This is a genomic window from Streptomyces sp. R-07, assembly GCF_049913175.1.
Classification (GTDB): Bacteria; Actinomycetota; Actinomycetes; order Streptomycetales; family Streptomycetaceae; genus Streptomyces.
In genome coordinates this window covers 4019710-4135052 of the sequence record NZ_CP183978.1, presented here as the reverse complement: position 1 = coordinate 4135052, position 115343 = coordinate 4019710, and the positions used below count along the sequence as shown (strand labels likewise).

At 72.2% G+C, this 115343-nt stretch carries 94 protein-coding genes, 1 tRNA gene and 1 pseudogene (2 of these 96 only partly in view); 43 read left to right on the top strand and 53 right to left on the bottom strand.

Annotated features, from left to right (window positions below; all coding sequences use genetic code 11):
- Window positions 1-859 carry the 3' end of a PAS domain-containing protein gene (locus ACN9M0_RS18795; RefSeq protein ID WP_426403925.1) on the top strand. The gene continues 2954 nt to the left of window position 1, outside the view, so 859 of the gene's 3813 nt are visible here — the last part of the coding sequence; its start codon lies beyond the left edge, outside the window; its stop codon occupies window positions 857-859.
- Between the two features lie 134 nt (window positions 860-993).
- On the opposite strand, the gene ACN9M0_RS18790 is transcribed toward ACN9M0_RS18795, so the two are convergent.
- The 13 genes and pseudogenes from ACN9M0_RS18790 to ACN9M0_RS18730 all read right to left on the bottom strand — a co-directional run bounded on the left by ACN9M0_RS18790 (window position 994) and on the right by ACN9M0_RS18730 (window position 13387).
- Window positions 994-2646: a long-chain fatty acid--CoA ligase gene (locus tag ACN9M0_RS18790; RefSeq protein ID WP_399696282.1), complete on the bottom strand. Its 1653-nt coding sequence runs from the start codon at window positions 2644-2646 to the stop codon at window positions 994-996.
- 137 nt (window positions 2647-2783) lie between these two features.
- Entirely contained in the window at window positions 2784-3329 is a 546-nt protein-coding gene (locus tag ACN9M0_RS18785; RefSeq protein ID WP_366037539.1) for a SigE family RNA polymerase sigma factor, read from the bottom strand.
- Window positions 3330-3615: 286 nt separating this feature from the next.
- A complete protein-coding gene (locus ACN9M0_RS18780; protein ID WP_426403924.1) occupies window positions 3616-4887 on the bottom strand; it encodes a DUF1906 domain-containing protein in 1272 nt (423 codons plus the stop codon).
- A gap of 52 nt (window positions 4888-4939) precedes the next feature.
- Window positions 4940-6106, bottom strand: coding sequence for a lipid-transfer protein (locus ACN9M0_RS18775; RefSeq protein WP_426403923.1), 1167 nt, complete (start codon window positions 6104-6106; stop codon window positions 4940-4942).
- Window positions 6103-6486 (bottom strand): MaoC family dehydratase, encoded by a 384-nt coding sequence (locus ACN9M0_RS18770; protein WP_399696341.1) that lies wholly within the window; start codon window positions 6484-6486, stop codon window positions 6103-6105. The genes ACN9M0_RS18775 and ACN9M0_RS18770 overlap by 4 nt, the downstream gene beginning before the upstream one ends.
- A gap of 32 nt (window positions 6487-6518) precedes the next feature.
- The gene (locus tag ACN9M0_RS18765) at window positions 6519-7559 is read right to left on the bottom strand and encodes an acyl-CoA dehydrogenase family protein (protein ID WP_426403922.1); all 1041 of its coding nucleotides are present in this window, start codon (window positions 7557-7559) and stop codon (window positions 6519-6521) included.
- 1 nt (window position 7560) lies between these two features.
- Entirely contained in the window at window positions 7561-8511 is a 951-nt protein-coding gene (locus ACN9M0_RS18760; protein ID WP_366037582.1) for a bifunctional MaoC family dehydratase N-terminal/OB-fold nucleic acid binding domain-containing protein, read from the bottom strand.
- Between the two features lie 23 nt (window positions 8512-8534).
- Entirely contained in the window at window positions 8535-9701 is a 1167-nt protein-coding gene (locus ACN9M0_RS18755; protein ID WP_399696279.1) for an acyl-CoA dehydrogenase family protein, read from the bottom strand.
- 241 nt (window positions 9702-9942) lie between these two features.
- The gene (locus ACN9M0_RS18750; protein WP_366037544.1) at window positions 9943-10248 is read right to left on the bottom strand and encodes a hypothetical protein; all 306 of its coding nucleotides are present in this window, start codon (window positions 10246-10248) and stop codon (window positions 9943-9945) included.
- Between the two features lie 450 nt (window positions 10249-10698).
- A complete protein-coding gene (locus ACN9M0_RS18745) occupies window positions 10699-11220 on the bottom strand; it encodes an O-acetyl-ADP-ribose deacetylase (protein WP_366037545.1) in 522 nt (173 codons plus the stop codon).
- Between the two features lie 131 nt (window positions 11221-11351).
- Window positions 11352-11549 carry an antitoxin gene (locus ACN9M0_RS18740; RefSeq protein WP_366037546.1) on the bottom strand — a complete coding sequence of 66 codons (198 nt, stop codon included), beginning with the start codon at window positions 11547-11549 and terminating at the stop codon, window positions 11352-11354.
- Between the two features lie 147 nt (window positions 11550-11696).
- Window positions 11697-11783, bottom strand: a tRNA-Ser gene (locus tag ACN9M0_RS18735).
- 106 nt (window positions 11784-11889) lie between these two features.
- Window positions 11890-13387, bottom strand: a pseudogene (locus tag ACN9M0_RS18730) (S1C family serine protease).
- Window positions 13388-13577: 190 nt separating this feature from the next.
- On the opposite strand from ACN9M0_RS18730, the gene ACN9M0_RS18725 reads away from it, so the two are divergent.
- From ACN9M0_RS18725 to ACN9M0_RS18715, 3 genes are all read left to right on the top strand, one after another.
- Window positions 13578-14396 carry a glycerophosphodiester phosphodiesterase gene (locus ACN9M0_RS18725; RefSeq protein ID WP_399696276.1) on the top strand — a complete coding sequence of 273 codons (819 nt, stop codon included), beginning with the start codon at window positions 13578-13580 and terminating at the stop codon, window positions 14394-14396.
- Window positions 14397-14580: 184 nt separating this feature from the next.
- Window positions 14581-15096 carry an ATP-binding protein gene (locus tag ACN9M0_RS18720; RefSeq protein WP_399696275.1) on the top strand — a complete coding sequence of 172 codons (516 nt, stop codon included), beginning with the start codon at window positions 14581-14583 and terminating at the stop codon, window positions 15094-15096.
- Between the two features lie 263 nt (window positions 15097-15359).
- Window positions 15360-16337, top strand: coding sequence for a DUF5926 family protein (locus tag ACN9M0_RS18715; RefSeq protein ID WP_366037549.1), 978 nt, complete (start codon window positions 15360-15362; stop codon window positions 16335-16337).
- A gap of 221 nt (window positions 16338-16558) precedes the next feature.
- Here ACN9M0_RS18715 and ACN9M0_RS18710 read toward each other — a convergent pair whose 3' ends face one another.
- Together ACN9M0_RS18710 and ACN9M0_RS18705 are read right to left on the bottom strand one after the other, a co-directional pair.
- The gene (locus ACN9M0_RS18710) at window positions 16559-17176 is read right to left on the bottom strand and encodes a hypothetical protein (RefSeq protein WP_426403921.1); all 618 of its coding nucleotides are present in this window, start codon (window positions 17174-17176) and stop codon (window positions 16559-16561) included.
- Between the two features lie 167 nt (window positions 17177-17343).
- Window positions 17344-18024 carry a bifunctional DNA primase/polymerase gene (locus ACN9M0_RS18705; RefSeq protein ID WP_366037551.1) on the bottom strand — a complete coding sequence of 227 codons (681 nt, stop codon included), beginning with the start codon at window positions 18022-18024 and terminating at the stop codon, window positions 17344-17346.
- Window positions 18025-18546: 522 nt separating this feature from the next.
- Between ACN9M0_RS18705 and ACN9M0_RS18700 the strand changes: the two genes are divergently transcribed.
- Window positions 18547-19998 carry a PP2C family protein-serine/threonine phosphatase gene (locus ACN9M0_RS18700; protein WP_426403920.1) on the top strand — a complete coding sequence of 484 codons (1452 nt, stop codon included), beginning with the start codon at window positions 18547-18549 and terminating at the stop codon, window positions 19996-19998.
- Window positions 19999-20101: 103 nt separating this feature from the next.
- The gene (locus tag ACN9M0_RS18695) at window positions 20102-21565 is read left to right on the top strand and encodes an aminopeptidase P family protein (RefSeq protein WP_399696273.1); all 1464 of its coding nucleotides are present in this window, start codon (window positions 20102-20104) and stop codon (window positions 21563-21565) included.
- A gap of 57 nt (window positions 21566-21622) precedes the next feature.
- On the opposite strand, the gene ACN9M0_RS18690 is transcribed toward ACN9M0_RS18695, so the two are convergent.
- On the bottom strand, window positions 21623-22069 hold the full coding sequence (locus ACN9M0_RS18690; RefSeq protein WP_366037554.1) for an ATP-binding protein: 447 nt from the start codon (window positions 22067-22069) through the stop codon (window positions 21623-21625).
- Window positions 22070-22405: 336 nt separating this feature from the next.
- On the opposite strand from ACN9M0_RS18690, the gene ACN9M0_RS18685 reads away from it, so the two are divergent.
- From ACN9M0_RS18685 to ACN9M0_RS18645, 9 genes are all read left to right on the top strand, one after another.
- Window positions 22406-23185 (top strand): hypothetical protein, encoded by a 780-nt coding sequence (locus tag ACN9M0_RS18685; RefSeq protein WP_366037555.1) that lies wholly within the window; start codon window positions 22406-22408, stop codon window positions 23183-23185.
- 112 nt (window positions 23186-23297) lie between these two features.
- Window positions 23298-24065, top strand: a complete 768-nt coding sequence (locus ACN9M0_RS18680; protein ID WP_426403919.1) for a YcnI family protein — start codon at window positions 23298-23300, stop codon at window positions 24063-24065.
- Between the two features lie 36 nt (window positions 24066-24101).
- Window positions 24102-24821, top strand: coding sequence for an SCO family protein (locus tag ACN9M0_RS18675; RefSeq protein WP_426403918.1), 720 nt, complete (start codon window positions 24102-24104; stop codon window positions 24819-24821).
- The gene (locus ACN9M0_RS18670; RefSeq protein ID WP_366037558.1) at window positions 24818-25306 is read left to right on the top strand and encodes a copper chaperone PCu(A)C; all 489 of its coding nucleotides are present in this window, start codon (window positions 24818-24820) and stop codon (window positions 25304-25306) included. The genes ACN9M0_RS18675 and ACN9M0_RS18670 overlap by 4 nt, the downstream gene beginning before the upstream one ends.
- Before the next feature lie 24 nt (window positions 25307-25330).
- Window positions 25331-27343, top strand: a complete 2013-nt coding sequence (locus ACN9M0_RS18665) for a copper resistance protein CopC (RefSeq protein WP_426403917.1) — start codon at window positions 25331-25333, stop codon at window positions 27341-27343.
- A gap of 5 nt (window positions 27344-27348) precedes the next feature.
- Window positions 27349-28617 (top strand): iron uptake transporter deferrochelatase/peroxidase subunit, encoded by a 1269-nt coding sequence (efeB, locus tag ACN9M0_RS18660; RefSeq protein ID WP_426403916.1) that lies wholly within the window; start codon window positions 27349-27351, stop codon window positions 28615-28617.
- A 66-nt stretch (window positions 28618-28683) separates the two neighbouring features.
- Window positions 28684-29619 (top strand): prephenate dehydratase, encoded by a 936-nt coding sequence (gene pheA, locus ACN9M0_RS18655; RefSeq protein WP_366037561.1) that lies wholly within the window; start codon window positions 28684-28686, stop codon window positions 29617-29619.
- A gap of 486 nt (window positions 29620-30105) precedes the next feature.
- Complete coding sequence (serS, locus tag ACN9M0_RS18650) at window positions 30106-31395, top strand: serine--tRNA ligase (protein ID WP_366037562.1); 1290 nt, start codon at window positions 30106-30108, stop codon at window positions 31393-31395.
- Window positions 31392-32198: an HAD family hydrolase gene (locus ACN9M0_RS18645; protein ID WP_366037563.1), complete on the top strand. Its 807-nt coding sequence runs from the start codon at window positions 31392-31394 to the stop codon at window positions 32196-32198. Before serS ends, ACN9M0_RS18645 begins: the two co-directional genes overlap by 4 nt.
- Window positions 32199-32328: 130 nt before the next feature.
- Here ACN9M0_RS18645 and ACN9M0_RS18640 read toward each other — a convergent pair whose 3' ends face one another.
- The gene (locus ACN9M0_RS18640; protein ID WP_399696269.1) at window positions 32329-32964 is read right to left on the bottom strand and encodes a rhomboid-like protein; all 636 of its coding nucleotides are present in this window, start codon (window positions 32962-32964) and stop codon (window positions 32329-32331) included.
- A gap of 89 nt (window positions 32965-33053) precedes the next feature.
- Window positions 33054-34457 carry a dihydrolipoyl dehydrogenase gene (gene lpdA / locus ACN9M0_RS18635; protein WP_366037565.1) on the bottom strand — a complete coding sequence of 468 codons (1404 nt, stop codon included), beginning with the start codon at window positions 34455-34457 and terminating at the stop codon, window positions 33054-33056.
- Between the two features lie 123 nt (window positions 34458-34580).
- Here lpdA and ACN9M0_RS18630 point away from each other — a divergent pair, with 123 nt between their 5' ends.
- Together ACN9M0_RS18630 and ACN9M0_RS18625 are read left to right on the top strand one after the other, a co-directional pair.
- Window positions 34581-35261 (top strand): FadR/GntR family transcriptional regulator, encoded by a 681-nt coding sequence (locus tag ACN9M0_RS18630; protein WP_426403915.1) that lies wholly within the window; start codon window positions 34581-34583, stop codon window positions 35259-35261.
- Window positions 35261-36628, top strand: a complete 1368-nt coding sequence (locus ACN9M0_RS18625) for a CynX/NimT family MFS transporter (RefSeq protein WP_426403914.1) — start codon at window positions 35261-35263, stop codon at window positions 36626-36628. Before ACN9M0_RS18630 ends, ACN9M0_RS18625 begins: the two co-directional genes overlap by 1 nt.
- 7 nt (window positions 36629-36635) lie before the next feature.
- On the opposite strand, the gene ACN9M0_RS18620 is transcribed toward ACN9M0_RS18625, so the two are convergent.
- The 4 genes from ACN9M0_RS18620 to ACN9M0_RS18605 are packed head-to-tail and all read right to left on the bottom strand — an operon-like array spanning window position 36636 to window position 40121.
- Window positions 36636-37355 (bottom strand): ABC transporter permease, encoded by a 720-nt coding sequence (locus ACN9M0_RS18620; RefSeq protein WP_366037568.1) that lies wholly within the window; start codon window positions 37353-37355, stop codon window positions 36636-36638.
- A gap of 14 nt (window positions 37356-37369) precedes the next feature.
- Window positions 37370-38281 (bottom strand): ABC transporter ATP-binding protein, encoded by a 912-nt coding sequence (locus ACN9M0_RS18615; protein ID WP_366037569.1) that lies wholly within the window; start codon window positions 38279-38281, stop codon window positions 37370-37372.
- Window positions 38278-39168, bottom strand: coding sequence for an ABC transporter permease (locus tag ACN9M0_RS18610; RefSeq protein WP_366037570.1), 891 nt, complete (start codon window positions 39166-39168; stop codon window positions 38278-38280). Before ACN9M0_RS18610 ends, ACN9M0_RS18615 begins: the two co-directional genes overlap by 4 nt.
- Window positions 39165-40121, bottom strand: a complete 957-nt coding sequence (locus tag ACN9M0_RS18605) for an ABC transporter ATP-binding protein (RefSeq protein ID WP_426405313.1) — start codon at window positions 40119-40121, stop codon at window positions 39165-39167. The genes ACN9M0_RS18610 and ACN9M0_RS18605 overlap by 4 nt, the downstream gene beginning before the upstream one ends.
- Window positions 40122-40372: 251 nt before the next feature.
- Here ACN9M0_RS18605 and ACN9M0_RS18600 point away from each other — a divergent pair, with 251 nt between their 5' ends.
- The 6 genes from ACN9M0_RS18600 to ACN9M0_RS18575 all read left to right on the top strand — a co-directional run bounded on the left by ACN9M0_RS18600 (window position 40373) and on the right by ACN9M0_RS18575 (window position 46857).
- On the top strand, window positions 40373-41218 hold the full coding sequence (locus ACN9M0_RS18600) for a M24 family metallopeptidase (protein WP_366037571.1): 846 nt from the start codon (window positions 40373-40375) through the stop codon (window positions 41216-41218).
- Window positions 41218-43011, top strand: a complete 1794-nt coding sequence (locus ACN9M0_RS18595; RefSeq protein ID WP_399696265.1) for an SDR family oxidoreductase — start codon at window positions 41218-41220, stop codon at window positions 43009-43011. The genes ACN9M0_RS18600 and ACN9M0_RS18595 overlap by 1 nt, the downstream gene beginning before the upstream one ends.
- 104 nt (window positions 43012-43115) lie before the next feature.
- Window positions 43116-44090 carry a MerR family transcriptional regulator gene (locus ACN9M0_RS18590; RefSeq protein WP_399696264.1) on the top strand — a complete coding sequence of 325 codons (975 nt, stop codon included), beginning with the start codon at window positions 43116-43118 and terminating at the stop codon, window positions 44088-44090.
- Window positions 44091-44190: 100 nt separating this feature from the next.
- Window positions 44191-44733, top strand: coding sequence for an RNA 2'-phosphotransferase (locus ACN9M0_RS18585; protein WP_366037573.1), 543 nt, complete (start codon window positions 44191-44193; stop codon window positions 44731-44733).
- 15 nt (window positions 44734-44748) lie between these two features.
- Window positions 44749-45201 (top strand): hypothetical protein, encoded by a 453-nt coding sequence (locus ACN9M0_RS18580; RefSeq protein ID WP_366037574.1) that lies wholly within the window; start codon window positions 44749-44751, stop codon window positions 45199-45201.
- Window positions 45202-45279: 78 nt separating this feature from the next.
- Window positions 45280-46857: an aldehyde dehydrogenase family protein gene (locus ACN9M0_RS18575; RefSeq protein WP_366037575.1), complete on the top strand. Its 1578-nt coding sequence runs from the start codon at window positions 45280-45282 to the stop codon at window positions 46855-46857.
- A gap of 185 nt (window positions 46858-47042) precedes the next feature.
- Here ACN9M0_RS18575 and ACN9M0_RS18570 read toward each other — a convergent pair whose 3' ends face one another.
- The 11 genes from ACN9M0_RS18570 to ACN9M0_RS18520 all read right to left on the bottom strand — a co-directional run bounded on the left by ACN9M0_RS18570 (window position 47043) and on the right by ACN9M0_RS18520 (window position 76661).
- The gene (locus ACN9M0_RS18570) at window positions 47043-49346 is read right to left on the bottom strand and encodes a M20/M25/M40 family metallo-hydrolase (RefSeq protein ID WP_426405312.1); all 2304 of its coding nucleotides are present in this window, start codon (window positions 49344-49346) and stop codon (window positions 47043-47045) included.
- A 25-nt stretch (window positions 49347-49371) separates the two neighbouring features.
- Entirely contained in the window at window positions 49372-50241 is an 870-nt protein-coding gene (locus ACN9M0_RS18565; protein WP_426403913.1) for an alpha/beta fold hydrolase, read from the bottom strand.
- Window positions 50242-50243: 2 nt separating this feature from the next.
- Window positions 50244-50990 (bottom strand): thioesterase II family protein, encoded by a 747-nt coding sequence (locus tag ACN9M0_RS18560; protein ID WP_366037137.1) that lies wholly within the window; start codon window positions 50988-50990, stop codon window positions 50244-50246.
- 9 nt (window positions 50991-50999) lie between these two features.
- A complete protein-coding gene (locus ACN9M0_RS18555) occupies window positions 51000-51191 on the bottom strand; it encodes an MbtH family protein (protein ID WP_116159924.1) in 192 nt (63 codons plus the stop codon).
- Window positions 51188-52483: an MFS transporter gene (locus tag ACN9M0_RS18550; protein ID WP_426403912.1), complete on the bottom strand. Its 1296-nt coding sequence runs from the start codon at window positions 52481-52483 to the stop codon at window positions 51188-51190. The genes ACN9M0_RS18555 and ACN9M0_RS18550 overlap by 4 nt, the downstream gene beginning before the upstream one ends.
- A 26-nt stretch (window positions 52484-52509) precedes the next feature.
- Window positions 52510-53559, bottom strand: coding sequence for a cupin-like domain-containing protein (locus tag ACN9M0_RS18545; RefSeq protein ID WP_366037135.1), 1050 nt, complete (start codon window positions 53557-53559; stop codon window positions 52510-52512).
- Between the two features lie 51 nt (window positions 53560-53610).
- Entirely contained in the window at window positions 53611-54933 is a 1323-nt protein-coding gene (locus ACN9M0_RS18540) for a diaminobutyrate--2-oxoglutarate transaminase (protein WP_399696261.1), read from the bottom strand.
- Window positions 54930-59504, bottom strand: coding sequence for a non-ribosomal peptide synthetase (locus ACN9M0_RS18535; RefSeq protein WP_366037133.1), 4575 nt, complete (start codon window positions 59502-59504; stop codon window positions 54930-54932). The genes ACN9M0_RS18540 and ACN9M0_RS18535 overlap by 4 nt, the downstream gene beginning before the upstream one ends.
- Window positions 59501-74320 (bottom strand): amino acid adenylation domain-containing protein, encoded by a 14820-nt coding sequence (locus ACN9M0_RS18530; protein ID WP_426403911.1) that lies wholly within the window; start codon window positions 74318-74320, stop codon window positions 59501-59503. The genes ACN9M0_RS18535 and ACN9M0_RS18530 overlap by 4 nt, the downstream gene beginning before the upstream one ends.
- Before the next feature lie 119 nt (window positions 74321-74439).
- Window positions 74440-75807, bottom strand: coding sequence for a serine hydroxymethyltransferase (glyA, locus tag ACN9M0_RS18525; RefSeq protein ID WP_366037130.1), 1368 nt, complete (start codon window positions 75805-75807; stop codon window positions 74440-74442).
- Window positions 75808-75839: 32 nt separating this feature from the next.
- Window positions 75840-76661 carry a TauD/TfdA family dioxygenase gene (locus tag ACN9M0_RS18520; RefSeq protein ID WP_399696257.1) on the bottom strand — a complete coding sequence of 274 codons (822 nt, stop codon included), beginning with the start codon at window positions 76659-76661 and terminating at the stop codon, window positions 75840-75842.
- A 344-nt stretch (window positions 76662-77005) separates the two neighbouring features.
- On the opposite strand from ACN9M0_RS18520, the gene ACN9M0_RS18515 reads away from it, so the two are divergent.
- Complete coding sequence (locus ACN9M0_RS18515; RefSeq protein ID WP_366037128.1) at window positions 77006-77815, top strand: 4'-phosphopantetheinyl transferase family protein; 810 nt, start codon at window positions 77006-77008, stop codon at window positions 77813-77815.
- On the opposite strand, the gene ACN9M0_RS18510 is transcribed toward ACN9M0_RS18515, so the two are convergent.
- The 3 genes from ACN9M0_RS18510 to ACN9M0_RS18500 form a co-directional block, all read right to left on the bottom strand.
- Window positions 77775-77987 (bottom strand): MbtH family protein, encoded by a 213-nt coding sequence (locus ACN9M0_RS18510; RefSeq protein ID WP_366037127.1) that lies wholly within the window; start codon window positions 77985-77987, stop codon window positions 77775-77777. The two genes, ACN9M0_RS18515 and ACN9M0_RS18510, sit on opposite strands and share 41 nt — an antisense overlap.
- Entirely contained in the window at window positions 77984-78559 is a 576-nt protein-coding gene (locus tag ACN9M0_RS18505; RefSeq protein WP_366037126.1) for a LuxR C-terminal-related transcriptional regulator, read from the bottom strand. Before ACN9M0_RS18505 ends, ACN9M0_RS18510 begins: the two co-directional genes overlap by 4 nt.
- 191 nt (window positions 78560-78750) lie before the next feature.
- Window positions 78751-79746, bottom strand: coding sequence for a helix-turn-helix transcriptional regulator (locus ACN9M0_RS18500; RefSeq protein ID WP_366037125.1), 996 nt, complete (start codon window positions 79744-79746; stop codon window positions 78751-78753).
- 159 nt (window positions 79747-79905) lie between these two features.
- Here ACN9M0_RS18500 and ACN9M0_RS18495 point away from each other — a divergent pair, with 159 nt between their 5' ends.
- Together ACN9M0_RS18495 and ACN9M0_RS18490 are read left to right on the top strand one after the other, a co-directional pair.
- Window positions 79906-80217: a hypothetical protein gene (locus ACN9M0_RS18495; protein ID WP_366037124.1), complete on the top strand. Its 312-nt coding sequence runs from the start codon at window positions 79906-79908 to the stop codon at window positions 80215-80217.
- Window positions 80218-80360: 143 nt separating this feature from the next.
- Window positions 80361-80501 (top strand): hypothetical protein, encoded by a 141-nt coding sequence (locus ACN9M0_RS18490; RefSeq protein ID WP_366037123.1) that lies wholly within the window; start codon window positions 80361-80363, stop codon window positions 80499-80501.
- A 136-nt stretch (window positions 80502-80637) separates the two neighbouring features.
- Here ACN9M0_RS18490 and ACN9M0_RS18485 read toward each other — a convergent pair whose 3' ends face one another.
- Window positions 80638-80847 carry a hypothetical protein gene (locus tag ACN9M0_RS18485; protein ID WP_366037122.1) on the bottom strand — a complete coding sequence of 70 codons (210 nt, stop codon included), beginning with the start codon at window positions 80845-80847 and terminating at the stop codon, window positions 80638-80640.
- A 112-nt stretch (window positions 80848-80959) separates the two neighbouring features.
- The gene (locus tag ACN9M0_RS18480; RefSeq protein WP_366037121.1) at window positions 80960-81481 is read right to left on the bottom strand and encodes a MarR family winged helix-turn-helix transcriptional regulator; all 522 of its coding nucleotides are present in this window, start codon (window positions 81479-81481) and stop codon (window positions 80960-80962) included.
- A 69-nt stretch (window positions 81482-81550) separates the two neighbouring features.
- On the opposite strand from ACN9M0_RS18480, the gene ACN9M0_RS18475 reads away from it, so the two are divergent.
- The 3 genes from ACN9M0_RS18475 (at window position 81551) to ACN9M0_RS18465 (ending at window position 84108) form a co-directional block, all read left to right on the top strand.
- The gene (locus tag ACN9M0_RS18475) at window positions 81551-82282 is read left to right on the top strand and encodes a hypothetical protein (RefSeq protein WP_366037120.1); all 732 of its coding nucleotides are present in this window, start codon (window positions 81551-81553) and stop codon (window positions 82280-82282) included.
- 1 nt (window position 82283) lies between these two features.
- Window positions 82284-83120, top strand: a complete 837-nt coding sequence (locus tag ACN9M0_RS18470) for an SGNH/GDSL hydrolase family protein (RefSeq protein WP_366037119.1) — start codon at window positions 82284-82286, stop codon at window positions 83118-83120.
- A 121-nt stretch (window positions 83121-83241) separates the two neighbouring features.
- Window positions 83242-84108: a Cof-type HAD-IIB family hydrolase gene (locus tag ACN9M0_RS18465; RefSeq protein WP_366037117.1), complete on the top strand. Its 867-nt coding sequence runs from the start codon at window positions 83242-83244 to the stop codon at window positions 84106-84108.
- Window positions 84109-84228: 120 nt separating this feature from the next.
- On the opposite strand, the gene ACN9M0_RS18460 is transcribed toward ACN9M0_RS18465, so the two are convergent.
- From ACN9M0_RS18460 to ACN9M0_RS18445, 4 genes are read right to left on the bottom strand one after another with little or no spacing between them, the layout of a single operon-like run.
- Complete coding sequence (locus tag ACN9M0_RS18460; RefSeq protein WP_366037116.1) at window positions 84229-85941, bottom strand: GAF domain-containing sensor histidine kinase; 1713 nt, start codon at window positions 85939-85941, stop codon at window positions 84229-84231.
- A 20-nt stretch (window positions 85942-85961) separates the two neighbouring features.
- Window positions 85962-89516 (bottom strand): thiol reductant ABC exporter subunit CydD, encoded by a 3555-nt coding sequence (cydD, locus tag ACN9M0_RS18455; RefSeq protein ID WP_366037115.1) that lies wholly within the window; start codon window positions 89514-89516, stop codon window positions 85962-85964.
- Between the two features lie 31 nt (window positions 89517-89547).
- Window positions 89548-90549, bottom strand: coding sequence for a cytochrome d ubiquinol oxidase subunit II (gene cydB / locus ACN9M0_RS18450; RefSeq protein WP_366037114.1), 1002 nt, complete (start codon window positions 90547-90549; stop codon window positions 89548-89550).
- An 18-nt stretch (window positions 90550-90567) separates the two neighbouring features.
- Window positions 90568-92076: a cytochrome ubiquinol oxidase subunit I gene (locus ACN9M0_RS18445; RefSeq protein ID WP_366037113.1), complete on the bottom strand. Its 1509-nt coding sequence runs from the start codon at window positions 92074-92076 to the stop codon at window positions 90568-90570.
- Between the two features lie 205 nt (window positions 92077-92281).
- Between ACN9M0_RS18445 and ACN9M0_RS18440 the strand changes: the two genes are divergently transcribed.
- Window positions 92282-92662: a cyclophilin-like fold protein gene (locus ACN9M0_RS18440; RefSeq protein ID WP_366037112.1), complete on the top strand. Its 381-nt coding sequence runs from the start codon at window positions 92282-92284 to the stop codon at window positions 92660-92662.
- Here the strand turns inward: ACN9M0_RS18440 and hisC are convergent, their stop codons facing one another.
- A complete protein-coding gene (hisC, locus tag ACN9M0_RS18435; RefSeq protein WP_366037111.1) occupies window positions 92663-93760 on the bottom strand; it encodes a histidinol-phosphate transaminase in 1098 nt (365 codons plus the stop codon).
- A gap of 391 nt (window positions 93761-94151) precedes the next feature.
- Here hisC and ACN9M0_RS18430 point away from each other — a divergent pair, with 391 nt between their 5' ends.
- The 3 genes from ACN9M0_RS18430 to ACN9M0_RS18420 all read left to right on the top strand — a co-directional run bounded on the left by ACN9M0_RS18430 (window position 94152) and on the right by ACN9M0_RS18420 (window position 97779).
- A complete protein-coding gene (locus ACN9M0_RS18430) occupies window positions 94152-95258 on the top strand; it encodes a LacI family DNA-binding transcriptional regulator (RefSeq protein WP_041130217.1) in 1107 nt (368 codons plus the stop codon).
- Window positions 95259-95544: 286 nt separating this feature from the next.
- The gene (locus ACN9M0_RS18425; protein WP_426403910.1) at window positions 95545-96975 is read left to right on the top strand and encodes a metallophosphoesterase; all 1431 of its coding nucleotides are present in this window, start codon (window positions 95545-95547) and stop codon (window positions 96973-96975) included.
- Between the two features lie 159 nt (window positions 96976-97134).
- Window positions 97135-97779, top strand: coding sequence for a hypothetical protein (locus ACN9M0_RS18420; RefSeq protein ID WP_366037110.1), 645 nt, complete (start codon window positions 97135-97137; stop codon window positions 97777-97779).
- Between the two features lie 19 nt (window positions 97780-97798).
- On the opposite strand, the gene thiC is transcribed toward ACN9M0_RS18420, so the two are convergent.
- The gene (thiC, locus tag ACN9M0_RS18415; RefSeq protein WP_366037109.1) at window positions 97799-99583 is read right to left on the bottom strand and encodes a phosphomethylpyrimidine synthase ThiC; all 1785 of its coding nucleotides are present in this window, start codon (window positions 99581-99583) and stop codon (window positions 97799-97801) included.
- A 213-nt stretch (window positions 99584-99796) separates the two neighbouring features.
- Here thiC and ACN9M0_RS18410 point away from each other — a divergent pair, with 213 nt between their 5' ends.
- On the top strand, window positions 99797-101227 hold the full coding sequence (locus ACN9M0_RS18410; protein WP_426403909.1) for a YibE/F family protein: 1431 nt from the start codon (window positions 99797-99799) through the stop codon (window positions 101225-101227).
- Between the two features lie 161 nt (window positions 101228-101388).
- Here the strand turns inward: ACN9M0_RS18410 and ACN9M0_RS18405 are convergent, their stop codons facing one another.
- The 4 genes from ACN9M0_RS18405 to ACN9M0_RS18390 form a co-directional block, all read right to left on the bottom strand.
- Window positions 101389-101829: an SsgA family sporulation/cell division regulator gene (locus tag ACN9M0_RS18405; RefSeq protein ID WP_366037143.1), complete on the bottom strand. Its 441-nt coding sequence runs from the start codon at window positions 101827-101829 to the stop codon at window positions 101389-101391.
- Between the two features lie 138 nt (window positions 101830-101967).
- Window positions 101968-102738, bottom strand: coding sequence for an IclR family transcriptional regulator (locus ACN9M0_RS18400; protein ID WP_366037107.1), 771 nt, complete (start codon window positions 102736-102738; stop codon window positions 101968-101970).
- A 237-nt stretch (window positions 102739-102975) separates the two neighbouring features.
- Window positions 102976-103194 (bottom strand): DUF5326 family protein, encoded by a 219-nt coding sequence (locus ACN9M0_RS18395; protein ID WP_366037106.1) that lies wholly within the window; start codon window positions 103192-103194, stop codon window positions 102976-102978.
- Between the two features lie 174 nt (window positions 103195-103368).
- Window positions 103369-103686 carry a cupin domain-containing protein gene (locus tag ACN9M0_RS18390; RefSeq protein ID WP_366037105.1) on the bottom strand — a complete coding sequence of 106 codons (318 nt, stop codon included), beginning with the start codon at window positions 103684-103686 and terminating at the stop codon, window positions 103369-103371.
- 50 nt (window positions 103687-103736) lie between these two features.
- Here ACN9M0_RS18390 and ACN9M0_RS18385 point away from each other — a divergent pair, with 50 nt between their 5' ends.
- From ACN9M0_RS18385 to ACN9M0_RS18365, 5 genes are all read left to right on the top strand, one after another.
- Window positions 103737-104114 carry a phage holin family protein gene (locus tag ACN9M0_RS18385; protein WP_366037104.1) on the top strand — a complete coding sequence of 126 codons (378 nt, stop codon included), beginning with the start codon at window positions 103737-103739 and terminating at the stop codon, window positions 104112-104114.
- Window positions 104115-104123: 9 nt separating this feature from the next.
- On the top strand, window positions 104124-104615 hold the full coding sequence (locus tag ACN9M0_RS18380; protein WP_399696245.1) for a low molecular weight protein-tyrosine-phosphatase: 492 nt from the start codon (window positions 104124-104126) through the stop codon (window positions 104613-104615).
- Complete coding sequence (locus ACN9M0_RS18375; protein WP_399696244.1) at window positions 104612-105814, top strand: cystathionine gamma-lyase; 1203 nt, start codon at window positions 104612-104614, stop codon at window positions 105812-105814. The genes ACN9M0_RS18380 and ACN9M0_RS18375 overlap by 4 nt, the downstream gene beginning before the upstream one ends.
- A 228-nt stretch (window positions 105815-106042) precedes the next feature.
- Window positions 106043-106939: a LysR family transcriptional regulator gene (locus ACN9M0_RS18370; RefSeq protein ID WP_366037101.1), complete on the top strand. Its 897-nt coding sequence runs from the start codon at window positions 106043-106045 to the stop codon at window positions 106937-106939.
- A gap of 35 nt (window positions 106940-106974) precedes the next feature.
- Entirely contained in the window at window positions 106975-107454 is a 480-nt protein-coding gene (locus tag ACN9M0_RS18365) for an NUDIX domain-containing protein (RefSeq protein WP_189804923.1), read from the top strand.
- 20 nt (window positions 107455-107474) lie between these two features.
- Here the strand turns inward: ACN9M0_RS18365 and ACN9M0_RS18360 are convergent, their stop codons facing one another.
- A complete protein-coding gene (locus tag ACN9M0_RS18360) occupies window positions 107475-108665 on the bottom strand; it encodes a globin domain-containing protein (RefSeq protein ID WP_366037100.1) in 1191 nt (396 codons plus the stop codon).
- A gap of 105 nt (window positions 108666-108770) precedes the next feature.
- Window positions 108771-109421: an HAD family hydrolase gene (locus ACN9M0_RS18355; RefSeq protein WP_426405311.1), complete on the bottom strand. Its 651-nt coding sequence runs from the start codon at window positions 109419-109421 to the stop codon at window positions 108771-108773.
- A 101-nt stretch (window positions 109422-109522) separates the two neighbouring features.
- Between ACN9M0_RS18355 and ACN9M0_RS18350 the strand changes: the two genes are divergently transcribed.
- From ACN9M0_RS18350 to ACN9M0_RS18340, 3 genes are all read left to right on the top strand, one after another.
- Window positions 109523-110386, top strand: coding sequence for a GNAT family N-acetyltransferase (locus ACN9M0_RS18350; protein WP_366037099.1), 864 nt, complete (start codon window positions 109523-109525; stop codon window positions 110384-110386).
- Between the two features lie 119 nt (window positions 110387-110505).
- A complete protein-coding gene (locus ACN9M0_RS18345; protein ID WP_366037098.1) occupies window positions 110506-110964 on the top strand; it encodes a MarR family winged helix-turn-helix transcriptional regulator in 459 nt (152 codons plus the stop codon).
- 37 nt (window positions 110965-111001) lie between these two features.
- Complete coding sequence (locus ACN9M0_RS18340; RefSeq protein ID WP_399696243.1) at window positions 111002-111454, top strand: GNAT family N-acetyltransferase; 453 nt, start codon at window positions 111002-111004, stop codon at window positions 111452-111454.
- Window positions 111455-111559: 105 nt separating this feature from the next.
- Here ACN9M0_RS18340 and ACN9M0_RS18335 read toward each other — a convergent pair whose 3' ends face one another.
- Entirely contained in the window at window positions 111560-112942 is a 1383-nt protein-coding gene (locus ACN9M0_RS18335; protein WP_426403908.1) for a serine hydrolase domain-containing protein, read from the bottom strand.
- A 49-nt stretch (window positions 112943-112991) separates the two neighbouring features.
- Complete coding sequence (locus ACN9M0_RS18330; RefSeq protein ID WP_366037095.1) at window positions 112992-113672, bottom strand: TetR/AcrR family transcriptional regulator; 681 nt, start codon at window positions 113670-113672, stop codon at window positions 112992-112994.
- 70 nt (window positions 113673-113742) lie between these two features.
- On the opposite strand from ACN9M0_RS18330, the gene ACN9M0_RS18325 reads away from it, so the two are divergent.
- A complete protein-coding gene (locus ACN9M0_RS18325; RefSeq protein ID WP_426403907.1) occupies window positions 113743-114852 on the top strand; it encodes an FAD-dependent oxidoreductase in 1110 nt (369 codons plus the stop codon).
- Window positions 114853-114872: 20 nt separating this feature from the next.
- On the opposite strand, the gene dnaB is transcribed toward ACN9M0_RS18325, so the two are convergent.
- Window positions 114873-115343: the end of a replicative DNA helicase gene (dnaB, locus tag ACN9M0_RS18320; RefSeq protein ID WP_116159964.1), read on the bottom strand. Its footprint extends 1011 nt past the window's final position; only the last 471 of its 1482 coding nucleotides appear in the window; its start codon lies beyond the right edge, outside the window — the gene reads right to left on this strand; the stop codon is at window positions 114873-114875.

The window sequence follows — 115343 nt, the reverse complement described above, 5'->3', positions numbered from 1 at the left end:
CCCGGCCGAAGGCCGCGCGTACGCCATAGGGGCGCCCGCCGAGGGCTCCGCCGAGGGACCCGAGTCGCTCGACGGCCCTGGCGGCGCGGTCGAGGTCGCCAACCGGCCCGCCCCGCGCCCCGTCGACGACGAGCTGCCCCCGGAGCCCCTCGACAACCCGCGCCGGCTGCTCGTCTGGCCCGCGCCCGACGTCTCCACCCAGCAGGCGCTGAGCGACCGCGGCTACCGGCCGGTGATCGTGCACTCCCGCGAGGAGGTCGACGCCCAGATCGCCGCCTTCCCGGCCGCGCTCTTCGTCGACCCGCTGACCGGCCCCATCACCCGGACCGCGCTCCAGTCGCTGCGTCAGGCCGCCGTCGCCGCCGAGGTGCCGGTGCTGCTCGCGGCCGGGCTCGGGCAGGCGACCCGGGAGGCCGCGTACGGCGCCGATCCGGCCGTACTCCTCAAGGCGCTCGCGCCCCGCGACAGCGAACAGCACCCCTCCCGGGTCCTGCTGATCGAGGAGAACGAGTCCATCGCGGAGGCGCTCGCGGCGACCCTGGAGCGGCGCGGGATGCAGGTCGCACAGGCGGAGACGGACACCGAGGCGGTCATGCTGGCCACCCAGACCCGGCCGAACCTGGTGGTGATGGACCTGATGCAGGTGCGCCGCCGCCGGGCCGGGATCATCGACTGGCTGCGCGCGAACGGGCAGTTGAACCGCACTCCGCTCGTCGTCTACACCTCGGCCGACCTCGTCGAGGAGGAGCTGCCGAAGCTCGACTCCGGCGAGACGGTCCTGTTCCTCGCCGAGCGGTCGAACAGCGCCGAGGTCCAGGCGCGGATCGTCGACCTGCTCGCGAAGATCGGCACCAACTAGCCGCGTGGGGCGACCTGCTCGCGAAGGTCGGCACCAGCTGGCCCCGTGGGGCGACGCGCTCACGAAGATCGGCACCAACCGGCCCCCTCGGGCGAGTTGGCGCCGATGGGTGCCGATGGGTGCCGACCGGTGGATCAGAGCCTGGTGACGTCCAGCTCGCCCTCCGCGTACTGCTTGCGGATGACCTTCTTGTCGAACTTGCCGACGCTCGTCTTCGGAACCGCCGTCACGATCGCCCAGCGCTCCGGCAGCTGCCACCTGGCGATGCCGCCCTCGTCGGCGAGGAAGGCCTTCAGCGTCTCGTAGTCCGCCGTCGCGCCCTCCTTGAGGACGACGGTCGCGAGCGGACGCTCGCCCCACTTCTCGTCCGGCACGGCGACGACGGCGGCCTCGGCGACCGCCGGGTGCGCCATGAGGGCGTTCTCCAGCTCGACGCTGGAGATCCACTCGCCGCCCGACTTGATGACGTCCTTGGCGCGGTCGGTGAGGGTGAGGAAGCCGTCCGGGCTGATCACGCCGACGTCACCGGTCTTGAGCCAGCCGTCCTCGCTGAACTTGTCGGCGGGGCGGATCTCCTCGGCGCCGATGCCGCCGAAGTACGAGCCCGCGATCCAGGTGCCGCGCACCTCCAGCTCACCCGCCGACTCGCCGTCCCAGGGGAGGTGCTCGCCGCCGGGGCCGACCAGTCGCGCCTCGACACCGGCGGGGAATCGGCCCTGCGTGACCCGGTACGGCCACTCCTCCTCGGCCGTGAGTCCGGCCGGCGGGTGGGCCATCGTGCCCAGCGGGGAGGTCTCGGTCATGCCCCAGGCGTGGCAGAGGCGGACGCCGAGCCGGTCGTACGCCTCCATGAGGGAGGGCGGACAGGCGGCGCCGCCGATGGTGACCTGCTTCATGGAGGAGAGGTCGCGCGGGTTGGCCGTGACCTCGGCGAGGAGGCCCTGCCAGATGGTGGGGACGGCGGCCGCGTGGCTCGGCTTCTCGCGCTCGATCATGTCGGCGAGCGGGGCCGGCTGGAGGAAACGGTCCGGCATCAGCATGTTGATGCCGGTCATGAAGGTGGCGTGCGGCAGGCCCCAGGCGTTGACGTGGAACTGCGGGACGACGACCAGGGTCGTGTCCCTGTCGGTGAGGGCCATCGACTCGGCCATGTTCACCTGCATGGAGTGCAGGTAGATCGAGCGGTGCGAGTAGACGACGCCCTTCGGGTCGCCGGTGGTGCCGGAGGTGTAGCACATGGCGGCGGCCGTGCGCTCGTCCAGCTCGGGCCAGTCGTACGTGGTCGGGCGGCCGGCGATCAGCTCCTCGTACTCGTGCACGCGCGGGGCCGCGCCGTCCAGGACGGAACGGTCGCCCGGGCCCGCGACGACGACGTGCTCGACCGTCGGCAGGTGCGGGAGCAGCGGGGCGAGGAGGGGGAGCAGGGAGCCGTTGACGATCACGACCCGGTCGGCGGCGTGGTTGACGATCCACACCAGCTGCTCGGCGGGCAGGCGGAGGTTGAGCGTGTGGAGCACCGCGCCCATGGAGGGGATCGCGAAGTACGCCTCGACGTGCTCCGAGTTGTTCCACATGAGGGTGGCGACGCGCTGGTCGCCGACGACCCCGAGTTCGTCGCGCAGGGCGTGGGCCAGCTGGTGCGCGCGTGCTCCGGCCTCCGCGAACGTGCGGCGCTGCGGCTCGGGCTCGCCCGTCCAGGTGGTGATGGTGGACTTTCCGTGGATCGTCATCCCGTGCTGGAGGATGCGGCTCACGGTCAGTTGTACGTCCTGCATGGTGCTGTACACGGGGCGTCCTCCCGGTGGGCGCTACGTGGCAGAAGGGGTGTGGCGATTCTGCGCACGTACCGCGCGGTATGTCACTACCCGAGAGTACGTAAATTGCCAGTGATTACTGGCGGGAGTGGCCGGGCGGGCCCGGTTCCCTACCGTACGGGGGTCAGCTCCGGGTCCTCGCGGAGCTTGCCGAGCGCCCTGGACACCGCGCTCTTGACCGTGCCGACCGACACCCCGAGCACCTCGGCCGTCTGGGCCTCGCTGAGGTCCTCGTAGTACCGCAGCACCACCATCTGGCGCTGTCGCTCCGGCAGCTTCAGGACCGCGCGCCACATCGCGTCGTGCAGCACCTGCCGCTCGGCCGGGTCCGGCTCCGGGAGAACCGCGGGCTCGGGAAGCTCCTCGCAGACGAACTCGTCGACCTTGCGCTTGCGCCACTGCGACGTGCGCGTGTTCAGCAGCGCGCGGCGGACGTAGCCGTCCAGGGCACGGTGGTCCTCGATGCGCTCCCAGGCCATGAAGGTCTTGGCGAGCGCGGTCTGGAGGAGGTCCTCCGCGTCCGAGGGGTTGGCGGTGAGGGAGCGCGCGGTGCGCAGGAGCACGGGTCCACGCGCCCGCACGTACGAGGAGAAGGTCGGGTACGACGCGTACTGCGAGGCACCGGCGCAGACGGGGCCAGAGGGTGGCGGAGTCATGACTCCACGCTAGGAGGGCGCGGGCATCCGGCGGATCGGCCCCAGGTCCCGAACCGCCGTCCGCCTCAGGTTGTAGGGGTGGGGACACCTCCACCTCCTCTGGGTGGAGACCCGGGACGCCCGCGTCAGGGTCGGCGCCCGCGTCGGGGCCGGCACCCTCGTCAGGGTCGGCGCCCGCGTCGGGGCCGGCACCCTCGTCAGGGTCGGCGCCCGCGTCGGGGCCGGCACCCTCGTCAGGGTCGGCGCCCGCGTCGGGGCCGGCACCCTCGTCAGGGTCTCGCCCGCGTCAGGGGCGGCGGGAGGCCACGAACGACAGGGGTACGGGGACGCGGGCGGCGAATCGGGTGGGGGCGGGGACGCGGGCGACGGGCGCGTCCATCGCGTTGCGGTCGATCGCGAGGGTGCGCCCGCCGTACGTCTCGGTGACATTGCCCGCGTACTGGTGGATCCGGGCGTGCGGCGTCCACGCCTCCGGGTGCAGCACCGACTCGGTGAGCAGCGCCGGCTGCCCCCGCCAGCGCGCGAACCACATCACGTCCGGCAGGTCCTTCGTGCCCGCCTTCCGCTGCGTCTCCATGTCCCGCACCCCCGTCTCCGCGCTGCTGTAGAAGCCGGGCAGGTAGCCGAGGCGCCGCACCTCCCGGTTCCAGGCGCGGACGAAGGAGAGGGTGGTCGCGGCGCAGCTCGTGTCCCCGCGCCGGTAGGCCTCGATGTCGAGGTAGAGCGGGCTGCTCGTGCCGATCCCCAGGGCGCGCGCGGCCCGTACCGCGTCCCCTCCCTCCTTGGTGCCCTGGCTCGCGGGGTTGCCGCCGATCGCGAAGCGCCGCTTGGCGAGGGAGTCCACGCACGGCGCCTGGGAGCCGACGAAGAGCGGCAGCAGCCGCCAGCCCATGGCGTGGGCGGAGGCGACCCAGGCGGGGGTGAGCTCCGTCTGGACGGGGCAGCCCCGCCCCCGCCCGCCGAAGTAGATCCCGACGGCCCCGTACGGCGACCCCCGCCAGGCCCTCATCACGGCGAGGGACGGCGCCTCACAGGTGTCGAAGGCCTTCCCGGCGAAACGCACGGGCGCGGCGAGCGCGGGGGCGCCGAGCGCGGGCAGGGCTAGCGCAGGGGCGTCGGGGGAGGCGGGCCCGCTGGGTGCGCCGGGGGAGCCGAGGGCGGCGGCACCCGGGGCGCCCGCGGCGACGGAGCCCCGGGGCGCCGGCAGGGCGCGGGCGCCTGGAGCAGCCGGGGCCGCGGGGGCGAGCGGCGCGGCGGCGGAGCCGACCGTGGTGGCGGCCCCCGTCGTGGTCGCGCTGCCCTCGGTCGTACCGGCCCCGGTCGTGGCGGCGTCGGTCGTGGCGGCGTCGGTCGTGGCTGAGCCCGGCGCTGGTCCGTTTCTCGCGGCGGACGGGGGAGGGGCGTTCAGGAGGGCCACGGTGGCCAGTGCCACCAGCACGGCGGCGACCACGGCCCGCGCCCCGGGAGGCGGCGCGGAGCGTGGGCGGGCCGGTGCCGACGGCGGGGCCGGCACGAGCGCGGGGGCGGCTTCGGACACGGGCGGCGTACGAGTGCTCATGGCGCGAGTGAAGAACCGCCCGCGCCGCCCGGCCACCGCTCAGGCCGTCGCCTCAGCCGTCCGTGCCCAGGATCAACCCGGACGTGGGAACCCCCGTGCCCGCCGTGACCAAAGTCCGGGCCGCGCCGGGTATCTGATTCACCGAGGTGCCGCGGATCTGACGCACCGCCTCCGCTATGCCGTTCATGCCGTGGAGGTAGGCCTCGCCGAGCTGGCCCCCGTGGGTGTTCAGCGGGAGCGCGTCCGCCGCGACGTAGTCGGCCGCCTCGCCCGGCCCGCAGAAGCCGAACTCCTCCAGCTGCATCAGCACGAACGGGGTGAAGTGGTCGTAGAGGATTCCCACGTCGATGTCGGAGGGCGCGAGCCCGGACGTCCGCCACAGCTGCCGGGCCACCACGCCCATCTCCGGCAGCCCCGTCAGCTCGTCCCGGTAGAAGCTGGTCATGGCCTCCTGCTTCCGCCCGGCGCCCTGGGCCGCCGCCAGGATCACGGCGGGCGGGCGCGGCAGGTCGCGGGCGCGCTCGACGGAGGTGACGACGATCGCCTGGCCGCCGTCGGTCTCCTGGCAGCAGTCGAGGAGCCGGAGCGGCTCGACGATCCAGCGCGAGGCGGCGTGGTCGGCGAGGGTGATCGGCTTCCCGTGGAAGTACGCGGCGGGGTTGCGGGCCGCGTGGCGCCGGTCGGTGACGGCGACATGGCCGAAGGCGTCCGGGGTCAGCCCGTAGGCGTGCAGGTACCGCTGGGCGGCCATGGCGACCCAGGAGGCCGGGGTGAGCAGCCCGAAGGGCAGCTGCCAGCCGAGCGCGGCGCCTTCGGCCGAGGGCTCGCGCTGCTGGACGCCGGAGCCGAAGCGGCGCCCCGAGCGCTCGTTGAACGCCCGGTAGCAGACGACGACCTCGGCGATCCCGGCGGCGACGGCGAGCGCGGCCTGCTGCACGGTCGCGCAGGCCGCCCCGCCCCCGTAGTGCACGCGGGAGAAGAACGACAGCTCGCCGATGCCGGACGCCTGGGCGACGGTGATCTCGGGGTTGGTGTCCATGGTGAAGGTGACCAGGCCGTCGACGTCGGCGGGGGTGAGCCCGGCGTCGTCGAGGGCCGCCCGCACGGCCTCGACGGCGAGGGAGAGTTCGCTGCGGCCCGAGTCCTTGGAGAACTCGGTCGCCCCGATGCCCACCACGGCCGCCCGGCCGCCGAGCTCGTCCCGGCTGCGGACGCTCATCGCGCCACCTCCACGGTGACGGTCCCGGTGACGTGGTGCCCGAGCCCGTTGGCACCGACGACCCGGACGCTCGTGGTGTCCCCGTCGACCTCGGTGACCGTCCCGGTGAGGACCATGGTGTCTCCGGGGTAGTTGGGGGCGCCGAGCCGGATGGCGACCCTGCGGAGGACGGCCCGGGGGCCGAAGTGGTCGGTGACGTACCGGCCGACGAGCCCGTTGGTCGTGAGGATGTTCATGAAGATGTCCGGGGAGCCCTTCTCGCGGGCCAGCTCGGCGTCGTGGTGCACGTCCTGGTAGTCGCGGGAGGCGACGGCCCCGGCGACGATCAGGGTGCGGGTGATCGGGATCCGCAGCGGCGGCAGCTCGTCACCGGGCTTCACGCCGTCACCGGTCTTCATGTCCTCACCGGCCTTCATGACAGGTCTCCCTTCGCGAGCAGGTCGCCGAGTTCGGCGAGGAGTTCGGTGCCGCAGCCCAGGTAGGCGTCGAGCTGCCGGCCCCACAGGAAGTGCCGGTGGACGGGGTGGTCGAGGTCCGCGCCCATGCCGCCGTGCAGGTGCTGGCCGGCGTGCACGACCCGCTTGCCCGCCTCGGAGGCCCACCACGCGGCGGTCAGGGCGGCCCCGGCGGCGTCGAGGCCCTCGTCGAAGCGCCAGGCGGCCTCGTAGGCCGTGACCCGGATGGCCTCGGTGTCCATGTGGGCGTCGGCGGCCCGGAGTTGCACGGCCTGGTGGGTCGAGAGCGGCCGCCCGAACTGCTCCCGTACGGACGTGTACTCCACGGCCCGGGCGAGGGACCCGGCGCACACCCCCGCCTGGAGCCCCGCGAAGGCGACCCGCGCGGCGGCGAGCACGTCCGGGTGGGCCGCCCGCCCCCCGAGCCGCTCCCCCGCCGCTCCGTCGAGGACGAGCCTCCCGGCCGACCAGGGCGCGGTCAGCTCGACGGCCTCGACGGCGGCCGCGTCCTCGGTGCGGACCAGCCACAGCGCATGGTCCTGGTCCGGTACGAGCACGTGGCTCGCGTCCCTGAGCCAGGGCACCCACTCCACGACCCCGCTGAGCCGCCCGCCGGCCCCCTCGGCACGTGAGGCGACCGTGCCCGGCGCCGGGAGGGCGCCCGTCACCACCGTCGTACCGTCGCGGAGGCCGGGCAGGAGCCGGGCCCGCTGCTCCTCCGTACCGTGCCGGGAGACGGCGAGGATCCCGTACGCGCAGCTCGCAGCGAACGGCACCTGGGCCGTCCTGCGTCCCTGTTCCTCCAGGAGCAGGACCAGGCCGAGCAGGCCGGTCTCCTCGACGGCGCCCGGCAGTCCGGCCGCGCAGAGCGCCTTCCAGAGCTCGGCGTCCGTGCCGGTCCCGGCGGCCCGGAGCCGCTCGTGGGTGGCGAGGTCGGCGAAGATCCGCCCGGCCAGCTCGCGGGCCGCCTCCTGCTCCTCGGTGGGGGTGAAGTCCATGTCAGTCCTCCCCTCCCGCGCGGAAGACGGGAAGCTCCAGCTCCTCGTCGACCCGCAGGAACTCAAGCCGCACGGGCATCCCGATCCGCACCTTGTCGTACGGCACCCCCACCACGTTGCTGATCATCCGCACGCCCTCGGCCAGTTCGATCAGCCCGACCGCGTAGGGAGGGGCGAAGGCCGGGAAGGACGGGTGGTGCATCACCACGTACGAGAAGACCGTCCCGGCGCCGCTCGCCTCGACCGTGTCCCACTCCCGCGAGCCGCAGTCGGCGCACCCCGGCAGCCAGGGGAAGCGCAGGGTCGCGCAGTCGCCGCAGCGCTGGATCAGCAGCCGGTGCGCGGCCACGCCCTCCCAGAATCCGGCGTTGTCCCGGTTGATCACGGGGCGGGGTCGCCGGGGCGCGGGCTCCGGCTCGGCCTTCCGGGACGGGCGGGCCGCGGGCGCGTACTTGAGGATGCGGAAGCGGTGCGTGCCCGCGAGTTCGCCGCCCGCCCGGACGTCCGTCCGCGTCGTCACGAAGTGCCCGGTGCCGAGCTTGGTGGTCTTGCGCTCCGACACGGACTCGATGACGGTGTCGAAGCCGATCTCGTCGCCCGGGCGGAGCGGCCGCAGGTACTCCTGCTCACAGTCGGTCGCGACGACCGAGGTGTATCCGGCGCCGTCGAGGAGCGCGAACAGCTCCTCGTAGGCGGAGGAGCGGTCCGTGTGCCCCGAGAGGCCGCCCATCGTCCAGGCCTGGAGCATGGTGGGGGGCGCGACGGCGTCCGGCCCCTCGTAGGCGGGGTGGGTGTCCCCCATGGCCTCGCACCAGTGCCTGATCATGGGCAGGTTGACCAGGTCCTTGCCGGTGCCGGCGGTGGCGGCGGACCGGCCCTCGTAGGCCAGGAGCCGCTCGTACAGCCCGTCCGGCAGCCCGTCCGACATCCCCTCCGACATCCCGCCCGACATCCCGCCCGACAGCGCGTCACCACTCATCGCCGGCCCCTCCCCTTCATGCCGAGCCGCATCCTCGCGACGATCTCGCGCTGCACCTCGCTCACCCCTCCCCCGAAGGTGTTGATCTGCGCGGCCCGGTTCATGCGTTCCAGCTCACCGCCGTCGAGCTCCCCCGGCGATCCCGCTCGCACCGTCCCCGCCCCGCCCGCGATCTCCTGGCATATGCGGTACACCTCCACCGCCGATTCGGTTCCCGCGAACTTCACGCCGCTCGCGTCCCCCGGGGCCAGTCGGCCGGCCCCCACGTCCCCCACCAGACGCCAGTTCAGCAGGCGTGTCGCCGCCAGCCGGGCATGCGCTTCGGCGGCTCGGATCCGTATCCACGGCTCGTCGATGCGACGCCTGCCCGTCACCGGATCGGGGGTGCGCGCCCGGTCGAGGACGGCCGCGAAGAAGTCCTCCGCCTGCATGCCGATCGCGGCCAGCGCGACCCGCTCGTGGTTGAGCTGGCTGGTGATGAGCCCCCAGCCGCCGTGCTCGGGCCCGACGAGGTTGCCCGCGGGGACCCGGATCCCGTCGTAGTACGTGGCGGTCGTCGTCAGCCCGCCCACCGTCTCGATCGGGGTCCAGGAGAAACCGGGGGAGTCGGTGGGGACGAGGACGATGGAGATGCCGCGGTGCGCGGGCGCCTCGGGGTCGGTGCGGCAGGCGAGCCAGATCCAGTCGGCGTTCTGGGCGTTGGAGGTGAAGATCTTCTGGCCGTCGACGCACCAGGAGTCCCCGTCCCGCACCGCCCGGGTACGGAGGGAGGCGAGGTCCGTGCCGGCCTCGGGTTCGCTGTACCCGATGGCGAAGACGATCTCGCCGCGCAGGATCCGGGGCAGGAAGAAGGCCTTCTGCTCCTCGGTCCCGTACGCCATCAGCGTGGGTCCGACGGTGTTGAGGGTGACCATCGAGACGGGCGCGCCCGCGCGGTACGCCTCGTCGAAGAAGACGAACTGCTCGTCGGGCCCGCGGCCCTGCCCCCCGTACTCCTCGGGCCAGCCGAGACCGAGCAGCCCGTCGGCGCCGATCCGGCGGAGCAGCCGGCGCTGCGCGGAGGCGTCGGTGGCGGGCGGCGGACCGTCGGGCATCACGTCCCGGAAGTACGCGCGGAGTTCGGCGCGCAGCCGCAGCTGCCGCTCGGTCGGGGCGAGGTGCACGGCGACGGCCTCCCGTGGGACGACTGAGGTTTCTGACTGTCCGTCAGATTCCGTACGCCTGTCAAGGTCGTCGACGCCCCTGGAAGACCCGCAGCCGCTCCCGGAAACGCCCGCGCGCACGCCGCGGCGCACCCGCGCGAAAAGCGCGACGGCCCGCACGCCGGTACCGAAGCACCGGCGCACAGGCCGTCGTTCACGCCACGGTCACGCCCCCCGTCGGGCCGGTGTCCGTGCTACACGGTCACCACCACGGGTGGAAGTTGACCACGTTGTTGGACTGGCCGATGTGGGTGAAGGCGGAGCCGTTCACACTCGCCGTGTTGTTCTGGTTGGAGGCACCGGAACCGGTCGCCACCTGCTGCGTCGTGGTCGAGTTGCCGAAGTTGTCACCACCGACGCCACTGCCGATGATCGTGGCGACGCTCGTGTTCGATCCGTCGTCCGCGAAACCGCCGTTGTCGGCCTGGGCCACCCCGGTGAAGAGCGCGGCGGCGAGGGGCAGGGCGGCGACAGCGGCGAGGATGCGGGCGGTACGGATGCTTGCCATGTCTGTTCCTCCGGGAACTGAAAGCTGGTGCTTCTGCACGGAACTGCTCTGCGGGACTTCTCTGCGGGACTTCTCTGCGGAACTTCTCTGCGGAACTGCTCTGAAGTACGGCCGTGTCCAAGGCAGTTGGCCGACCGCCCCGGTCGTTGTGCTCGACGTCGCGAATCCAGAGTTGCCCACCGAATCCCCGGCGAACCACCCCGGAGCGGCCGATTCCCCCGCAAGCGTGAGGACAAGCAGATAAACCCCGGCAGTACGAGGAAAGCCGCAGCTCACACGGGTGGACAGGGGTCGGGAACGGCGGGGCCCGTGCGCCGCAAGGGAGGAAGCGTTCCAGCAGATCCTCCGCGGACCTCCCTCCCGGAAGGACACGACGGCGCGTCCCCGACACGGAAGAACCGAACGCACCGAGCGATGAGGAGCGGCCGTTCGATCACAGGGAGAAGGCGGTCAGGAGGCGTCGTCCCCCACGGCCGCCTCGAAAGCCCCGTACGCCGCCGCGTCGAAGAGGACGAACCGGACCTCCTCGACCTCGGTACGGGCCGCCCGTACCGTCTCCACGGCGATCCGGGCGCCGTCCGCCATCGGCCATCCGTAGATCCCGGTGGAGATGGCCGGGAACGCGACCGTACGGTCTCCCAACTCGTCGGCGACCCGCAACGATTCGCGGTAGCAGGAGGCCAGCAGCTCCGAGCGGTCCTCGTCCCGCGACCAGACCGGGCCGACCGTGTGGATCACATGCCGGGCCGGCAGGCGTCCCGCCGTGGTCGCCACGGCCCGACCGGTCGGCAGGCCCTTGCCGTAGTGCGAGCGGCGCAGGTCCTGGCAGGCGGCGAGGATCTCGGGCCCGCCCTTCCGGTGGATGGCCCCGTCGACCCCTCCGCCGCCGAGCAGCGAGGAGTTCGCGGCGTTGACCACCGCGTCCGCCGCCTCGGCGGTGATGTCTCCCTGGACAAGCACGATGCGCACCACGAGAAGGGCCCCTTCCTCAGGCCGTCCGTCACCGACCCCCGGATTCAAACCCCTCCGGCGTGCCCCGACCAACCGATAAAGAGGGGCGCCCCCGGAATGACCCGGGGGCGCCCCTTCTGACCGGTGCGCCATTACTGCGGCGGGGAGTCCGGCCGCTGCTGGTCGGTGCCGCCCAGCTGCTGCTTGAGCTTGTCCTGGGCCGTGTCGACGTGGCGCGCGTACTTGCTCTGCGTCTTCTCGTCGACCATGTCGCCGGCCTTGTCGATGCCCTTGGAGGCCTGATCCTCGTGGCCCTTCAGCATTCCCTTGAGCTTGTCGAACACAGACATCCTGGCCCTCCTAGCCGCTGTTCCAGCCCCTCCAGCATCACGGCACCACACCAGAACCGCATCCGCAGACAACCCCGGTCTCCACGCAGAAAGGGGCGCTCCCGATCAGGAGCACCCCTTGTGACCAGCGCACACGCCGATCTGCTGCGGTGGGTGTGGGATTTGAACCCACGGAGACATCGCTGCCTCGACGGTTTTCAAGACCGTTCCCTTAGGCCGCTCGGGCAACCCACCCTCGCCCCGGCCCACCTGGGACCGAGCGGGCTACAGCGTACCGGCTGCGGGGGTGGAGCCGCGATGAGCGGGGGCGGGGGCCCGGCCGGGCCCCCGCCGGGCGGGGTCAGCTGTCGCCGGTGCGCTCGCCGAGGGTGACGGTGGCCGTGCCCGTCTTGCCGTCACGCTCGTAGGTGATCTTCACCGCGTCGCCCGGCTTGTGGGTCCAGATCTCACTGATCAGGGTGGGGCCGCTGTCGATCGGGTGGTCGCCGAAGCCCGTGATCACGTCGCCGGCCTTCAGGCCCGCCTTCGCCGCCGGGCCGTCGGGCGTGACCGAGGGCGTGCCGCCGGAGCCCTGGCCGGCGATCGTCGCGCCCTGGCCCTTCTCGTTCATGTTCACGGTCGCGCCGATCACCGGGTACACCGGCTTGCCCGTCCTGATCAGCTGCTGGGCCACGTTCTTCGCCTGGTTGACCGGGATCGCGAAGCCCAGGCCGATCGAGCCCGCCTGGGACTGGCCGAAGCCGCCGCTGGTCGACTGGATGGCCGAGTTGATGCCGATCACCGCACCGCTCGCGTCGAGCAGCGGCCCGCCGGAGTTGCCCGGGTTGATCGAGGCGTCCGTCTGCAGCGCGCTCATGTACGAGTTGCTGCCGCCGGAGCCGTCACCCGAGGCGACCGGGCGGTTCTTGGCGCTGACGATGCCCGTCGTCACCGTGTTCGACAGGCCGAAGGGCGCGCCGATCGCGATCGTCGAGTCGCCGACGGCCACCTTGTCGGAGTCCCCGAGCGGCAGCGGCGTCAGCCCCTTCGGGGCGTCCTTCAGCTTCAGTACGGCCACGTCGTAGCCCTCGGCCCGGCCGACGACCTCCGCGTCGTACGACTTGCCGTCCGAGAACGTCACGGACAGCGTGCCGCCGTCCGCCGCCGACGCCACCACGTGGTTGTTGGTGACGATGTGGCCTTCCTGGTCGTAGACGAAGCCCGTGCCCGTACCGCCCTCGCCCTCCTGGGCACCGGACTTCGCCTGGATGGTGACCACGCTCGGCAGGGCCTTCGCCGCGACCGCCGCGACCGTGCCCGGCTCGCGCTTGAAGGAGGCAGGGGCCTGGCCGGAGGAGACCGTGGTCGAGCTGAAGCCGTTGTCGCCGCGCTCGGCCGCCCAGTAGCCGATGCCGCCGCCGATGCCGCCCGCGACGAGCGACGCGACGAGCACGGCCGCCACGAGGCCGCCGGTCCGTCTGCGCGGTGCGCCGGGGGCGGGGGGGACGGGCTCGTGCGGGGCGCCCCAGGCCGGGACGGCGGGCGGGGGGCGGCGGCCAGCCACCGGCGGGGGCGGCAGCGGGAGCAGTTGCGGTGGCGGGCGCGGGGGCCGCGGCCGGAACCGGGGCCTGGACCGCCGTCGGCTCGTCCGCCGACTCCGGAGCGGGCTGCGGAGTCGGCTGCGGGGCCGTGTCCACGAGCGGCTGCGGGGCCGTCTCCTGGGTCTTCTCCAGGCTCGGCTGCGGAGCCGTCTCCTCGGCGGGCCGGGGCGTCGGCGTCGGGGGTGCGGGAGGCGTCGGAGGGGCGGAGGGGGCAGCCGGGTCCGCCGGAACCGGCGTGCCCTCGTTCTCGGTGCTCACAGCTCGCTCTCCTCGTTGACTGCGCGGGGTCGGGGTGCCAAGTGGCGCCAGGGTGCTGCACCAGCTTTTCCCACAGGACGTCAGGCCGCTGTAAGGCGGAGCTGTGCGTTCGCACTCCATCCTTTATATACGGACAGAACGGACATCATCCGGGGTGCCCGCCCCACCCCGCCAATGGCACCATGTCGCGGTGACTCACGCACGGCAGCACCCGAACCTCGTCCCCCTCCAGGTCGTCGCCCACCGTGGAGCATCCGAGGACGCACCGGAACACACCCTGGCCGCCTATGTGAAGGCCATCGAGGACGGCGCCGACGCCCTGGAGTGCGACGTCCGGCTCACCGCCGACGGCCATCTCGTCTGCGTCCACGACCGGCGCGTCGACCGCACATCGAACGGCCGCGGCGCCGTCTCCGCGCTCGAACTCGCCGATCTCGCCGCCCTCGACTTCGGGACCTGGAAGGGCCGGGACGACTCCGGCGAGATCCCCGACTGGGGAGACCCCGAATACACCTCCGTCCTGACCCTGGAGCGGCTCCTGGAGCTGGTGTCCGACGCCGGGCGCCGGATCGAGCTGGCCATCGAGACCAAGCACCCCACCCGCTGGGCGGGCCAGGTCGAGGAGCGGCTGATCCAGCTCCTCCAGCGGTTCGGCCTGGACGCGCCCGCGTCCCCCGCCGACTCCCCCGTACGCGTCATGAGCTTCTCGGCGCGCTCCCTGCAACGGATCGCCGCCGCCGCGCCGACGCTGCCCACCGTCTCGCTCGCCCAGTTCGTCTCCCCCCGGATGCGCGACGGGCGGCTCCCCGCGGGCGCGCGCATCGCGGGTCCGTCGATCCGGATCGTCCGGCACCATCCCGCGGTGATCCTGCGGCTCCAGAAGGCCGGGCACCAGGTCCACGTCTGGACGGTGGACGAGGCCGAGGACGTCGAGCTCTGCGAGCGCCTGGGCGTGGACGCGATCATCACCAACCGTCCGAAGCAGGTGCTCGCCCAGCTGGGCCGCTGAGGCGCCTCTCTCGCCCCTCTTTTCCCGTCCGTCACAGGAGATATCAGCCCTTACAGGGTGTGCACCGGCGCGTTCCGTGCGTACGCGATCGTCACGAGTGCCTCATCACACGTGGATTGGCCGGTTTCCGGTCCAGTCCATTGGGGCATCCACACGGTGGCGTGGGGCAAAGGAGGTCTCGGGGGTGGCGTTGGTGGTGGCACAGGAGGTGCCCACGTCGTCGAGCATGGCCGTTCCCCATGGCCCTGCGGGCGTGGGTGAGGCGCGGCACCGGATGCGGGACGAGCTGTACCGCAGCGGAGTGGCCGAATCGGTCGTCGACGACGCGGTACTGATCCTTTCCGAGCTGCTCAGCAATGCCTGCCGGTACGGCAGGCCGCTGGGCCACGCGGAGCGGGGCGAAGGCGATGTACGGGCGGCCTGGCGGGTCGACCCGGCGGGCGGCCTGCGGGTCGAGGTGACAGACGGCGGTGGTCCGACACGGCCCGTCCCGTCGACCCCCTCGGTCACCGCGCGAGGCGGCCGCGGGCTGAACATCATCGGCGCGCTGGCCCAGGACTGGGGCGTGCGGGACAGCGCGACCGGCGAGGTCACCGTCTGGGTGGTGGTCACCGAGGGACACCGCCGCGAGGACTTCGCGGCGCGCGTCGGTGGCGGCTCGGGCTTCGACTTCCTCGACGCGTACGACGATCTGGACTGAGACGCGTCACGACTTCCTCGACGCGTACGACGATCTGGACTGAGACGCGTCACGACGATCGGACCGAAGGACCGCGCGGGAGTGCGGTGGCGGGTCCGGGCTCACCGCCGCGCCCGCCCGCACCGTGAGCCCGGCGCCAGTCTCCGTACCCGCCCGGGCTGTCCCGCCGCCCCGCCTGAAGGGCGTCGGCGTCCGGTGCGGCTAGGCTCGCGGCCGATACAGCACCGCACACCGCACAGCCGCGATCGGGAGAAAGCCACACCATGGCCAAGAAGCGCCCCCAGACGAAGGCCGGCAAGACCGGCCAGGCACAGGTCACGAGCGGGGAGATCCCGGTCGTCGGCGCGCGCGAGCCGTGCCCGTGCGGTTCGGGCCGCCGCTACAAGGCGTGTCACGGCCGGGCCGCCGCGCACGCCGTGACCGAGCTCGTCCAGCGCCCCTTCGAGGGTCTGCCCGGCGAGTGCGACTGGGTCGCGCTGCGCGAGCTGGTGCCGGCCGCCACCGTGCCGCTCACCCTGAAGGGCGGGCTGCCCGAGGGCGTGCCGTCCGTGACGCTCGCGACCGTGCTGCCGATGGCGTGGCCGGCGCTCCGCCGCGACGACGGCTCCGTCCTGCTCGCCCTGCAGAACGACTCGACCTCCGGCGACCTGGCCCGCGACCTCGCCGACACCCTCCAGCGCGCCCTGGAGGCGGAGCCGGGCACCCCGGTCCCCGCCCGCCGCGTGCCGGCCGAGGGCCCGCGCCTGCAGGAGCTGCTCGACGCGGACGCCCCGTTCGCGCCGGAGGTCCACACGGGCTTCGAGTTCTGGATCCCGCAGTCCGCGGACGGCGCCGACCCGGAGGTCGCCGCGTCCCTGGAGCGGGCCAACGCGGCCGCGATCCCGACGGTGAAGCTGGCGAGCGTGGACTCCGCTTACTGGTGCGAGGTCCCGGACAAGAACCACCTGCGCTGGGTCATGCCGTACCCGGAGGAGAAGCTCCTCGACGCGCTCGCCCGTCTGCAGGCCGGCGAGGGCACCTCGCTCGGCGCGGACACCCGGCTCGTCGGTTCCTTCCGGGCCCACGGCCTGATGGTGCCGGTGTGGGACCTGCCGTCCTCGATGACGGCCGAGGAGTGCGAGAAGCCGGCGGCCGCGTTCGCCGAGCGGCTGGCCGCGGCGCTCGCCTCGGACGCCCCGCTGACGGCGGAGGAGCGCCGGGCGCGCGGCGGCCTCACGAACCGTCAGGTGACTCTCAGCTGATACCCCAGGTGGTATCGGTGACTGACAGACCGACCAGTCGGTGACTTCCGCCACAAGGCGGGTCTCCGGACGGGTAAATCCCTGTCCGAATAACCGAGATCGAATTTGCGAACCGCAGATCTCTTGTTACCGTTCTTGGAGCCCGGTCGCTGGTGCATCCCCCGTCGCCAGCGACCGGGCCTTTCCATGTCCGCTTCCGGCAGGCCCGAAGCGTCCGACGCTCAACTTCCCTCGCCGTCCGCCGTGTTGCTTCCCGCGCGGAGCAGCAGCGGAGTGCTGTCGCCCTCGCCGGCTCCGGCGAATTCCGCAACGGCCGTATACGCCGTGGCCGCGTCCCGAGCGCGCTCCGCCGGTGTTTCACAGGTTCCCGGTTCGTCCTGCGCCGTGATCGCGCAGCGCACTTGCACGGTCCGCCCGCCGGGGGCCATGAGGGTCAGAAACGCGTCGAGCTGGCGCCCGGTGGCGTTCCGGTAGTACGTGCGCGCCCAGACGTCGGGACCCTCGCTCAGGACGCAGGTCTGCGCCTCGACCCCCTCCGGAGAGGCGAGTTCCGGCCCACAACGCGTGACGCGCTCCGGGGACGCGGGCGCCGCCTGAACCGCGGAACCGGTTGCGGGAGGGGCGGAGGCGGGTGTACGGGTTCCCAGGCCGAGCCCCCTCAGCAGGTCCCCGGCCTTCGCGTCGCCCTCGGCGCCCGCGCCGGCGGCGTCACCCTCGGCGCTCGCGCCGGGCTGCCGTACGGGATCCTCCGTCGGCCCCGCCATCGCGACGAGGGGCAGCAGGACGGCGACCGTGACGGCGGTCCCGAGTCCGACCACGCGGAGGTTCACCGGGCTCATGGGACCCACCTGCTCCTGCTCGGCTGGAGAACTGCAAGATCCGGAGATCTTGAACGGTGGGGTGAACATAGCCGCGGGAAACGGGCGCCCGGCCGGCCGCGCGCCCGTTTCCCGTACAAGTCGGACCAGGACACACCCGTTCGGGTGAACGGCCGCGCCCGCCCGCCTCAGTACGCCAGCCGGCTCCCGCCGCCCGGTGTGCTCGTGCTCGCCTCGACCAGGGCGTCGACCACGGCCTCGACGTCGGGCAGCCACGGCCGGGCCGAGCCCGTGAGCGGCGCCCGCTCCCAGCGCACCTGCCCGGTCCCGGCGACCGAGGGCGGAAGCAGCAGGTAGCCGCCCTCGCCGTGGAACCGCAGCGAGCTGGGCACGCTGTCCTTCGCGTACAGCAGCTCGCCCAGCCGTTCCAGGCCGTACGGGGCGACGAGGATCGACCACCGGGTCGGGGTGGCCACCACCGGGCCGAGCCGCATGCCCGTGGCGTCGAGGGCGGCGAGGGCCCGCGCGCCCGCCACCGCGGGGAGGCTGACCGCGCAGGGCGCGCCGCCGCCCGTGGCGAGGACCACCGGGGCGTCCGGGCGCCGGGTCCACCACCAGCGGACCATGCGCTCATCCGTGGTGGCCGCGAGCAGTCCGGGGTCGTAGGGGTGCGCGCCGGGCACCACGCAGTCGGGGTCGGGGCAGGAGCAGGCGACTCCCGCGGCCGTACGGGTCGTCGCTCTCAGGCTCGCGCCCGGCAGGACCGGCCAGTTCCACTCGACCGCGAAGGTGACCGCGGCGTCGAGCCGTGCGGTCCTCTCCTTGCGCCGGAACCGGAGCCTGCGTCGCCTTCCGAGGATCTCGCGCATGAGCGCTCGTTCCTTTCCGTTGAACGCCGAATCCACATCACACCATGTGCAGAACACTTCACCGTGCGTATCAGCGCGTGCCTGGTCGGCGGGGTGCCGGCCCGCTGAGGAGCGGGGCGGACCGGGCCGGTGCCGGGTGGATCCCGGGGGAACCGGGTGGAGCCAGGTCAGAGCCGGAGCGGGTCAGAACACGTTCCCCGCCACTCGGTGGCGGGTTGCGGCCTGCGGCGGGAAAGACGCCGGGGTTCCGCGTCACGTTCCGGGGCGGTGTCAACTGCCCCTGCCTGTCACCGATTACGTACCCAGCACGCTCGGAATGACGCGCTTTCAAACGACGCCAGTCGACCGCAAAAGGTGCACACCGGGGGCAATTTTCGGCCAACTTCCCGCGCACTTCAACCCCCACGCACGACCTCACGGACACCACAAGTCCCGTGGGGACAATGCTGGACATCGTTCCTCTTGTGCGTGTACATGTGGATGCATCGAGCGGCTCAGAATGACATGGGGGTTTGCGATGCTATGGCGTCAAACGCACCGGTCGGAAAGCCGACTGACATGAGCGCCCCACACATGCCGAAAGTGGCCGGAATCGATTCCACGGTTCCCGGGCCCCCGCACACTACGTCGCCCCTCCCCGGGGTGCCCGCGGCGGCAAGTCCCTCCGACGAGGCCCTCCCACCCGGAGTGCTGATCCAGGACCGGCTGGCCTCCTGGGTCTCCGACCTCACCACCCTCCACGAACTCACCGAGCGCCTCATCAGGACCGCCTCCCTCGACGAGGCCCTCCGCGAGGTGCTCGGCGCCGGCGCCGCCCTGGTCGGCGCCCGCCGCGGCATGGCCGTCCTCGAACCGGCCGACGGCCGCGGCCCCACCAGCACCATCGGGCTCGGCCTCGCCCACTCCGACCTCGGCACCATCGAGACCGTGCCGCGCAGCGCCACCAGCTACGGCCGCCTCCTCGACGGCCTGCCCGATACCGGGCACCCGGAGCGCGTTCCCGATCCGATCGCCATCCGCGACGTCCGCACGGAAGAAGGCCTCGACCCGCGCCACCGCGAGGTCGCCGCCCGCCTCGGCTACGCCGCCAGCTACGCCCTCCCGCTCGCCACCGAGGACGCCGGCCGGCTCGGCGCGGTCGTCTGGCTCTACGACGAGCCGGCCGAACCCACCGACCGCCAGCGCCACCTCATCGGGCTCTACGGCCGCTTCGCCACCGAGCACCTCGCCCGGCTCCTCCAGGTCGAGCGCGCCCGCGTCCAGGTCGCCACCGTCGCCGAGGAGCTGCTCCCCAGCCGTCTCCCCCGCGTCCCCGGCGTCCAGCTCGCCTTCCGCCACCGCACCGGCCCGCTCGGCGGCGGCGACTGGTACGACGCGCTGCCGCTGCCGGACGGCGCCCTCGGCCTGGCCGTCGGCTCCGTCTCCGGGACCGGACCCAGCGCGCTGGCCGCCATGGGCCGGCTGCGCGCCTCCCTCCGGGCGTACGCGGTGATGGAGGGCGAGGACCCCGTCGCCGTCCTCTCCGACCTGGAGCTGCTGCTCCGGCTCACCGAACCCGCCCGCTCGGCGACCGCGCTCTTCGCGTACGCCGAGCCCGCGCAGCGCCGGATCGTCCTCGCCGGCGCCGGACACGCCCCGCCGCTGGTCATCGGCGACCGGCGCACCGAGTTCGTCGAGACCTCGCTCTCGGCCCCGCTCGGGATGCTCTCCTGCTGGGAGGCGCCGAGCGTGGAGCTGTCCCCCGCGCCCGGAGAAACGGTGCTTCTCTACACGGACGGGCTGCTGCGCCGTACCGGCGACGCCATGGACCGGGCCTTCGCACGGCTCCACGCGGCCGCCGCGAGCGTTCCGAAGGCGGACCGGGGCGACCCGGGCGCCGTCGCCGACCACGTCCTGCGGACCCTGCTTCCCGAGGGCCTGGACCCGGCTGTGGACGGGGAGGACGTGGTCCTGCTCGCCGCCCGCTTCGAGTGACCGGAATGTGACACTCCGGTAATGGGTCTTCCGGCCCTGGGCCCCCTTCCGTACGACCGTACGATGGTGGGGGTTCAGTGTCGTACCAAGAGGAGGCAGACCCGTGGCCGAGGAGCTCACGCCGGAGACCCCGGAAGAGACCGACGAGCAGCAGGCGATCAAGCAGCGGAAGAACGGCCTGTACCCGGGCGTGTCCGACGAGCTCGCCGAGAACATGAAGTCCGGCTGGGCCGACACCGAGCTGCACGACCTGGCGCCCATCGCGCAGGCCGACAAGACCGCCGCGCGCCGCGCCGCGCTCTCCGCGCGCTTCCCGGGCGAGCGTCTGGTGATCCCCGCCGGGAACCTGAAGACCCGGTCGAACGACACCGAGTACGCCTTCCGCGCCTCCACCGAGTACGCGTACCTCACCGGCGACCAGACCCAGGACGGCGTCCTCGTCCTGGAGCCGGTCAAGGACGGCCACGAGGCGACGATCTACCTGCTGCCGCGCTCGAACCGCGAGAACGGCGAGTTCTGGCTCGACGGCCAGGGCGAGCTGTGGGTCGGCCGCCGCCACTCCCTCACCGAGGCCGAGCAGCTCCTCGGCATCCCGGCGAAGGACGTGCGCGAGCTCGCCGCCGCCCTCAAGGAGGCCACCGGCCCCGTCCGCGCCGTCCGCGGCCACGACGCCGGCATCGAGGCCGCGCTGACCGACAAGGTCACCGCCGAGCGCGACGAGGAACTCCGCGTCCACCTCTCCGAGGCCCGCCTCGTCAAGGACGCCTTCGAGATCGCCGAGCTGGAGAAGGCCTGCGCCTCGACCGCCCGCGGCTTCGAGGACGTCGTCAAGGTCCTCGACAAGGCCGAGGCCACCAGCGAGCGCTACATCGAGGGCACGTTCTTCCTGCGCGCCCGCGTCGAGGGCAACGACATCGGCTACGGCTCCATCTGCGCCGCCGGCCCGCACGCCACGACCCTGCACTGGGTCCGCAACGACGGCGACGTCCGCTCCGGCGACCTGCTGCTGCTCGACGCCGGCGTGGAGACCACCGAGCTCTACACCGCCGACATCACGCGCACCCTGCCGATCAACGGCCGGTACACCGAGATCCAGCGCAAGATCTACGACGCCGTGTACGAGGCGCAGGAGGCCGGCATCGCCGCGGTGAAGCCCGGCGCCGCCTACCGCGACTTCCACGACGCCGCCCAGCGCGTCCTCGCCGAGAAGCTCGTCGAGTGGGGCCTCGTCGAGGGCCCGGTCGAGCGCGTCCTGGAGCTCGGCCTCCAGCGCCGCTGGACCCTCCACGGCACCGGTCACATGCTCGGCATGGACGTCCACGACTGCGCCGCCGCGCGCACCGAGAAGTACGTCGACACCACGCTCGAGCCGGGCATGTGCCTGACCGTCGAGCCCGGTCTGTACTTCCAGGCCGACGACCTGACCGTGCCGGAGGAGTACCGCGGCATCGGCGTCCGGATCGAGGACGACATCCTCGTCACCGAGGACGGCAACCGGAACCTCTCGGAGGGGCTGCCGCGCCGCGCCGACGAGGTCGAGGCGTGGATGGCCGCGCTGAAGGGCTGATCTCCGCGTACGTTGGAACCGAAGGGCCCCCGCCGACCGACCGGCGGGGGCCCTTCCCTATGCGAGGAGCAGCGACGGGCTGTCCCGCCACTTCAGGATCTTGTCGAAGCTGACCACGGCCCCTCCCCGGCCGGAGCGGTTGCCGAACTGGACGTGATCGGCCAGCTCCTCGATCAGGCGCAGCCCCCGGCCGTGCTCGGCCTCGTCCGCCGCGACGGCGGGGACAGCGCTTCCCGGGAAGCCCGGGCCCGAGTCGGCGACCTCGATACGGCAGGTCTCGCCGTCCAGGTACGCCGTCACCCGGTACGCCCCGCCCGGCTCGCGGGAGCCGCCTCCGCCGCCGTGCTCGACGGCGTTGGCACACGCCTCGGTCAGCGCGACCGACAACTCGTACGACACGTCGGGATCGACACCCGCCGTCTCCATCGTGCCCAGCAGAAGCCTTCGCGCGAGCGGCACGCTCGCGGCCTCGCGCCGCAGATGGAGTGACCACCAGATGCTCATGCTCCAGCCTCCCGGCAGCGGCTCGACATACCGTTACCTATTGCCTGAGCGGACGCTCCGTAAGCGCCCGGAGGCGTCAAGAGCGCTCGTTCGGCGGATGCACGGGGGGCGTGCGCCGGTGTATGCCACCCCCGAGGCCGGTGGATGTCGCCCCGGAGGCCGGTCTGTCTCAGCCCCGAGGCCGGGGTATCTCACCCCCGAGGCCGGGGTATCTCACCCCCGAGGCCGGGGTATCTCACCCCCGAGGCCGGGGTATCTCGGCGCGAAGACGCCCAAGAACGACCTTCCGGACCTGCCTCATGGCGGTGGGCCGCCGGGTGCGATGATGGGCCCGCCATGACTGCCCCCGCGCTCGCTCCACGGCTGCTGAGGGCCGCGGTGTTCACCGCGGTCTGCGTCGTGCTGTCCGCGTCGGGACACGCCCTCGCCGCCTGCGAGGGCATCGCCCTGTGGACCCTCGTCGCCGGTTTCCTCGGCGTCTTCGGGGTCACCGTGCTCTTCGCCGGACGTGAGCGCTCCCTCGGCTTCGTCGTCGGCGCCCTCGCGGGCGGGCAGCTCGGCCTGCACGTCCTCTTCGGGCTCGGACAACGGCAGCTCGCCCTGAGCAGCCAGGCCGACGACGCCCTCGTCCGGATGGCCGCCCGGCTGGTCTGCGGAGCGGGGACGGCGTCCCTCGACCCCGCCGACGCCGCCCGGATCGTCACCGACGCCGGACTCGACCCGGCCATGGCGGCGCACGCCCACATGGGCCACACGGCCGCCACGGCGACCGCGGGCGGGCTGCTGCCCAGCCTGCCCATGCTCGTCGGCCACCTCCTGGCCGCCCTGGCCACGGGCTGGCTGCTGCGCCGCGGCGACCGCGCCCTCGGCCGGCTCGTGGAGCTCTCCGAGCAGGGCGCGACGGAGCTCGCCGAGTGCGCCCTCGTGCGCTCCCTGCGGGCCGCGCTCCACCTCGTACGGACCCTGCTCGCCGGTCTTCCGGCGGCTCCGCGCACCGGACCGCGGCGGACCCTCCGGGCGCCCTCCGACTCCTCGCCGCCGCCGGCGGCCGAGGCCCTCCAGCACACGGTGATCAGGCGCGGCCCCCCGGCCGCCGACTGCGTCCTCGCAGCCTGACGCGGACCGCTCGACGTGAGCGGGCCGTGCTCGTCCGCACGCCTGTGCGGGACTCCGGTCCCCTCGCGTGCCGGACGCCCTCGCCTCTCTCCGAGCTGGAGTGTCTTCTGCCATGAACGTCTCCCGTACCCGTACCGCCACCCGCGCCGCCCTCGCCGGCGGCATCGCCCTCTCCTCCGTGGTGCTGCTGTCCGGCACCGCCTTCGCGCACGTCAGCGTGCAGCCGCAGGGCGAGGCGGCCAAGGGCGGCTACGCGACCGTCAACCTCAAGGTCCCGAACGAGCGCGACAACGCCTCCACCGTGAAGGTCGAGGTCGACTTCCCGCTCGACCACCCGCTGGCCTCCGTCATGCCGCAGCCCGTCCCCGGCTGGAAGGCCCAGGTGACGAAGGCCGATCTCGACAAGCCGCTGACGCTGCACGGCAAGCAGATCAAGCAGGCCGTCTCCAAGGTCACCTGGACCGCCGACGGCTCGAAGATCGGCCCCGGCCAGTTCCAGCAGTTCCCGCTCTCCCTCGGCCAGCTCCCGGAGGACACCGACGAGCTGGTCCTCAAGGCGATCCAGACGTACGACAACAAGGAGGTCGTGCGCTGGATCGAGGAGCAGAAGGAGGGCGCGGAGGAGCCGCAGAACCCGGCCCCCGTCCTGAAGCTCTCCGCCGCGTCCGCCGACCACCACGGCGGCGCCGCTCCGTCCGCCTCCGCCTCCGCCGAGACGGACGAGAAGGCCGGTCACGACGGCAAGGCGGCCGACCACGAGGAGACGGCCGCCGCCTCCTCCACCGACACCACGGCCCGTGTCCTCGGCATCGTCGGCATCCTCGTCGGTGTCGCCGGGGTCGCCTTCGGCGTCCTCGCCGGCCGCCGCCGCTCGGCCTGACGGCCGCACCCGCACCCGAGATCCGGAAGAAGCACCATGTCTGAAGAGAAGACGCCCGGGGCGGCAACGGCCCGTCCCGGGCGGCGCACGCCACTGGTCATCGCGGCCGTCACGATCGTCGCCGCCATCGGCATCACCGCCTCCCTCGGCCTCGGCGGCAACGACGACAAGCCCGCGGGCTCCGGCTCCGCGGTCGCCGAGGTCTCCGGCGGCAGCGACTCCACCAAGGCCGCCACCGTCCTCGACCGGCCGTTCACCAAGCCCGCGCTCGTCCTCACCGACACCAAGGGCGAGAAGTACGACCTGCGGGAGCGGACCAAGGGCAAGCCGACCCTCATCTACTTCGGCTACACGCACTGCCCCGACGTCTGCCCGATGACGATGAGCAACATCGCCATCGCCAGGAAGCAGCTCCCCAAGGCCGACCAGGACAAGCTCCAGGTCGTCTTCGTCACCACCGACCCCGAGCGGGACACCTCCGCCGAGCTCGCCAAGTGGCTGCCCGCCGCCGGCGACCCCTCCTTCACCGGTCTCACCGGCGAGTTCTCCGCCATCCAGGCGGGGGCCCGGCAGATCGGCATCGGCATCGACCCGCCGAAGACGGAGAAGAACGGCTCGGTCGTCTCCATGCACGGAGCCCAGGTGATCGCCTTCTCGCCCACCACCGACCAGGGCTACGTCCTGTACGGCGAGGACACGACCGTCGACGACTACGCCAAGGACCTGCCGAAGATCATCAAGGGGGAGAACCCGTGACCCTGGCCCGCACCACCCGCACCACCTCCCGGACCGTCTCCCGCGGCACCGCCCTGTCCGCCGCCGTGGCGCTCGCCGCCGCGCTCGCGCTGACCGGGTGCTCGTCCTCCGACAGCAAGCCCGAGCTGGAGGTCAGCGGCGCGTTCATGCCGCAGCCGGTGATGGACATGGCCGGCGGCTTCCTCACCATCAAGAACGACGGCGACACGGCGGACAAGCTGACCTCCGTCACCAGCCCCCTCTCGGACGACATCACGATCCACGAGACGAAGAACCAGAAGATGCAGCAGGTGACGTCGTTCGACATCCCCGCGAACGGGGAGCTGAAGCTCGAACGCGGCGGCAGCCACATCATGTTCATGGAGCTGAAGTCGAAGCCCAAGCAGGGCGACAAGGTCAGCATCGAACTGCACTTCGAGAAGTCCGACCCCATCAAGGTCGACGTCCCCGTCGAAGCAGCCAACCACAACCCGCAGCAGCACTGAGCTCGTTGACGGAGTGACACAGAGATGACAACCACCGCCCCGCGCCTCGGCAACGCCCTGGCCCGGCTGCTGATCCTCGCGGCCGCGCTGCTCGGCACGCTGCTCGCCGGCGCCGCCCCCGCCTCCGCGCACGCGGCGCTCACCGGCAGCGACCCGAAGGACGGGGCGGTGGTCGTCACCGCCCCCAAGGAGGTCAACCTGACCTTCTCCGAACAGGTCGCCATGAGCCCCGACTCCATCCGGGTCCTCGACCCGGCGGGCCGGCGGGCCGACACCGGCGAGATACGCGACCTGTGCAGCGGCTCCGTCGTCCGGTACGGGGTGGGGCTCCGCGCCGGACTGCCCGACGGCACGTACACCGTGGCCTGGCAGACCGTCTCGGCCGACAGCCACCCCATCGCCGGGGCCTTCACCTTCTCCATCGGCGCCCCCTCCACCACTTCCGTCGCCCTGCCCGACCAGGCGCCCGGCGGCGGACTCGTCGGCACCCTGTACGGCATCGCGCGCTACCTCTCGTACGCCGGATTCGCGGTCCTCGTCGGCGGCGGCGCCTTCGTCCTGGCCTGCTGGCCGCGCGGCGCGAGCGTCCGCCCCGTCCAGCAGACCGTGGTCCGGGGCTGGCTGACCCTGACCGTCGCCACCCTGGCGATGCTGCTCCTGCGCAGCCCGTACACCGGCTCCGGCGAGCTCTCCGACGCCTTCGACCTGGCGGGCCTGAAGGCCGTCCTGGAGACGAAGACCGGCGCCGCGCTCACCTCCCGGCTGCTGCTGCTCGGCGCGGCCGCGCTCTTCGTGGCCGTCCTCTTCGGCGCCTACGCCCGGCGCACCGACCCGAAGGAGAAGAAGGACCTCGCCTTCGGCCTCGGCATCGGCGGCACCGTCGTCGCCGCCGGTATCGCCGGGACCTGGGCCCTGGCCGAGCACGCCTCGACCGGTCTCCAGCCGGGCATCGCCATGCCCGTCGACATCCTGCACCTCCTCGCCGTCGCCGCCTGGCTCGGCGGCCTCACCGTGCTGCTCGTCGCCCTCTACCGGGCGCCGTCCGTCGAGCGCTCCGCGGTCGAACGCTTCTCCAAGGTCGCCTTCGGCTCCGTGGCCGTCCTCGCGGCCACCGGGCTCTACCAGGCCTGGCGCCAGGTCGGCTCCTGGTCCGCGCTGACCGGGACCCGGTACGGACAGCTGCTCCTCGTCAAGATCGGCCTCATGGCGGTCCTCATCGGCATCGCCTGGACCTCCCGCCGCTGGACCCAACGCCTGGCGGAGCCGACGACACGCGAGTCGGACGAGACTGCGGGGACGGGCGAGGCTGCGGGGGCGGATGAGGCCCCGGGAGCGGACGAGACCGCGGGGGCGGACGAGGCCCTGGAGGCTGGCGAGGTCGCGGGGGCGGACGAGGCCCTGGAGGCTGGCGAGGTCGCGTCCGACACGGAGGACGTCCGGGGATCCGAGGTGATCGACCCCGAGCGGGCCGCGCAGCTCGCCCGGCAGCGGGCCGCCGTGGCCACCGCCCGGCGCAAGCGGGAGCGGGACGCCGACCCCGAGCGGGCCGGTCTGCGCCGCTCGGTGCTGACCGAGGCCGCCGTCGCCGTCGTCCTCCTCGCCGTGACCACCGTCCTCACCTCTACCGAGCCCGGCCGCACCGAGGAGGAGGCCGGGAGGGCCACCGCCGCCTCCGGCCCGGCCGCCGTGCCCGACCGCCCCGTCGACATCCGGCTGCCCTTCGACACCGGCGGCGTCGACGGCAAGGGCGTCGTCCGTCTCAGCCTCGACCCCGGCCGCACCGGCGCCAACGCGCTCCACATCTTCGTCGAGCGCCCCAACGGCAAGCCGCTGGACGTACCCGAGATCAAGATCGCCCTCACCCTGGAGGCGAAGAACGTGGGCCCCCTGCCCGTCGCCCCCGACCGGATCCAGACCGGACACTGGAGCGCGAGCGGCGTCCAGATCCCGATGCCGGGCGAGTGGAAGATCCAGGTGACCGTCCGCACCTCCGAGATCGACCAGACCACCATCGACAAGAACGTGAAGATCGGCTGAAACGCGTGACCGACAGCGAAAACCTCGATCTCTCCCGTCGGCGCCTGCTCGGCACCGTCGGCGCGGCCGGCGCGGCCGGCCTCGTCGTCGGCGCGGCGGGGGGCGCCGGGATCTCCGCGGCCCTGTCCGGCGACGACACCGCCGGTACCGGAGCGGGCGGCGCCCCGGCCCTCACCACCGTCGGCTCGACCGCGGTGATGTTTCACGGGAAACATCAGGCCGGCATCACCACCCCCCTCCAGTCCCGCGGCCATCTGATCGCCTTCGACCTCGCCCCGGGCGCCGGCCGCAAGGAGGCCGCCGCCCTGCTGCGCCGTTGGTCGGCCACGGCGAAGGTTCTGATGTCGGGCAAGGCCCCGGCCGAGGACACCGGAGTCGCGCTCGACGCGGGCCCCTCCTCCCTCACGGTCACCTTCGGCTTCGGCCGTACCTTCTTCGACCGCACCGGGCTCGCCTCGCGCCGTCCCGCCTCGCTCGACCCGCTGCCCGCCTTCTCCGCCGACGCCCTCGACCCCCGGCGCTCGGAGGGCGATCTGTGGGTGCAGATCGGCGCCGACGACGCGCTCGTCGCCTTCCACGCGCTGCGCGCCGTGCAGAAGGACGCGGGGGACGCGGCCCGGGTGCGCTGGCAGATGAACGGCTTCAACCGCTCGGCCGGCGCCACCGCGAAGCCGATGACCGCCCGCAACCTGATGGGGCAGGTCGACGGCACCGGCAATCCGAAGCCCACCGACGCGGACTTCGACCGGCGGATCTTCGTCCCGGCCGGGACCGGCGGGGCGCCGGAGTGGATGGCCGGCGGCTCGTACGCGGTGGTGCGCCGGATCCGGATGCTGCTGGACGACTGGGAGAAGCTGCCGCTGGACCGGCAGGAGAAGGTGATCGGGCGCCGCAAGTCCGACGGGGCCCCGCTCACCGGCGGCTCCGAGACCACCGAGCCCGACCTGAACAAGTTCGGGCCGGACGGGCAGCTGGTGATCCCGGACAACGCCCACTCCCGGATCTCCGCCCCCGAACAGAACGGCGGGGCGGCGATGCTGCGCAGGCCGTTCTCCTTCCACGACGGGATCGGACCGGACGGGACGCCGGACGCGGGCCTGCTCTTCGTCTGCTGGCAGGCGGACCCGCTCAGGGGCTTCGTCCCGGTGCAGCGCAAGCTCGACCGGGGCGACGCGCTGTCCGCTTTCATCCGCCACGAGGCGAGTGGCCTCTTCGCGGTCCCGGGCGGCCCCGCCGAGGGCGAGTACGTCGGCCAGCGCCTCCTGGAGGCCTGACGGGTGACCGGGACGAGCCCCGCCAGGTCGGCCGCCCGGGGCGGCGCCGACCATTAGGGTGACGTCATGTCCGCCACCCGGTACACGTATCTCGGCCCCGAAGGCACCTTCACTGAGGCGGCGCTGCGCACGCTGCCCGAGGCCGCGACGCGGGAACTCGTCCCCATGGTCTCCGTCCCGGCCGCCCTCGACGCCGTACGGAACGGGGAGGCCGCCGCCGCGCTCGTCCCGATCGAGAACTCGGTCGAGGGCGGGGTGACCGCGACCCTGGACGAGCTGGCCTCCGGCGAGCCGCTGATGATCTACCGCGAGGTACTCCTCCCGATCGCCTTCGCACTGCTCGTCCGGCCCGGGACCAGGATGTCGGAGATCAAGACGGTCACGGGCCACCCGGTGGCCCAGCCGCAGGTCAGGAACTGGCTGCGGGCGCACCTGCCCGAGGCGGTGTGGGAGTCCGCGGCCTCCAACGCGGACGGGGCCCGGCTGGTGCAGGAGGGCCGGTTCGACGCCGCCTTCGCGGGGGAGTTCGCGGCGGCGACGTACGGCCTGGAGGCTCTGGTCACCGAGATCCACGACGCGGAGAACGCCGAGACCCGGTTCGTGCTCGTGGGCCGGCCGGCCCGGCCGGCGGCTCCGACGGGCGCGGACAAGACCTCGGTGGTGCTGTGGCTGGGTGACGATCATCCGGGTGCCCTCCTCGAACTGCTCCAGGAATTCGCGGTGCGCGGGGTGAACCTGATGCTGATCCAGTCCCGGCCCACGGGAGCGGGGATCGGGAACTACTGCTTCGCCGTGGACGCCGAGGGCCATATCTCGGACCGGAGGGTGGGCGAGGCGCTGATGGGCCTGAAGCGGATCTGCCCCAAGGTGCGGTTCCTCGGTTCGTACCCGCGGGCGGGTGTGGCGGTCGAGGACGTGGCGGCGCTGCGGCGCGGGACTTCGGACGGGGAGTTCATGTCGGCCTCCGACTGGCTGGCGAGGGCCCAGGACGGTCGGGCCTGACCCGATGGTGACCGAACGCTCCCGACGGCGGGAGCGTTCGTCCACAGGTACGAACCACTAGTCCTACCTGCATACTTTTCAGTTACCCACAGAGGTTATCCACAGGCACTGGCGAAGCCTGGGGACAAGTCGACACCGCACGGAGACAAGGTCGACAAATCGGCCCACTCACCCCCCGCCAGTCCGTGCGCCGTCCACAGCGCCCCACTGACGCCCTCGTCAGCGCCCTTCTGGCGACCCACTCGTTGGAGCGAGCAATTCCCACCCAAATGAGTGCGTCAATGGTGTTTGATCACGGAATTCGCAGGCGCGACGAGGGAAATCCTCGTGATCTTCCCCGTAGTCCACAGATCTTCCGCACAGCCTGTGGATAAGTGAATGCAGGCACCCCGGCACGAGGATTTCCCCCGCTCTCAATTCGGGCGAAACAACACGCGCACCGTTATCCGGTGGGGGCAGGCGAACGCGCACCGGTAGCCTGGTGGGGTGATTGACCTTCGCCTGCTCCGTGAGGACCCCGACCGTGTTCGCGCCTCCCAGCGCGCCCGTGGAGAGGACGTCGCGCTCGTCGACGCCCTGCTCTCCGCCGATGAGCGGCGCAGGTCGTCCGGCGTCCGCTTCGACGAGCTCCGATCCGAGCAGAAGGCGCTCGGCAAGCTGATCCCCAGGGCCACCCCCGAGGAGCGCGCCGAGCTCCTGCAGAAGGCCGAGCAGCTCAAGACCGACGTCAAGGCCGCCGAGGCCGAGCAGAACGAGGCCGACGAGACGGCCAGGCAGCTGCTGCTCCAGCTCGGGAACATCGTCCACGCGGACGTCCCCGTCGGCGGCGAGGAGGACTTCGTCGTCCTCGAGACGCACGGCACCATCCGTGACTTCGCGGCCGAGGGCTTCGAGCCCAAGGACCACCTGGAGCTGGGCGAGGCGCTCGGCGCCATCGACGTCGAGCGGGGCGCCAAGGTCTCCGGCTCGCGCTTCTACTACCTGACCGGCGTCGGAGCCCTCCTGGAGCTCGCCCTGGTCAACGCGGCGATCGCCCAGGCCACCGAGGCCGGCTTCATCCCGATGCTGACCCCGGCGCTCGTCCGTCCGCGCGCCATGGAGGGCACCGGCTTCCTCGGCCAGGCCGCGGAGAACGTGTACCACCTGGAGAAGGACGACTACTACCTGGTCGGCACCTCCGAGGTCCCGCTCGCCGCGTACCACATGGACGAGATCATCGAGGCCGACAAGCTGCCGCTGCGGTACGCGGGCTTCTCGCCCTGCTTCCGCCGCGAGGCCGGCACGTACGGCAAGGACACCCGCGGCATCTTCCGCGTCCACCAGTTCGACAAGGTCGAGATGTTCTCGTACGTCGCGCCGGAGGACGCCGAGGCCGAGCACAAGCGGCTCCTGGAGTGGGAGAAGCAGTGGCTGACCTCCCTGGAGCTGCCGTTCCAGGTCATCGACGTCGCCACCGGTGACCTCGGCTCCTCCGCCTCCCGCAAGTTCGACTGCGAGGCGTGGATCCCGACGCAGGGCAAGTACCGCGAGCTGACCTCCGCGTCGAACTGCGACAGCTTCCAGGCCCGCCGGCTCTCCGTCCGCATGCGCGACGAGCAGGGCGGCAAGAAGACCGTGCAGCCGCTGGCCACCCTGAACGGCACGCTGTGCGCCGTACCGCGCACGATCGTGGCGATCCTGGAGAACCACCAGCTGCCCGACGGTTCCGTGCGGGTGCCCGAGGTGCTCCGGCCGTACCTCGGCGGCCGTGAGGTCCTGGAGCCGATCGCCAAGTGAGCCCCTTCCCCTACCGCCTGGTCGCGACGGACCTCGACGGCACGCTGCTGCGGGCCGACGAGTCCGTCTCGGACCGCACGCGGGACGCGCTCGCCGCCGTGACGGCGGCGGGTGCCGCGCACATCGTGGTCACCGGCCGGGCGGTGCCCTGGACCCGGCACATCCTCGACGACCTCGGCTACCAGGGGATCGCGGTGTGCGGGCAGGGCGCGCAGGTCTACCACGCCGGTGAGCACCGGCTGCTGACCTCGCTGACCCTGGACCGGCAGCTCGCGGGGCTCGCCCTCTCCAAGATCGAGGCGGAGGTGGGCCCGCTGGCGCTGGCCGCCAGCCGTGACGGTCTGGAGGGCGAGGTCCTGATGGGCCCCGGCTACCTGGCGCAGGAGGGACCCCTGCCGTACGTGGCGTACGAGGACCCGGCGGAGCTGTGGTCGGCGCCGCTGACCAAGCTGTACATCCAGCATCCGACGCTGTCCGACGACGAGCTGACCCGGGTCGCCCGGGAGACGGTCGGCGGACTCGTGGACGTCGTCATGGCGGGGCCCGGCATCGTGGAGATCCTCCCGCTCGGCCTGAGCAAGGCGACCGGACTGTCGCTCGCGGCGCGCCGGCTCGGCGTGAAGGCCGCGGAGACGATCGCCTTCGGCGACATGCCCAACGACATCCCGATGTTCGGCTGGGCTGCGCACGGCGTGGCCATGGGCAACGCGCACGAGGAGCTGCGGGCGGTGGCGGACGAGGTGACGGCCTCCAACGAGGAGGACGGCATCGCCCTCGTCCTGGAGCGCCTGCTGTCGGCCTGACCTCCCGAGTCCCGTAAGAAGGCCCGCCCCCCGAGGGGAGCGGGCCTTCTCGGGTTCACGGCCCGCGCGGACCGGGGTCCGCGCGCTCGAAGCGGCCGCACCCGGGGGATCCCCCGTGTCCCCCGTACAACTAGTGTGCGCCGGGCGGACGTTCGACGGCGACTGGTTTTCCCCGGGTCGGATCTCCACCGGTCGGCGCCCCGCGGGTCAGCGGGTAGCAGGCCAGGCCGATCGCCAGCGAGATCGCGTGGCCGAGGTCGGTGTAGGTGCGGTCGGTGGCGAGCGGCACGAGGAAGAACGCGAGCGCTCCGGCGAGGTAGAGCCAACGCCAGGGGGTCGGCAGCCGGTAGGTCAGGATCCCGGCCGAGGCGGCGAGGCCGTAGCTGACGCCGATGTCGACGACGTGCGCCATGCTGCGCGGGACGTCGTGGAGCTGGATGGCCGCCAGGACCACCTGCTGGCTGATGAGCGTGGCCGCGATGTGGGCGGTGGCGACGGTGAGCAGCCATTTCGGGGTGCCCAGCCAGCGCTCCACGGGGGCGTGGAAGACCTCGAAGAGCACCGCGTACAGGAGGAGGTCGGCGGGATCCTCGATCCAGAAGGCACTGCCCAGCAGGGCCCGCATCGGGTGGTGCGCCAGCTGGTGGAGATTGCTGCTGTTGCGGTGGAGGAGGTACGTCTCCAGGCCGTGGGGGGACAGCGCGATGACGAGGCTGGTGATCGCGATGACCGCCAGCCACACATGCGTGCCGGGTGACGAACGCACCCACGACCTGATCGGCCGGGACGGTTCGCCACCCGGTGAGGTTTTACTCGGCACCTTTCAGTGCCTATCACCCGAAGCCGGGAGAAACCTCAGAAATTGATCATGTGTCCGGCAATACCGTGGATCGCTTCCTTCACGGCCTCGCCCAGCGTCGGGTGCGCGTGCACGTTCCGCGCGACCTCGTGGACCGTGAGGTCCCACTGCTGGGCCAGCGTCAGCTCGGGCAGGAGCTCGGTGACGTCGGGGCCGATCAGGTGGGCGCCGATGATCTCGCCGTACTTGGCGTCGGCGACGATCTTCACGAAGCCGGTCGAGTCGCCGAGGCCGTGCGCCTTGCCGTTCGCCATGAACGGGAACTTGGCGACCTTGACGTCGTAGCCCTTCTCGCGCGCCTGGGCCTCCGTGTAGCCGAAGCTGGCGATCTGCGGCTGGCAGTAGGTCGCCCGCGGGATCATCGGGTAGTCGAGCTCCATCGTCTCGGCGTCCGCGATGGTCTCTGCGGCGATGACGCCCATGGCCTCGGCGGTGTGCGCGAGCATCAGCTTCGCGGTCACGTCGCCGATGGCGTAGATGTGCGGCACGGAGGTGCGGCAGCGGCCGTCGACGTCGATGGCGCCGCGCTCGGTGAGGGCGACACCGGTGTTCTCCAGGCCGTAGTTGGAGACGTTCGGCGCGAAGCCGATGGCCTGGAGGACCTTGTCGGCCTCCAGGACCTTCTGGACGCCGTCCTTGCCGGTGACGGTGACGCGGACCTGCGGGCCGGACTCGTCGATGGCCTCGACCCGCGTCGAGGTGAGGACGTCGATGCCGAGCTTGCGGTACTGCTTCGCGAGCTCCTTGGACACCTCCTCGTCCTCCAGCGGGGCCATCCGGTCGAGGAACTCGACGATGGTGACCTTGGTGCCGTAGTTGTTCAGCACGTACGCGAACTCGATGCCGATCGCGCCGGCGCCCGCGATGATGATCGACTGCGGGGCGTCCTCGGCGAGGATCTGCTCCTCGAACGACACGACGCGGTCGCTGAGGGCGGTGCCGGGCAGCAGGCGCGCGGTGGCGCCGGTGGCGATGATGCAGTTGTCGAAGGCGATCGTCTGCGTGGTGCCGTCGGCCTTCGCCACCTGGAGGGTGTTCGCGTCGAGGAAGGTGCCCCGGCCGTCGAACTCGGTGATCCCGTTCTTCTTCATCAGGAAGTGGACGCCCTTGACGCGGCCGTCCGCGACCGTGCGGCTGCGGTTGAACGCCTCGCGGTAGTCGAAGGAGACCGTGCCGTCGACCTTGATGCCGAAGGTCTTCGCCTCGTGGTTGAAGATGTGGGCGAGCTCGGCGTTGCGCAGCAGCGCCTTGGTGGGGATGCAGCCGACGTTCAGGCAGACACCGCCCCAGTACTTCTCCTCCACGACCGCGACCCGCTTGCCCAGCTGGGCGGCGCGGATGGCGGCGACGTAGCCGCCGGGGCCAGCTCCGAGTACGACGACGTCGAAGCGGTCTGACATGACTGACTCCCGAGGGTGATGAGGGTGTTCGGTCCGCGTACGGCCCCACAGTAGTCCGCCGCCCCCTGCGCGGTCAGTTGTAGGATGACTGGGCAACCGGGCGAATAAAGGAGTACGGGCGGCATGGCGGCACTCAAGGCGGCGGGGCGGACCTCGCTGGTGGACTCCGTGGTGGAACAGCTGCGTACGCAGCTCACCGGCGGGGAGTGGGCGGTCGGCGACCGCATCCCGACCGAGCACGAGCTCGCGCAGCAGCTCGGCGTGGGCCGCAACACCGTCCGCGAGGCGGTCCGGGTCCTCGTCCACGCCGGCCTCCTGGAGTCCCGCCAGGGCAACGGCACCTTCGTCAGGTCGACCGCCGATCCGGCCGCCGTCCTGCGCGGGGTCCGGCACGCCGGCGCGGCCGACGTCCTCGAACTGCGGGTCGCCCTGGAGGCCGAGGCCGCCCGGCTCGCCGCCGCCCGGCGGGACACCCACGACCTGCTGCGGCTGCGGGCCGCCCTGACCACCCTGCGCGAGGAGGGCGACCGGGACGCGGACGCGGACCTCGCCTTCCACCTCGCGATCGTCGGCGCGACCCACAACGCGGCCTTCGTCGAGGTCTACCGCTTCTTCTCCGCGCAGGTGCACGAGGTCCTGGTGGAGGCCCTCGGCGACCGGGAGATGCCGCCGGTCGACATCGACGCCCACGAGGCCCTGGTGGCGGCCGTCGAGGCCGGCGACCCGGAGGCGGCGGAGCGGCAGGCCCGCGAACTGCTGCGGGTGCCGATGGAGACGGTCGCGGCACTGACGGAGCGCTCCTGATGGGCACCGAGACGCGTACGGAGGAACAGGGCAGCACGCTCGTCGACGCCGAGGGGTCGGCCCGCGCGCTCGTCGACGCCGAGGGGTCGGCCCGCGCGCTCGTCAACGCCGAGGGGTCGGCGCGCGTTCTCGTCGATGCCGAGGCCGGGGTCCGGCGGTCGGCCGAGGGGGTGGCGGCTCGGCGTGCGCTGCTCGCGCATCCGGCGGTGCTGCTGGTCGGCATCGTCCTCGCCTCGCTCAACATGCGGGTCGCGCTCGCGAGCGTGGCGCCGCTGGTCGGCGAGATATCCGACGCCTTCGGCCTCTCGGCGACGGCGAGCTCGCTCGTGACCTCGGTGCCGGTGCTGTTCCTCGGCCTGGGCGCCCTGATGGCCCCGCGGCTCGGACGCCGCTTCGGCGCCGAGCGCGTGCTGTTCGCGGCGCTGCTGCTGCTCGGCGTCGGCATCCTCGCGCGCGTCCTGCCGTCCGTGTACGCGCTGTACGGCGGCGGGATCCTCGTCGGCACGGCGATCGCCCTGCTCAACGTGCTGATGCCGGGTCTGATCAAGCGTGACTTCCCGGACCGGGCCGCGTCGATGACCTCGGTCTACACGGGCGCGATGATCGCGGGAGCGACGGTCGCCGCGGCGGCGGCGGTCCCGCTGGAGAAGGCCCTGGGAGGTGGCTGGGAGGCCTCGCTCGGCTTCTGGTCGCTGCTCGCCGCGGTCGCGGCCCTCGCCTGGCTTCCGCAGGTGCTGATCGCCCGCGGCCGGACGGGACACGAGGTACGGGCCGTCCCGGCCGGCGGCGCCCGCCCGGTGAGCGTCTGGCGCTCGGCCCTCGCCTGGCAGGTCACCCTCTTCATGGGCCTGCAGTCGCTGTGGTCGTACGTGCTGATCGCCTGGATGCCGACGATCTTCACCGACCACGGGATGAGCCGCTCCACAGCCGGCGTGATCTTCGCCTTCAACAACCTGATCCAGGTCGCCGGCGCCTTCGCGGTGCCGCTGCTCGCCGGCCGGATGCGCAGCCAGCGCCCGCTGATCGTGCTGGTCACGACGCTGGTCGCGGCCGGTTACGCGGGGCTGATGGTGGCGCCCGTGGAGGGTGCCTGGCTCTGGTCGGCGGTCCTCGGCGTCGGTCAGGGCGGTGCCGTCGGCCTCGCCCTGACCCTGATCGTGCTGCGCGCCGGGGACGCGGTGACCGCGGCCAGGCTGTCCGGGATGGCCCAGACGGTCGGCTATCTGATGGCCGCCGCCGGGCCGCTGGCGGCGGGCGCCCTGCATCAGGCCACGGGCTCCTGGACCCTGCCGATCTGCGTGGTCCTCGCCGTCTGCGCGGCGGCCCTCGCCGTCGGCCTGCTCGCGGCCAGGAACCGCACGGTCTGAGAGCCTCCTACTCCTCGCCGGCCAGGGTCAGCTTGCTCAGCTTCTGGCCGGCGAACCAGGTCGCCACGACCGTGACCGCCACCAGGAGCACCACCGCGGTCGTGAGTCCGACCTCGGAGGTGATCAGGCCGTCGCCGGTGACCTTCTGCGCGAGGGCCAGGGCCCACTGCTGGACGCTGAGGGTCTTGGCACCCGCGATCAGGGAGCCGAAGAGGGCCTCCCACACCAGGGCGTAGACCAGGCCGATCACCACGGCGTGCCGGCTGACCGTGCCGAGGAGCAGGAAGAGGGCGCTGTAGGCGATGGAGGCGACGAGCGCCGCCACCGTGTACGCGACGGCCACCTGCTGGCCGTTGCCGTTGAGGATGAAGCCGGCGATCAGCATCGGGACCGCGGAGAAGACCATGGTCACCGCGATCGCCACGATCAGCTTCGTGAAGATGATCGTGGGCCGCTTCACCGGCTTGGACAGCAGATAGACGATCGAGCCGTCGTCGATCTCGGGCCCGATCGCGCCCGTGCCGGCGATCACGCCGATCAACGGCACCATCGTGGCCAGCCCGAAGCCGCCGAGGACGTCGGCCGCGACCTGGTCGTCCGCGCCGTTGAAGGCGCGGACCGCCGCCGCGATGAGCAGCAGCATGCCGGGCAGCAGGAAGAGGATCAGCGCCCTGCGGCGGCCGAGGAGGGCCCGGTAGGTGAGCCGGGCGACTGTGGGGTTGTACATCGGTCAGGCTCCTTTCAGGCCGCGACGAGGTATGAGAAGACCGATTCGAGGGACTCGTCGGAGGGCGAGACCGTGAGGAGGCGGATCCCGCGCTCCTTGGCGACCTGCGGCAGCAGCTCCGTGAACCGCCCGAAGTCCACCGCCTGGACGCGCAGTCCGCCCTCCGCGTGGTCGACCTCGATCCCGGCCGTGGACGGGTCGGCGATCAGCGCCGCGGCGAGGGCACGGTCGTCGCTGGAGCGGACGAGGTAGCGGTGCGGCCGGTCCGTCATCAGCCGGCGGATCTTGCGGAAGTCACCGGAGGCCGCGTGCCGTCCGGCCACGATCACCTCGATGTGGGAGGCGAGCTGCTCGACCTCCTCCAGGATGTGCGAGGAGAAGAGCACCGTGCGCCCGTCCGCGCCCATCCGCCGCAGCAGGTCCATCAGCTGCATGCGCTGGCGCGGGTCCATGCCGTTGAACGGCTCGTCGAGCAGGAGCACGGACGGCTCGTGGACGAGGGCCGAGGCCATCTTCACGCGCTGACGCATGCCCTTGCTGTACGTGGAGATCTTGCGGTCCTGGGCGTACTCCATCTCGACGGTCGCCAGGGCCCGTTGCGCCTCCTTGGCGCCGAGGCCCTGCAACTCCGCGTTGGCCAGGACGAATTCGCGGCCCGAGAGGAAGTCGTACATCGCCTCCCGCTCGGGGACGACGCCGATCTCGCGGTAGACCGACTCGTTCCCCCAGATCTTCTGCCCGTCGAGGGTGACGCTGCCGGTGGAGGGGTCGAGAAAGCCGCCCATCATGTTGATCAGGGTGGACTTCCCGGCGCCGTTGGGGCCGAGGAGCCCGGTGACGCCCGGGCCCACCGTCATCGTGACGTCATTCACGGCCACGACGTTTCCGAACCAGCGGGAGACGTGGTCGATGTGGAGCGTTGTCACAGCCCGACCTTTCGGTAGCGGCGCATCAGGATGCCGTACGAGCCGGCGATGAGCGCGAGGACGGCCAGCAGATAGACGACGCCGGCACCGGCGCCGGGGCCCCCGCCGTCGGGGAAGCCGGTCGGCGCGCCCAGGAAGGCGGTCTGGACACCGTCGATGAGGGTCATCGGCGAGAACAGGCCGAGCCACACGATGGCGTCCACGTTGTCCGTGGCGTAGGCGATGCCCATGAGGGTGGAGACGGCGCCGTACGAGATCGTCAGGACGGCGATCACGGCGGCGACGCCGAAGCCACGGCGGGGGGTGAGGGCCGCCATGACCAGCCCGATGCCACCGAAGAGCAGCGAGAGCAGGGCCACCGAGACGAGCCCCTGGCCGAACATCTTGGTCTGCTCGGCGAAGTCCATCTTGGCGAGCAGCGAGCCGATCCACATGATCAGCAGCGGGGCGGCGGTGAGGACGAAGAGCGCCGAGGCCATCGCGCCGAACTTGGCGAGGACGTAGTCCGCGCGCTCGATCGGGCGGGAGAAGTACAGCGGCACCGTCCGGAACCGCAGGTCCCGGGAGACGGACTGGGGCGCCTGGGAGGCCAGGTAGATGCTGATGACGACCTGGAGGAAGAGCGCGTACTGCGTGTACTCGATCGACAGCTTCGACTGCTTGGTGACGACCGCGACCGCGACGAAGACCAGCGCCGGGATGCACATCACCGCGAAGAGCACCATCGGCAGCACCTTGGACTTGGCGCTGCGGCCCAGGCCGTACGCGCCGCGCAGCGACTGCGAGAACAGCGACCTGCGCGCGTACGCCCGGCCGAGGCGCGGGCCGTCGTAGGACCGGTAGCCGATGTTGTGGATCTGGGTCGTTTCGGGGGCCTGGGAGCTCATCGAGCCGGCACCTCCTCCTGCTCCGTCGCCTTGAAGACCTCGGCGATGTGGTGGCGGCGCTGTTCCATGCGGACGAGACCGAGGCCGAGGCCGGCGACGGTGTCCCGCACGAGGTCGTACGTCTCCTCGCCGGCCGCCTCCAGGAGCAGGATGTGGCCGGCACCCGGCAGACCGTCCTCCACTCCGGCGTGGATGGTCACACCGGCGACCGCGAGGGCCTCGCGGAGCGCCGCCGTGCCGTCGGGGTGGGCGTCGGAGTCGGTGACCTCGACCGCGAGGGTCGTGGTGGTCCGGGTGAAGTCGCTGGTGGAACTGGAGCGCAGCAGCCGGCCGCCGTCGATGACGACGACGTGGTCGCAGGTGCGCTCCAGCTCGCCCAGGAGGTGCGAGGTGACGAGGACGGAGATGCCGAAGTCGGTCCAGACCCGGCGGATCAGTCCGAGCATCTCGTCCCGGCCGACCGGGTCGAGGCCGTTGGTCGGCTCGTCGAGGAGGACCAGCTTCGGGTCGTGGACCAGCGCCTGGGCCAGCTTCACCCGCTGCTTCATGCCCGTCGAGTAGCCGCCGATCGGGCGGTAGCGCTCCTCGTACAGGCCGACGTGGCGCAGGGTGTCGGCGGTCCGCTCGCGGGCGGCGGTCGCGGGCAGCCCGGACATCCGCGCCATGTGGACGACGAACTCGGTGGCCGAGACGTCCGGCGGGAGGCAGTCGTGCTCGGGCATGTACCCGACGCGCTCACGGATCTCGGGGCCGTGGGTCCGCACGTCCAGGCCCAGGACCTGGGCGCTGCCCTCCGTGGCGGGGGAAAGTCCGAGCAGGATTTTGATCATCGTGGACTTACCGGCTCCGTTGGCACCCACCAGTCCGGTCACACCGGGCCCGATGTCCAGGGAGAGCCGGTCGAGAGCGGTCACCCGGGGGAACCGCTTGCTGAGGCTTTCGGTGGCGATCACAGTCACGCTTCGACGGTAGTGGTGTGCGCCACAGCAGTCGTCAGCCCAACGGCTCGATCCTTCTCCCACTTCAGGAGTACAAGCCCGTAGGGGCGTCGCGACGAAAGTCTTTTTCCACAGGCCGTCGGTCGGTCTTTTCCACAGGGCCGCCGTCCGACCCCTTGACGCAGCCGCCGAGCATTGTCACATTCATCGGTGTCAAGTTACGAACGCGTAGCGCAGCCGGGCGCTCACACGGGACGGCGGGTGGCATGGCCTCAGCAGTGAAAGGCGAACTCTCCGCGGAGCTGCGGGGGTTCAGGGAAGTACAGCGGCTCTCCTACGAGTGCGCGGAAGCCGTCGCGGCCCAGCTCAAGCCGGGAGTGACCGAGCGCGAGGCCGCCCGGATGCAGCGGGAGTGGCTCCACGAGCGGGGCGTGCGGGACTGGTTCCACCGGCCCTTCGCCTGGTTCGGGGACCGCACGGCCTTCGTGGACTTCAAGATCCCGCTGCAGTTCTTCCCCACGAACCGCCGGCTGGAAGCGGGGATGCCGTTCATCCTCGACATGGCGCCGGTCTACAAGGGGTACACGGCCGACATCGGCTACAGCGGCTCCCTGGGTCTCAACCCCCTGCACGACAAACTGCTCGCCGACCTGGAGGCCCACCGCGAGCTGATCCTTCGCGAGGTGCGCGAGCGCCGCACGCTGCGCGAGATATACGAGGACGTGGACCGGCTCATGGTCCGCCAGGGGTACGCGAACCGGCACCGGGCCTATCCCTTCGGCGTCATCGCCCACAAGATCGACCGGGTGAGGGAGCGCCGCTGGGCACCGACGCTCTTCGGCTTCGGCACCCAGGCGCTCAAGGGCCTCGCGAGCGACGCCGTGCACGGCCACCGGGACGGCTGGTCGCCGCTCTGGTCGCCGTACAGGTTCTCCGACCACCCGCCCGTGCCCGGGCTCTGGGCGGTCGAGCCGCACCTCGGATTCCGGGGGACCGGCGCTAAGTTCGAGGAGATCCTGGTCGTCACCGACTCCCGGGACCCCGAGCAGAGCGCCTTCTGGCTGGACGACGATCTGCCGCACGTGCGGCGCTGGAACGAGGGAGCGGTCTGATGGCGGGAATCGCGGGGCTCACCGCGGCGCGGGAGCGCTGGGTCCGGACGGGCGGGATCGAGCTGTGCGTCGCCGAGCTCGGCGACGCGGAGCGGCCGACCGTCGTCCTCGTGCACGGGTACCCGGACTCCAAGGAGGTGTGGTCGGAGGTCGCCACCCGGCTGGCCGAGGAGTTCCACGTGGTGCTGTACGACGTCCGGGGCCACGGCCGGTCGACGGCGCCGGCGCCGCTGCGCGGCGGCTTCACCCTGGAGAAGCTGACGGACGACTTCCTCGCGGTCGCCGACGCCGTCAGCCCGGACCGGCCGGTCCACCTCGTCGGCCACGACTGGGGTTCGGTGCAGTCCTGGGAGTTCGTCACGGTCCAGCGGACCGAGGGCCGGATCGCCTCCTTCACCTCGATGTCGGGGCCCTCGCTCGACCACTTCGGGCACTGGATCAAGCAGCGGATGACCCGGCCCACCCCGCGCCGGGTCGGCCAGCTCCTCGGCCAGGGCGCCAAGTCCTGGTACGTGTACATGCTGCACACGCCCGTACTGCCGGAGCTCGCCTGGCGCGGGCCGCTCGGCAAGCGCTGGCCGAAGGTCCTGGAGCGGATGGAGAAGGTCCCGGCCGGCGACTACCCGACGCCCTCCCTGCCGAACGACGCGGCGCACGGCGCCTGGCTCTACCGGGACAACGTCCGGGCCCGGCTCGGCAGGCCGCGCCCCGACGCGTACGCGCACGCGCCCGTGCAGCTGATCACGCCGACCGGTGACGCCTTCCTCTCCGAGCGGCTCTACGACGACCTGGGCACCTGGGTGCCGGACCTGACCCGGCGCACCCTGCCCGCCAAGCACTGGGTGCCGCGGACCCGGCCGGACCAGCTGTCCGCCTGGATCGCCGAGTTCGTCCGGGCCAACGAGGACGCTGCGGCCAAGGCCCCGAAGCCGCTCGCGACGAAGAGCGGCGTGAAGCCGGAGTACGCGGAGCGGTTCGGCGGCCAGCTCGTCCTGGTCACCGGAGCGGCCAGCGGCATCGGCCGGGCCACCGCCTTCGCGTTCGCGGAGGCCGGCGCCCGGGTGGTGGCCGTGGACCGGGACGGCGAGGGCGCGACCCGCACGGCCGAGATGGCGCGCCTGATCGGCGCGCCGGAGGCCTGGGGCGAGACGGTCGACGTCGCCGACGAGCAGGCGATGGAGAAGCTGGCCGCGAAGGTGGCGGCCGAGTACGGCGTCGTCGACGTCCTGGTCAACAACGCGGGCATCGGGCTCACCGGCTCCTTCTTCGAGACCTCGGGCGAGGAGTGGAAGCGGGTCCTGGACGTCAACCTGTGGGGCGTCATCCACGGCTGCCGCTTCTTCGGCGCGCAGATGACCGCGCGCGGCCAGGGCGGCCACATCGTCAACACCGCCTCGGCGGCGGCCTTCCAGCCGTCCCGGGCGCTGCCGGCGTACAGCACGTCGAAGGCGGCGGTGCTGATGCTCAGCGAGTGCCTGCGCGCCGAACTGGCGGACCAGGGCATCGGGGTGTCGGCGATATGCCCCGGCATCGTCAACACCAACATCACGGCGACCGCGCGGTTCGCCGGGGTCACGGACGCGGCGGAGGAGAAGCGGCGGCAGCAGAAGGCCTCCCGGCTGTACGGCCTGCGGAACTACCCGCCGGAGAAGGTCGCGGACGCGATCCTGGGGGCGGTCCTGCACGACCGGGCCGTCGTCCCGGTGACACCCGAAGCCCGGGGCGCTCACTTCCTGTCCCGGCTCAGCCCGGGAGCCCTGCGGGCCCTGGCCCGCTGGCAGCCGCCGGCGTAGCCCCGGATCCGGGCCCTGACCGGCCGGCAGCCGGCGGCGTAGCGACGGGGCCCGGCCGTGGTGGGAGTGGCGGTCGTACGATCCCTTTCAGGAGGGGCCCCGCCATGGCGGGGTGGAGGATGCGGTCGGTGGGAGCGGGTTTGTCCGAGCAGTCAGCACAGCCGGAGTACCGGATCGAGGATCTCGCCCATCACAGCGGGGCCACGGTCCGGACGATCCGCGCGTACCAGGACCGCGGTCTGCTGCCCCGCCCGGAGCGGCGGGGCAGGTCGAACGTGTACGGGGACGCGCACCTCGCGCGGCTCCGGCAGATCGCCGACCTCCTCGACCGGGGCTACACCCTGGCCTCGATCAAGGAGCTCCTGGAGGCCTGGGACACGGGCCGGGGGCTCGGCGGGGTGCTCGGCCTGGTCGCGGAGGTCCACGGGCCGTGGACGGACGAGGAGGCGGACCGGATCTCCCGCGCGGAGCTGGACGCCCGCTTCGGCGGCACGCCGGACGAGGAGGCCATCCGGGAGGCCGTCGAGCTCGGCGTACTGGAGCGGCTGCCGGACAGGGAGGCCGAGGAGTACCTCGTACCGAGCCCGCAAGAGCTCGCGGTGGCGGCCGAGTTGTACGCGGCGGGTGTGCCGCTGGCCGCAATCACCGGTCATCTGCGGGAGCTTCGCGACCAGGTGGAGCACATAGCGTCCCGTTTCCTGGAGTTCACGACCGAGCACGTCTTCGCGCGCTATCTGGAGCACCGGCCGCCGACGGACGCGGACGCGGCCGAGGCGGCGACGATGGTGCGGCGGCTCCGGCCGCTCGCCCAGCAGACGGTGGACGCCGAACTGGCGCGGGCGATGCAGTTGTTGGCGACCCGGCATCTGCAGATCCACCTGTCCCCCGACGCCCCGCAGGTCAAGGACGATCAGCCGCGTGCGGTGGCCCTTCCGGCCGGGACGATACGGGCCGTTCAGAGCCTGGTCGGCGCGGAGGGCGTCGAGGCCTTCATCGCGGCGGCCACGGAACGAGAAGTCGGCAAAAGGACATTGGACACACTTGCCGCAAAGCACCACAAAACAGGGGAGATTGGTTAAATGCCTTGACCCGACAGGTCCGTTGTCCACAGAATCACCAACTCACCTGTGGATAACTCCACTTGCTTGTGGATCAAACCTGAACGGGGAAGAAAACGAGATGGACGAACGACGCACCGTGAAGGTGTCGAAGTACCTTTCCAAGCATCTGCGCCACCAGCCCGAGCGCATCGGCCTCACCCTCGACGCCCACGGCTGGACCGAGATCGACGCGCTGCTCCGGGCCACCGCCGCGCACGGCTTCCCGATCACCCGCGCGGAGCTCGACCACGTCGTCGCGACCAACGACAAGAAGCGCTTCGCGATCGAGGGCACCCGCATCCGCGCCAGCCAGGGCCACACCGTCGAGGTCGACCTGGACCTGCCGGCCGCCGAACCGCCCGCGTACCTCTACCACGGCACGGTCGCGAACCGGCTCCCCGCGATCCGGGCGGAAGGGCTGCGGCCCATGGCCCGCCACCACGTCCACCTCTCCCCCGACCGGGAGACGGCGACCCGGGTCGGCGCGCGCCGGGGACGGCCCGTCGTGCTGAGCGTCGACGCCGGCGCCATGCGACGGGCCGGGCACGTCTTCCACGTCAGCGCCAACGGGGTCTGGCTGACCGACACCGTCCCGCCGGAGTTCCTCCGCTTCCCGTCCTGAGGCAGGATCGAGTCCATGGCCCACCCCCACCTGCCCAGCACCGAAGCGGCTGTCACCGCGATCCGCGAGATCGCCCGGGAATTCAACCTGGAGATGACGGTGACCGACGACATCGGCGCCGACCAGACCTCCCGGCGCACCTCCTCCGGCGCGTTCGCCGTCCTCGACCCCGACGGTTCGCTGCCGCACGAGGCCTACGTCGAACTGGGCGGCTCCCCCTCGGTCACCGTCCAGGTCTTCCCCGAGGACGACGCCCGCATCACCGTCGACGGCATCGAGTTCGCCGACGTGCCCCGCGACGCCGTCCCCGCCTTCCTGCGCTCCGTCCACGGCGGCCTCGCCCATGTGAAGGGCCGCTTCTTCCCGCCCGGCTGGTGGCTGATCGTGCCGCTCCCCGGCGACGAGACGTACAAGGAACTGGTCCTCGGCGCCTCCCTCACCCCCTGGATGAACAGCAGGGTCCGCTGATCCCCTGCGGCCTGCCCGGTCGCGCAGGTCAACGGCTACTCTGACCCACCGCATCCGACATGGTGAGAGGAATTCCAAGTGGTGGCTCCGACTGCGCTGAACTCGGTGATCGACGGCAAGGAGGTCCCCGGCGGCGGTGACACCTACGCCTCCCTCAACCCGGCGCGCCTGAGCGATGTCGTCGCCGAGGTCCGGCTGGCCGACTCGGCGACCTTCCAGGACGCCTGCGCGTCGGCGCGGGAGGCCCAGCGCGCGTGGGCGCGGGTACCGGCCCCCGTGCGCGGCCAGGTCGTGGGGGCCTTCGGGCGTCTCGTACAGGCCAACAAGGAGAGCCTGGCGCGCCTCGTCACCCGCGAGGTCGGCAAGACCTACGCCGAGGCGCTGGGCGAGGTCCAGGAGATCATCGACACCTGCGACTTCTTCCTCGGCGAGGGCCGCCGCCTGTACGGGCAGACGGTTCCCTCCGAGATGTCCGACAAGCAGCTGTTCACCTTCCGGATGCCGGTCGGCGTCTCCGTCATCGTGACGGCGGGCAACTTCCCGGTGGCGGTGCCGTCCTGGTACATCGCCCCGGCGCTGCTGTGCGGCAACGCGGTGGTGTGGAAGCCCGCCGAGTACGCGGCGGCGACCGCGCGCGCCCTCGCCGAGCTCGCCTGGCGGGCGGGCGTGCCGGCCGGCGTCCTGAACCTGGTCTATTCGGACGGCGAGACGACCTTCGAGGGCCTGGACGCCGCACTGGGCCGCGGTCTGGTGGACAAGGTCGGCTTCACGGGCTCGACGCTGGTCGGCCGGCGGATCGGCGAGCTGTGCGGCCGCCACCTCCAGACCCCGTGCCTGGAGCTGGGCGGCAAGAACCCGATGGTCCTCGCCCCCGACGCGGACCTGGACCTGGCCGTGCAGGCCGCGCTGTTCTCCGGCTACGGCACGGCGGGTCAGCGCTGCACCTCGCTGGGCACGGTCATCGCGCACGAGGACGTGCACGAGGAGTTCGTGCGGAAGTTCGACGAGGCGGTGCGGGCCGCGGCGGTGGGCGAGCCCGCCGAGGGCGTCGTCTACGGCCCGCTGCTCGACGAGAAGTTCGCGCGCTCCTACGAGGAGGCGCTGAGCTGGATCGAGGAGCACCACACGGTGCTGGGTTCGAGCGCGGTCGGCAGGATCACCGCCGAGTCGCCCCGCGAGGGCTTCGTCGGTGACCCCTCGGACGGCCTGTACTACCACCCGGTGCTCGTGGACGGGGTCCGCCCGACGGACCGGATCTTCCTGGAGGAGACCTTCGGGCCGGTCGTCGGCGTCACCACGTACCGGACGCTCGACGAGGCGATCGAGCTCGCCAACACCCCGGGCTACGGCCTTTCCGCCGCCGTCTGGACCAGCGACCCGGCCACCGTGTTCCGCTTCCGGCAGGGCATCGGCGCGGGCATGGTCAGCGTGAACAACTCCACCTCGGGCGCCGAGGCCCACCTCCCCTTCGGCGGCAACGGCAAGTCCGGCAACGGCAGCCGTCAGTCCGGCGTCTGGGTGCTCGACCAGTTCACCCGCTGGCAGTCGATGAACTGGGACTTCTCCGGTTCGCTGCAGAAGGCCCAGATGGACGTGGCGACCGTCGAGGCCGACCTCGACTACCGCCTGCCGGCCGACTGGACCGAGGGCGCCTGACACGACCGGGGCACGACCGGGGCACGACCGGACGGAGCCGGGGCACGACCGGACGGAGCCGGGGCACGACCGGACGGACCGGGCACGACTGAACGGGGCCGGGTCACGACCGGGGCACGACTGAACGGGGTCGGGGCGGTGTTTCACGTGAAACACCGCCCCGGCCCCGCACTTTCGGTGGTCCCTCAGGACTTGTACGTCTGCGTGACGACCGTCCTCGCGTGGCCCACCGTCCAGTCCGGCAGCGCCGCCAGGGCCCGTCCGGCGTCCTCGCCGGTCTTCAGGAAGACCTGGTCGACCTGGATGTCCACGGGACCCGAGTGGTCGACGGTCACCGTGTGGCCGTCGAAGCGGCCGACGACGTCGATCACCGCCTCCTCGCTCTCGAAGGGCCGGCCGCCGACGGAGAGGCCGGGGCCCTTCACCGTGATCCTGACCAGCTCCGCGCGGTTCGCGCCGATCGTGATCCGGACGGGCGCGGTCGCACCTGCCGTGTCGAAGGTGACCTTCCCCTCCGGTACGGACACCTTCCGCGCGGCGAGCCCGCCGTCGCGGACCCGCAGGCCCGTGTCGCGGGCGACCCGGTCGACGACGCCGAGGCCCTCGGGCGTGAGGTAGTCGCGGCCTTCGAGCACGATCCGCGGGTCCTTGCCGTCGGTCTGCTCCTGGAACGCGCTGACCAGCTTGGGGTGCGCGCTGTCGTACGGCTGGACGAGCCCGACGACCAGGAGACCGCAGGCGGTGTACGCGAGCACGGCGAGGCCGGACCGGCGCGGCGGGCGCCCGGCGTGGGCGGCGAACGGCGCGAGGACCAGCGCCAGCGGGACGGCGACCAGCACACAGGCCACGGCGAGGACCGCGTCCATGGGGATGGCGGTCGGCAGCCGGCCCATCATCGGGACGGCCAGCTCGAACAGGTTCCGGGCGAACTGGGCGATCAGCACGAACGACACGAACGCGCCCACGAGCGGCGGCACCGCCCGCCAGCGGCCCGGAAGCAGCAGGAAGCCGCCGAGGGACAGGACGAACAGGGCGGAGCCGATCCACAGCAGATAGCCGGGTCCGACGCCGAGCCAGGCGGTGAGCACTCCGAGCACGCCGACCGCCCAGGCGTTGCCGACCAGGGCCGTACGGGTCGCCGGCAGCCCGGCGCCGTCCGGGGAGCGGCGCCGGCGCCGGCGCGCCAGGAGCAGCTGCGGGGCGAGCGCCCCGAGGACGGTGAGCGGCAGCGGCACCACGTACACCAGCCAGGGGTGCGCGTACCAGGCGTGCGGGCCGATCAGGGACTGGGCACCGCCCACCAGGACACCCGTGAGCACGGCCGCCGGGAGGCCGAGGAGCGCGGCCCCCGCGGTGGCCGCCACCCGGCCGGGACGCAGGTCCCAGACCTGGCGGGCCCGCCAGGTCAGCGCGGCCAGGGCGAGGAGCAGGGCGAGCGTGCCGAGCTTCACGAGCAGCGGGTCCAGGGTCACCCACCAGCGCGACAGGACGTCGAAGTAGTACGGGGCGGGCTTCCGCTCGGCCAGGTCGGCGGACCCGGTGACGCCGGAGGCGAACCGGACGGTCAGGTCGGTGACCGCCTGCGCCGATCCGTCCCCGATCGCGTCGACCCGGTCGTTGGGCGTGTGGTACTGGTAGCCGTCCTCGAAGAGGGCGTAGTCGAGGCCCGACCAGCCCTGGGCGCGCCACACCCGGCTGTCGGTGTCGGAGTTGATGAGACCCGCCTGGAACAGCCACTGGCCGAGGACCGAGCCGTACGGCCGCGCGGTGTCGCCCGCGAGCTCGATCAGCCGGCCGTCGTCCTCGCCCGCCTGGAAGAGGATGGGCAGTCCGCCCGAGCCGACGGCCTCCAGGTTCAGGAACCAGCGGACGTCCTTCGCCCACGGGTGCCCGGTGAAGGCGTCGGCGCCGGTGAGGCCGACCTCCTCGCCGCCGTTGAAGAGGTAGACGACCGTGCGGTGGTGGTCCTTGCCGGCCAGCTGCCGGGCGGCCTGGAGCACCGCGCCGACGTTGATGCCGTCGTCGGCGGAACCGGGGCCCTCCATCGCCGAGTCGACGTGGACGTTCACCAGGAGGGCGTCCTTGCTGTCGCCGGGCTGGCGGGCGATCACGTTCTCGACGGCGTAGTCGACGGCGCGGTCGTGGAAGCGGTACGAGCCGGTGGTGCGCTGCCGCTCCACCTCCAGACCCGGGATCGCCTTCAGCTCTCCGGCGACGAGGTCGAGCCCCTCCGCGAGCCGCGGGCTCGCGGCGACGTGCGTGCCGAGGTCCTCCAGACGCTGGGCGGTGGCCAGGGCGCCCCGGCCGGCCTCCCCGTCGGGTGCCGGGCGGGTCGCCCCGTACGCCAGCGAGAAGGAGACGGCCAGGAGCAGCACCAGGACCGCCCAGGTGCCGGCGAACCGTCTCGTGCCGGCCCGTGCCGGCGGGGCGTCCTCCGCCGGCCGCACGGACGGCGGCGCGTCGGCCGCGCTCGGCCGGGACTTCAGCATGCTCACCGCAGAGCCCTTTCCTCGGTCATTCCCCGGGCTGCGGCAGCTGCCGCAGTTCCCGCCACCACGTGCGCAGTTCGCTGACGACCGTCTCCTCGCGCTCCAGCGTGAGCGCGTGCGCCGCGTCCGGGACGCGGACGAGCGAGGCCTGCAGGCAGGCGCGCTCGATCTCCTCGGCCGTGGCCCGCATGCCGAGCGTGTCGGCGTCCCCGACGAGCACCCGGACCGGCACGTCGAGCTTCTCCAGGCGGTCGGCCGCGGGCTCGGGCCGCACGAAGTCCGGAGTGTCCTTCTGCTGCGTGTAGTTCAGCCGCAGCATCTCGGCGACCGTCTCGCGCACGGCCGCCCGCCCGGGCGCCTGCTCGCGGCCGGGGCCGTCGACGAACAGCCGCACCTCCAGGGCGATCAGCTCCTCGACCGTGCGGGCGACGTCGGCCGGCTCGGCGGTGTCCCAGGCCTCCTCGGCCGCCCCGACGGCTTCGAGCAGCTGGCGCTCCTCGTCCGCGACCGGGGAGTCGAAGCCGGAGACGTCCGGCGCGAGCAGGAAGAGGCCGCGCACCCGCTCGGGGTGCGTGAGGGCGAAGTCGATCGCGAGGCGCGCCCCGCGCGACTCGGCCACCAGCACGGCGGACTCGAGACCGTAGGCGTCGAGGACGCTCCCGAGGTCGGCGAGGTCGGAGAACTCTCCGTCCAGCGTCGTCGTCGACCGGCCGAAGCAGCGGGCGTCGTAGGCGACGGAGTACATCTCGTCGCTCAGCGCCTCCATCAGCGGGTGCCACATCTGCCCGTGGGCGATGCCGGAGTGGAGCAGGACGGCGGCGGGGCCGCCGGCCGGTGCGCCGCTGCTCACGGCGTGGAGGGTGCCGCCGGGAACGGTGAGGGTGCGCGTTTCCATGTTCATCCTTCGATTGACTGCAGGGGGCGGGTGATCGACCCCTGATGGCAGCCGACCACGAACTCGGCGACTTCCGCGACGTGGTGGAGCAGGAACATGTGTCCGCCCTCCCACATCCGGACCGGGCAGTCGCCCTGCCCGTGCGCCGCCCAGGCCGTGAGGCCCTCGACGGGCACGCCGGTGTCGTCGGTGCCCCCGAGGGCGTACACCCGGGCCGAGAGCTCCGGGCCCTCCGCGTACCGGTAGCCCATCGCCATCCGGTAGTCGGCGCGCAGGCCCGGCATGACGAGTTCGAGCAGGTCGGGCTGGGAGAAGAACTCCGGGGGCGTCACCCCGTGCGAGCGGAGGCTGGCGAGGATCTCGGCGTCGGTGGGCACCGGCCTGGGCGGCAGCACCTTCGGCGCCACCATCCCGGACGCGATCAGGCAGTCGACCGGGAGCGAGCGCTCCTGGAGCAGGCGGGCCAGTTCGAACGCGACCAGCGAGCCGAAGCTGTGCCCGAACAGGGTGGTCGGCCGCTCGTCCGTGCCGAGCTCGTCGGCCAGGGTGCGGACGAGCAGCTCCATGTCCTCCAGGGGCTCTTCGAGCATCCGGTGTTCGCGTGCGGGCAGATGGGGTGCCCACAGCTCCACCTCGGGGGGAAGCCATCTGGTCCAGCTCTCGTAGACCGTGCCGTTGCCACCCGCGTAGGGCAGGCACACGATCCGGCTGGTTCCGTCACCGGCGCTGAGCCGTCGGAGCAAGGTCATGGCTGCCGGTCAGCCCCGTGCGCAGCGCGGACGCATGTCGGTCCACACGGTCTCGATGCGGTCGAGGCACTCGTCCTTGCTGGCGGCCGGTCCGTCGGCCTCCCAGCCGGCGGGCAGCTCGCGGTCGCTGCGCCAGATGGAGTACTGCTCCTCCTCGTTGACCACGACGACGTAGTCGGGCTCTGCGGTGGTCACGCTCATGGGGTTACCTCTTCGGGTGTCGGACGTACGGGGGTGAGTACGGGTGCGGATGCGGGTGCCGTGGCCGTGGCCGTGGAGAGCCGGCGGCCGTAGGCGGCGAAGGCGAGGCTGATCGCGATGCAGGAGACCGCGATCACGGCCAGGGTCACGGAGCCGGAGGTCGCCTCCAGGGCGATGCCGGCCACCAGGACGGACAGGGGTTTCAGGCTGAACGCGGCGACCTGCGCGGTCGTCGTCACCCGGCCGAGGAGCTCGTCCGGGGTGAGCCGTGCCCGCAGCGTGCTGTAGACGATCGCGGAGAGCGACTCCCCGCCGCCCGCGAGCAGGACGACGCCGAGGGCCAGCGGCAGCGACGCGGTGCCGCTCAGGACGAGCAGCGCGACGCTGCCGAGGACCGTGCCCGCGCACATGACGGCGACGGAGGCCGTCCTGATCCGCGTGGCGAGCACGGCGCCGGCGATCGCCCCGACGGCGTAGACCGCGATGATCGACCCGAGGACGCCGGGCGACCAGCCGAGGTCCTCGCGGATGAAGTACGTGGCGCAGATGATGATCGGCGAGGTGAAGAAGGTGACCGCCGCCCAGTAGAGCAGCGCCGCCCGCAGCAGCCGGTGCCCGGCGATGAACCGGAAGCCCTCCAGGACCTGCCGGCGCATCGGCGCGGGCGGCTGCTCCCGCGCGGCCTGCATCGGGCGGCGGATCAGCGTCAGGGAGACCGCCGACACCGCGAAGGTCAGCGCGTCGATGCCCAGGGTGCCGGCCCCGCCGATGCCCGTCACCAGGACACCGGCGAGCGCGGGACCGGCGATGTAGCCGAGCGCGTTGCCGATCGACAGGAGCGAGTTGGCCTCGCCGAGCCGGTCGCGGCCGACCAGCGAGGGCACGCAGGACAGGCAGGCCGCCTCGAAGACGGCGTACAGCACACCGACCGGCACGGCCACCGCGTACAGCATCGGCAGCACCGGCAGGCCCAGCCAGGCCGCCACCGGGACCGCGCCGACCAGCAGCGCGCGCCCCACGTCCGACCAGAGCATCATCCGCCGCCGGTCGAAGCGGTCGGCCCAGGCGCCCGCGGGGACGCCGAGCAGCATCATGGGCAGCGCCGACAGCATGGCGATCACGCCCATGTGCAGTCCGGAGCCGGTGAGGGCCAGGACCAGCAGCGGCAGGGCGGTCTTGCTCAGCGCGTCGCCGAGTGCCGAGGCGCCCTGGCCGCCGGCGAACAGCAGGAAGTCGCGGTCCCGCAGCAGGTTGTGGCCCGCGGGGGTGGCCGTGCCCGCCCTCGTACTCACTGGTGTGCTCGCAGGTGTGCTCACGGTCAGGCCCAGTCGTCCCAGTCCTTGGCGCCGGTCACGTTGCGCAGACCGCCCTGGGACTTGAAGTACATCTGCGCCAGGTAGCGCTCGGGGATGCAGGTCAGCCAGCCCAGCGCGTTGTCCTCGCCGACGATCTGGTGGCTGTACGAGATCGAGGTGTCCATGGCCTCGATGGCGTGCCAGTAGCCGCTGGGGACGTACAGCGTCTCGCCCGGGTGCAGGACGGTCTCCTCCACGACCACGTCCTTGAAGCGCGGGTGGCGCGTCAGGTCGGGGCGGCGGTAGTCGACCTGCGCCATGCCGAACTGGCGGCGGAACGGGCGCGGGTACAGCTTGGCGTGCTGGTCCGGGGAGACGAAGTAGCAGCGCTTGCGGCCGACGACCTGGCTCAGGTAGGCCGCGGTCTGCATGCCGTCGCTGTGGAACGGGGTGACGGTGCCCTTGCTGCCGACGAACATCACGGACGCGACCCGGGACGACACGGTGGAGCGCGAGGCCGGCTTGCCGCTGCCGCGGTTGAGGAAGAGCTTGGCGAGGTACAGGCCGAGCAGCCTCGCCGGGTTGACCGTGCCGGCCGGCAGCTTCGCCTTGAAGCGGATGTCGGCCCAGTTCGGCGCCAGGTCGGGGAGGTCGTAGTCCTCTTCGAGGCCCGGGAAGTGCTCGACCATCCGGTGGACCGGGTAGGCGCGCAGGTAGTAGGCGCGGCCGTCGTCGGTGTTCTTCTCGATCTCGTCGAGCAGGGCGGACAGCTTCATCCCGCGGAAGCCGCCGACGTTGCCGAGGATCAGCTCGTTGTCGAGCCGCTGGAGGTTGGCGTGGATGTCCAGGTCACCGAAGTGCTCGCGGAAGTAGTCCAGGCTCCAGCGCTCCATGGCCGGCCAGTTGTCCATCAGGCCGGTGACGATGGCGGGCTTGCGCTTGTAGACGTACTCGCGCTTGAACATCTCGGGGTCGGGGTTGTGGAGCCGGTCGATCGCGTCGGTCTTCACCGTCGCCTCGGGGAAGATCGTGCCCGCGACGGTCGCGTCCTGCTCGGCCTGGTTGATGGTCATCGTGGGTCCTGTTCGTAAGTCTGTGGGGTGGAGGAGGAGGGACTGCGGGCGTCAGTGGGCGAGCGCCGTGCGCAGGCCCTCGTGGATCAGCTCGCAGCCGTACCGGAGCACGTCGAGGTCCATGGTCAGAGCGGGCAGCAGCTTGAGGACGGCCTTGTCGCGGCCGGTGGACTCGACGATCAGGCCGCGCTCGAAGCACCAGGCGACGACCTCGTCGGCGGCCCGGCGGCCGCCCGCGTGGGTCAGGTCGATGCCGATCGCGTGGCCCTCGCTGCGGACCTCGACGCCGGGCAGCGGGTGGCTCTCCCAGAAGGTGCGGAGCAGTTCGGCGCCGTCCCGCTTCTGGTCCAGGAAGGCCTGGCTCTGCCACAGGTCGAGGGCGGCGCAGGCGGCGACGAACGCCAGCTGGTTGCCGCGGAAGGTGCCCGGGTGGTCACCGGCCTGCCAGGAGTCGAGGCCCTCGCGGATGAGCAGGATCGACATCGGCAGGCCCAGGCCGCCGATGGACTTCGAGACGGTGATCAGGTCGGGGACGACCCCGGCCTGCTCGAAGGAGAAGAAGCCGCCGGTGCGGCCGCAGCCGGCCTGGATCTCGTCGGCGATCAGCACGATGCCGTACCGGTCGCAGAGCTCGCGCAGGCGCCGCAGGTCGGCGTCGGGGATGCGGTAGACGCCGCCCTCCATCTGGACGACCTCGAGGATCACCGCGGCGGGCACGTCGACGCCGGACAGGTCGTCGCTCAGGTACTGCTCGAGGAGGTCCATGGTCGGGAAGTGGCCGCGCGGGCCGACCGGGAACGGCAGGTGGGTGACCTCGCCGAGGGCCGTGCCGGCCACCTTGCGCAGCGAGTTGTCCGCCGTCGCGGCGAGGCTGCCGCGGCTGACGCCGTGGTACGCGCCGGAGAAGGCGATCACCTGGGAGCGGCCGGTGTGCTTGCGGGCCAGCTTCAGCGCGGCCTCGACGGCGTCCGTACCGGTGGAGCCGCAGAACTGGACGCGGTGGTGCAGTCCGCGCGGCTCCAGGACCTCCCGGCCGAAGCGGTCCAGGAACTCGCGCTTGGCCGCCGTGTGGAAGTCCAGGGCGTGCAGCAGTCCGTCGCCCTGGAGGTAGGCGAGGACCTGGCGCTTGATGTGGTCGTGGTTGTGGCCGTAGTTGAGGGCGCCGGCGCCGGAGAAGAAGTCGACGTACTCCGTGCCGTCCTCGGCGACCAGGGTGGTGCCGTGCGCCGAGGCGAGCAGCGTGGGGAACGCCCGGCAGTACGAGCGGACGTTGGACTCTCGGGTCTCGAACACCTCGGTGGACGTGGCGAGAGCGGAAGGGGCGAGAGGGGAGGGGGCGAGAGTGGAGGTGGCGCGTTCTGCCATGACCGTCATCGGGAGTCTCCATTCGTGTGGGGCGAGAGCGGGAGCACCTGGCCGACGGTGGCGGCAGGTGTACGGGCGACGGCGGCGAGCAGCGCGAGGTAGTCGTCGAGCAGCCGCCGGGCGTCGGTGTCGGCGACGCGGTCGCCGTAGTACGACAGGGCGATACGGGGTTCGGCGTCGTCGGTGACGTCGAGGCGGAGCGAGAACTCGGTCTGGTTGCGGGTGCCGTCGCTCTCGGCGCCCTCCTGGACGCTCGCGGCCTGCTGGGCCTTGAGTGCCGAGGAGACCGGGTAGTTGGCGACGACGACGACCGAGTCGAACAGCGGTCCTTCGCCGGCTCCCATCCGCTGGAGCGTGCCGGTGGGGACCGAGGTGTGCTCGGCGCCCTCGACGCGGGCCAGCTGGAAGCGGTCGAACAGGGCGGTCAGGCTCTCGTCCCGGTCGACCTCCACCCGTACGGGCAGGGCGGCGATGAAGAGGCCGACCGCGCGCTCCAGGCCGTCGACGGCCCGGTCGCGGCCCGCCGAGACCACGCCGACCGTGACGTCGGCGCGCTCCAGGCGCGAGGCCGCGAGCAGCGACCAGCCGGCGCAGGCCAGGGTGGAGAAGGTGTGCCCGTGCTCGGCGGCCCGCTCGCGCAGCGCCTCGGCGACCGACGGGTCGAGCCGGCCGGCCACCCGGGCGAAGCGGGACGGGCCGAGGAGGCCCGGCTCCGCCGCGAGCCGGGACGGGAGGGCTCCGGCCAGCTGGTTCCGCCAGAAGGCGGCGTCCGCCTCCGGGTCGGTGTCCTCGGCGTCGAGCTCGGGGACCGGCGGGAGGCCGGCGTCCCGTCCTTCGAGGGCGGCGACGTAGAGCGCGAGGAGTTCGTCGAGCAGCACCAGGTTCGACCAGCCGTCGGCCAGCAGATAGCTCTGGATCTGGCCCAGCCACCAGGTCGACTGCCCGCGCACCAGCCACACCCGCCACAGGGGCGGCTCGGTCACGTCGAAGGGCGTGGCCCGCTCGGCCTCCAGGAGGGCGATCAGCTCGTCGGCGACCGTGGCCGGGTCGCGGTCGCTCCAGTCGAGGACCTCGATGACCGGGGCGAGCTCGTCGGCGACGACCGGGGTCCAGGCGCCGTCGCCGTCGCGCCGGAAGCCGGTGCGCAGGGCGGGGTGGCGGTCGCCGAGCGCCTGCCAGGCGGCCCGGAAGCCGTCCGGGTCGATCTCGAAGGGCAGCTCGGTGGTGGACTGCATCTGGTACAGGCCCGGCACCCAGGAGCTCTCCAGGACGTCCAGCATGTGCTGCTGGCTGGGCGTCACCGTCGGCCCCTCGGGGCGGGCGGTCCGGGCGGGCCCGGCGGCCGGGGCCGCCTCCCGCTCCTCGATCGCCTTCGCGAGCGACTCGATCGTCTGGTGGGCGAACACCATGCGCGGGGTCATCTCCAGACCCGCGCGGCGGGCCGCGCTGACCATGCGGATGACGGCGATGGAGTTGCCGCCCAGGGTGAAGAAGCCGATGTCGACCGGGACGTCCTCGCGGCCGAGCGCCTCGCGCCACAGCTCCACCAGGGCCCGCTCGGTGTCGGTGCCCGCGGCCCGCCCGGTGAGGGCGGCGACCGTGGGCGCCGGCAGCTCGCGGCGGTTGATCTTGCCGTTGTGGGTCAGCGGGAAGGCGTCCATGCGGACGAACGAGGCGGGCACCATGTGCTGGGGCAGCCGCTCCGCCAGCTGTCGCTTGAGCTCGGCGTCCTCGGGGACCTCCCCGCCGGTCGGCGCGACCAGGTAGGCGACGAGGGTCTTCGCGCCGTCGCGCGGGCCGTGCGCCGCGACCAGGCAGGAGCCGCCGCCGATGACCTCCCGCAGGGCCGCCTCGATCTCACCGGTCTCCACCCGGTAGCCGTTGATCTTGATCTGGAAGTCGATGCGCCCGAGCAGCTCCAGGTTGCCGTCCGGCATCCAGCGGGCACGGTCGCCCGTGCGGTACATCCGCGCCCCGGGCAGCGGGCTGAACGGGTCCGGCAGGAACTTCTCGCCGGTCAGCCGGGCCCGGTTGTGGTAGCCCCAGCCGACCCCGACACCGCCGAGGTACAGCTCGCCGGGGACGCCGACGGGCATCGGCGACAGCGAGGCGTCGAGGACGTACGAGGTCTGGTTGGCCATCGGGACGCCGTACGGGATGCTCCGCTGCTCCGGCAGGACCTCGCCGATCAGGTGGATCGTCGAGTCCATGGAGACCTCGGTGGCGCCGCCCATGCTGACCAGCTGCGCCGACTCGACGAGCTGGGCCGCGCCGCGCTGCGGGAGGGCCAGCGGGATCCAGTCGCCGCCGAGCAGCACGAGCCGGATCGGCAGCCGCTCGCCGCCGCGTACCTCTGTCTCCTCGACGAGCAGGCCGAACAGCGCGGGGACCGAGTGCCACACGGTGACGGACTCGCGCTCGATCGTCTCGATCCAGCGGTGCGGGGAGCGCTCGTCCTCGGGCGTCGGGAAGACCACGGTCGCACCGGCCATGAGCGTGCCGAACACGTCGTACGCGCTCATGTCGAAGGCGAGCGCCGAGACGCCGAAGACCTTGTCGCCGGGACCGACGAGGAAGCGCCGGTTGAAGTCGGTGAAGTTGTTGACGCGGCCCCGGTGGTCGAGCAGCACGCCCTTGGGCAGACCGGTCGAGCCCGAGGTGTAGATCAGGTACAGCAGGTCGTCCGGGCGGACCTCGCGCTCCGGCCGGGTCGCGGGGAAGTCCCCCGCGGAGGCCGGGTCGACGGCGGTGACGCCGTCGCCGGCGAGCCGCTCGTCGCGGGTGACGACCAGGCGGGCGCCGGAGTCCGCCAGCATCCACTGGAGGCGCTCGGCCGGGTAGCCCGGGTCGAGCGGCACATAGCCCGCGCCCGCCTTGGCGATGGCGAGCTGGGTGACGACCAGGTCGATGCCGCGCTCCAGGCAGACGCCGACGCGCTCGTGGCGGCCCGCGCCCCGCTCCAGGAGCAGGTGGGCGAGGCGGTTGGCGCGGGCGTCGAGTTCGGCGTAGCCGACCGCCTCCTCGCCGCAGACCACGGCGGCGGCGTCCGGTTCCACGTCCGCCCACTGCTCGAACAGGCCGTGCGCGGTGGCGTCCGCGGGGTACTCCTCCCCCGTGCGGTTCCACTCGTCGACGACGAGCTCCCACTCGGCCGGGGTGAGCAGGTCCGCGTTGTCCACGTGGACGTCCGGGGTCTCGCACAGGGCGGTGAGCAGCCGCCGGTAGTGGCCGAGCAGGCGTTCGGCGGCGCCGGCGTCGATCACCGACTCGTCGAACTCCAGCGACACCATGACCTCGTCGTCCGTCACCGCGCAGGACAGGTCCAGCGGGAACTTGGCGGTGCCGGAGTGCAGATGGGTCGGGGTCAGCGACAGGTCCCGCAGCCGCATCTCGTGGGCGGGGCCGTTGTTGAAGACGAACATGGCCTCGAAGAGCGGGCTCTCGGCCAGGGTCCGCTGCGGCGCGACCTTGTCGACGAGGACGTCGAAGGGGATCTGGTGCTCCTGCGCCCACAGCGACTCGCGGGTGACCCCGGCGAGCACGTCGCCCAGGCTGCCGGCGCCGGCGGACAGGTCGGCGACCACGGGAACGGTGTTCGCGAAGTAGCCGACCAGTCGCTCGGTCTGCCGGTTCCGGTTGGCCATGACCGTGCCGATGGCGAACCGGGAGGTGCCCGTGTACCGGTTCAGGAGCACCGCGAAGGCGGTGAGCATCACGTTGAACACGGTCGTGCGGTGCGCCTCGGCGGTGCGCTGGAGCTCGCGGCCGAACTGCCCGTCCCACTGGCAGCGGATGCGCCGCCCGGTGCGGGCCGTGCCCCGGTCGCCGCTCGCCGACAGGCCGAGCGGCTGGGCCCAGGCCAGCTGCTCGCGCCACTGCGCGACCAGCCAGTTGTAGTCCGCGGGCTCCTGGGCCCGCTCGTGGACGGCCGCGTCGGCGTAGTCGATGCCGAGCTCGGGCAGCCGGGGCGAGCGGCCCTCGCGGGCCGCGTCGTACAGCTCCGCGAGGTCCTCCAGGAGGACGCCCACCGACCAGGCGTCGGTCGCGATGTGGTGCACGACCAGCGCGAGGAGGTGGTCGTCGGCGGCGATCCGGAACAGCCGGCCGTGCATCACGGGCCCGGCGGCCAGGTCGATCGGCCGGGCCGCCTCGCGCTGCGCGGCGGCCATCGCGGCCTCCTCGCCGGCGGTCTCCTCGACCGGCAGCGGCACCGGCGCGGCCGGCCGGACGACCTGCTCCAGGCCGCCGTCCGGCAGCTGCCGGTAGACGGTCCGCAGGACGGAGTGGCGGGCGACGAGCCCGTCGAGCGCGGCGCCCAGCGCGGTGACGTCGAGCGCCCCGCGCAGCCGCACGCCGTACGGCACGTTGTACAGCGGGCGGCCGTCCGCGAGGGACTCGGCGACCCACAGCTGCTCCTGGCCTCGGGAGAGCAGGACGGTTCCCGCGGGGTCGCGGCGGCGGATGGTGCGCGCCGCCGCCCGCTGCTTGCCGCGGGCAAGCAGCAGCTTGGCCATCAGCTCCCGCTTGGCCGGGGAGAGGCCCTTGACGGCCTCCTGCCCGGTACTGACTTCGCCGATCACGCGTCCCTCTCCTCTCCGGCCGCGAGCAGCTCGCGGGCCTGGTCGTCGGTCACTCCGTCGAGCAGCACCTCGAGTTCGAGGAGCTCGGCCTCGCTCAGCCCGGCCATCTGGAGCTCCTCCAGGGCCTGTGCGACACCGCGCACGGTGGGCTGCTCGAAGACGGTGCGCAGCGGCAGTTCGATGTCCGTCTGCGCGGCCAGTTCGGCCACCAGCCGGGTGGCGAGCAGCGAGTGGCCGCCCAGGGTGAAGAAGTCGTCGAGCGCGCCGACCGCCGGGGTGCCGAGCAGCTCCTCGAAGACCGAGGCCACGAGCCGCTCGGTCGGGCCGGACAGCGCCTCGAAGCGCTGCCGGACCCGCTCGACGGTGACGTCCGTGCGCTGGAGCGCGGCCCGGTCCACCTTGCCGTTGGCGTTGCGCGGCAGCCGGTCGGCGAAGACGTAGCCGGTGGGGACCATGTAGCGCGGCAGGCGGGTGCCGAGCGCGGCGGCCAGGACGGCCGGGTCGTGCTCGGTGCCGACCACGCAGGCGACCAGGGTGGGTTCGCCGTCGCAGTCGCGCAGGACGACCGCCGCCTCCCGTACGGCCGGCAGCTCGCACAGCGCCGTCTCGACCTCGCCGGCCTCGATGCGGAAGCCACGGATCTTGAGCTGGTCGTCGAGGCGGCCGAGGAACTCGAGCCGGCCGTCGGCGTGCAGCCTCACCCGGTCGCCGGTGCGGTAGAGCCGGGCGCCCGGGACCGTCGCGTACGGGTCGGGGACGAAGCGGTCCGCGGTGGCCTTCGGGTCGCCGAGGTAGCCGCGGCCGACCACCGGGCCGCCGATGGCGAGCTCGCCCGGCACGCCGAACGGCACGCGCCGTCCCTGCGCGTCGAGTACGTACGAGGTCACACCGGCGACGGGGCTGCCGAGCGGGACCGGGCGGTCCGTCGGCGGCGGCGTGGACAGCACCGCGAGGTGGGTGTCGTCCGAGCACTCCGCGGGGCCGTAGGCGTTGACCATCGGGATCCCGGGGAAGCGGCGCAGCCAGTCCGCCGCGAGGTCCGGCGGCAGCGCCTCGCCCGTGGCGATCAGGAACCTGAGGCTCGCCAGGTCGCCGCCCGCCGCGTGGTCGAGCAGCGCCCTGATCATGCCGGGCACCAGCTGGAGGACGGTGACACCGCGCTCCCGGACGAGGGCGAGCAGCGCCTCGGCGTCCCGGCTGGTGGCGTCGGGGCTGACCACCGTGGTCGCTCCGCGGGTCACCGCGACGAGCATCTGCCAGACGGAGATGTCGAAGGACTGCGAGGCGGTCTGGGCGACGACGTCGCCCGAGGACAGCTCCAGGTCGTGGGCCATCAGCTCCAGGTGGCCCAGGAGGCCGGCCTGTTCGATCTCCACGCCCTTGGGCTCACCGGTCGTGCCGGAGGTGAAGATGACGTACGCGCGCCGGGACGGGTGCGAGCCGGTGGCGTGGAGCGGACGGTCCGCCGTGGCGGAGTCGTCGAGGACGAGGTGGCTGCCGCGGGCCCGGCCGGCGGCGAGCAGGGCGGCGATGCGGTCCGCCTGCTCGTCGTCGGTGACCGCGACGACCTCGCCGAGCCGGTCGAGGATCGTGGCGATCCGCCGGTCCGGTACGGCCGGGGAGACCGGCACGTAGGTGGCGCCGGCCGCGCCGCAGGCGAGGGCGGCGGCGATGTGCCGGGCGGAGCGGTCGGCGCAGACGACGACGGCCGGCTCGGGGCCGGTGGCCGCCGCGGTCAGCCGCTCGGCGAGGGCCGCGACGCGGTCCCGCAGTTCGCGGTAGGTCCAGACGGTGGTGCCGTCGATGACGGCGGGGGCGTCCGGGGTGTGCCGCGCCCAGTGTTCGAGCGCTTCGGCGGTGGTCTCCGTCGTGAGGGCGGCCGGTCCGGCGCTCAGGGCGTCCTGGGCGGCGGCCTCGGCGGCCGAGCGCAGTTCGAGGTCGGCCACGGCCCGCGTCGGGGCGGCGGTGATGCTGGCGAGCAGGGCCTCGAAGTGGTCAAGGAGCTGCTCTCCGGTCTCGGCGTCGAACAGGTCGGCGTTGAGTTCCAGGGTGGCGTGCAGGCCGTCCTTCTCCTCGGCCAGGTCGAGGCTGAGGTCGAACTTGGCGGTGGCCTCCGGGGCGTGCAGCCGCTCCAGCCTGAGGTCGCCGAGGTCGATCTCCGAGTAGGGCGCGTTGTGCAGGGTGAACATGACCTGGAAGAGCGGGCTCATGCTCAGGTCGCGGTTGGGCTGGAGCGCGTCCACGACCCGGTCGAAGGGGACGTCCTGGTTGGCGTAGGCCGCCAGGGTCGTCGAGCGGACGCGTTCGAGGAGCTCGGTGAAGGACTCCTCCGCGGAGAGCTTGTTGCGGAAGACGATCGTGTTCACGAAGAACCCGACCACGTCCTCGATCTCGACCGAGCGGGTGCCCACCGGGGTGGCGACGGCGATGTCCGCCGCGCCGCTGTAGCGGTGCAGCTGGGCGTTGAAGGCCGCGAGGAGGGTCATGAACAGGGTCGCGTTGTGCTCGCGGCCCACGTTCCGCACCCCGTTGACCAGTTCGGCGTCGAGGATCCGGCGGAGGGTCAGGCCGCGGTTGGTCATCGCCGCGGGCCTCGGCCGCTGTGCGGGGAACTCCAGCACGGGCGCCGGCTCGGCCAGCGTCTCGCACCAGAAGTCCAGCTGGGCCTGGTAGTCGCCGCCCTCGACCCGGTCGCGCTGCCAGCTCGACCAGTCGGCGTACTGGACCTCCAGCTCGGGCAGCGGGGAGGCCGTGCCCTGGCGTCGTGCCTGGTACAGGGCCGCGAAGTCGCGGACCACGATCTGCAGGCCCCAGCCGTCGGCGACGACGTGGTGCACGGTGAGGACGAAGACGTGGTCCTCGTCGGAGAGCCGGATCAGGGTGGCCTGCTCCAGCGGCGCCTGGGCCAGGTCGAAGCGGTGCCGCGCGGCTTCCTCGACGAGCTGCCACATGCGCTGCTCGACGTCCTCCGCGGGCTCGTCGCTCAGGTCGACGAGCGTGAGCGGCATGGTGACCTCGCCGGCCGGCTCGACGATCTGGCCGACGCGGCCGTCGTCCATGACGATCCGGGTGCGGAGCACCTCGTGCCGGGCGACCAGCTCGTCGAGGGTGGCGGCCAGCGCGTCGGTGTCCAGCGGGCCGCGCATCCGCACGACCGTCGGGCTGTTGTAGGCGCCGGTGTCGCCCTCCAGCTGGTCGAGCACCCAGAGGCGTTCCTGGCCGTACGAGGCGGGCAGGACGCCGGTGCGGGGCAGGGCGACGACCGGTGCGGTGACGGCGGTGCCGCCGGCGACGCCGTCGATGTGCGCGGCGAGGTCCCGCACGGTCTGCTTCTCGAAGAGGGTGCGCAGGGCGATCTCGCAGCCGAAGACCCGGCGGATCCGGGACACGACCTGGGTCGCCATCAGCGAGTGCCCGCCGAGGTTGAAGAAGTTGTCCTCGGGGCCGACCTGGTGGGCGCCGAGCACGTCCTGCCAGAGGCCGGCGACCAGTTCCTCGGTGGGCGTCAGCGGGGTGCGCGGTCCGTCCTCGTGGACGCCGGTGGCGGCGGAGGGCTCGGGCAGCGCCGCCCGGTCGATCTTGCGGTTGGGCGTGAGCGGGAAGGCGTCGAGCGCGACGACGGACGCCGGGACCATGTAGTCCGGCAGCCGCTTGCGGACGTACCCCTTCAGCTCGTTGCCGGCCACCTTCTGGCCGGGCCTGGCCACCACGTAGGCGACGAGCGCGGTCTCACCGCTCGCGTCGGCGCGGGCCATGACGAGGGCGTCCTGGACCTCCGGCGCGGAGCAGATGACGTGCTGCACCTCGTCGGTCTCGACGCGGTAGCCGCGGATCTTCACCTGGTTGTCGGCGCGGCCGAGCGGGGTGACGGAGCCGTCGGCGAGGTAGCGGCCGAGGTCGCCGGTGCGGTACATGCGGTCCTCGTCGGACGCGCCGAACGGGTTGCGCACGAACTTGGCGGTGTTGAGCTGCTCGTCGGCGTAGCCGAGCGAGAGGTGCGGGGAGCGGATGACGATCTCGCCCGGTTCCCCGACGCCGGCCTGCTGACCCGCCTCGTTGAGGACGAGGAGCTGGACGTCCTTCATGCCGCGGCCGAGGGGGTACGTGACGCCCGGGTCGGTCTCGGCGACGCCGTGCTCCGCGGGGACCACGTAGTAGCCGACGGCGCGCTGCGTCTCGGTGGAGCCGTACAGGTTGACGCAGGTCGCCGAGCCCGCCATGCGGGTGATGGCGCGTACGTCACGGCTGGTCAGCGTGTCGCCGAGGAAGAACACCCGCTCCAGGAGCGGCAGCGTGCCCGGGGCGACCGACAGCTGGTCGAACAGCCGCGCCATCGGGGGCGTCATGTGGCTGACCGACACCTGGGCCGTACGGAACCACTGGGCCAGCCGGCCCGGGGTCTCGACGTCGAGGCGGTCGGGCACGCAGATCGTGGCGCCCGTGACCAGCGGCGTGAACACCTCGCGGTGCAGCGGGTCGTGGCTGATGCCGGAGAGCAGGCTGTAGCGGTCGGTCTCGCGGAGCCCGAAGGTCTCCACCATCCACGGCACGAAGTGGGTCAGGGACCCGTGCGCGCCCCGGATGCCCTTCGGCTTGCCGGTGGAACCCGAGGTGAACGCGATGTACGCGCAGTCCCGCGGGCCCACCTGGACCGCCTCGGCCGGTTCGGCGCCCTGCGGCACCAGGTGCCGGGCGTCCGAGAGGCGGGACGGCAGCTCGAAGCGGCAGCGGAGGGAGAGCGCCTGGAGCGCGGTGTCCACCGCGAGCGGCACGGCACCGGCCCCCTCCAGCTGGAGGAAGGCGCTCGGGCGGGCCACCGCCAGGCAGTCGGCGATGCGGTCGGCCGGGTAGCTCGGGTCGAGGATGGCGAACGAGGCGCCGGCCCGCATCACGGACAGGATCGCCCAGACCAGGGAGGCGCTGCGCTCGCCGTAGATGGCGACCACGTCTCCCTTGGCGATGCCCTGCTGGTTCAGCAGGCCGGACATGGCGGCCGTCGCCCAGGCGAGGTCGCCGTAGGTGAGCTCCTGGCCCGGCTCGCTGATCGCGATCCGCTGGGGCTCACGGGCGGCCCGCCGCTCGAACTGCTCGACCACCGACCCGTACCAGGTGGTGTCCAGCGGTGCGGCCGGGTCGGGCAGCTCGCGACGCGCCTGCGGCGTGTCGAGGCGCAGCGCGTCGATCGGGCTGCCGCTGTCGGCGACGGCCTGCTCGATGACCCGGATCCACTGGGCGAGCAGCTCCCGCGTCGTGGCCTCGTCGAAGCGCTCGCCGGCGTACATCAGGTCCAGCGAGAGGCCGGGACCGGCGGGGTCGACGTAGAAGGTCAGGTCGAACTTCGCGCCCAGGTCGGGGACGGCGAAGGTGTCGACCTCGATGCCCGGCAGCTCGGACGGGCGCGGCGGGATGTTGAGCAGGTTCAGGTAGACCTGGAAGAGCGGCGTGGTGTTCAGATCGCGCTCGGGGGCCAGCTTGCCGACCAGCGTCTCGAACGGCACGTCCTGGTGCTCGTACGCGTCGAGGGTGGTCGTGCGGACCCGGTCGAGCAGCTCGGCGAAGGTCGGGTCGCCCGACAGGTCGGCGCGCAGCACCAGCGAGTTGATGAAGAAGCCGATCAGGTCCTCCACCTCGCGGTGACGGCGGCCCGCGATGGGCACGCCGATCGCGAAGTCGCGCTGGCCGGCCAGGCGTCCCAGGGTGAGCTGGAGGGTGGCCGCGAGCACCATGAACAGGGTCGCGCCGGACTCGGCGGCGAGCCGCTCCATCGCCTCGCGCAGCTCCGGTGTGACGGCCGCCCGCACCCGGTGGCTCCCCTCGTCGTCCGCCGGGGCGGAGCCGCCGCGGGCGATCGGGAGGGTCAGCGAGGGCAGCGCGTCGAGCTGCTCGCACCAGTACGCGACGGAGGCGTCGAGCGCGCCGGAGTCCAGCTGGTGACGCTGCCAGCGCGAGAACTGCTCGTACGTGACCGGGAGCGGCGCCAGCGGGGCGGCGGGCTCGTGGCCGGTCTCCTCCGCGTAGAAGTGCGTGAGGTCCCGCTTGAGGATCTCCATCGACCAGCCGTCGCCGACGATGTGGTGCAGCGTCAGGACGAGCACGGCGTCGTCGCGGCCGAGGTCGAGGAGCCGGACCCGCAGCAGCGGTCCCGCCGACAGGTCCATCGGCTCGGCGGCCTCGCGGTCCACCAGGGCGAGGGCCTCGGACACCCGCTCCTCGGCGGTGACGCCGGTCAGCGCGGTGCGCGACAGGGTGACGTCGGCGCGGTCGAGGACGGACTGCGTCAGGACGCCGTCCCGGTGGGCGACGACCGTGCGCAGCGTGGTGTGCCGGTCGACCAGACGGCTGACGGCCCGCTGGAGCGCGGCCTCGTCGAGGGCGCCGGTGAGCCGGATCGCGCCGGCCAGGTGGTAGCGGCCGGTGAGGGCGTTCTGGCCGGAGCCGTTCTCGATCTCCTCCAGGAGCCAGAGGCGTTCCTGCATCACCGACAGCGGCGCGTCGCCGCCGTCGGCGGCGTGGGCCGCGATCCCGCCGGAGGTGTCCCGGGCGGCGGCGCCGTCGCACAGGGCGGCGTAGTCGCGCAGCACGGGCGCCTCGAACAGGGCGCGCAGCGGGACCTCGCGGCCCAGCTCCTCGCCCACCTGCGAGGTGATCACGGTGGCGAGCAGGGAGTGGCCGCCGATGGTGAAGAAGTCGTCGCCGGCGCCGACCGCGTCGACGTCGAGGACCTGGGCCCACACCCGGGCGACGGTGCGCTCGGTCTCCGTCTCCGGCTCGGCGAAGTCGGCGTGCGCGAAGTCGGCGCGACGCGGCCGGCCGAGCCGGCTCGGGTCGATCTTGCCGCCGGGCAGGCGGGGCAGTTCCGTACGGGCCACGAAGGCGGCCGGGACCATGTGCGGCGGCAGCTCGGCCGCGCACAGCTTCGCGAGCGCCTGCGGGGTCAGCTCCGGGTCGGCGGTCTCGACGTGGGCCACCAGGACGCCGTCGACGCCCCGGACCACGGCCTGGGTCACCCCGGCCAGGGCGAGCAGCACCGACTCGATCTCGGCGGGCTCGACGCGGTAGCCGCGCAGCTTGATCTGGCTGTCGCTGCGGCCGCGGTAGTCGAGGGTTCCGTCGGCGCGCAGCCGGACGAGGTCACCCGTGCGGTACATGCGGGCGCCGGGGACGGCGGAGAACGGGTCGGGCAGGAAGTGCCCGGCGGTCAGCGCGGGCCGGCCGTGGTAGCCGAGGGCCAGACCGGCGCCGCCGGCGTACAGCTCGCCGACCGCTCCGGCGACCACCGGCCGCAGGTCCGCGTCCAGGACGTACGCCGTGCCGCCCGGCAGGACCGCGCCCAGCGAGGCGGGCTGCCCCGGCTCCAGGACGGCGGCCGTGATGGCGACGGTGCACTCGGTGGGGCCGTACGCGTTGACGAAGCGCCGGCCCGGCTGCCACCGCTCGACCAGCTCGGCGCGGCAGGCCTCGCCGCCCGACACCAGGGTCTTCAGGAGCGGCAGTTCACGGACGGGCAGGGAGGCGATCACCGACGGCGGCAGCAGGCAGACGCTGATGGCGCGCTCGGCCAGGACGTCGGCCAGTGCCTCGCCGACGAGGGCGTGCTCACGGCCGGCGACGCACAGGGTGCCGCCCGCCGCGAGGGTGGAGAAGATCTCCCAGACGGAGGCGTCGAAGCTCAGGCTCGCGAACTGGAGCATGCGCGAGCCGGCGTCGATCCCGAAGACACCCGCCTGGGCCGCCGTGAGGTTGGCGAGCGAGCGGTGGGACACGAGGACGCCCTTGGGGCGGCCGGTGGAGCCCGAGGTGTACAGCAGGTACGCGGGAGCGTCCGGGTCGGCCTGCGGCAGCGCCACCGGCTCGGCCGGGGCCTCGCGCAGCGCCTCCTCCACGAGTTCGCGGGTCACCAGACCGCGCGCCCCCGAGTCGGCGAGCATGAAGTCCTTGCGCTCGGCCGGGTAGGCGGGGTCGACCGGCAGGTACGCCGCTCCGCAGCGCTGCGCCGCGAGGACCGCGACGACCGCCTCGACGGACGGCTCGACGGCCACGGCGACGACGTCACCGGGGCGCACGGCGAACCGGTGGGCGATCACCCCGGCGACCTGCTCGACCCGGGTGCGCAGCTCGCCGTAGGTCAGCGCGCTGTCGGCGCCTTCCAGGGCGATCGCGTGGGGACGGCTGTCGGCGGCGCGCTCGAACTGCGCCCAGAACGTGTCGGGGTACTGCTCCGCGCCGGTCCCGGCCGGCCAGTGGCCGAGGGTCGCGGCCGCCGAGGGGGTCTCGACGCGCTCGTCCGGCCGCTGCCCCATCGCGCGGGCCGTCTCGGCGAAGAGCCGGGCGACGAGCTGCGCGGTCTCGGGCCGGAAGAGGTCCGAGTTGAACTCCAGCCAGCCCGTCAGCGGGCCGCCGTCGTCGGTGATCTCGAAGGTCAGGTCGGTCTTGGCGGTGCCCGTGTAGAGCGGGGCGGTCTCGACGCGCAGGCCGGGCAGGGCCGGCGAGGGCAGGGCGCCGCTGCGGACGTCGAGGATCGCCTGGAAGAGCGGGCTGCGGCTGGGGTCGCGGTCCTGGCCGCTCGCCTCCACGATCGCGGAGAACGGCACCCACTTGTGCGGCATCGCCTCCAGGGTGGTGGCGCGGGCCCGGTCGACGAGCTCGCGGCCGGTGGCGCCGCCGGGCGCCTCGAAGCAGAGCGGGACGGTGTTCACGAAGAAGCCGACGACGTCGTCGTAGGCGCCGTCGCCCGGGCGGTTGGCGTCGGGGACGCCGACGACCACCCGCTCCTGGCCGGTCAGCCGGGAGAGCGTCGAGGACATGCAGGCGGCCAGCGTCATGAACACGGTCGCCCGCTGGTCACGGGCGAGCGCGCGCAGCAGGTCCGAGTCGGCCTGGCTCAGCGTCAGCGGGACGCGCGCGCCGTCGAAGGTCTGCACGGCCGGGCGGGGCCGGTCGAAGGGCAGGTCGAGGGCGAGCGGAGCGCCGGCGAGGTGCCCGGCCCAGAAGGCCAGACCCTGCTGTCCCTCGGCCGATTCGAGCCGGACGCCCTCGTCGAGGGCCCACCGGGCGTACGGGTGGACGACCGCGGGCGGCTCGCCGGCACCGGTGCCGGCGCCGTGCGCGTACAGCTCGGCCAGCTCGCCGGCGATGACCTCCATCGAGCGGCCGTCGGAGACGATGTGGTGGAAGGCCAGGAGCAGGGCGTGCTCGTCGGGACCGAACTCCACCAGGGCGGCGCGCATCAGCGGCGGCGTGTCGAGGTCGAAGAGCTGTCGTACGTGCTCGCCGACGAGCCCGGAGAGCTCCGCCTCGCGGCGGGCGGGCGCGACCGACGTCCGGTCGAGGACTTCGAAGGGGCAGTTCAGGCCGGTGTGCACGAAGGGCACGGGCCGGCCGCCCTCGTCCTTGAAGCCGGTACGCAGCGCCGGGTGCCGCTCGACGATCGCGTCGAGCGCGCCGCGCAGGACGTCCCGGTCGAGCTCGCCGTACAGCCGGAGCAGACCCGGCACGACGTAGGCGCGGGAGCCCGGGGCGAACTTCTCCAGGAACCACAGGCGGCGCTGGCCCAGCGACAGGGCGGGCTCGACCTCGGCCGCGGCGTCCGCCTCGGTCTCGGTCGCCACCGGCTCCGCGGCGGCCAGTTCGGCGATCCGCGCCGCCTGGGCGCGGACGGTGACGGACTCGAAGAACATCCGCAGCGGCGGCTGGACGCCGAACTCCCGGCGCACCCGGGTGTTCAGGTCGGCGGCGCGCAGCGAGTGACCGCCGAGCGCGAAGAAGTCCTCGTCGGGACCGACCCCGGCGACTTCGAGCACCTGGCACCAGAGGGCGGCGAGCCTGCTCTCGAGCGGCGACATGTCCGCCGCCCCGGCCGAGCGGGACACGTCGAGCGCCAGCTCGCGCAGGGCGTGCGCGTCCACCTTGCCGTTCGAGGTGAGCGGGATGGCGTCCAGGACGAGGAGACGGCTGGGGACCATGTAGCTGGGCAGCTCGCGGTTGAGCCAGTCGCGCAGCCCGTCGGTGCCGACGCCCGCGCCGGTGACGGCGGCGATCAGTTCGGTCTCGCCCGCGCCGCGGGTGGCGACCACGGCCGCCTCGGCGACGTCGGGGTGCCGGCGCAGCGCGACGTCGACCTCGCCGAGCTCGATGCGGTAGCCGCGCACCTTGACCTGCTGGTCGGCGCGGCCGACGTAGCGCAGCTCGCCGTCGGCGGAGCGGCGCACCAGGTCGCCGGTGGCGTACAGGCGGCGGCCCGGCTCGGTGGCGAACGGGTCCGGGACGAAGCGCTCGGCGGTCTTGCGGGGCTCCGACGCGTAGCCGCGTCCGACGCCGATGCCGCCGATGTACGCCTCGCCGACGACGCCGTCGGCGACGGGCCGCAGCTCGGCGTCGAGGACGTGGACGACCGCGTCGGTCATGTCGGCGCCGATGGACACGTCCCGGGCGCGGGAGACCCGGCCCGACTCGGGGCCGAGGTGGGCGACGGTGGAGCACACCGTGGTCTCGGTGGTGCCCCAGCGGTTGTACAGGCCGACGTGGGCGCGGTCGGCCGCGAACCACTGGGCGAGCTTGTCGGGGTGCGCGGCCTCGCCGCCGATGAGGATCGAGCGGAGCGCCGGCGGCACCGGGACCCCGGACTCCAGGGCGGTGACGAGGACGTGGAAGAAGGCCGTGGGGATGTCGAGCAGGGTGAGCCGCTGCTCCGCGCACCAGGCCCAGAACCGCTCGGGCGAACCGAGCACGGACTCGTCGCGCAGCACCAGGGCGGCGCCCCGGGTCCACGCGGAGAAGATCTCCTCCAGGCACGGGTCGAAGGTGAGCGGCGCGAACTGCAGCACCCGGTCGCCCTCGGCGACGTCGAAGGCGTCGAGGAAGGACAGCAGGTAGCTGACGAGGGAGCGGTGCTCGATCTGCACGCCCTTGGGGCGGCCGGTCGAGCCCGAGGTGAAGATGACGTACGCGAGGTTGTCGCCGGTGACGGCGAGCGCGGGGCGGTCCTCGGGCAGGTCCGTGCCGGACTCCTCGTCGACGCGGGTCGCCTCGCCCAGGGAGGCCGCGAGCGCGGCCGTCGCGCCGTGGCAGAGGATCCGCGCGCACCGGGCGTCGCCGACCATGTCGGCGAGACGGGACTGCGGAAGCGTCGGGTCCAGGGGGACGAACGCGGCCCCGGACTTCATGACCGCGAGCATCGCGACGATCAGCTCGGGGGAGCGCTCCAGGCACAGGCCGATGGTCTGCTCGGGCCGCAGGCCGTCCTGCCGCAGCCGGTGCGCGAGACGGTTCGCCGCGGCTTCCACCTGGGCGTACGTCAGCTCCTCGGCGCCGGCCACGAGGGCGGTCGCGTCGGGGATGCGGTCGGCCGTCGCCTCGAACAGCTCGTGGACGGAGGTGACGCCCGGCAGGGTGCGGGCCGGGACGTCGGCCCGGGTGAGGGACTCGGTGGCGCCGGCCAGCCGCAGCGCGGAGACCGGGGACCCGCCGTGGACGACGATCTGCTGGAGCAGCTCCAGGAACTGCTGTCCCAGCTGCCCGGCGAGGGCCTCGTCGAAGCGGTCCGCGCGGACCAGCATGTGCGCGAGCAGGCCGCCGTCGGCCGGGATCGCGTGCAGGGTGATGTCGAACTGGGTGGCCAGCTCTCCGGCCGGGAACGGCTCCAGGGTGAGGTCGCCGAGGACCGCGGCGGTGCTGCCCGCGCCGAAGAGGACCGAGGTGACGTCGTCGGCGATCGCGTTGTGCGGCCGCTCGAAGACGACCGCCGTGTTGATCGCGGCCGAGGTGTTGCCCTGGGCGCGCAGCAGCTCGACGAGCCGGCTGACCGGGAAGTGCTGGTGACCGAGCGACTGGCGCAGCTGCCGTCCGGTGCTGCGGATCAGCTCGGCGACGGTCGCGTGGGCGCCGGGCTCGGCGCGGACCGGGATGGTGTTGGCGAAGTAGCCGAGGGTGTTGCGGAAGCGGGCCTGCGGGCGGCCGGCCGTGGTGGCGCCGACGACGAAGTCACGCGCGCCGCTGTGCGCGGCGACGAGGACCTCGAAGGCCGCCATCAGGACCGAGAAGACCGTCGTGTCGCTGTCGCCGGCGACCTTCTCGAGCGCGGCGAGCAGCTCGGCGTCCACCGTCACCCGGTGGCCGGCGATGCCCTGGTCCGGCCGCGGCACCTCCCGTACCGGAAGCGTCGGCGCCTGGACGTCACCGGCGAGGAGGTCCAGCCAGTACCGCTCGTCGGCCTGCCACTGCGGGGAACGCTCGTAGTCCTGCTGCCAGCGGACGAACTCCTCGTAGCCGACGGCCGCCGGAAGCTCGGGGGTGCGCTCGTGCAGCAGGTCGCCGTAGACGGTCGTCAGCTCGTCGAGCAGGGTCACCACCGACCAGAAGTCCGTGATGGCGTGGTGCTGCGCGAGCACCAGGACCGGTGCGCCGCAGCCGGTGAACAGCTTCGCGCGGGCGACGTCGCCGTGCTCGATGTCGAAGGGGTCGAGGGCGCACGCGTCGACGCGGGCCCGGAGCACCTGCTCCGTCTCGCCCGTCAGGTCGACGACGTCGAGCTCGAAGGGGACGGCGGGGTCGACGATCTGCACGCGCCGGCTGCCGTCGGTGCCGAAGCCGGCGGTGAGGATGGGGTGACGGGTGCCGATGTGACGCACGGCGGCGGCAAGGACACCGGCGTCGACCGGCTCCGACAGCCGGACGGCGACGGAGACGTTCTGCCGGCAGTCCGGGCCTTCGAGGTCCCGCATGAACAGCAGCGACTGCTGACCCGCGGACAGCGGTACGGCTCCGCCGCGCTGCCCGGACGTCTGCCCGGCCGGCGCCTCGGGCGCGGACTCCAGGCACTCCTCGACCGCGACCGCGACCTCGCGCAGGCTCACCGGCTGGAGCAGCAGGCCCGGGTCGGTGACGACACCGAGCTGCTCCTCGATGCGGAAGGCGAGGTCGACCGCGGCCAGCGAGTCGAGGTCCAGGTCGGCGACCATCGTGGCGGGCGCGTCGCCCTCACCCCGGCCGACCACGCTCAGGGCGCGCTCGATCGCGTCGACGCGCTCCTCGCGGGCCAGCGCGAGGAGTTCGGTGCGCGACGGCAGGCTGAGCTGACGGCGCTCGCCGCGGGACGCGGCGGTGGTGGAGCGGCGGAAGACCTCGCCCTCGACCTGCCCGGCGAGGTACGCCGTGCGGCCGGCCAGGCGCTGGATCTTGCCGCTGGAGGTCTTGGCCAGGCTGCGGGCGGCGAGCAGCACCACGTCGTGCAGGGCGATGCCGTGCTCCTGCTGGACGGCCGCGGCGATCGCGTCGGCGATCCCGGGCAGTTCCTCCTCGGCGGTGCCGGCGGCGACCTCGTGCAGGACCACGCACTCCTCGCCGTCCCCGGTCTCCACCGAGAACGCCGCGCCGCAGCCGGGGCGGGCCCGGGTCGAGGCCGCGAGGGCGGTCTCCTCCAGGTCGTGCGCGTACAGGTTGCGGCCGCGGACGACCATCATCTCCTTGAGGCGGCCGGTGACGAAGATCTGCTCGTCCAGGACGAAGCCGAGGTCGCCGGTGCGCAGGTACGGCTTCGGGTCGTCCGCGAGGCGGGCGCCGAAGGTCGCCTCGGTCGCGGCCTCGTCCTCCCAGTAGCCGGAGGCGACGGAGGCGCCGCGCACCCACAGCTCGCCGACCGTGCCGGGCGCGACGCGCGCGCCGGACTCCGGGTCGACGACGGCGAGTTCGTGGCGGTCCGCGACGAGGCCGGAGGAGACCAGGTGGTCGCCGTCCGCGCGCGCCTCGGCGCGGCCCTGCTCCAGGGCGGCGCGGTCGAGGCGGATGCTGTGCGCGCCGTTGCCGCGGCCGCTGCCCGCGACGAACAGGGTGGCCTCGGCGAGGCCGTAGCAGGGCAGCAGCGCGGACCGGTCGAAGCCGCTGACGGCGAAGGCGTCGGCGAAGCGCTCCAGGGTGCGGTTGCGGACCGGCTCGGCACCGCAGAAGGCGACCCGCCAGGACGACAGGTCGAGGTTCTCCCGCTCGGCGGGGGTGCTCTTGTTGACGCAGAGGTCGAAGGCGAAGTTCGGGCCGCCGCTGACGGTCGCGCCACGGCTGGAGATGGCCTCCAGCCAGCGCATCGGCCGGCGCATGAACTCGAGGGGAGACATCAGGACGTTGGACAGGCCGGACAGCATCGGCTGGAGGACACCGCCCAGCAGACCCATGTCGTGGTAGAAGGGCAGCCACGAGGCGACGATGTCGCCGTCGCGGAGGCCGAAGGCGCCGGCGCTCGCGGAGCCGTTGGACAGCAGGTTCCCGTGGGTCACCACGACACCGCGCGGGGTGCCGGTGGAGCCGGACGTGTACTGGAGCAGGGCGACCGTGTCGGGGGCGACGGCCGGCATGCGCCAGTCGTCGGCGCCCTCCAGCATCGCCTCCTCGGTGACGATCCAGGGCAGCCGGGCCACCTCGGGCGCGTGCTGCTCGAACAGCTCACCGGTGAAGGTCTTGATCAGGCTGTCCGTGAGGACGATCTCGGCGCGGGAGCTCTGGACCACCGCGCGCAGCCGGGGCAGCGTACGGGCGACGCGCATCGGGTCCGGCGGGTAGACCGGGACGGCGACCATGCCGGCGTACAGGGTGGCCACGAAGCCCACGACGAAGTGCTCGCCCGGCGGGTAGAGCAGCATGACCCGCGCGCCCGGCTTCGCCCGCTCCTGGAGCGAGACGGCTATCGCCCGCGCACGCCTGTCGATCTCGAGCATGCTGAGCTTCGTGTCGACGCCACCGGCGTCGGCGAGGAATTCGTAGCTTGCGTCGGCACCGCGTTCGGAGACGTTGCGGCGGATGACATCAACGACAGAATTGTTTGCGTACATAGACCGTTCTCACATCGGCTGGAGTTTCGGAGCCCGGACGGGGCGGAGTGGCCCCTGAGGGCACACCGCGGGGGCGGGCCGGCGTCATGGGGGTGCGCCGGCCCGCCGGGGAATCGCGGTCAGTAGCCGGCGACCGGCCGGCGGTGGCAGATGGTGCGGACCCGCTCCTGGACACGCGCGCGCAGTGCGGGGTCGAGGGCGTAGGTGTTGTTGGACGTGTTCTGGACGTCGGTCAGCACCTCGTGGACGAGCTCCGCGACCTCCGCGACGTCGGACTCGTCGAAACCGCGGGCCGCCATGCTGTTGCTGCCGAACCGCACGCCCGAGGTGACGAAGGCGGAGTGCGCGTCGCCGACGATCCGGTTCTTGTTGACGAGGACGCCGCACTGCTCCAGCGCCTTCTCGGCGTTCACACCGGTGACGCCGTACGACGTGAGGACGTCGGCCACGACGATGTGGTTGTCGGTTCCACCGGAGATCACCCGCACTCCGCGGGCCATGAGCTGCTCGGCGAGCGAGGCCGCGAGGTCGCGCACCCGGTGGATCCGGGCGGTGAACTCCGGCGTGGTCGCGGCGCCCAGGGCGTAGGCCTTGGCGGCGATGCTGTTGACCACCGGAGCGCCCTGGATCAGCGGGAACAGCCCGCTGTTCAGGGTCTGCTGGAGCGTACGGCCGCTGGGGAGCACCATGTCGGCCGAGTCGCCGAGCATGATCAGGCCGCCGCGCGGGCCGTAGAGCTGCTTGTGCGTGCAGGTGGTCACGACATGGGCGTGGGCCAGCGGCGAGGGGTGCAGCCCGGCCACCACGAGACCGGCGATGTGGGTGATGTCGGCGAGCAGGTACGCGCCCACCTCGTCGGCGATGGCGCGGAACGCGGCCCAGTCGAGCGTACGGGGGTAGGCGGTGGTGCCCGCGATGATCAGCTTCGGCCGGTGCGCGAGCGCCTGGGCGCGGACCTCCGCGTAGTCGATCAGCCCGTCGGCCCCGAGGCCGTAGCTGTGCGCCTCGAAGATCTTGCCCGAGAGGTTGACCTTGGCACCGTGGCTGAGGTGGCCGCCGGCGTCCAGGTCGAGGCCCAGGATCGGGTCGCCCGGCTGCAGGAGCGAGTTCATGACGACCTGGTTGGCGGTGCTCGCCGAGTGGGGCTGGACGTTCGCGTAGCGGGCGCCGAAGGCCTGCTTGGCGCGCTCGACCGCGAGGTTCTCGACCTTGTCGACGTTCACGCAGCCGGCGTGGAACCTGCGGCCGGGGTAGCCCTCGGCCGTGACGTTGGCGAAGAAGCTTCCCTCGGCGAGCAGGGCCGCGGGGTTCACCGGGCTGCACGAGGCGACCAGGGCGAGGGTCTCGCGCTGCCGGTGCAGCTCGTCGTCGAGGAGCCCGTACAGGGCCGGGTCTCCGAGCTCCATCGCGTGCAGGGCGTTCTCGTAGAAGGCCGAGAGCGGGGCGGTCGGAGGAGTGAGCGTGGGCAGACCGACGGCTTGGGTCATGGGGCCGCATCCAAACTGTGAGGGGTGGGGGGTCAGAAGTTCGGCGTCGAGAGCATCGCCGCGACCTTGCGGTCGGGGTCCTCGAAGCCGCGCCGGCCGTGCATCACGCGCTTGTTGTCGATCATGACGATGTCGCCGGCCTCCCACTGGAGGTCGACCCGCACCTCCTCGGTGGCGTCGAGCGCGTCCCAGCGGCAGTGCTGCGGGATGGTCGACCCGTCCTCGAAGGACACGAGGGCGCCCGAGCCGAGGTAGCTGTTGCACAGCGTGGGCGCGTCGACGTAAGGGGCCTGGGGGACCGCGGAGACGGTCCACTTCCAGTTGAGGTTGCCGGCCTCGTCGAAGTCGTACTCGAAGTCGTCGAAGGTGGCGAACAGCGCCTCCAGCTCGGCGCGGTCGGCCGTGCCGAACACGCGCTCCTGGTGCTCGGGGGCGGTCGGGAACGGCAGGCGCCAGGTCAGCCGCAGCCTGTCGAACAGCTCGCGGGTCTCCGGGGCCAGCCGCTTGTACGCCTCGACGCCGTCGTAGACGGTCGTCTCACCGTCCTCGTCGGCCGGCCGCACGCAGTAGAACCACTGGAGGCCGGGGTGCAGCGGGCAGTAGCTCATCTCGGAGTGCGCCGGAATGGGATTCCGGTGCGCGTCGACGAGGAGCACAGCGCCGTCGTCGGAGATCGTCTCCCGGTTCGGGTTCTGGTGGAAGAAGAGCTTCGACGAGAACTTCTGGACGAGACCGCGGAAGTCGTCGGCGGTGGCGCCGAACCCACGGAACATCAGCGTGCCGTGCTGCTTGAAGAGTTCGGCGATCTCGGAGTGCGGGAGTTCGGCGAGGGGGAGATCTGCGCTTTCGATCACCAGACCGTGGTGATCAGAAAGGGGAGAGGTTTTGAAGGGGGTTATCGCCATGAGAATTCCTACTTAGGAGAGGCCCTGACATTCGATCACGAACATGACGCTAGACGGGCGTTCATACGGTCGGCAATAACGGGATCCTGGACTGATCCGGTCATTGCAGAGGGTGTCCAATTCCGTCCACGGGACGTCGTGCGCGGTGTCCCCGGAACAGGTGTCACGGCTTTCGGGGGCGTGTGCTCCCGCCGTCCTGCCGCGAGCATGGGAGGCCGACCGGTACGTGCGGTACCTCCCCGTCCCGACAGCGGTACGGCGGCGAACGGCAGTGGAAGGCAGGGCGGTGGACGATGACCTCGTGCTCGATGCCGTACGCGGCCGGCTCCCGGCTTGACCCGCTCCCGGCGGTCCCGGTGCTCGGCCCGGCCGACTGCCACATCTGGTGGGCGGATCCGGCCACGGTCACCGACGACTGCCTGGCCCTGCTCGACGAGACCGAACGGGACCGGATCCCGCTGATGCGCCGGACGGAGGACCGACAGCGGTTCATCGCCGGCCGGGCCCTGCTGCGCACCGCGGCGGCCGGCTATCTCGACCTGCCGCCCCGGTGGGTCGAGGTGGTCGCCCGCTGTCCCGACTGCGCCAGGAACCACGGAAAGCCCGAACTGCCGGGCACCGGGCTCCAGGTGTCGGTCTCGCACTCCGGCGCCCGGGTGGCGGTCGCCGTCACCCGGGCGGGTCCGGTCGGGATCGACGTGGAGGAGGTCAGCGCGTCCGTGTCCCCCGCGGAACTGCTCCCCCATGTCGTCGGCCCCGCGGAGCCCCGCACCCCCGCCCACGCCACCACGAGCGGCTTCCACCGGATGTGGACCCGCAAGGAGGCGGTGCTCAAGGCGACGGGCCAGGGACTGCGGGTGCCGCTGTCCGAGGTCGGGGTGTCGGCTCCGGAGGAGGACCCGAGGGTGCTGTTCCTGGGCGGTCCGGCGGCCAGGCCCGCCGAGGACTTCGTCCTGGCCGACCTGGAGGCCGGTGCGGGCTGCGCGGCCGCGGTCGCGGTGATCGGCGGCGGGCCGCTGGCCTTCACCGCCTACTCCCGGAGCCGCCCCTCGGCCGCCGCGTTCAGTTCGGGGCCGCCGCGGGCTGCGGGGCCCGGGCGCTGAGCGGCCTCATGTCCGTCCACATCCGCTCGATGTGGTCGAGGCACTCCTGCCGCTCGCCGCTGAAGCCCTCCGGCTCCCAGCCGGCCGGCAGCTCGCGGTCGGCGGGCCAGAGCGAGTACTGCAGTTCGTGATTGCGGACCACGAGCTGGGTGCCGATGCCTTCGGTCGTCATGTCTCCACCTGCTGTCGTTGTCGGGGTTCGGGGTGCGCGGCCGGTGCGCGCGGGACGGTCAGGGCGGCACGGACCAGCTGCGCCTTGTTGTGCGCGCCGAGCTTGGAGCGGATGCGCTTCACGTACGTGTCGACCGTGTGCTGGCTGATGCCGATCCGCCGGGCCGCCTGGTCGTGGGTGCAGCCCTCGACGAGGTGCCCGAGCACCTCGCGCTCCCGCGGGGAGAGCGTGGCGACGCCCTGCCGGACGGGAGCCGGTCCCGGCGCCGCCACCCGCCGGATGGCGTCCACGAGCAGCAGGGTCGCGTCGTCGAACGGAAGGGTCGCGCCCGCCCGTTCGACGCCGTCGCCCCGGCCTTCGGTCAGAAGGACGGTGCGGGCGGCGGGCACGCCGGCCGGCGGCAGCTCGCCGAGCAGGCCCCGGTCGAGCACCAGGCAGTCGACCGTCCCGGGCGCCACCGCGAACGGCGTGCTCGTGGCGAACGCGACCTGGATGTCGGCCTCCGCGTCGAGCAGATAGCGGATGCCGAGCAGGGCGAGCTGGTTCTCGACGAAGATCCCGGCACGTGTCATGTCGTCGTCTCCTCGTCTGCGCCGGTTCCGCTCCGGCTCCACAGGACCAATCTCCGTGATCGGAGCACCCACCGGAAGGCGACTCCGGTGGCCCGTTGGGGCCCTGGACACAAGGGGACATCGGGGTACGGGGACAGGAGGCACGGCAAAGGGACCGGCCCCGAAGGGTCGGTCCCCGAAAGGTCACCGCGTCAGCGCTGCTCGGATATCCAGCCGTTCTGCACCGCGCGGACGCCCGCCTCGAAGCGGCTGCGCGCCCCGAGCCGGGTCATCAGCTCGGAGGCCAGCCGGCGTGCGGTCCGCGGCGACACCCCGAGCCGCTTCGCGATGGTCTCGTCCGTGTGGCCCTCGGCCAGCAGGACCACGACCGTGGCCTGCTGGTCGGTGAGGCCCTGCTCGTCGGCCTTGCTCTCCTCGTTGAGCGGCCGGGCGTCGTTCCAGACGCTGTCGAACAGCGCGCACAGCGCGGTCAGCGTGCCCTGGCCGGTCAGCACGACGGCGCCCTCGGCGCTCTTGTTGCTGTTCACGGGGATGATGGCGGTCTTGCGATCGAAGACGATCATCCGGGTCGGCAGGGTCGGTACGGTGCGCACCTCGCCGCCCAGCTTGGACAGCCAGCTCACGTACTGGAGGGTGTGCGGGCTGTTGCGGGCACTGTTGAGGTAGACCGTCCGCATCCGGACACCCCGGTCGAGGAGCTCCTGGTTGAGCGGCTTCGCGGCCTCGATGTGCTCCGGCCGCTGGGGCCCGTCCGGGGCGAAGGTCATGACCTCCTCCCGGGTGTCCCGGCTGAGCGCGGCGAGCCCGTCGCGGATCTGGTCGATCCCGGTGAGTCGCTCGCTGTGCGGGCGGGTCTCGGCCGGCCGTATCTCCTCGTACTCCGCGATCAGCTGGGCCGCGGCCGCCCGCGATTCCTCCAGCCGTTTCTGGTGCGCCGCGAGCTCGGCCTGCTGGCGCGCCATGAGCACTTGGAGGCCGACCTCGGGCGATACCGGCCACAGCGTGCCCTCCTGGTCGTAGGAGGGGCGCAGCAGCGCCAGTTCGCTCAGGGTGTCGAGACCGTGCCGGACCTGCTCGGGAGTGAGTCCCAGCCGTTCGGCGAGGTTCGCCACGCCGTCACGCGGCCGCGCCAGGAGACCCCGGTAGACGGCCTCGGCAATGGAATCAAGACCAAGCGACTTGAGCACGGCACATCTCTCCCCCCGGAGATCTCGTGGTTTAGAGACTCCATCATCACACGCGTGGCGAGATTTCTACAGAAGGCGGTCTGGACTGTACCGGCCATTGCCGGAATGGGACTTCTGTTCTTCTTCTTCCTGGTTCGTCCTTTGAGGAAAATGCCAGGTGTGTATCTCGTTCACACCGAACTCCTCAACAGGAAGACGGACTTGTGCATCCCTCAGAACCTCGCGGATCTCCTCCACGACCTGGCACTTCCCGACGACGGTGTGGAACATGTGGTCATCCACCCCCATCCGGGCCACGGACTGACGGTGGGGGTCTATCTGCTCGCCGACCGGCTCCGGGTCGCGGAGGAGGCGGCGGCACGGCTGTGCCGGCGCGCGGTCGCCGAGATCGGTCCGCTGCCGGGGTGGCGGGTCGGCCGCTCGGAGGCGCCGCTGCTGGCGCCGTACGGCTTCGACGGATTCGTGGGCTGAGCTCCCTGGACGCGGCCCGCTGACCGCTTCGGTCCAGGGCCCGTTCCGTCCACCGGAAGTCCCTTCCGAAGCCCTTTCGGCTTGGCGAAGCTTTGTCTCACCGAAGGAACAACCCCCCACCTACTTCGTAAGGGACTCATACCTTGCTTCGCTTCCGTTCCGCCCGCTGGGCTGCAGTTCTCCTGACGGCTCTCGCTCTGCTGGTCCCGGCTTTCGACGGGGCCGGCGACTCCGCCGACACCGTGGTCAACGCCGCCGCCACGGACGACGTGATCTGGGGCTGACACCCGCACCGACGCCTCGGCGTCGATGCACGGAACGGGACGCGGGGCGCCCCGAGGTGCCCCTACCGAACGCCGAACGGCATCGAAGACAGAGTCTTCGATGCCGTTTCGTCGTTGACGCGGCCCCCAGGGCCGTTCAGGCCGTCCGCCGCTCGTGGCTCCGCCACAGGGCGAGCAGGACCGGGGAGTCGGCCAGGACCTCGCCCACGAGGACCGGCTCCCGCGCGGGCTGCGCCGATCCGGCCCGCTCGCACTCCCCGCAGAGGGCCATCCCGAGGCTCGCGACCCAGGCCCCGCACGGCACACCGCAGGAGTCGCACTCCACGCGTCGCCGGTCCGCGACCATGCCCGCCCTCCCCGGATACACCGTCAGCTCCCGGGAATCTTCCCCACCACGCCGAAAACGAACGGGTGTTTACGGCCATATCGCGAGAAGCCGCGAGAAAGGGCGAGACCGTTCAGGCCCGCCCGGGCCGCTTCGGCAGCCGGCGGTAGCCCGGGTGGACGCCCGGTGCGAGGCCCTGCTGCTCGGCGATCCGGCCGAGGAGCTCCGTCAGCCGGGCCCGGTCGTCCTCGTCGAGCGCCGCGAACAGGTCGTCCTCGTGCAGCGCGGCGACCTCCCGGACGCTTCCGAGCGCCCGGCGGCCGTCCTCGGAGACGTACAGCTCGTGGTGACGACGGTCCTCGGCGCTGCGCCGCCGTTCGACGAACCCCTTCTTCTCCAGGTTGTCGATGAGGGCGACGACCCGGCTCGGGACGACGCCGAGGTCGGCCGCGAGGGAGCGCTGGCTCCGCCCCGGCTCCATGGCGATCATCCGCAACAGGCCGACGTCCGGCGGGGCCAGGCCGAGTTCGCCGACGCGCTCTCCGAAGCGACTCGCCGCGTGCGCCCCGAGCTGGGCGAGCAGGAACGCTCCGCCGCGCGGGGGCGGGGCCGTCGCCGCTCCGGGTTCTTCCACTGGTTGCCGGTCACTGCTCACGGAGCTATCGTACGACACAAGAACGATTCTCCACTGTGAACTATTCTCCTCAGAGAACGGACAGGACCCGTGTCTGCAGACAGCTGGACCGACCCCCGGCCGACCGAGGCCCCCCAGGAACCCCGCGAGCGCCGGGAAGCCCAGGCGGGACCCCCGCCCGGCGTGCTCGCCGTGGTGTTCACCGGGCTGTTCCTGGCCGGGCTCGTGCTCAGCACCGTGCTCGCCGACGGCGACCCCTTCCCCTCGCCCTTCGGCGAGACCGGCGAGATCGTGGCGTACTTCCGCGCCCACTCCGGCGCCGTCCAGATCTCCGGCGCCCTCCAGTTCGCGGCCTCGATCCCCCTGGCCGTCTACGCCGCCACGGTCTCCGCCCGCCTGCACCGGCTCGGCGTCCGCGCCCCCGGCGCGATCATCGCCCTCGCCGGCGGCCTCCTCGCCGCCGGATTCCTGGCCTCCTGCGGCCTGATCAGCTGGACGCTCTCCCGTACGGAGGTCCTCGAAGTCCCCTCGCTCGTCCGGGCCCTCCAGTACCTGGCCTTCGCCACCGGCGGCCCGGGCCACGTGGTGACGCTGGGCCTGCTGGTGGCCGGGATCGCCGTCCCCGGGCTCCTCGCCGGAGTGCTGCCCCGCGCGCTCGCCGTGACCGGTCTCGTCCTGGCGTCGATCGCCGCGCTCGCCTCCCTCACCCTGCTCTTCGACAGCGCCGCCCTGCTGCTGCCGCTGGCCCGCTTCACCTGCCTGGGCTGGCTGATCGCCGCCGGCTTCCTGCTGCCCCTTCGCCGCTCGCGCAAGGGGCACTGACATGCCCGAGAAGACGACCGCGCAGACGCCAGGGAACGACCTCACCGACAAGCTCGTGCGCTTCCAGCAGCCCGAGAAGACCCTCCGCTACCTGGGTGAACTGCCCGACACGCGCCTCGCCGGCCTCTTCGGCCTCGACCCCGAGGCGTACCGGAAGCGGCTCCGGGACCTGGACGACCGCACCCGCGTCACCGCGACCGAACTGCTCAAGGACCCCGTCTTCGCCGAGCGGGCCGGCCGGCTGCCCTTCCGGCCGGGGCAGCGGATCGTGGCCCTCGGCGAGAGCACCACCGCCGACCGGCTCTCCTGGTTCTCGATCCTGGGCCACCTCCTCCCGGACGGCATCGCACTCGTCAACCTCGCCGTCTCCGGTTCCACCACCACACAGGCCCTCGCCCAGCTGCCTCAACTCGCCTTCCTGCGCCCGGACTGGATCCTGTGCATGCTCGGCGCGAACGACGCCCAACGGCTCGGCCGCGACGCGGAGACCGCGGGCACCCGGCTGGTCAGCGCGGCGGAGACCGAACGCAACCTCCTCGCCCTGCGGGAACTCGCCGGGCAGCCGGACGCGTCCCGCTGGATCTGGCTCACCCCGAGCTCCGTGGACCAGGAACGGGCCGACGCCTACCCGCACTTCCGCCGCGCCGGGATCGGCTGGGCGAGCGAGGACGTCGACGGCGTCGCCGACTTCCTCCTCGGCCGGCCGGAACGCACGGTCGACACCCGGCGGGCCACGACCGGCCTGCACCTCGACGACGGAATCCACCTCACGCTCGACGGCCAGCGCGCCGTGACCGTCGCCCTCGTGGACGCCCTGACGGAGGCGACGACGTCATGAAGCTGCTGCTCTTCGGCGTCACCGGCGGTACGGGAGCCCAGCTCCTGACCCAGGCCACCGGCAGGCACTCATATGTGCGGCTCCTCGCACGCCCGTGCGCGTTGTGCGGAAGAATGGTGCGGTGACCTCTCCCCGTTCCCCGCGTCCTTCCGCCCCGGCGGCCCGGCTGATCGCCACCGATCTCGACGGCACCCTGCTGCGCGACGACAAGTCCGTCTCCGAGCGCACGGTCGCCGCCCTCGCGGCGGCCGAGCGGGCCGGGATCGAGGTCTTCTTCGTCACCGGCCGCCCGGCCCGCTGGATGGACGTCGTCCGCGACCACGTCCACGGGCACGGCCTCGCGATCTGCGCCAACGGCGCCGCCGTCGTCGACCTCCACGCGGGAGGCGCCTTCCTGCAGGTCCGCCCGCTGGAACGGCCGGTCGCGCTCGACGTCGTCCGCGCCCTGCGCGCCGCCGCGCCGGGGACGTCCTTCGCCGTCGAGCTCACCACCGGCATCCACTACGAGCCGCAGTACCCGCCCTTCTTCCTCGACCCCGGCGCCACCGTCGCCACCGCCGAGAAGCTCCTCTTCGAGGAGGCGCCCGGCTCCGCCGCCCCGGTGCTCAAGCTGCTCGCCCAGCACCCCGAGCTCGACCCCGACCTGTTCCTCGCGCTCGCGAGGGAGGCCGCGGGCGACCGGGCCGCCTTCACCCGGTCCAGCCCGACCGCGCTCATCGAGATCAGCGCGCTCGGCGTCTCCAAGGCCTCCACCCTGGCCCTGTGCTGCGACGAGCGCGGCATCGCGGCCGAGGAGGTCGTGGCCTTCGGCGACATGCCCAACGACATCGAGATGCTGAGCTGGGCCGGCCGCTCGTACGCGATGGGCAACGCCCACCCCGACGTCATCACCGCCGCCTCCGGCCGCACGGTCGGCAACAACGAGGACGGGGTGGCCGTGATCATCGAGCGACTGATCGCCGAGGCCACCTCGGAGGGCACGGTCTAGAGCCGAGGCCACCGCAGGGGCCACGGTCCGGAGCCGAGGCCACCACGGCAGGCACGGTCCAGAGCCGAGGCCACCACGGCAGGCACGGTCCGGAGCCGAGGCCACCACAAGGGACACCGCCTAGAGCGGCGCCTCCCACACCACCGTCGTACCGTCGCCGTCCTCGCCCAGGCCCGGCCCGCACCAGCTCGCGCCGCCCAGCGACTCGGCCCGGCGTGCCAGGTTGCGCAGACCGCTGCGCCGCCCGCCCACCGGGATGCCGATGCCGTCGTCGGCGACCGAGAGGCGCACCCCGGCGGAGCCGTCGGGGAGCGTCACTCCGGCGTCGACGACCACCTCGATGCGGCTCGCCTCCGCGTGCCGGAACGCGTTGGAGAGCGCCTCGCGCAGGGCGGCGATGAGGTTCTTGCCGGTGAGTTCGCCGACCGTCGCGTCGATCGCGCCGAGGAAGCGGTGCGCGGGCTTGAAGCCGAGCGGCACGGCCGCCATGTTGATCTCCCGCAGGACGCGGGTGCGCAGCCCCGACGGGGCCTCGGCAGGGCCCTGCTGGAGCGCGAAGATCGCCGTACGGATCTCCTGGATGGTCACGTCCAGCTCGTCCACGGCCTTGCCCACGCCCTCGCGCACGGCCGGCACGATCGACCTGCGCTGGGCGCTCTCCAGCATCATGCCGGTGGCGAAGAGCCGCTGGATGACCAGGTCGTGCAGGTCGCGGGCGATCCGGTCGCGGTCCTCGAAGACGGCGAGCCGCTCCCGGTCGCGCTGCGCGTCGGCCATCATCAGGGCGAGGGCGGCCTGCGAGGCGAACTGGGTGGCGAGGGTCCGCTCCGCCTCCGTGAACTGCCGGGCGTCCCGCGCCCTGGGCGTGGCGAGCGCGCCGAGCACCCGCCCGCCGCTCTGCAGCGGCAGCATCATGCTCGGTCCGTAGGGGGCCGTCAGCCGGCTGATCATGCGCGGGTCCGAGGAGGCGTCGGCCACGAAGACCGCCTCGCCCTCCAGGAGCTGCTTCACCACGGGACTCTCGGGCGGGATCACCACGCCCAGCGACTTCGTGGGCCGGGGCGAGGAGACGGCGACGATCTCCAGGCCGCCTTCCTCGGCGGGCAGCAGCACGATCCCGGCGTCCGCGTCGGCGAGCCGGCGGGCCTGTTCGGCGACGACCGTGAGGGCGTCGTCGGCGTCTCCCCCGGAGAGCAGTGCGGTGGTGACGGCGACCGAGCCGTCGATCCACCGCTCGCGCTGCCGGGCCGCCTCGTACAGCCGGGCGTTGCCGATCGCGATGCCCGCCTCGGTGGCGAGGACCCGGACCATGTGCACGTCGTAGTCGTTGAACTGGCCTCCGCCGTGCTTCTCCGCGAGGTAGAGATTGCCGAAGATCTCGCCCTGGACCCGGATGGGGACGCCGAGGAAGCTCCGCATCGGCGGGTGTCCGGGCGGGAAGCCGGCCGCGCGCGGATCGTCGGACAGATCGGCGAGGCGGATGGTCTGCGGGTCGCGGATCAGCGCGCCGAGCAGCCCCGCGTGGCCGTCGGGGCGGTGGCCGATCACGCGGGCCACGTCCTCGTCGACGCCGAAGGTGACGAAGTCCGAGAGGCCCTCGCCCTCCTCGTCGACGACGCCGATCGCGGCGTAGTGGGCGTCGGCGAGTTCGGCGGCGGTCTCGCAGATCCGGTCGAGGGTGGAGTGGAGTTCGAGCCCGGTGCCGACCGAACGCATGGCCTCCAGGAGCTGCGGCACGCGGGCGGTGAGCTCCGTGGACAGCCCCTGGAGGCTGCGGGTGGCCTGGGTGGCGGCTTCCAGGGGATCCGAGTCGTCGGATGCGGCGGCGGTCATGGGCTTGAGCCTAGTAAGTCCTATTTGGCGAGAAAAGTCGGCCGCCCCCTACCGGTCGCCTCGGCGGAGCCGTGGGCGGTGGCGAGCAGATCGGTCTCCCGCTCCTGCTCCAGCATCCGGCGCAGCGGGCCGTCCGCCGTCGCGAGCTCGGCGTACGGTCCGCGTTGCACGGTCCGGCCCTCGTCGAGGACCAGCACCTCGTCGACGGCTTCGAGGCCGTGCAGCCGGTGGGTGATGAGGACGGTGGTCCGGCCCTCGGTGGCCCTGAGCAGGTCGTCGGTGAGGGCGTCGGCGGTGGCCAGGTCCAGGTGCTCGGCGGGCTCGTCGAGGACGAGGACCGGGAAGTCGGCGAGGAGGGCCCGGGCCAGCGCGAGGCGCTGCCGCTGTCCGCCGGAGAGCCGGGAGCCGTGCTCGCCCACGAGCGTGTCGAGTCCGGCCGGCAGCCCGTCGACCCAGTCGAGCAGCCGGGCCCGGCGCAGCGCCTCGCGCAGCGCCTCGTCGTCCGCCCCGACCTTGGCGAGCCGCAGGTTCTCGCGGACGGAGCTGTCGAAGATGTGGGCGTCCTGGGCGCAGAGCCCGACGAGTTTCCGGACCGCGTCGCCGTCGAGTTCCCGGGCCGGCACGCCGCCGATGCGGTACGTGCCGTGCTCCGCGTCCAGGAACCGCAGCAGCACCTGGGCAAGCGTGGTCTTGCCGGAGCCGGAGGCACCGACGACCGCGACCCGGCGCCCGGCCTCCAGGGTGAGCCCGAACCCGTCGAGCGCCGCCCGCTCCTGCCCGGCGTGCCGGGCCGAGAGCCCGGCCAGCTCCAGCGGGAACGGGCTCGCCGGGGGAGCGGCGGGCGTCCGCGGCTCGTGTACGGGGACGGCGGCGTCCAGCACCTCGAAGACCCGCTCGGCGCTGTGCTTGACGCGCTGCCGGTACTGGACGGCGAGCGGAAGCCCGGTGACGGCCTCGAAGGCGGCGAGCGGGGTCAGGACGACCACCGCGAGGGCCACCCCGTCGAGCCGCCCGTCCCGCACGGCCTGGACGCCGACGAGCGCGGCGGCCGCGACGGTCAGGCCGCAGACCAGGGCCGAGAGCCCGGCCCCGAGCGCGGTGGCGGCGGCCTGCCGGGAGGCGATGGAGGTGAGGGTGCGGTCGGCGTCCCGCGCCCGCTCGATCCGGCCCCGGAGCGCACCGGCGACGGTCAGTTCGGCGCAGCCGCGCAGCAGATCGGCCACGGCGGTCGCCAGGGTGCCGCGTGCGGGGGCGAGCCGCCGCTCGGCCCGGCGGGCGAGGGCCCCGCCGGCCGCCGGCACGACGACTCCCGCGACCAGCAGGCCCACGGCGAGGACGGCACCGGCCTCGGGCAGCAGCCAGGCGGTGAACCCGGCCGAGGCGACGCCCACGACGAGCGCGGCGCCCGCCGGGAGCAGCCAGCGGAGCCAGTAGTCCTGGAGTGCGTCGACGTCCTGGACGAGCCGCGCGAGGAGGTCACCGCGCCGGGTGCGGCGCAGTCCGGCCGGGGCGATCCGCTCCAGGCGCCGGTACACGGTGACCCGGAGGTCGGCGAGCATCCGCAGGACGGCGTCGTGCGAGACGAGCCGCTCGGCGTACCGGAAGACGGCCCGGCCGATGCCGAAGGCGCGCGTGGCGGTGACGGCCACCATCAGGTAGAGCACGGGCGGCTGTTCGGAGGCCCGAGAGATGAGCCAGCCGGACACGGCCATGAGCCCGACGGCAGACCCGAGGGCCAGACTCCCGAGCAACAAGGCAAGCCCCATCCGCCCCTTGAGCTCCCCGGCCATGCTCCGTACCCGCGCCAGTGTGGGCATCCGTTCCGGAACCGTTGTGGGCATGCGCACCGCCTGGGGCGGAACGGGTGGGCGCAGCGCCCCGACGGACCCGTCGCCTTCCGCCGTACCCGCACCCCCGGGACCGGCCCCCAGCGCGGCACCGCCACGGCCCACCGTCACCACCCGATCGGCGACAGCCAGCAACGCGGGCCGGTGCACGACAAGCAGCACCGTCCGCCCCGCGGCAAGGCGGCGCACCGCCTCCACCACACCCGCCTCGGTCTCACCGTCGAGCGCCGCCGTCGGTTCGTCGAGCAGCAGCAGGGGCCGGTCCGCCAGGAACGCCCGCGCGAGCGCGAGCCGTTGCCGCTGCCCGGCCGAGAGTCCCGCCCCGTCCTCGCCGAGCAGGGTGTCGAGCCCCTGCGGCAGCCCCGCGACGAACCCGTCCGCCCCGGCGTCCCGCAGGGCGTCCCGTACCGCCTCGTCGGAGGCGTCCGGGCGGGCGAGCCGGACGTTCTCGGCGACCGTCCCCGCGAAGAGGTGCGGGCGCTGCGGGACCCAGGCGATCCTGGCCCGCCACTCCTCCAGGTCGAGCGTCGCGAGGTCCGCGCCCCCGACCCGTACGGAACCGCCCTCCTCCGGCACCGCGAAGCCCAGCACGACGTCGAGCAGCGTCGACTTCCCGACCCCGCTCGGCCCGACCAGCGCCACCGTCTCGCCCGGCTCGACCGTCAGTGTCGCCGCGTCGAGCGAGGGCTCGGCGCGGCCCGCGTGACGTACGGTCACGCCGTCGAGCTCAAGGCGTACGGACTGCGGCACGGCTCCCGTGCCGCCGTCCCGTACCGGCTGCTCCAGGACGTCGAAGATCTCCTCCGCCGCCGCGAGTCCCTCCGCCGCCGCGTGGTACTGCGCCCCCACCTGCCGCAGCGGAAGGTACGCCTCGGGGGCCAGGATCAGGATGACGAGCCCGGTGTAGAGGTCGAGCTCACCGTGGACGAGTCGCATGCCGATGGTCACGGCGACGAGCGCGACCGACAGCGTCGCGAGGAGCTCCAGGGCGAACGAGGAGATGAAGGCGATCCGCAGCGTGCGCATCGTCGCCTGGCGGTACTCCGCGGTGATCGCGCGGATCGACTCGGCCTGGGCCTTCGCCCGGCCGAAGATCTTGAGGGTGGGAAGGCCTGCCACCACGTCCAGGAAGTGTCCGGAGAGCCGCGAGAGCAGCTTCCACTGCCGGTCCATCCGGGCCTGGGTGTACCAGCCGATGAGGATCATGAAGACCGGGATGAGCGGCAGCGTGACGACGATGATCGCCGCCGAGACCCAGTCCTCCGTGACGATCCGGGCCAGGACCGCCACGGGCACGACCACCGCGAGGCCCAGCTGCGGCAGATAGCGGGCGAAGTAGTCGTCGAGGGCGTCCACGCCCCGCGTGGCGAGGGCGATCAGCGAACCGGCCTTCTGGCCGCTCAGCCACCCGGGCCCGAGTGCGGCCGCGCGGCCGAGGAGCCGGCCGCGGAGTTCGGACTTGACCGCCGAGCTCGCCCGGTGGGCGGCGAGCTCGGTCAGCCAGGAGACCAGCCCCCGCCCCACCGCGACTCCGGCGAGCAGCAGCAGGGGCGTGGTCAGGTCGGAAACCGACTGGGCCTGCTGGAAGGCCCCCACCACGATCTCGGCGATGAGCATCGCCTGGGCGATGACCAGCGCCGCTCCGACGAGGCCGAGCACGACCACCGCGATCAGGAAGAGACGGGTGGCCCTGGCGTACCGGAGCAGGCGCGGATCGATCGGTTTCACGTGAAACATGCCCCTCTCGTGTGCGTCGGCCCTAGTGAGCGTCGGCGATGTGCTGCGTACCGATGCGCTTGCGGAACACCCAGTAGGTCCAGCTCTGGTAGAGCAGCACCAGCGGGGTCGCGATCGCCGCGCACCAGGTCATGATCTTGAGCGTGTACGGAGTCGACGACGCGTTCGTCACGGTAAGGCTCCACTCGGGGTTGAGCGAAGACGGCATGACGTCCGGGAAGAGGGCGAGGAAGAGCATCGCCACAGCGGCGGCGACGGTGACGCCCGAGAGCGCGAACGACCAGCCCTCCCGCCCGGCCTTGATCGCGCCGATGGCGCCGACGAGCGCCACCACGGCGACCAGCATCGCCGCAAGGCTCCAGCTGTCCCCCGTGTGGACCTGGGTCCAGATCAGGAAGCCCAGGGCGAGCACCGCCGTGACCAGCCCCAGCTTGAGCGCGAGCGCCCGCGCCCGCGTCCGGATGTCCCCGACCGTCTTGAGCGAGGCGAAGACCGCGCCGTGGAAGGTGAAGAGGGTGAGCGTGACCAGGCCGCCGAGGATCGCGTACGGGTTGAGCAGGTCCCAGAAGTTGCCGACGTACTCCATGTCGCCGTCGATCTTCACGCCCCGGACGATGTTGCCGAAGGCCACGCCCCAGAGGAACGCGGGGATCAGCGAGGTCCAGAAGATGGCCTGCTCCCAGTTGCGCTGCCAGTTCTCCTCGGGCCGCTTCACCCGGTACTCGAAGGCGACGCCCCGGACGATCAGGCAGACCAGGATGATCAGCAGCGGCAGGTAGAAGCCGGAGAACAGCGTCGCGTACCACTCGGGGAACGCGGCGAAGGTCGCGCCGCCGGCGGTGAGCAGCCACACCTCGTTGCCGTCCCAGACGGGTCCGATGGTGTTGATGAGGACCCGCTTCTCGACCCGGTCGCGGGCGAGCAGCTTGGTCAGGACGCCGACCCCGAAGTCGAAGCCTTCGAGGAAGAAGTAGCCGATCCAGAGGACGGCGATGAGTACGAACCAGACGTCGTGGAGTTCCATGCCTCGATCTCCTGAGCCTCAGTACGAGAAGGCCATGGGGCGGTCGGGGTCACGAGAGTCCCCGCCGATCTTGGTGGGCGGGTTGAGATCGTCCTCGGTGAGCTCCGGCGGGCCCGCCTTGACGTACTTCACGAGGAGCTTGACCTCGATGACGGCGAGGATCGCGTAGAGGGCGGTGAAGACGATCATCGAGGTGAGGACCTCGCCCTGGGAGACACCGGGGGAGACGGCGTCACGGGTGCGCAGCACGCCGTAGACGACCCAGGGCTGGCGGCCCATCTCGGTGAAGATCCAGCCCCAGGAGTTGGCGATCAGCGGGAACGCCATCGTCCAGAGGGCGATGATCCAGTACCACTTGCCCAGGCGGGGGCTGAGCGCCTTCCGCTTGAACAGGACCAGGTTCGGCACCTCGTCCTCACCGGTCCGCAGGCCCGGCGACAGCATGAACTTCTTCCGGGTCAGCCAGAGGCCGAGCACGCCGATGCCCAGCGAGGCCATGCCGAAGCCGATCATCCAGCGGAAGCCCCAGTAGGCGACGGGGATGTTGGGCCGGTAGTCGCCGGGGCCGAACTTCTCCTGCTCGGCCTTGTTCACGTCGTTGATGCCCGGGACGTACGAGCTGAAGTCGTCGTTCGCGAGGAAGGACAGCAGGCCCGGGATCTCTATGGCGACCGTGTTGTGGCCCTTCTCGACGTCGCCGTAGGCGAAGACCGAGAAGGGTGCGGGCGCCTCGCCGTCCCAGAGGGCCTCGGCGGCGGCCATCTTCATCGGCTGCTGCTTGAACATGACCTTGCCGAGCAGGTCGCCGCTGATGGCGGTGCCGAGGCCGGCGATGATCAGGGTGATCAGGCCGAGCCGCAGCGAGGTCCGCATGATCGGGATGTGCCTCTTGCGCGCCAGGTGGAAGGCGGAGATGCCGACCATGAACGCGCCGCCGACCAGGAACGCCGCCGTCATCGTGTGGAAGAACTGGGCGAGCGCGGTGTTCTGGGTGAGCACGTGCCAGAAGTCGGTGAGCTCCGCCCGGCCCCGCTCCTTGTTGATGCGGTAGCCCACGGGGTGCTGCATCCAGGAGTTTGCCGCCAGGATGAAGTAGGCGGAGAGGATGGTGCCGATCGACACCATCCAGATGCAGGCGAGGTGGATCTTCTTCGGCAGCTTGTCCCAGCCGAAGATCCACAGACCGATGAAGGTCGACTCGAAGAAGAAGGCGATGAGCGCCTCGAAGGCGAGCGGGGCACCGAAGATGTCGCCGACGAAGCGGGAGTAGTCGGACCAGTTCATGCCGAACTGGAACTCCTGCACGATGCCGGTGACCACGCCCATGGCGATGTTGATCAGGAAGAGCTTGCCCCAGAACTTCGTCGCCCTCAGGTACTTCTCGTTCTCCGTCCGCACCCAGGCGGTCTGGAGCCCGGCGGTGAGCGCGGCGAGGGAGATGGTCAGGGGGACGAAGAGGAAGTGGTAGACGGTGGTGATGCCGAACTGCCAGCGCGCCAGAGTCTCTGGCGCCAGAGCTAGGTCCACGTCCTTGTCTCCTTACATTGCCGTGGTCACATCGGCAGTTTGCCCCGTTCCTTCCGCACATTACGGGAGGAACAGGACACGCTTGTGAACGCGTTCACATTCACAAGCAATTATGGCTCATACGAAATCCGTACTGTCGGTCGGGGGTCCCCCCACCGAAGGTCACCTCTTCCCAGGACCTTCAACATATTGTTGAATCCGGGGCATGACCCTTCGGATACGCATCAGCTGGCCGGCAGGACACACCACGGCCACCCTCGAGGAGACCCCCACGAGCAAGGCGCTCGCGGGAGCCCTCCCGTTCTCCTCCACCGCCCGGACCTGGGGCGAGGAGGTCTACTTCGACACGCCGGTCTCCACCTCGGTCGAGGACGGCGCGCGCCAGGTCGTCGAGCCCGGCACCGTGGCCTTCTGGACGGAGGGCGACGCACTCGCCCTCCCCTACGGCCCCACCCCGATCTCACGGGGTGAGGAATGCCGCCTCGCGAGCCCCTGCAACCTGCTGGGCGGGCTCGACGGCGACCCGCGGATCCTGGCCACCGTCAGGGACGGCGACCCGATCCGCGTGGAACTGGCCGAGAACTGATCAGAGCCCCTGGCGGAAGCCCTCCGCCGCCTTCAGGAACAGGTCGTTCGCCTCGGTCTCACCGATCGTGACGCGCACGCCCTCCCCCGCGAACGGCCGCACCATCACGCCGTGCCGCTCGCACTCCGCCGCGAAGTCCATGGTCCGCTCGCCGAGCCGCAGCCAGACGAAGTTCGCCTGGGTGTCCGGCACGGTCCAGCCCTGGGCCACGAGCCCCGCATGGACCCGCTCGCGCTCGGACACCAACGAGCCGACCCGCCCGAGCAGTTCGTCCTCGGCCCGCAGCGAGGCCACCGCCGCGTCCTGTGCCAGCTGGCTCACGCCGAACGGCACCGCCGTCTTGCGCAGCGCCGCCGCCACCGGCTCGTGGGCGACCGCGAAGCCGACCCGCAGCCCCGCCAGGCCGTACGCCTTGGAGAAGGTGCGCAGCACGGCCACGTTGGGCCGGTCGCGGTAGAGCTCGATGCCGTCCGGGATGTCGGTGTCGCGGACGAACTCCCGGTACGCCTCGTCGATCACGACCAGCACGTCCGAGGGCACCCGGTCCAGGAAGCGCTCCAGCTCCGCCCGGCGCACCGCGGTGCCCGTGGGGTTGTTCGGGTTGCAGACGAAGATCAGGCGGGTCCGCTCGGTGATCGCCGCGGCCATCGCGTCGAGGTCGTGCACCTCGCCCTCGGTCAGCGGCACCTGCACCGAGGTGGCCCCGCTGATCTGCGTGATGATCGGGTACGCCTCGAAGGAGCGCCAGGCGTAGATCACCTCGTCGCCCGGGCCCGAGGTGGCCTGGAGCAGCGACTGCGCGACGCCGACCGAGCCGGTGCCGGTGGCCAGGTGCGACACGGGCACGCCGAAGCGGTCCGCCAGCTCCTCCGTCAGGCCGGTGCAGGCCATGTCCGGGTAGCGGTTGAAGTTCGCGGCGGCGGCCAGCGTGGTCTCCATGACCCCCGGCAGCGGCGGGTAGGGGTTCTCGTTGGAGGACAGCTTGAAGGCCACGGGACCGCCCGCGGCGGCCGGCTTGCCCGGCTTGTAGGTGGGGACGCCGTCCAGCTCGGCGCGCAGCTTGGGGCTGCCGGTGCTCGTCCCGCTGGTCTCGCTCACAGTGTGGCCTCCTCGACCGTCCGTACCGCCAATACTCCTCACCTTAAGAGGATTCGCCTCCGCTGCGAATGGGCTGTGGACAACAGGAGGGACACGCTGTGGATACGGCCTTCCTCCCGGCGGAGAGGAGGGGGAGCACGCGCCCGGGTGGCGTGCGCCGGTGGCGAGCGCCGTGGCGCGCATCCCCCGTAGAGGTGAGTTGAGACCTCTTCGAGACCTCGCCCCCTCGCCAGGCCTACGCCGTTCGAACACCATAGATCGCACGGCAAAGACCCTAACTACCTTTGATCTCATGCCCCTTGGGCTTTTTCGATCATGCAGAAACGTGCCTGTCAACGCCTGCATATGCGACCGTCCCGACCGCCCCTCGGCGCCCTACTATCGGCTCGCCATGACAGCAGCAGGGAAGCACCAGGTGAGCCGGGCACAGACCCGGGGAAGCCGGCAGGGCCGGGCAGGCATCCGGGACGTGGCCGCCGCCGCCGGGGTCTCCATCACGACTGTCTCCGACGCGCTCAACGGCAAGGGCCGACTCCCGGACGCCACCCGCCGCCACGTCCGCGAGGTCGCCGACAGGCTGGGCTACCGCCCATCCGCGGCGGCCCGCACGCTTCGTACCGGCAAGTCGGGACTCATCGGCCTGACCGTGACCACGTACGGGGATGAACCTTTCACCTTCACCGAATTCGCGTACTTCGCGGAGATGGCCAGAGCAGCCACATCGGCGGCGCTCGCCCGGGGCTACGCCCTGGTCATCCTCCCCGCCACCTCCCGCCATGACGTCTGGTCGAACGTCGCCCTCGACGGCACCGTCGTCATCGACCCCTCCGACCACGACCCGGTCGTCACCGAACTGGTCCGCCAGGGCCTGCCCGTCGTCTCCGACGGACGCCCCGCCGGCACCCTTCCGGTCACCGCCTGGGTCGACAACGACCACGAAGCCGCCGTCCTCGACCTTCTCGACCACCTCGCCGACGCCGGCGCCCGCCGGATCGGCCTCCTCACCGGAACCACCACCGACACGTACACCCGCCTGTCCACCACCGCGTACCTCAACTGGTGCGAACGGGTGGGCCAGGACCCCGTCTACGAGGCCTATCCGGCGCACGATCCGTGCGCGGGCGCCGTCGCGGCCGACCGGCTGCTCGCCCGCCCGGACCGGCCCGACGCCGTGTACGGCCTCTTCGACCCCAACGGAACCGACCTCCTCGCGGCCGCGCGCCGCTACGGACTGCGCGTCCCGGACGACCTGCTGCTGGTCTGCTGCAGCGAGTCGACCGTCTACGCCACCACCGAACCGCCCATCACGACCCTCTCGCTCAAGCCGCGCCGCATCGGCACGGCCGTCGTCCAGCTCCTCATCGACGCCATCGAGGGGATCGACACCGACGGCCCGGTCGAGCAGGTGATACCGACCGAACTCATCGTCCGCACCTCCTCGCAGCGGCGTTCGCCGCGCACCACGGTCAGCCCGCCGCGCTCACCCGCGAAGGACTGATCCCACCGGCGGCGGCGCCCGAACCCGCCGCCGACCGACTAGCCGTCCCCGCCCCTGCCCGTGGGCGGGAACGGCGAAACCGGTCACCGTACCGGCTTCGACCCTGGACTGGACCTTCTCAATTCGGGCGAAACAACCGGTGAACCCGGAGTGGACCCGGATTCACCACCCCTGGTGCGTCACACAGGAGGACGCTCATTCCTATGATGGGCGGACGACACCGCGGACCACTCCGACCAGGCCGGTCCGCGATGTGCAGGGCATCGCGACGGTGGTGGAGGGGTCGATGACTCAGGGGGCCGGTCAGGAGCCCGTGGTACGCACGGCGACATTGCGTGACTTCCGCGTACCGCCGTACGCCCGCGTGCCCGTGCAGGGCCATGCCGCCGAGCCGCCGTCCCCGGAGGAACCGGTGACCCCGGCGGGCGAGGCCGCACCCACCGAACGTCTGTCCCCCGTCGAACGCCCGGCGTCCGACGGACACCTGCCCCCGGTCGCCCCCTCGCCGGTCGAGGCCGTCCCGGTGCAGACCCCGCCGGCCGAGGCCCTCCCGGCCGCGTCCGTACCGGTCGCCTCCGTCCCGGCGCCGCCCGCCGCACCGCCCGCCGCGCCGCCCGCCGCCGCACCCCCCGCGCCGTCGGCCCCCGCGCCCCAGCCCGCCGATCCGACCCTCCACCTGGGTCACCGCCTCGCCCCGGCGTTCGCCGCCCCGGCCGGCTCCTCCATCGTCTCCGTCGCCACCGGACACCCCGGCAACGCCTTCCCCGAGGGCGACACGCCCGACGGGTACACCCCGACCGAGCGCGACCTCCCGGTCATCAACCGGGGCGACACCGTCCAGGTCCAGGTCACCACCCCCGCCCCGGCCCCCGCCCCGGAGCCCGCGAACGGCGACGGACCAGGCCCCCTCTACGTCGTCGGCGACGTCCACGGCTACCTCGACGAGCTCCTCGCCGCCCTGCGCGCCCAGGGCCTCATCGACGAGAACGGCGGCTGGGCCGCGGGCAACGCCCGGCTCTGGTTCCTCGGCGACTTCACCGACCGCGGCCCCGACGGCATCGGCGTCATCGACCTCGTCATGCGCCTCTCCGCCGAGGCCGCCGCCGCGGGCGGCTACTGCAAGGCCCTCATGGGCAACCACGAGCTGCTGCTCATCGGCGCCAAGCGCTTCGGCGACACCCCCGTCAACTCCGGTGCGGGCACCGCCACCTTCCAGGCCGCCTGGCTGCTCAACGGCGGCCAGAAGCACGACATGGACCGGCTCCAGGACGTCCACCTCCAGTGGATGTCCCGGCTGGACGCCGTGGTGCTGGAGGACGACCACCTCCTCGTCCACTCCGACACCACCGCGTACCTCGAATACGGCCAGACCATCGAGGACGTCAACGACACGGTCCACGAGATCCTCACCCGGAACGACGCCGACGAGGTCTGGGACGTCTTCCGCAAGTTCACCAAGCGCTTCGCGTTCCGCGACGACGGCGGCCCGCAGGCCGTCCAGGAGCTGCTCTCCACCTACGGCGGCCGCCGGATCGTGCACGGCCACAGCCCCATCCCGTACCTCCTCGGCCAGGTCGGCACCGAGGAGGGCGAGGACAGCGCGGGCCCGGTCGTCGACGGACCGCACGTGTACGCCGAGGGTCTCGCGATCGCCATGGACGGTGGAGTGACCATGGCCGGAAAGCTACTGGTCGTCCAACTCCCCCTGAACGGCTGACGCATAACCCTGCGCATCCGGGGAAGTCGATTTCCGGAAACACCCTGTCAGGCCGTGGCGTCACCGCAATAACATCGGGTCATCCATAGCAGGCTCTCCTCCGTTTCCGCCCAACCGACCGTTTCCCACGGCTGATCCGGGCCTACGGAGCATCGGGGGATGCACATGAACGTGGCTCCGCACCTGCTGACCGAGGACCGCGCCGAGTACGAGCGTGTCCTCGACGACGCACTGAGCACCGCCCACGCACGTCCGGAACTCGCCGGGGTCGGAACCCGGCTCACGGTCGCGCAGCTGCGCGCCATGACGATGAACGCGACCGCGCTCATCACGAGCGCCGCGGCGAGCGAGTACGACCACTTCGTGAAGGTCCGCGAACAGAACCGGGCGGCCTTCGGGACCCGGATACCCGGAGCCGACCCCGGCACCGGCACGGGCGCCGGCGTCGTCGCCATCGTCACCGTGATGGTGCCCGTCCTCGCGGGCACGGCCGCCGCGATACTCCTGCTGGTCGGTGCCGTCCTGCACGCCCTCGCGCCCACCGTGGTGTTCGGCGAGACCCTGCTGACGGCGGGACTCGTCTTCGCCGCCCTCGCCGCCGCCGGACTGCTCTTCGCGGGCGCCGGCCTGCTCGTGACCGCCCTCCACAACAGACCGGCCGCGGCGGACGGGACCGCCACGGCCGACGACGAACTCTCCCTGGCCCGGGAGGCCTGGCGCCGCGCCCTCCTGGAGCGCGGCATCCTCCCCTTCCTCCGCGACGCCCTCGCCGCCGCGGCACCACCGGACGCGACGACGCCCTGAGGAACGAGGGGCCGGGTCCCTACTCGGCCAGCGGCAGGTAGACGCGGTTGCCGGAAGCCGCGAACTCCTTCGACTTCTCCGCCATGCCGGCCTCGATCTCCTGCTGCGTACCGCCGTGCTCACGCCGGATGTCCTGGGAGATCTTCATCGAGCAGAACTTCGGGCCGCACATCGAGCAGAAGTGCGCCGTCTTCGCGGGCTCCGCCGGCAGCGTCTCGTCGTGGAACTCGCGGGCGGTGACCGGGTCGAGGGCCAGGTTGAACTGGTCCTCCCAGCGGAACTCGAACCGCGCGTCGGACAGTGCGTCGTCCCACTCCTGCGCGCCCGGGTGCCCCTTGGCGAGGTCCGCCGCGTGCGCCGCGATCTTGTACGTGATGACGCCCGTCTTCACGTCGTCCTTGTTCGGCAGGCCCAGGTGCTCCTTGGGCGTGACGTAGCAGAGCATCGCCGTGCCCCACCAGGCGATCATCGCCGCGCCGATGCCCGAGGTGATGTGGTCGTACGCGGGCGCGACGTCCGTGGTCAGCGGGCCGAGCGTGTAGAACGGCGCCTCCTCGCAGATCTCCTGCTGGAGGTCGATGTTCTCCTTGATCTTGTGCATCGGGACGTGCCCGGGGCCCTCGATCATCGTCTGCACGTTGTGGCGCTTGGCGATCGTGTTCAGCTCGCCGAGCGTGCGCAGCTCCGCGAACTGCGCCTCGTCGTTGGCGTCCGCGATCGAGCCGGGGCGCAGACCGTCGCCGAGCGAGTACGTGACGTCGTACGCCGCCAGGATCTCGCAGAGCTCCTCGAAGTTCGTGTAGAGGAAGTTCTCCTTGTGGTGCGCCAGGCACCAGGCGGCCATGATCGAGCCGCCGCGCGAGACGATGCCGGTCTTGCGGCGCGCGGTGAGCGGCACGTACGGCAGGAGCACGCCGGCGTGCACCGTCATGTAGTCGACGCCCTGCTCGGCCTGCTCGATGACCGTGTCCTTGTAGATCTCCCAGGTCAGGTCCTCGGCCTTGCCGTCGACCTTCTCCAGCGCCTGGTAGAGCGGCACGGTGCCGATCGGCACGGGGGAGTTGCGCAGCACCCACTCGCGGGTGGTGTGGATGTTGCGGCCGGTGGACAGGTCCATGACCGTGTCGGCGCCCCACTTGGTCGCCCAGGTCATCTTCTCCACCTCCTCCTCGATGGAGGAGGTGACGGCGGAGTTGCCGATGTTGGCGTTGACCTTCACCAGGAACCTCTTGCCGATGATCATCGGCTCGATCTCCGGGTGGTTCACGTTCGCCGGCAGCACCGCGCGGCCCGCGGCGATCTCCTCCCGTACGACCTCGGGGGAGACGTTCTCGCGGATCGCGACGTACTCCATCTCCGGGGTGATCTCCCCCCGGCGGGCGTACGCGAGCTGCGTCACCGCCTGACCGGTGCGGCCCCGGCGCGGCAGGCGCGGGCGGCCCGGGAAGACGGCGTCCAGGTTCTTCAGCCCGCCGCCGCGCGGCGAGGTGTGCTTGATGCCGTCGTCCTCGGGGCGGGCCGGGCGGCCCGCGTACTCCTCGGTGTCGCCGCGCGCGATGATCCAGTTCTCGCGCAGCGGCGGCAGGCCGCGCCGGACGTCGGTGTCGATGGTGGGGTCGGTGTACGGGCCGGACGTGTCGTACAGCGTGACGTCCTTGCCGTTGGTGAGGTGCACCTGGCGTACGGGCACCCGGAGGTCGGGGCGCGAGCCCTGGACGTACCCCTTGTGCCAGCCCGGCGTGCGCTCCTGCCCGTCGGGCTGGTTCTGGTCGGAGGCAGGCGTGCGTGCATCCTGAATGGTCATGAGACCGATCTCCCTACGCCGGCATTACCCGGTAACAGGTTCGGCGGTCGGCGCAGCCTCCTCCCGTACGTACGTGTCAGTACGCGCGTACGGTGATCAGCGCCCTCTCAGCCCGGTGCTCCGAGCTCCCGCGTGTGCAAAGGTGCCACCACGCTAGCGTCATCCCTGGCGTGCTGAACAGTGGGCCCCCGCCGTTCTTGCGATGATCGGTCGGTGACTTCCCCCCAGCAGACCCCCCAGCCACACGACCACGCCCCTGGTCACGGCCACGGTTCGGGTCACGATTCCGGCCCCTCCTACGGACACGGAGACGGAGGCGGAGGTGGACATGGACATGGGCACGGAGGCGGGCACGGGGGCGGGCACGGCCACAGCCACAACCACGGGCCCGCCGCCCCGGTCTCGCGCCATCTGCGCAGGGTCATCGCCGCGATCCTGATCCCCTTCGCCGCCGCCGTCGTGGTCGGGCTCGGGGTGCTCTGGCCGAGCGGGGCCCCGGCGCACGAGCGCACCGGCGTCGGCTTCGACCGGCAGACCCAGCAGGGCGAGGTCGTCTCCGTCGAGCACGTCGACTGCAAGGACGTGAACGCCGCTCAGGTCCCGCCGACCGGCGACACCTCCACCCCGGAGGGACGCGAGGCGGTCAACGCCCAGCAGGGGCAGTGCGAGAAGGCGACGATCGAGGTCACCAGCGGCCCGGACAAGGGGCGCAGGTTCGTCGAGATCGTGCAGCCGGACGCACCGCGCCAACTGCACGAGGGCCAGGGCGTGGTGGTGGCGTACGCCCCCGACGCCCCGCACGACCTGCAGTACTCGGTGACCGATGTGAACCGCAAGCTGCCACTGACGGTGCTCGCCGGCATCTTCGCCGTCGCGGTCGTGCTGGTCGGCCGGATGCGGGGCGTCATGGCGCTCATCGCGCTCGCCGCGAGCTTCCTCGTGCTGACCTACTTCATCCTGCCGGCGATCCTGCAGGGGTCGAACCCGCTGGTCGTCGCGGTCGTCGGGTCGAGCGCGATCATGCTGATCGCGCTCTACATGTGCCACGGGCTCTCGGCCCGCACCTCGGTCGCCGTGCTCGGCACCCTGATCTCGCTTCTGCTCATCGGCCTGCTCGGCTCGCTCTTCGTCGGCTGGACCTCGCTCAGCGGCAACACCGACGACTACACCGGACTCATCCACGGCCTGTACCCGGAGATCGACATGTCCGGTCTGCTGCTCGCCGGGATCATCATCGGTTCTCTCGGCGTGCTCGACGACGTGACGGTCACCCAGACCTCGGCGGTCTGGGAGCTGCACCAGGCCGATCCGGCCATGGGGCCGCGCGGCCTGTACCGGGCCGGGATCCGGATCGGCCGCGACCACATCGCTTCGGTCGTGAACACGCTGGTGCTCGCCTACGCGGGTGCCGCCCTGCCACTGCTGCTGCTCTTCTCCATCGCCCAGAGCAGCATGGGGACGGTGGCCAACAGCGAGCTGGTCGCCGAGGAGATCGTCCGGACCCTGGTCGGGTCGATCGGTCTGGTGGCGTCCGTGCCGGTCACCACCGCGCTCGCGGCCCTGGTCGTCTCCGCGGACCGGCCGGCGTCCGGCGGCGGGAAGCCCGCGGCGGTACGGGGAGGGCGGCGCCGTCGCGCCAAGTGAGGGCCGGCGGCCGCGGCCGTCGCACGGGGTGAGGGCTCAGGACCGGGGCCGTCGCACCGGGTGAGAGCAGAGGGCCTGCACCGTCGCACCGGGGTGAGAGCTGAGGCTGCGCCGTCGCGCCGCGTGAGGGCTGAGGCCTGCGCCGTCGCGCCGGGTAGGGCTCAGGCGGGTCCGGCGTTCTCTTCGGCCAGGATCTTGCCCAGTGCGGCCTCCAGGTGGTCCTCGAAGTCACCGAGTGTCCGTTCCTGACCGAGCGGAACCAGCTTGTCCGTTCGGTCGAGGAAGGCGACCAGCGGCGGCGCGCTGGCGCGGAAGAGCGCGCGGTCACCGCCCACCTGGAGTCGGATGGAGACGTCCGAGAGCCCCTCCGGCTCCGTGGGGGCGATGTGCACATCCCCGTCCCCGCTCGGCCGGTTGATCCCGTCGAGCAGCAGCTCCCTTCCGAACGCCCAGGTCACGGGCGCGTCTCCGGGGAGGTGGAAGGTCATCCGCACCGCGTAGGGATCCCGGGTCTCATATCGGAGTTCTACCGGGATCTTGAAGGAGAGCTCCTCGGAGACGAGGAAGCTCATCAGGACCTCGGCCTGAACCGACTCTCGCATCATGTACCCCGCAGTAGATGAAGCAGTTGTGTAAACACAGCTGCTGAAAGCTGTGACCGAAACGGCCAGGAATGATCCCCCGTGGCCCTCTTGACGCAATCGTGCTGTAAGCACTAGCAGATCACAAGGAGTGATTTTTCAGATACTGATAGAGAACGCGAGTGAACTGAAGAGCCTTCCGATCTCCGTGCGTAGCCGCTCGACTGCTGGGAGCAACCGTTCTTCCTGGTGAAGGGGGAGAGAAATAGCCATGGCGGCCGCCGCGGAGCCCGCGGTGATGGGGATGGCGGCGCAGACCGTGCCGAGCGCATATTCCTGACGCTCTACCAGGGGTTCCATTCGCCCCAAACCGCCCAAACGCTCCAAAAGGACACGCTGGTTACGCACCGTGTACGGAGTGATGGCTTCCACCGGATGGCGATCGAGGTGGTCTTGACGAGATTTCAGATCGAGTTGACTCAGCAGGCACTGCCCGATCGCATGCGCGTGCGCGGTCTCGCGGAAGTCGGCCCATTCCTCCACGGCGGGGGCGGAAGGGGTGTCGGCGACAGCGACGAGCTCGATCTCCCCCTCGCGGTAGAGGGCGAAGTAGATGGGCACACCGATCTCGTCCCGCCAGTGGGCCAGGGAGTCTTCGATCTTGATGCGACGATTCTGCACATCTCCGCCGCCGGCCAGTCGGACGGCGGCGTCGCCCAGGACGAACACACCCTTGTCGCGGAGCAGATAGCCCTCGTGCGTCAGGGTGCGGAGCAGGTGGTACGTGGTGGGAAGCGGAAGGCCCGTCTCGCGGGCGAGCTGTTTGGCCGGGGCGCCCTCCGCATGGGAGGCCACCGCCTCCAGGAGTCTCAGCGCCCGCTGCACCGAGCCGATCAGGGTAGGCGCAGCCGTCTGCGTAGCCGTGGCCAAAGGTCACCCCCAGGCGTGACGACGGATGCAGTGCACCCGCCCGCGGGGGCCGCCCCCGCGCGCCCGCCGGGCCTGGGAAACCGCTGGTCAGTACGGAGGTCTACGCCTGTAGTCCCCAACGCGGCGGAGAGATTCCACTCTAGTCGCAGCCCCAGGGCCCACACCCTGATTAGACGGGCACGTTCCCTCGCCCGGGCTAATGCCCTCCATCACCTTCATACCGATCAGTAGCTTGTGCTACCAGTCCTCTCGCGACCCGGCGGAGGAGCTGAACTTCCGCACGACGTAGATCAGTCCGGCGACGAGGGCCGCGAAGAGCAGCACCTTGAAGAGCAGACCGACCACGAAGGTCAGGACGCTGGTGATCAGTCCGCCGAAGACGAACAGGGCGAGGAGGGGTATGGCGACCCACTTCACCCACCAGGGCATCCCCGCGAGAATCTCCCGTACGGCCATCGTCCCTACCTCGCTCTCGAAGAATCGCTCCGCGCACTCCGCGCCGAACACCCTCAAGGCTAGGGGCGGGAGGAAGCCCGTGGGGGCCCTGCGGCCCCCGCTCTCCCCTGATCCGCCCCCTAGGGGCTCGGCCCCCGTACGGAGCGAATCCTCAGGGCTCGGCCCCGGGCCCGCTCAGCCCTCCGGCGGCGAGAAGACCACCATGACCCGCAGGTCCTCGCTGATGTGGTGGAACCTGTGCTCCACCCCGGCCGGCACGTAGACCACGCTGCCGCGCGCCACCTGGGTCGTCTCCGTCCCGACCGTGATCGCCGCTCTGCCGCTGACCACGAAGTACACCTCGTCCTGGCCGTGCGGCTGCTGCGGGTCGAGCTCCCCGGCGTCCAGCGCGTACAGGCCCACCGACATGTTCCGCTCGCGCAGGAACTGGAGGTACGCACCCTTGTTCGCGGCGCGCTCCGCCTCCAGTTCGTCCAGCCGGAATGCCTTCATCGCCTCTCGCCCCTGCCGTAGGCCCGATCATGTCTGCCACGATCAGACACATGAAGAATTTCGTAGTCAAGACGCTCGCGAACGCGGGCGCTCTCGGAGTCGCCATCTGGCTGCTCCAGGACATCACCCTGACCGGTGACAGCACCGGCAAGAAGGCCTGGACGCTCATTCTCGTCGCCCTGGTCTTCGGTCTGGTGAACTTCCTGGTGAAGCCGATCGTCAAGCTGCTGACGCTTCCCCTCTTCATCCTGACCCTCGGCCTGATCACCCTGGTGGTCAACGCCCTGATGCTGCTCCTCACCTCGTGGCTGGCCGACCTGCTCGACCTGAGCTTCCACGTGGAGGGCTTCTGGACCGCCGTCCTGGGCGGCCTGATCATCTCCGTCGTCTCGTGGGCGCTGAACGTCGTGCTCCCCGACGGCGACTGAGTGGGGACCATGGCCTACCGCGTCTGCTTCGTCTGCACGGGCAACATCTGCCGTTCGCCGATGGCCGAGCACGTCTTCCGCCGCCGGGTGGAGGAGGCCGGCCTCGGCGGTCTGGTGGAGGTCGACAGCGCCGGCACCGGAGGCTGGCACGAGGGCGAAGGGGCCGACCCGCGCACGGTCGCGGTGCTCCAGGAGAACGGATACACCTCCGGGCACACCGCCCGGCGCTTCCGGTCCTCCTGGTTCCCCGCCCTCGACCTGGTGATCGCCCTGGACGAGGGACACCTGCGGGAGCTCCGGGAGCTCGCCCGGACTCCCGACGAGGCGGCGAGGATACGGCTCCTGCGCTCCTACGACCCGGCCGCCGGGGCCGGACTCGACGTCCCCGACCCGTACTTCGGGGGCCGCGAGGAGTTCGAGGAGTGCCTGGAGATGGTGGAGGCCGCGAGCGAGGGACTGCTCGCGGCCGTACGCACGGAACTGGAGGAACGGACACCGTGACGGACGAGGAACACGGCCCCGACAGCGCCGGGGGCCCCGGGGCGACCGGTGCCGGCCGGGCCGGTGCCGCCGCGCTCGGCGACGGCACGCGGGCGGTACGGGCCGGGCTGCCCGAGCCCGTGAAGTACGAGCCGACCCTGCCGGGGCCGGTCTTCGCGGCCCACTTCCACCTGCCGGGCGAGCCGACCGGCCCGTACACCTACGGCCGCGACGAGAACCCCACCTGGACCCATCTGGAGCGGGCGATCGGCGAGCTGGAGGCGCCGGGGGAGGAGGGCGTGGAGACGCTGGTCTTCGCGTCCGGCATGGCCGCGATCTCCGCCGTCCTCTTCTCCCAGCTGAAGGCCGGCGACGCGGTGGTCCTGCCGGCCGACGGCTACCAGGCCCTGCCCCTGCTGCACGAGCAGCTGCGGGCGTACGGCATCGAGGTCCGCACCGCGCCGACCGGCGGCGACGCCCAGCTGTCCGTACTGGACGGGGCCAAGCTGCTGTGGATCGAGACCCCGTCCAACCCCGGTCTCGACGTCTGCGACATCCGCCGCCTGGTGCGGGAGGCCCACGAGGCCGGGGCGCTCGTCGCCGTCGACAACACCCTTGCCACCCCGCTCGGCCAGCGCCCGCTCGCCCTCGGCGCGGACTTCTCCGTCGCCAGCGACACCAAGGGCATGACCGGGCACGGCGACATCCTGCTCGGCCATGTGAGCTGCCGTGATCCCCTGCGGGCGGCGGAGGTACGGCGCTGGCGCAAGATCGTCGGCGCGATCCCCGGGCCCATGGAGGCCTGGCTCGCCCACCGGTCGCTCGCCACCCTCCAGCTGCGGATCGACCGGCAGTGCTCCACCGCGCTGGCGCTGGCCCGGACGCTCGCCGAACGCGCGGACGTGACCGGGCTGCGCTACCCCGGACTGCCCGGCGACCCCTCGCACGCGGTGGCCGCCCGGCAGATGCGGCGCTTCGGGCCGGTGGTCTCCTTCGAGCTGGCGGACCGGAAGCGGGCCGAGCGGTTCCTGGAGGAGCTGCGGCTCGTGGACGACGCGACGAGTTTCGGCGGTGTGCGCTCCACGGCGGAGCGGCGCGGGCGCTGGGGCGGGGACGCGGTCGCGGAGGGCTTCATCCGCTTCTCGGTCGGAGCCGAGGACCCGGAGGACCTGATCGCCGACGTGCTGCGCGCCCTCGACGAGGCCGGAAGCGCGAGCTGAACGCGGTCCGCGCGCCCGGACGAGGACGCTCCGAGCCTCCCCCCTCGTGGCTCGGAACGCCCTCGGTTCCACGCGCGGAGACCGCCTGCACAAGGCTAGTTGACTGTGCGTCAGTGTCCAATCACGGTAGCGACAGCGACCTATCGACTTATTTATAGTTGGACGGTCCTGAGGCGACGTCAGCCGACCGCCTGAGTCGAACGGCCGCACGGCCGGGAGGGGGCGGACATGGATCTCGCCCTGCTGCGCACGTTCGTCACGGTGCACCGGGCCGGCTCCTTCACCCGCGCCGCCGCGCTCCTCGGCCTCTCCCAGCCCGCCGTCACCAGCCAGATCCGGACACTGGAACGACAGCTGGGCCGGCCGCTCTTCCTCAGACAGGCGCGCGGAGTCACCCCGACCACCATCGGCGACGAGCTCGCGCACCGCGCGGCGCCCCATCTGGACGCCCTCGTGGAGATCGCCGAGACCGGCCTCGACGACGAGAGCGGGGTCCGCACCCTCCATCTCGCCGGGCCCCCCGAGTTCACTTCGCTCCGCGCGCTGCCCGCCCTCACCCCGCTGGTCGACCAGGGCCTCGCCGTACGGGCCTCCTTCCTCGGCAACACGGAGGACATCCTCGACGGGCTCACCGCGGGCCACCACGACCTGGCCATCGCCACCGCCCGTCCCCGGGGCGGTCTGCTCGTCTCCACCCCGCTCTGCGACGAGGAGCACGTGCTCGTGGCGGCCCCACGCTGGGCCGCCAGGCTCTCCCCCGAGGTGCTCCTGAGCAGGGGGGCCGTGGTCCTGGAGCAGCTTCCGGTGGTCGAGGTGCACGAGTCGCTGCCCTTCGTCTCCCGCTACTGGGCGAGCGTCTTCGAGACCAAACCGGCGGCCGCCGCCACCGTCATCGCCCCCGACCTGCGCGCCGTGCGGGACTCCGCCGCCTCCGGCGCCGGGCTCGCCGTCCTGCCGCGCTATCTGTGCGAGGAAGCCCTGGAGCGGGGACACCTCGTGGCGCTGCTCGACCCCCCGGTCCCCCCGCTCCGGACCTACTTCCTGGTCGCGCGCACGGGGACGCTCGCCCTGTCCCCCCTCGCACGGGCCCACGAGGAGCTCCTGCGCGCCGCCGGGAACTGGTGAGTTTCAGGACACCTCGAACGGGCCATTTTCTTCCCATGACCGAACGGCCCGTGATCAAGCGCACCGCACGCGCCATCCTGCTCGACGGGGACGACCTGATCCTCATCAAGCGGACCAAGCCCGGGATGGATCCCTACTGGCTCACGCCCGGCGGCGGCGTGGAGCCCACCGACGCCACCGTCGTCGAGGCCCTGCACCGCGAGGTGCTCGAAGAGCTCGGCGCCAAGATCACCGATGTGGTGCCCTGCTTCGTCGACACCGTCGAGCACATCGTCGACGGCGGGGTCTCCGGGGTGAAGGTCCAGCACTTCTTCGTGTGCCGGCTGGGCTCCATGGACACTTCCCTGCGGCACGGACCCGAGATGGAGGAACCCGTCGGCGAGTACGAGATCGTCCGGGTCCCCTTCAGCCGGGTCGGCATCGCCGCCGTGCACCTCGTCCCGCTCTCCCTGCGCCACTACCTCGACGGCAACATCGAGGGCGTGCGCGCGATGCACGCCCCCGACCTGGGCTGACCGGGCTCGCGGGACCTCGGCTAGCCGGCCGCGGGGGCGAGCTCCGCGAGGAAGTCGTGACGGATGCGGTCCGAGGGGACCCCCGCTCCGCGCAGTGCGTCGACCCCGCGACGGACCATGTCGAGCGGCCCCGAGAGATACGCGTCGCGCTCGTTCCACGGGCCGTAGCGGCAGACGGCTTCCGGGAGCCTCCCCTGCTCCTCCGTGACCGGGTGGACGGAGAGCCAAGGGAAGGTCTTCTGGAGCCGCAGCATCGTGTCGATGTCGTAGAGGTCGTGGCCGCTGCGCGCCCCGTAGAAGACGTCCACCGGGCGCCGGTCCCCGTGCTCGGCGACGTCCTCGACCAGCGCCTTGATCGGCGCTATCCCGGTACCGCCGCCCATGCAGAGCAGGCCGGTGTCCGTGGAGTGGTCGACCGTCATGGAGCCGGCCGGCGGGCCGAGCCGCAGCACGTCCCCGGGGCGCGCCCGGTGGACCAGCGCGTTGGACACCCAGCCGGCCGGGACGGCCTTGACGTGGAGGGACAGCAGTCCGTCCGGCCGGGGTGCCGAGGCGAAGGAGTAGTGGCGCCAGATCCGGGGCCACCACGGGGTCTCCAGCGTCGTGTACTGCCCGGCGAGGAACGGGTACGGCTGGTCGGTCCTGAGCGTCACGACGGCGATGTCCGGGGTGCGCAGGTCATGGGAGACCACTTCCGCCTGCCACCAGGCGGGCGCGGCCCGCTCGTTCTCAGCGGCGGCGTCGATCATGATCTGGGAGATCGTCGTGTACGTACGGACCCAGGCCGCCTCGGTCTCCTCGTCCCAGCTCTTCTCCGCGTACCGCACGAGCGCGCCGATGAGGGCCTCGCCGACGGCCGGATAGTGGGCGGCCTGCGTCCCGTACTTCCGGTGCCCCCGGCCCAGGTTCTCCAGGTACGCGGTGAGGACCGGGGTGTCGTCCAGGTGCTCGGCCGCGGTCAGGAGGGCCTTCAGGAGCCGGTCGCGCTGGGTGTCCATGGCCGCGGGGAACATCTCGCGCAGCTCGGGGTGCCGGACGAAGAGCAGGGCGTAGAAGTACGAGGTCACCCGATCGGCGGCCGGTGCGATCTCCGCCAGGGTGCGACGGACGAGCACGGCGTCGGTGGAGGGTCCCCCGGATATCAGGGGTTCCTTCCCGTCCGCCGCCGGGGAGTCCCGCTCGTCCGTCGTGGTGGTCGGAGCATCCATCATGTGCCTCGCCTCGCGCTGGCCGGCTTCCGTGACCGCAGCATGGCGCTTCCGACCGGCACTTCGGACAGAAAGTGGCGTTCTCGGGCCATAGGCCCGGGTTTCTGGCTAGGCTGCGCTGTTTCGGACCAGGGCGTAGGCCTCGCGCAGGTCCCCTCCGGAGTAGCTGTGGCGGGAGAGCCCGGCGAGATGGTGGTCCGCGTTCACGGCCACGGTCTCGGGCACCAGCGCGAAGAGTTCCGCGTCGGACATCGAGTCCCCGTACGCGACGCAGTCGACCGGGTCCACTCCGTACCCCGCGCAGAGCTCCCTCGCGATCCGCACCTTCGCCCGCGCGTCGAGAATGCCCGGCCGGTGGATCGCCTCGGTGAAGGGGACCGCCGGCCAGAGCGAACCGTGCGTCGTGTCGACGCCCCAGTCGAGAAGCCGCTCGACGAAGAAGTCGGGCGAGAGGGAGATGACCGCGCAGCGGTCTCCCCGGGCCCGGATGTCGGCCCAGACCTCACGGATGCCCGCCAGCCAGGGCGCCCCTTCGAAGGCCGCCGCGACCTGTTCCGGGGTGAGCGCGGTCCAGAGGGAGTGGGCCCGGACGGCGAACTCGTCCGGGGTGAGACCGCGTAGAAAGCCCTCCTCCAGGGCGGCGATCTCCTCGACGAGGCCCAGCTGCCGGGAGATCTCCACAGCCGCGGCCGACCCGCGGATCAGAGTGCCGTCGAGGTCGAAGAGATGCAGTCGCTGGTGGGGTTTCACGTGAAACATCGTCCCCATGCCACGAGGTGGGAATCAACGCCCCCTTGGATATCGGCCAGATCCGGTAAAGCAGTGGACGGAAGATCACCGGTTCGGCCAGCCTGAGAGGTATGCCGAGCTCCCCCTCCCCCCTCGCACAGCTCCCCGTCCGGCGCCTCGGTCCGGAAGACCTCCTCGCCTGCGCCGATCTCTCCGAGAACCGGGGCTGGCCGCGCGAGGAGCACAAGTGGGGCCTGCTCCTCACCGCGGGCACCGGCTACGGCATCGACGACCCGGCCGGGCCGGGGCTGGCGGCCTGCTCCGTGGTCACCTCGTACGGTCCGGGGCTCGCCGCGATCGGCATGGTGCTCGTCGCCGAGCGGTACGCACGCCAAGGGGTGGGACGCCGGCTCATGCGGCACGTCCTGGCGGAGGCCGGGGACACCCCGCTCACCCTGCACGCCACGCCGAACGGCCAGCCCCTGTACGAGCAGCTCGGTTTCGTCCAGACGGGCCGGGCGGAGATGGTGCGCGGGCGCTTCACCTTCACCACGCCCGCCCCGAACGTCTCGGTCCGGGCCGCGACGGCGGAGGACCTCCAGGCGATCCTGCGTCTGGACCTCGAGGTCTTCGGCCTCGACCGCACCCACGTCATCACCCGCCTCCCCGCGTTCGCGGACCACCTCCGCGTCGCGGAGGAGGACGGCGAGATCACCGGCTTCGCCGCCGCCTGGCCCAACATGGACACCCATGTCATCGGCCCCCTGATCGCCCGGGACCCGGCCACCGCCCAGGCTCTGATCGCCTCACTGGCCACCGCCACCGACCGCCCGCTCCGCACGGACATCGACGTGCGCCACACGGCGCTGCTGAGCTGGGCGAAGGAGAACGGCCTCGACTCGATCGCCTCCAACGCGGTGATGGTCCGCTCGCTCCCGGACCTCCCCGGCGACTGGCGCCGGCGCTTCGCCCCCCTGACGGTCGCGGCCGGATAGGCCCCGCCCCCGGGGGCACCAGCCCTCGGACAATTACTTGCAAACGCTCATTATTGCGCCCCATCGTCTACCCTGGGTCGAGAGCCACTCCGGTGCCGAGGAGAGACCGAGGAGAGACCATGACCGCGACGGACCCCGCACTCACCGCGCTCTCCCAGCGCTGGTGCGCCCTCTCCCTGCTGCACGGCAGGATCGAGTCCCACATCGAGCGCGCCCTGGAGTCCGGGCACGGTCTGAGCGTGCGGGAGTACTCGCTGCTCGACGTCCTCAGCCGCCAGCACAGCGGCCCCGGCGGCCACCTCCAGATGAAGCAGGTCGCCGACGCCGTCGTGCTCAGCCAGAGCGCCACCACCCGGCTCGTCACCCGGCTCGAGGACCGGGGCCTGCTCACCCGGTACCTCTGCGCCACCGACCGGCGCGGCATCTACACCGATGTGACCGAGGCCGGCCAGAAGCTCCTCGAAGAGGCCCGCCCCACCAACGACAGCGCACTGCGCGAGGCCCTCGACGAGGCCGCGAAGAACCCGGAGCTGGCGCCGCTCGTCCAGGTCGTGGAGGGCGTGGGCGCTCCCGCGTGACACCGGGGCGTCAGCGCTCGGGCGTACCCTGCGGGGCATGAGCGATCTTGAGATACGCCCCGCCGGCACGGAGGACCTCCCTGCCATCGTCGCGATGCTCGCCGACGACCCCCTGGGCGCCCAGCGCGAATCCCCCGACGACCTCTCCCCGTACCTCACGGCCTTCGAGCGCCTCGCGAACGACCCTCACCAACACGTCGTCGTGGCCGTTCGGGGGGCCAAGGTCGTCGGCACCCTCCAGCTGACGATCGTCCCGGGTCTCTCCCGCCGGGGCGCCACCCGCTCGATCATCGAGGGCGTCCGCATCCACGCCGACGAGCGCGGCAGCGGTCTCGGGACGCAGCTCATCGAATGGGCCGTCGAGGAGTCCGGCCGCCAGGGCTGCGTGCTCGTACAGCTGACCTCCGACGTCACCCGCACCGACGCCCACCGCTTCTACGAACGCCTGGGCTTCGAGGCCTCGCACCTGGGCTTCAAGAAGAGCCTCTGACCCGGGCTTCCAGGGCTCCAGCACGCTGTTTCCCATGAAACCGTGCCGTTTCACGTGAAACGGCACGTCATGGGAAACAGCGCGCCCGGGAGTCAGAGCGCGGGATCAGAGTCCGCGCCAGCCCGCCTCGTCCACACCGCCCGGAACCGCGTCCCCCGGCTCGTACGGCTCCCGGGTGAAGACGAACGACCCGAGGTCGAGATGGCTGACGCTGCCGTCGGCGCCCCGCACCGCCCTGAGCGTCTCCCCCGCGTAGTAGCCGTTCAGCCCGACCCAGCCGCCCTCGGGCAGGGCGCGGAACCGGGCCCGGCGCCCGGCGCCCCGCAGGGGTTCGAGCACGACGCTCCGCTCGGGGCCGAGCCGGAGCCCGTAGGCGTACGTGCCCCAGTACCAAGGACCGGTGAGGGAGAGCAGCTCCTCGTCGACCTCCGCCTCGGGAAGGGGACGCCACGGCTCCGGGAACCTCGGCTCCGCCTCCGCCACGATCTGCACGAGATCGGCGGCCACGACCCCCGTCAGCGGGCCCGAGGTGGCATTGGAGAGGGCGATCCCCGCGAGGCCGTCCTCCACGCTCACCCACAGACAGGCGACGAAGCCCGGGAGCGAGCCGGTGTGGCCGATCAGGGTGCGGCCGTCCTTGCGCACCAGCTGGAGACCGAGCCCGTAGCTCCCCTCCCAGTCCCCCTCCCCGGCCGGAGAGGCCGGGGCACGCATCTCCTCCACGGACGCCGTGGCGAGCACCCGCTCGTCCCCCGCCGCGAGGAAGGCGGCGAACCGGGCCAGGTCACCGGCCGTCGACCAGAGCTGACCGGCCGGTGCCATCAGGCCGAGGTCCTCCGACGGCTCGGGCAGCATGACGTCGGCCCAGGGATGCACCGCCCAGCCACCCGCGTGCGGAGCGACGGGGTCTACCGTCGTACGGCCCATGCCCAGCGGTTCCAGGATCTCGCGCCGCAGGGCCTCCTCCCAGGACACCCCCCGGACGGCCTCGACCAGTGAACCGAGCAGCGTGTAGCCGGGGTTGGAGTAGTGGTGCCGGCGCCCCGGCGACTGGACGAACGGCCGCTCCCCCAGGACGTCGGAGAGCTCGGGCCGCAGGGCGGCGGAGGACCTCTCCCACCACGATCCGGGCGTCTCGGCCGCGAGACCGCCGGTGTGGCCCAGGAGTTGGGCGATCGTCACCTCGCCGACGCCCGTCCCCTTCAGATGCCGCTCCAGCGGATCGTCGAGCCCGAGCAGCCCCTCGTCCCGCAGCCGCATCACCAGCACGGCGGTGAACACCTTGGTGATCGACCCGATCCTGAACTGGGTGTCGGCGTCCGGCGCGTGACCGTCCACGCAGCTGCGCGAACCGCTCCACACCAGCGCTCCGTCACGGACCACCGCCCCCACGAGGGAGGGCGTCCGCCCCTCGGTCTGGGCGACCGCGACGCGGTGCAGCAGAGCCCGCTCGGTACCGGGCAACAAGGCTTCGAAAGATGTCGTCATGGAACCCATCCAACGCGATGTCAGCCGAGGAAACGCATGGGGCCGCAGGTCACTTCGAGATGCGGGCCTCGATGCCGTCGAGCAGGAAGTCGAGGCCGACCCGGAAGGTGTCGTCGGCGTCCAGATGGGCGGCATCGCGCACCACCGTGGCCAGCGCGGGGAATCGGCCGGTGGCGAAGGTCCGCTCCAGATAGGGCCCGAGCGACTCCTGCCAACGCCTCTCGTCCATACCGGTGGCCCGCTCGGCGCGCCGCTCGGCGATCTCCCGACGCACCGCGCCGATCACGTACGCCTTGACCGCGGTGACCACCGGCATGACGGCGTCCACGTCGACCTCGCCCAGTGCGGCCATCACGGCCTCGCCACTGGCCAGCGCGTGCGGACCGAGCTGGGGTCGGCCACCCAGGAGATCGGCGAGCCATTCGTGCTCATGAGCGGCGTGCCGAGTGGTTTCGGCGAGAGAGCGGAGCGCTTCGCGCCAGCCGTCTCCGGCCGGCCGGATCTCGGCGTGGACGGCGTCGACCATCAGGTCGAGCAGCTCCTCCTTGCCGGCGATGTAGCCGTACAGCCGCATCGGCCCCACACCCAGCGCGTTGGCGACCTTGCGCAGGGACACCGCGTCCAGGCCGTCCGCGTCGGCCAGCTGGATCGCCGCTCGCACGATCCGCTCCCGGCTCAACGAGGCCGGCGCGGGTCGATTCGGCGGCTCCGGCCTCTCCCACACCAACATGCCGCTCACCATACATCGCATCAAGCGATACAGTGTATCGACCAGTACGGTGTATCGAGGAGGGGCAACCATGTCCATCGCCATCGTCGGAGCCGGCCTCGGCGGCCTGGCTCTCGCCCGTGTGCTGCACGTGAACGGCATCGACGCCGTCGTGTACGAACGCGAGTCGTCCCGCCGTGCGCGCGGTCAGGGCGGCATGCTCGACATCCACTCCGGCCAGCGGGCGCTGCGCGAGGCCGGTCTGATCGACCAGTTCCACGCGATCGCCCGTGGCGAAGGCCAGGACATGCGGCTCCTCGAGCCGGACGGCACCCTGCTGCTCCAGGAGGACACGCCCGACGACGCCCCGCTCGAACGACCCGAGGTCGACCGCGCCGATCTGCGCGACCTGCTGCTGGATTCCCTCCCGGAAGGCATGGTGCGCTGGGGGCACGCGTTCACATCCGCCGAGAACGGCCTTCTGCACTTCGCCGACGGCAGCACTGCGGCGTGCGACCTGCTGGTCGGCGCGGACGGCGCGCAGTCCCGGGTCCGCCCGCTGCTCACCGACGCCCGGCCGGCGCACATCGGCCAGAACGTCGTCGAGGTCGGCATCCCCGACATCGACCGCACGCACCCCGACCTCGCGGCGATGGTCGGGCGCGGCAACTACTGGGTGCTCGGCGACGGGCTGTCCCTGGCGGCACAGCGCAACGGCGACGGCCGCGTCCGCATCGGCCTCAGCTTCTACAACACCGCCGAGGACTGGTTCGCCACCAGCGGGATCCCGTTCGACGACCCGGCCGCCGCCCGGGCGCGGCTGATAGACCTGCTCCCCGGCTGGCACTCACGCTTCACCGCACTGATCGCGGCCTGCGACGACACGGTCGTGCCGCGGGCGATCACCACTCTGCCGGTCGGCCTGACCTGGCCGTCGACGCCGGGCGTCACCCTGCTCGGCGATGCCGCGCACCTGATGCCGCCGGTGGGGGAAGGCGCCAACATGGCGCTGCTCGACGGCGCCCTGCTCGGCCTCGCGCTGGCCGCGCACCCGGACGACCTTCCCGCCGCCGTCGAAGCATACGAACGCGAGATGTTCGAACGCACCAGCGCTGCCGCCCGGATGTCCGCGGACGTCCAGAAGCTGCTGATGTCGCCGGACGCCGCCCGGAAGATGCTCGCGTTCTTCCGGCCCGGCTGAGGGTGAGCCTGCCGGGCGGATCAGGTCTGGGCCATGTCCACGAAGCGTGAGTAGTGGCCCTGGAAGGCCACGGTGATCGTGGCCGTCGGGCCGTTACGGTGCTTGCCCACGATGATGTCCGCCTCGCCCGCGCGCGGGGACTCCTTCTCGTAGGCGTCCTCGCGGTGCAGCAGGATCACCATGTCGGCGTCCTGCTCGATCGAGCCCGACTCACGCAGGTCGGAGACCATCGGCTTCTTGTCGGTGCGCTGCTCGGGACCACGGTTCAGCTGGGAGAGCGCGATCACCGGCAGTTCCAGCTCCTTGGCGAGGAGCTTCAGGTTTCGCGACATGTCGGAGACCTCTTGCTGACGGCTCTCCTGCCGCTTGGAACCGCCCGACTGCATGAGCTGCAGATAGTCGATGATGACGAGCTTGAGGCCGTTGCGCTGCTTGAGCCGGCGGCACTTCGCGCGGATCTCCATCATCGACAGGTTCGGGGAGTCGTCGAT

Excerpts from the sequence above, each read along its gene's own strand:
- ACN9M0_RS18775 (WP_426403923.1), bottom strand. The coding sequence starts at position 6,106 with ATGAGCGTCCGCAGCCGGGACGAGCTCGGCGGCCGGGCGGCCGTGGTG.
- ACN9M0_RS18425 (WP_426403910.1), top strand. The coding sequence starts at position 95,545 with ATGACTCAGGGGGCCGGTCAGGAGCCCGTGGTACGCACGGCGACATTG.
- lpdA (WP_366037565.1), bottom strand. The coding sequence starts at position 34,457 with ATGTCAGACCGCTTCGACGTCGTCGTACTCGGAGCTGGCCCCGGCGGC.
- ACN9M0_RS18545 (WP_366037135.1), bottom strand. The coding sequence starts at position 53,559 with ATGACCATCAACCAGGCCGAGCAGGACGCGACCGTCGCGGGCACGATC.
- ACN9M0_RS18505 (WP_366037126.1), bottom strand. The coding sequence starts at position 78,559 with ATGACACGTGCCGGGATCTTCGTCGAGAACCAGCTCGCCCTGCTCGGC.
- ACN9M0_RS18585 (WP_366037573.1), top strand. The coding sequence starts at position 44,191 with ATGGACGAACGACGCACCGTGAAGGTGTCGAAGTACCTTTCCAAGCAT.
- ACN9M0_RS18385 (WP_366037104.1), top strand. The coding sequence starts at position 103,737 with ATGAAGAATTTCGTAGTCAAGACGCTCGCGAACGCGGGCGCTCTCGGA.
- ACN9M0_RS18765 (WP_426403922.1), bottom strand. The coding sequence starts at position 7,559 with ATGGACTTCACCCCCACCGAGGAGCAGGAGGCGGCCCGCGAGCTGGCC.
- ACN9M0_RS18580 (WP_366037574.1), top strand. The coding sequence starts at position 44,749 with ATGGCCCACCCCCACCTGCCCAGCACCGAAGCGGCTGTCACCGCGATC.
- ACN9M0_RS18365 (WP_189804923.1), top strand. The coding sequence starts at position 106,975 with ATGACCGAACGGCCCGTGATCAAGCGCACCGCACGCGCCATCCTGCTC.
- ACN9M0_RS18340 (WP_399696243.1), top strand. The coding sequence starts at position 111,002 with ATGAGCGATCTTGAGATACGCCCCGCCGGCACGGAGGACCTCCCTGCC.
- ACN9M0_RS18510 (WP_366037127.1), bottom strand. The coding sequence starts at position 77,987 with ATGACGACCGAAGGCATCGGCACCCAGCTCGTGGTCCGCAATCACGAA.
- ACN9M0_RS18690 (WP_366037554.1), bottom strand. The coding sequence starts at position 22,069 with ATGAGCATCTGGTGGTCACTCCATCTGCGGCGCGAGGCCGCGAGCGTG.
- ACN9M0_RS18625 (WP_426403914.1), top strand. The coding sequence starts at position 35,261 with ATGGGCACCGAGACGCGTACGGAGGAACAGGGCAGCACGCTCGTCGAC.
- ACN9M0_RS18395 (WP_366037106.1), bottom strand. The coding sequence starts at position 103,194 with ATGGCCGTACGGGAGATTCTCGCGGGGATGCCCTGGTGGGTGAAGTGG.
- ACN9M0_RS18740 (WP_366037546.1), bottom strand. The coding sequence starts at position 11,549 with ATGTCTGTGTTCGACAAGCTCAAGGGAATGCTGAAGGGCCACGAGGAT.
- ACN9M0_RS18390 (WP_366037105.1), bottom strand. The coding sequence starts at position 103,686 with ATGAAGGCATTCCGGCTGGACGAACTGGAGGCGGAGCGCGCCGCGAAC.
- ACN9M0_RS18420 (WP_366037110.1), top strand. The coding sequence starts at position 97,135 with ATGCACATGAACGTGGCTCCGCACCTGCTGACCGAGGACCGCGCCGAG.
- ACN9M0_RS18760 (WP_366037582.1), bottom strand. The coding sequence starts at position 8,511 with ATGTCGGGCGGGATGTCGGAGGGGATGTCGGACGGGCTGCCGGACGGG.
- ACN9M0_RS18350 (WP_366037099.1), top strand. The coding sequence starts at position 109,523 with ATGCCGAGCTCCCCCTCCCCCCTCGCACAGCTCCCCGTCCGGCGCCTC.
- ACN9M0_RS18345 (WP_366037098.1), top strand. The coding sequence starts at position 110,506 with ATGACCGCGACGGACCCCGCACTCACCGCGCTCTCCCAGCGCTGGTGC.
- ACN9M0_RS18440 (WP_366037112.1), top strand. The coding sequence starts at position 92,282 with ATGACCCTTCGGATACGCATCAGCTGGCCGGCAGGACACACCACGGCC.
- ACN9M0_RS18610 (WP_366037570.1), bottom strand. The coding sequence starts at position 39,168 with ATGAGCTCCCAGGCCCCCGAAACGACCCAGATCCACAACATCGGCTAC.
- ACN9M0_RS18325 (WP_426403907.1), top strand. The coding sequence starts at position 113,743 with ATGTCCATCGCCATCGTCGGAGCCGGCCTCGGCGGCCTGGCTCTCGCC.
- ACN9M0_RS18785 (WP_366037539.1), bottom strand. The coding sequence starts at position 3,329 with ATGACTCCGCCACCCTCTGGCCCCGTCTGCGCCGGTGCCTCGCAGTAC.
- ACN9M0_RS18360 (WP_366037100.1), bottom strand. The coding sequence starts at position 108,665 with ATGATGGATGCTCCGACCACCACGACGGACGAGCGGGACTCCCCGGCG.
- glyA (WP_366037130.1), bottom strand. The coding sequence starts at position 75,807 with ATGACCCAAGCCGTCGGTCTGCCCACGCTCACTCCTCCGACCGCCCCG.
- ACN9M0_RS18330 (WP_366037095.1), bottom strand. The coding sequence starts at position 113,672 with ATGTTGGTGTGGGAGAGGCCGGAGCCGCCGAATCGACCCGCGCCGGCC.
- ACN9M0_RS18705 (WP_366037551.1), bottom strand. The coding sequence starts at position 18,024 with ATGCGCGAGATCCTCGGAAGGCGACGCAGGCTCCGGTTCCGGCGCAAG.
- cydB (WP_366037114.1), bottom strand. The coding sequence starts at position 90,549 with ATGGAACTCCACGACGTCTGGTTCGTACTCATCGCCGTCCTCTGGATC.
- ACN9M0_RS18600 (WP_366037571.1), top strand. The coding sequence starts at position 40,373 with ATGGCCTCAGCAGTGAAAGGCGAACTCTCCGCGGAGCTGCGGGGGTTC.
- ACN9M0_RS18700 (WP_426403920.1), top strand. The coding sequence starts at position 18,547 with ATGGCGTCAAACGCACCGGTCGGAAAGCCGACTGACATGAGCGCCCCA.
- ACN9M0_RS18710 (WP_426403921.1), bottom strand. The coding sequence starts at position 17,176 with ATGAGCCCGGTGAACCTCCGCGTGGTCGGACTCGGGACCGCCGTCACG.
- ACN9M0_RS18715 (WP_366037549.1), top strand. The coding sequence starts at position 15,360 with ATGGCCAAGAAGCGCCCCCAGACGAAGGCCGGCAAGACCGGCCAGGCA.
- ACN9M0_RS18630 (WP_426403915.1), top strand. The coding sequence starts at position 34,581 with ATGGCGGCACTCAAGGCGGCGGGGCGGACCTCGCTGGTGGACTCCGTG.
- pheA (WP_366037561.1), top strand. The coding sequence starts at position 28,684 with ATGTCCGCCACCCGGTACACGTATCTCGGCCCCGAAGGCACCTTCACT.
- ACN9M0_RS18380 (WP_399696245.1), top strand. The coding sequence starts at position 104,124 with ATGGCCTACCGCGTCTGCTTCGTCTGCACGGGCAACATCTGCCGTTCG.
- ACN9M0_RS18530 (WP_426403911.1), bottom strand. The coding sequence starts at position 74,320 with ATGTACGCAAACAATTCTGTCGTTGATGTCATCCGCCGCAACGTCTCC.
- ACN9M0_RS18460 (WP_366037116.1), bottom strand. The coding sequence starts at position 85,941 with ATGACCGCCGCCGCATCCGACGACTCGGATCCCCTGGAAGCCGCCACC.
- ACN9M0_RS18485 (WP_366037122.1), bottom strand. The coding sequence starts at position 80,847 with ATGGTCGCGGACCGGCGACGCGTGGAGTGCGACTCCTGCGGTGTGCCG.
- ACN9M0_RS18750 (WP_366037544.1), bottom strand. The coding sequence starts at position 10,248 with ATGGCAAGCATCCGTACCGCCCGCATCCTCGCCGCTGTCGCCGCCCTG.
- ACN9M0_RS18405 (WP_366037143.1), bottom strand. The coding sequence starts at position 101,829 with ATGCGAGAGTCGGTTCAGGCCGAGGTCCTGATGAGCTTCCTCGTCTCC.
- ACN9M0_RS18370 (WP_366037101.1), top strand. The coding sequence starts at position 106,043 with ATGGATCTCGCCCTGCTGCGCACGTTCGTCACGGTGCACCGGGCCGGC.
- ACN9M0_RS18560 (WP_366037137.1), bottom strand. The coding sequence starts at position 50,990 with ATGACCTTGCTCCGACGGCTCAGCGCCGGTGACGGAACCAGCCGGATC.
- ACN9M0_RS18680 (WP_426403919.1), top strand. The coding sequence starts at position 23,298 with ATGAACGTCTCCCGTACCCGTACCGCCACCCGCGCCGCCCTCGCCGGC.
- ACN9M0_RS18595 (WP_399696265.1), top strand. The coding sequence starts at position 41,218 with ATGGCGGGAATCGCGGGGCTCACCGCGGCGCGGGAGCGCTGGGTCCGG.
- ACN9M0_RS18540 (WP_399696261.1), bottom strand. The coding sequence starts at position 54,933 with ATGACGGTCATGGCAGAACGCGCCACCTCCACTCTCGCCCCCTCCCCT.
- ACN9M0_RS18470 (WP_366037119.1), top strand. The coding sequence starts at position 82,284 with ATGCCCGAGAAGACGACCGCGCAGACGCCAGGGAACGACCTCACCGAC.
- ACN9M0_RS18570 (WP_426405312.1), bottom strand. The coding sequence starts at position 49,346 with ATGCTGAAGTCCCGGCCGAGCGCGGCCGACGCGCCGCCGTCCGTGCGG.
- thiC (WP_366037109.1), bottom strand. The coding sequence starts at position 99,583 with ATGACCATTCAGGATGCACGCACGCCTGCCTCCGACCAGAACCAGCCC.
- ACN9M0_RS18335 (WP_426403908.1), bottom strand. The coding sequence starts at position 112,942 with ATGACGACATCTTTCGAAGCCTTGTTGCCCGGTACCGAGCGGGCTCTG.
- ACN9M0_RS18780 (WP_426403924.1), bottom strand. The coding sequence starts at position 4,887 with ATGAGCACTCGTACGCCGCCCGTGTCCGAAGCCGCCCCCGCGCTCGTG.
- ACN9M0_RS18685 (WP_366037555.1), top strand. The coding sequence starts at position 22,406 with ATGACTGCCCCCGCGCTCGCTCCACGGCTGCTGAGGGCCGCGGTGTTC.
- ACN9M0_RS18515 (WP_366037128.1), top strand. The coding sequence starts at position 77,006 with ATGACCTCGTGCTCGATGCCGTACGCGGCCGGCTCCCGGCTTGACCCG.
- ACN9M0_RS18355 (WP_426405311.1), bottom strand. The coding sequence starts at position 109,421 with ATGTTTCACGTGAAACCCCACCAGCGACTGCATCTCTTCGACCTCGAC.
- ACN9M0_RS18430 (WP_041130217.1), top strand. The coding sequence starts at position 94,152 with ATGACAGCAGCAGGGAAGCACCAGGTGAGCCGGGCACAGACCCGGGGA.
- ACN9M0_RS18565 (WP_426403913.1), bottom strand. The coding sequence starts at position 50,241 with ATGGAAACGCGCACCCTCACCGTTCCCGGCGGCACCCTCCACGCCGTG.
- ACN9M0_RS18590 (WP_399696264.1), top strand. The coding sequence starts at position 43,116 with ATGGCGGGGTGGAGGATGCGGTCGGTGGGAGCGGGTTTGTCCGAGCAG.
- ACN9M0_RS18665 (WP_426403917.1), top strand. The coding sequence starts at position 25,331 with ATGACAACCACCGCCCCGCGCCTCGGCAACGCCCTGGCCCGGCTGCTG.
- ACN9M0_RS18555 (WP_116159924.1), bottom strand. The coding sequence starts at position 51,191 with ATGAGCGTGACCACCGCAGAGCCCGACTACGTCGTCGTGGTCAACGAG.
- ACN9M0_RS18675 (WP_426403918.1), top strand. The coding sequence starts at position 24,102 with ATGTCTGAAGAGAAGACGCCCGGGGCGGCAACGGCCCGTCCCGGGCGG.
- ACN9M0_RS18620 (WP_366037568.1), bottom strand. The coding sequence starts at position 37,355 with ATGTACAACCCCACAGTCGCCCGGCTCACCTACCGGGCCCTCCTCGGC.